This window comes from uncultured Pigmentiphaga sp., assembly GCF_937950555.1.
Classification (GTDB): Bacteria; Pseudomonadota; Gammaproteobacteria; order Burkholderiales; family Burkholderiaceae_B; genus Pigmentiphaga.
Genome location: NZ_CALFCW010000022.1, coordinates 55,680 through 146,548, shown reverse-complemented (window position 1 = coordinate 146,548; position 90,869 = coordinate 55,680). Strand labels below are relative to the sequence as shown.

At 64.9% G+C, this 90,869-nt stretch carries 81 protein-coding genes, 3 tRNA genes, 1 other RNA gene and 1 pseudogene (1 of these 86 only partly in view); 39 read left to right on the top strand and 47 right to left on the bottom strand.

The window, feature by feature from the left end; all coding sequences use genetic code 11:
- Positions 1 to 99: 99 nt before the first annotated feature.
- The 3 genes from Q0319_RS06180 to Q0319_RS06170 are packed head-to-tail and all read left to right on the top strand — an operon-like array spanning position 100 to position 2,662.
- A complete protein-coding gene (locus Q0319_RS06180; RefSeq protein ID WP_299451445.1) occupies positions 100 to 687 on the top strand; it encodes a phosphatidylserine decarboxylase in 588 nt (195 codons plus the stop codon).
- Between the two features lie 5 nt (positions 688 to 692).
- A complete protein-coding gene (pssA, locus tag Q0319_RS06175; protein ID WP_299451444.1) occupies positions 693 to 1,502 on the top strand; it encodes a CDP-diacylglycerol--serine O-phosphatidyltransferase in 810 nt (269 codons plus the stop codon).
- 11 nt (positions 1,503 to 1,513) lie between these two features.
- Complete coding sequence (locus Q0319_RS06170) at positions 1,514 to 2,662, top strand: hypothetical protein (protein ID WP_299451443.1); 1,149 nt, start codon at positions 1,514 to 1,516, stop codon at positions 2,660 to 2,662.
- Here the strand turns inward: Q0319_RS06170 and Q0319_RS06165 are convergent.
- From Q0319_RS06165 to Q0319_RS06150, 4 genes are all read right to left on the bottom strand, one after another.
- On the bottom strand, positions 2,646 to 3,161 hold the full coding sequence (locus Q0319_RS06165) for a DUF1648 domain-containing protein (protein WP_299451442.1): 516 nt from the start codon (positions 3,159 to 3,161) through the stop codon (positions 2,646 to 2,648). The genes Q0319_RS06170 and Q0319_RS06165 overlap by 17 nt on opposite strands.
- A 6-nt stretch (positions 3,162 to 3,167) precedes the next feature.
- Entirely contained in the window at positions 3,168 to 4,562 is a 1,395-nt protein-coding gene (locus Q0319_RS06160) for a DUF2851 family protein (protein ID WP_299451441.1), read from the bottom strand.
- Positions 4,559 to 6,103 carry a TIGR03790 family protein gene (locus Q0319_RS06155; RefSeq protein WP_299451448.1) on the bottom strand — a complete coding sequence of 515 codons (1,545 nt, stop codon included), beginning with the start codon at positions 6,101 to 6,103 and terminating at the stop codon, positions 4,559 to 4,561. Before Q0319_RS06155 ends, Q0319_RS06160 begins: the two co-directional genes overlap by 4 nt.
- Before the next feature lie 79 nt (positions 6,104 to 6,182).
- Positions 6,183 to 6,962 carry an MBL fold metallo-hydrolase gene (locus tag Q0319_RS06150; RefSeq protein WP_299451440.1) on the bottom strand — a complete coding sequence of 260 codons (780 nt, stop codon included), beginning with the start codon at positions 6,960 to 6,962 and terminating at the stop codon, positions 6,183 to 6,185.
- 39 nt (positions 6,963 to 7,001) lie between these two features.
- On the opposite strand from Q0319_RS06150, the gene Q0319_RS06145 reads away from it, so the two are divergent.
- The gene (locus Q0319_RS06145; protein WP_299451439.1) at positions 7,002 to 8,330 is read left to right on the top strand and encodes an AAA family ATPase; all 1,329 of its coding nucleotides are present in this window, start codon (positions 7,002 to 7,004) and stop codon (positions 8,328 to 8,330) included.
- A gap of 138 nt (positions 8,331 to 8,468) precedes the next feature.
- Here the strand turns inward: Q0319_RS06145 and Q0319_RS06140 are convergent, their stop codons facing one another.
- Positions 8,469 to 8,780, bottom strand: a complete 312-nt coding sequence (locus Q0319_RS06140) for a hypothetical protein (RefSeq protein ID WP_296466016.1) — start codon at positions 8,778 to 8,780, stop codon at positions 8,469 to 8,471.
- A gap of 177 nt (positions 8,781 to 8,957) precedes the next feature.
- Between Q0319_RS06140 and Q0319_RS06135 the strand changes: the two genes are divergently transcribed.
- Complete coding sequence (locus Q0319_RS06135) at positions 8,958 to 9,212, top strand: hypothetical protein (protein ID WP_296466013.1); 255 nt, start codon at positions 8,958 to 8,960, stop codon at positions 9,210 to 9,212.
- A 21-nt stretch (positions 9,213 to 9,233) separates the two neighbouring features.
- Here Q0319_RS06135 and Q0319_RS06130 read toward each other — a convergent pair whose 3' ends face one another.
- Positions 9,234 to 9,692, bottom strand: coding sequence for a nicotinamide-nucleotide amidohydrolase family protein (locus tag Q0319_RS06130; protein WP_296466011.1), 459 nt, complete (start codon positions 9,690 to 9,692; stop codon positions 9,234 to 9,236).
- 255 nt (positions 9,693 to 9,947) lie between these two features.
- On the opposite strand from Q0319_RS06130, the pseudogene Q0319_RS06125 reads away from it, so the two are divergent.
- Both Q0319_RS06125 and Q0319_RS06120 read left to right on the top strand, forming a co-directional pair.
- Positions 9,948 to 10,115 (top strand): annotated as a pseudogene (locus tag Q0319_RS06125) (KGG domain-containing protein); the annotation flags it as partial.
- Positions 10,116 to 10,464: 349 nt separating this feature from the next.
- A tRNA-His gene (locus Q0319_RS06120) sits at positions 10,465 to 10,540 on the top strand.
- A gap of 307 nt (positions 10,541 to 10,847) precedes the next feature.
- On the opposite strand, the gene Q0319_RS06115 is transcribed toward Q0319_RS06120, so the two are convergent.
- Positions 10,848 to 11,051 carry a cold-shock protein gene (locus tag Q0319_RS06115; RefSeq protein ID WP_299451438.1) on the bottom strand — a complete coding sequence of 68 codons (204 nt, stop codon included), beginning with the start codon at positions 11,049 to 11,051 and terminating at the stop codon, positions 10,848 to 10,850.
- Between Q0319_RS06115 and Q0319_RS06110 the strand changes: the two genes are divergently transcribed.
- The gene (locus Q0319_RS06110) at positions 11,050 to 11,286 is read left to right on the top strand and encodes a hypothetical protein (protein ID WP_299451437.1); all 237 of its coding nucleotides are present in this window, start codon (positions 11,050 to 11,052) and stop codon (positions 11,284 to 11,286) included. The genes Q0319_RS06115 and Q0319_RS06110 overlap by 2 nt on opposite strands.
- Positions 11,287 to 11,653: 367 nt before the next feature.
- Complete coding sequence (locus Q0319_RS06105) at positions 11,654 to 11,857, top strand: hypothetical protein (RefSeq protein ID WP_296467797.1); 204 nt, start codon at positions 11,654 to 11,656, stop codon at positions 11,855 to 11,857.
- A gap of 122 nt (positions 11,858 to 11,979) precedes the next feature.
- Here Q0319_RS06105 and Q0319_RS06100 read toward each other — a convergent pair whose 3' ends face one another.
- The 4 genes from Q0319_RS06100 to Q0319_RS06085 all read right to left on the bottom strand — a co-directional run bounded on the left by Q0319_RS06100 (position 11,980) and on the right by Q0319_RS06085 (position 14,585).
- Positions 11,980 to 12,240, bottom strand: coding sequence for a hypothetical protein (locus tag Q0319_RS06100; RefSeq protein ID WP_296467795.1), 261 nt, complete (start codon positions 12,238 to 12,240; stop codon positions 11,980 to 11,982).
- Between the two features lie 85 nt (positions 12,241 to 12,325).
- Positions 12,326 to 12,823, bottom strand: coding sequence for a YetF domain-containing protein (locus tag Q0319_RS06095; RefSeq protein ID WP_296467799.1), 498 nt, complete (start codon positions 12,821 to 12,823; stop codon positions 12,326 to 12,328).
- A gap of 114 nt (positions 12,824 to 12,937) precedes the next feature.
- Positions 12,938 to 13,014, bottom strand: a tRNA-Arg gene (locus Q0319_RS06090).
- Between the two features lie 65 nt (positions 13,015 to 13,079).
- Positions 13,080 to 14,585 (bottom strand): aldehyde dehydrogenase family protein, encoded by a 1,506-nt coding sequence (locus tag Q0319_RS06085; protein ID WP_296467793.1) that lies wholly within the window; start codon positions 14,583 to 14,585, stop codon positions 13,080 to 13,082.
- Positions 14,586 to 14,782: 197 nt separating this feature from the next.
- On the opposite strand from Q0319_RS06085, the gene Q0319_RS06080 reads away from it, so the two are divergent.
- Positions 14,783 to 14,965, top strand: a complete 183-nt coding sequence (locus tag Q0319_RS06080; RefSeq protein WP_296467791.1) for a hypothetical protein — start codon at positions 14,783 to 14,785, stop codon at positions 14,963 to 14,965.
- Positions 14,966 to 15,252: 287 nt separating this feature from the next.
- A complete protein-coding gene (locus Q0319_RS06075; RefSeq protein WP_296467790.1) occupies positions 15,253 to 16,224 on the top strand; it encodes an aromatic alcohol reductase in 972 nt (323 codons plus the stop codon).
- Positions 16,225 to 16,305: 81 nt separating this feature from the next.
- Here the strand turns inward: Q0319_RS06075 and Q0319_RS06070 are convergent.
- The 14 genes from Q0319_RS06070 to Q0319_RS06005 all read right to left on the bottom strand — a co-directional run bounded on the left by Q0319_RS06070 (position 16,306) and on the right by Q0319_RS06005 (position 32,859).
- Positions 16,306 to 16,382: transfer RNA gene (locus Q0319_RS06070), tRNA-Pro, on the bottom strand.
- Positions 16,373 to 16,960, bottom strand: a complete 588-nt coding sequence (gene pgaD, locus Q0319_RS06065) for a poly-beta-1,6-N-acetyl-D-glucosamine biosynthesis protein PgaD (protein ID WP_296467788.1) — start codon at positions 16,958 to 16,960, stop codon at positions 16,373 to 16,375. The genes Q0319_RS06070 and pgaD overlap by 10 nt, the downstream gene beginning before the upstream one ends.
- Positions 16,957 to 18,294 carry a poly-beta-1,6-N-acetyl-D-glucosamine synthase gene (pgaC, locus tag Q0319_RS06060; RefSeq protein WP_299451436.1) on the bottom strand — a complete coding sequence of 446 codons (1,338 nt, stop codon included), beginning with the start codon at positions 18,292 to 18,294 and terminating at the stop codon, positions 16,957 to 16,959. Before pgaC ends, pgaD begins: the two co-directional genes overlap by 4 nt.
- Positions 18,291 to 20,303 (bottom strand): poly-beta-1,6-N-acetyl-D-glucosamine N-deacetylase PgaB, encoded by a 2,013-nt coding sequence (gene pgaB / locus Q0319_RS06055; RefSeq protein WP_299451435.1) that lies wholly within the window; start codon positions 20,301 to 20,303, stop codon positions 18,291 to 18,293. Before pgaB ends, pgaC begins: the two co-directional genes overlap by 4 nt.
- A gap of 10 nt (positions 20,304 to 20,313) precedes the next feature.
- A complete protein-coding gene (gene pgaA, locus Q0319_RS06050) occupies positions 20,314 to 22,626 on the bottom strand; it encodes a poly-beta-1,6 N-acetyl-D-glucosamine export porin PgaA (protein ID WP_299451434.1) in 2,313 nt (770 codons plus the stop codon).
- A gap of 234 nt (positions 22,627 to 22,860) precedes the next feature.
- Positions 22,861 to 23,637, bottom strand: a complete 777-nt coding sequence (gene pstB / locus Q0319_RS06045) for a phosphate ABC transporter ATP-binding protein PstB (RefSeq protein ID WP_296467778.1) — start codon at positions 23,635 to 23,637, stop codon at positions 22,861 to 22,863.
- A gap of 31 nt (positions 23,638 to 23,668) precedes the next feature.
- Positions 23,669 to 24,526 carry a phosphate ABC transporter permease PstA gene (pstA, locus tag Q0319_RS06040; RefSeq protein WP_299451433.1) on the bottom strand — a complete coding sequence of 286 codons (858 nt, stop codon included), beginning with the start codon at positions 24,524 to 24,526 and terminating at the stop codon, positions 23,669 to 23,671.
- 9 nt (positions 24,527 to 24,535) lie between these two features.
- Entirely contained in the window at positions 24,536 to 25,561 is a 1,026-nt protein-coding gene (pstC, locus tag Q0319_RS06035) for a phosphate ABC transporter permease subunit PstC (RefSeq protein WP_299451432.1), read from the bottom strand.
- Positions 25,562 to 25,666: 105 nt separating this feature from the next.
- A complete protein-coding gene (gene pstS, locus Q0319_RS06030) occupies positions 25,667 to 26,707 on the bottom strand; it encodes a phosphate ABC transporter substrate-binding protein PstS (protein WP_299451431.1) in 1,041 nt (346 codons plus the stop codon).
- A gap of 132 nt (positions 26,708 to 26,839) precedes the next feature.
- Positions 26,840 to 27,643 (bottom strand): GNAT family N-acyltransferase, encoded by an 804-nt coding sequence (locus Q0319_RS06025; RefSeq protein WP_299451430.1) that lies wholly within the window; start codon positions 27,641 to 27,643, stop codon positions 26,840 to 26,842.
- A gap of 176 nt (positions 27,644 to 27,819) precedes the next feature.
- Positions 27,820 to 29,160 carry a phosphoglucosamine mutase gene (gene glmM / locus Q0319_RS06020; protein WP_296469508.1) on the bottom strand — a complete coding sequence of 447 codons (1,341 nt, stop codon included), beginning with the start codon at positions 29,158 to 29,160 and terminating at the stop codon, positions 27,820 to 27,822.
- A gap of 45 nt (positions 29,161 to 29,205) precedes the next feature.
- Positions 29,206 to 29,985: a dihydropteroate synthase gene (folP, locus tag Q0319_RS06015; RefSeq protein WP_296469506.1), complete on the bottom strand. Its 780-nt coding sequence runs from the start codon at positions 29,983 to 29,985 to the stop codon at positions 29,206 to 29,208.
- 258 nt (positions 29,986 to 30,243) lie between these two features.
- Positions 30,244 to 32,130: an ATP-dependent zinc metalloprotease FtsH gene (gene ftsH / locus Q0319_RS06010; protein ID WP_296469500.1), complete on the bottom strand. Its 1,887-nt coding sequence runs from the start codon at positions 32,128 to 32,130 to the stop codon at positions 30,244 to 30,246.
- Between the two features lie 78 nt (positions 32,131 to 32,208).
- Positions 32,209 to 32,859 carry an RlmE family RNA methyltransferase gene (locus Q0319_RS06005; RefSeq protein ID WP_296469498.1) on the bottom strand — a complete coding sequence of 217 codons (651 nt, stop codon included), beginning with the start codon at positions 32,857 to 32,859 and terminating at the stop codon, positions 32,209 to 32,211.
- A 125-nt stretch (positions 32,860 to 32,984) separates the two neighbouring features.
- Here Q0319_RS06005 and Q0319_RS06000 point away from each other — a divergent pair, with 125 nt between their 5' ends.
- Entirely contained in the window at positions 32,985 to 33,716 is a 732-nt protein-coding gene (locus Q0319_RS06000) for a YhbY family RNA-binding protein (RefSeq protein WP_299451429.1), read from the top strand.
- On the opposite strand, the gene Q0319_RS05995 is transcribed toward Q0319_RS06000, so the two are convergent.
- The gene (locus Q0319_RS05995) at positions 33,665 to 34,090 is read right to left on the bottom strand and encodes a DUF4149 domain-containing protein (protein ID WP_296469826.1); all 426 of its coding nucleotides are present in this window, start codon (positions 34,088 to 34,090) and stop codon (positions 33,665 to 33,667) included. The genes Q0319_RS06000 and Q0319_RS05995 overlap by 52 nt on opposite strands.
- 25 nt (positions 34,091 to 34,115) lie before the next feature.
- On the bottom strand, positions 34,116 to 34,592 hold the full coding sequence (gene greA / locus Q0319_RS05990) for a transcription elongation factor GreA (RefSeq protein ID WP_296469823.1): 477 nt from the start codon (positions 34,590 to 34,592) through the stop codon (positions 34,116 to 34,118).
- Positions 34,593 to 34,975: 383 nt separating this feature from the next.
- On the opposite strand from greA, the gene Q0319_RS05985 reads away from it, so the two are divergent.
- Positions 34,976 to 36,238 carry a mechanosensitive ion channel gene (locus Q0319_RS05985; RefSeq protein ID WP_296469820.1) on the top strand — a complete coding sequence of 421 codons (1,263 nt, stop codon included), beginning with the start codon at positions 34,976 to 34,978 and terminating at the stop codon, positions 36,236 to 36,238.
- Between the two features lie 50 nt (positions 36,239 to 36,288).
- Here the strand turns inward: Q0319_RS05985 and carB are convergent, their stop codons facing one another.
- Both carB and carA read right to left on the bottom strand, forming a co-directional pair.
- Positions 36,289 to 39,525: a carbamoyl-phosphate synthase large subunit gene (gene carB, locus Q0319_RS05980; protein ID WP_299451428.1), complete on the bottom strand. Its 3,237-nt coding sequence runs from the start codon at positions 39,523 to 39,525 to the stop codon at positions 36,289 to 36,291.
- A gap of 147 nt (positions 39,526 to 39,672) precedes the next feature.
- Positions 39,673 to 40,818: a glutamine-hydrolyzing carbamoyl-phosphate synthase small subunit gene (carA, locus tag Q0319_RS05975; protein ID WP_296470332.1), complete on the bottom strand. Its 1,146-nt coding sequence runs from the start codon at positions 40,816 to 40,818 to the stop codon at positions 39,673 to 39,675.
- Between the two features lie 284 nt (positions 40,819 to 41,102).
- Here carA and tal point away from each other — a divergent pair, with 284 nt between their 5' ends.
- Both tal and Q0319_RS05965 read left to right on the top strand, forming a co-directional pair.
- Complete coding sequence (tal, locus tag Q0319_RS05970; protein ID WP_296470331.1) at positions 41,103 to 42,059, top strand: transaldolase; 957 nt, start codon at positions 41,103 to 41,105, stop codon at positions 42,057 to 42,059.
- Between the two features lie 16 nt (positions 42,060 to 42,075).
- The gene (locus Q0319_RS05965) at positions 42,076 to 42,294 is read left to right on the top strand and encodes a SlyX family protein (RefSeq protein ID WP_296470329.1); all 219 of its coding nucleotides are present in this window, start codon (positions 42,076 to 42,078) and stop codon (positions 42,292 to 42,294) included.
- A 49-nt stretch (positions 42,295 to 42,343) separates the two neighbouring features.
- Here the strand turns inward: Q0319_RS05965 and recR are convergent, their stop codons facing one another.
- The 4 genes from recR to ffs form a co-directional block, all read right to left on the bottom strand.
- Complete coding sequence (recR, locus tag Q0319_RS05960; RefSeq protein WP_296470326.1) at positions 42,344 to 42,955, bottom strand: recombination mediator RecR; 612 nt, start codon at positions 42,953 to 42,955, stop codon at positions 42,344 to 42,346.
- A 10-nt stretch (positions 42,956 to 42,965) separates the two neighbouring features.
- Complete coding sequence (locus Q0319_RS05955; RefSeq protein ID WP_296470323.1) at positions 42,966 to 43,292, bottom strand: YbaB/EbfC family nucleoid-associated protein; 327 nt, start codon at positions 43,290 to 43,292, stop codon at positions 42,966 to 42,968.
- Positions 43,289 to 45,190: a DNA polymerase III subunit gamma/tau gene (gene dnaX / locus Q0319_RS05950; protein ID WP_299451427.1), complete on the bottom strand. Its 1,902-nt coding sequence runs from the start codon at positions 45,188 to 45,190 to the stop codon at positions 43,289 to 43,291. Before dnaX ends, Q0319_RS05955 begins: the two co-directional genes overlap by 4 nt.
- 132 nt (positions 45,191 to 45,322) lie before the next feature.
- An RNA gene (ffs, locus tag Q0319_RS05945) (signal recognition particle sRNA small type) lies at positions 45,323 to 45,420 on the bottom strand.
- Between the two features lie 389 nt (positions 45,421 to 45,809).
- On the opposite strand from ffs, the gene trxA reads away from it, so the two are divergent.
- From trxA to Q0319_RS05910, 7 genes are all read left to right on the top strand, one after another.
- Positions 45,810 to 46,136 (top strand): thioredoxin TrxA, encoded by a 327-nt coding sequence (gene trxA / locus Q0319_RS05940; protein ID WP_296468198.1) that lies wholly within the window; start codon positions 45,810 to 45,812, stop codon positions 46,134 to 46,136.
- A gap of 191 nt (positions 46,137 to 46,327) precedes the next feature.
- Complete coding sequence (rho, locus tag Q0319_RS05935) at positions 46,328 to 47,590, top strand: transcription termination factor Rho (RefSeq protein WP_296468196.1); 1,263 nt, start codon at positions 46,328 to 46,330, stop codon at positions 47,588 to 47,590.
- A 289-nt stretch (positions 47,591 to 47,879) separates the two neighbouring features.
- Positions 47,880 to 48,878: a tripartite tricarboxylate transporter substrate binding protein gene (locus Q0319_RS05930; protein ID WP_296468194.1), complete on the top strand. Its 999-nt coding sequence runs from the start codon at positions 47,880 to 47,882 to the stop codon at positions 48,876 to 48,878.
- 13 nt (positions 48,879 to 48,891) lie between these two features.
- Complete coding sequence (locus Q0319_RS05925; RefSeq protein WP_296468192.1) at positions 48,892 to 49,638, top strand: class II aldolase/adducin family protein; 747 nt, start codon at positions 48,892 to 48,894, stop codon at positions 49,636 to 49,638.
- Between the two features lie 114 nt (positions 49,639 to 49,752).
- Complete coding sequence (locus Q0319_RS05920; protein WP_296468189.1) at positions 49,753 to 50,010, top strand: type B 50S ribosomal protein L31; 258 nt, start codon at positions 49,753 to 49,755, stop codon at positions 50,008 to 50,010.
- 121 nt (positions 50,011 to 50,131) lie between these two features.
- The gene (locus Q0319_RS05915) at positions 50,132 to 51,931 is read left to right on the top strand and encodes a glycosyltransferase (protein WP_296468186.1); all 1,800 of its coding nucleotides are present in this window, start codon (positions 50,132 to 50,134) and stop codon (positions 51,929 to 51,931) included.
- Positions 51,928 to 53,340 (top strand): MATE family efflux transporter, encoded by a 1,413-nt coding sequence (locus tag Q0319_RS05910; RefSeq protein ID WP_296468184.1) that lies wholly within the window; start codon positions 51,928 to 51,930, stop codon positions 53,338 to 53,340. Before Q0319_RS05915 ends, Q0319_RS05910 begins: the two co-directional genes overlap by 4 nt.
- Positions 53,341 to 53,361: 21 nt before the next feature.
- On the opposite strand, the gene orn is transcribed toward Q0319_RS05910, so the two are convergent.
- Positions 53,362 to 53,907 carry an oligoribonuclease gene (gene orn / locus Q0319_RS05905; protein WP_296468182.1) on the bottom strand — a complete coding sequence of 182 codons (546 nt, stop codon included), beginning with the start codon at positions 53,905 to 53,907 and terminating at the stop codon, positions 53,362 to 53,364.
- Positions 53,908 to 54,091: 184 nt separating this feature from the next.
- On the opposite strand from orn, the gene Q0319_RS05900 reads away from it, so the two are divergent.
- The 4 genes from Q0319_RS05900 (at position 54,092) to Q0319_RS05885 (ending at position 57,651) form a co-directional block, all read left to right on the top strand.
- On the top strand, positions 54,092 to 55,318 hold the full coding sequence (locus Q0319_RS05900) for a M48 family metallopeptidase (RefSeq protein ID WP_296468200.1): 1,227 nt from the start codon (positions 54,092 to 54,094) through the stop codon (positions 55,316 to 55,318).
- A 58-nt stretch (positions 55,319 to 55,376) separates the two neighbouring features.
- Positions 55,377 to 55,721, top strand: a complete 345-nt coding sequence (locus tag Q0319_RS05895; protein WP_299451426.1) for a 4a-hydroxytetrahydrobiopterin dehydratase — start codon at positions 55,377 to 55,379, stop codon at positions 55,719 to 55,721.
- Complete coding sequence (gene rsgA / locus Q0319_RS05890) at positions 55,718 to 56,659, top strand: ribosome small subunit-dependent GTPase A (protein WP_299451425.1); 942 nt, start codon at positions 55,718 to 55,720, stop codon at positions 56,657 to 56,659. The genes Q0319_RS05895 and rsgA overlap by 4 nt, the downstream gene beginning before the upstream one ends.
- Before the next feature lie 143 nt (positions 56,660 to 56,802).
- On the top strand, positions 56,803 to 57,651 hold the full coding sequence (locus Q0319_RS05885) for an EAL domain-containing protein (protein WP_299451424.1): 849 nt from the start codon (positions 56,803 to 56,805) through the stop codon (positions 57,649 to 57,651).
- On the opposite strand, the gene Q0319_RS05880 is transcribed toward Q0319_RS05885, so the two are convergent.
- The 7 genes from Q0319_RS05880 to Q0319_RS05850 all read right to left on the bottom strand — a co-directional run bounded on the left by Q0319_RS05880 (position 57,648) and on the right by Q0319_RS05850 (position 65,348).
- The gene (locus tag Q0319_RS05880; protein ID WP_299451423.1) at positions 57,648 to 58,208 is read right to left on the bottom strand and encodes a ferritin-like domain-containing protein; all 561 of its coding nucleotides are present in this window, start codon (positions 58,206 to 58,208) and stop codon (positions 57,648 to 57,650) included. The two genes, Q0319_RS05885 and Q0319_RS05880, sit on opposite strands and share 4 nt — an antisense overlap.
- Before the next feature lie 187 nt (positions 58,209 to 58,395).
- Positions 58,396 to 60,474, bottom strand: coding sequence for a TonB-dependent receptor (locus tag Q0319_RS05875; RefSeq protein ID WP_299451422.1), 2,079 nt, complete (start codon positions 60,472 to 60,474; stop codon positions 58,396 to 58,398).
- 340 nt (positions 60,475 to 60,814) lie between these two features.
- Positions 60,815 to 61,966, bottom strand: coding sequence for a YeeE/YedE thiosulfate transporter family protein (locus tag Q0319_RS05870; RefSeq protein ID WP_296471261.1), 1,152 nt, complete (start codon positions 61,964 to 61,966; stop codon positions 60,815 to 60,817).
- Positions 61,967 to 61,978: 12 nt separating this feature from the next.
- Entirely contained in the window at positions 61,979 to 62,935 is a 957-nt protein-coding gene (locus Q0319_RS05865; RefSeq protein WP_299451421.1) for a rhodanese-like domain-containing protein, read from the bottom strand.
- Between the two features lie 193 nt (positions 62,936 to 63,128).
- Positions 63,129 to 63,908 carry a fumarylacetoacetate hydrolase family protein gene (locus Q0319_RS05860; RefSeq protein ID WP_296470348.1) on the bottom strand — a complete coding sequence of 260 codons (780 nt, stop codon included), beginning with the start codon at positions 63,906 to 63,908 and terminating at the stop codon, positions 63,129 to 63,131.
- Positions 63,905 to 64,726, bottom strand: coding sequence for a 2-keto-4-pentenoate hydratase (gene mhpD, locus Q0319_RS05855; protein WP_296470344.1), 822 nt, complete (start codon positions 64,724 to 64,726; stop codon positions 63,905 to 63,907). Before mhpD ends, Q0319_RS05860 begins: the two co-directional genes overlap by 4 nt.
- A gap of 127 nt (positions 64,727 to 64,853) precedes the next feature.
- Positions 64,854 to 65,348: a MarR family transcriptional regulator gene (locus Q0319_RS05850; protein WP_296470341.1), complete on the bottom strand. Its 495-nt coding sequence runs from the start codon at positions 65,346 to 65,348 to the stop codon at positions 64,854 to 64,856.
- Between the two features lie 182 nt (positions 65,349 to 65,530).
- Here Q0319_RS05850 and Q0319_RS05845 point away from each other — a divergent pair, with 182 nt between their 5' ends.
- The 7 genes from Q0319_RS05845 (at position 65,531) to Q0319_RS05815 (ending at position 73,178) form a co-directional block, all read left to right on the top strand.
- Positions 65,531 to 66,988 (top strand): 2-hydroxymuconic semialdehyde dehydrogenase, encoded by a 1,458-nt coding sequence (locus Q0319_RS05845; protein ID WP_299451420.1) that lies wholly within the window; start codon positions 65,531 to 65,533, stop codon positions 66,986 to 66,988.
- A 99-nt stretch (positions 66,989 to 67,087) separates the two neighbouring features.
- Positions 67,088 to 68,092: a LysR substrate-binding domain-containing protein gene (locus tag Q0319_RS05840; RefSeq protein WP_299451419.1), complete on the top strand. Its 1,005-nt coding sequence runs from the start codon at positions 67,088 to 67,090 to the stop codon at positions 68,090 to 68,092.
- A gap of 146 nt (positions 68,093 to 68,238) precedes the next feature.
- Complete coding sequence (locus Q0319_RS05835) at positions 68,239 to 68,775, top strand: 3-hydroxyanthranilate 3,4-dioxygenase (RefSeq protein WP_299451418.1); 537 nt, start codon at positions 68,239 to 68,241, stop codon at positions 68,773 to 68,775.
- Positions 68,772 to 69,668, top strand: coding sequence for an MBL fold metallo-hydrolase (locus Q0319_RS05830; RefSeq protein ID WP_299451417.1), 897 nt, complete (start codon positions 68,772 to 68,774; stop codon positions 69,666 to 69,668). Before Q0319_RS05835 ends, Q0319_RS05830 begins: the two co-directional genes overlap by 4 nt.
- Positions 69,669 to 69,694: 26 nt before the next feature.
- On the top strand, positions 69,695 to 70,870 hold the full coding sequence (locus Q0319_RS05825; protein WP_296470525.1) for an ABC transporter substrate-binding protein: 1,176 nt from the start codon (positions 69,695 to 69,697) through the stop codon (positions 70,868 to 70,870).
- A gap of 92 nt (positions 70,871 to 70,962) precedes the next feature.
- Entirely contained in the window at positions 70,963 to 72,129 is a 1,167-nt protein-coding gene (locus Q0319_RS05820; protein ID WP_296470522.1) for an ABC transporter substrate-binding protein, read from the top strand.
- Positions 72,130 to 72,224: 95 nt separating this feature from the next.
- Positions 72,225 to 73,178, top strand: a complete 954-nt coding sequence (locus Q0319_RS05815) for a glycosyltransferase family 9 protein (RefSeq protein ID WP_299451416.1) — start codon at positions 72,225 to 72,227, stop codon at positions 73,176 to 73,178.
- Positions 73,179 to 73,184: 6 nt separating this feature from the next.
- Here the strand turns inward: Q0319_RS05815 and Q0319_RS05810 are convergent, their stop codons facing one another.
- Positions 73,185 to 74,309 (bottom strand): glycosyltransferase family 9 protein, encoded by a 1,125-nt coding sequence (locus tag Q0319_RS05810; protein ID WP_299451415.1) that lies wholly within the window; start codon positions 74,307 to 74,309, stop codon positions 73,185 to 73,187.
- A gap of 62 nt (positions 74,310 to 74,371) precedes the next feature.
- Positions 74,372 to 76,123: a lipid A export permease/ATP-binding protein MsbA gene (msbA, locus tag Q0319_RS05805; protein ID WP_363322245.1), complete on the bottom strand. Its 1,752-nt coding sequence runs from the start codon at positions 76,121 to 76,123 to the stop codon at positions 74,372 to 74,374.
- A 126-nt stretch (positions 76,124 to 76,249) separates the two neighbouring features.
- Between msbA and Q0319_RS05800 the strand changes: the two genes are divergently transcribed.
- The 4 genes from Q0319_RS05800 to Q0319_RS05785 are packed head-to-tail and all read left to right on the top strand — an operon-like array spanning position 76,250 to position 80,737.
- Complete coding sequence (locus Q0319_RS05800) at positions 76,250 to 77,209, top strand: glycosyltransferase family 9 protein (RefSeq protein ID WP_299451414.1); 960 nt, start codon at positions 76,250 to 76,252, stop codon at positions 77,207 to 77,209.
- Positions 77,206 to 78,363 carry a putative lipopolysaccharide heptosyltransferase III gene (gene rfaQ / locus Q0319_RS05795; RefSeq protein WP_299451413.1) on the top strand — a complete coding sequence of 386 codons (1,158 nt, stop codon included), beginning with the start codon at positions 77,206 to 77,208 and terminating at the stop codon, positions 78,361 to 78,363. Before Q0319_RS05800 ends, rfaQ begins: the two co-directional genes overlap by 4 nt.
- Positions 78,360 to 79,436: a glycosyltransferase family 4 protein gene (locus Q0319_RS05790; RefSeq protein WP_296463916.1), complete on the top strand. Its 1,077-nt coding sequence runs from the start codon at positions 78,360 to 78,362 to the stop codon at positions 79,434 to 79,436. Before rfaQ ends, Q0319_RS05790 begins: the two co-directional genes overlap by 4 nt.
- Positions 79,433 to 80,737, top strand: a complete 1,305-nt coding sequence (locus Q0319_RS05785; RefSeq protein ID WP_299451412.1) for an O-antigen ligase family protein — start codon at positions 79,433 to 79,435, stop codon at positions 80,735 to 80,737. The genes Q0319_RS05790 and Q0319_RS05785 overlap by 4 nt, the downstream gene beginning before the upstream one ends.
- An 11-nt stretch (positions 80,738 to 80,748) precedes the next feature.
- Here Q0319_RS05785 and dnaE read toward each other — a convergent pair whose 3' ends face one another.
- Positions 80,749 to 84,240, bottom strand: coding sequence for a DNA polymerase III subunit alpha (gene dnaE, locus Q0319_RS05780; protein WP_296463926.1), 3,492 nt, complete (start codon positions 84,238 to 84,240; stop codon positions 80,749 to 80,751).
- A gap of 168 nt (positions 84,241 to 84,408) precedes the next feature.
- Between dnaE and Q0319_RS05775 the strand changes: the two genes are divergently transcribed.
- A complete protein-coding gene (locus Q0319_RS05775; protein ID WP_299451411.1) occupies positions 84,409 to 85,908 on the top strand; it encodes a UbiD family decarboxylase in 1,500 nt (499 codons plus the stop codon).
- 14 nt (positions 85,909 to 85,922) lie between these two features.
- Entirely contained in the window at positions 85,923 to 87,353 is a 1,431-nt protein-coding gene (locus Q0319_RS05770; RefSeq protein WP_299451410.1) for an aldehyde dehydrogenase family protein, read from the top strand.
- A gap of 9 nt (positions 87,354 to 87,362) precedes the next feature.
- On the opposite strand, the gene Q0319_RS05765 is transcribed toward Q0319_RS05770, so the two are convergent.
- The 3 genes from Q0319_RS05765 to Q0319_RS05755 all read right to left on the bottom strand — a co-directional run.
- A complete protein-coding gene (locus Q0319_RS05765) occupies positions 87,363 to 88,289 on the bottom strand; it encodes a LysR family transcriptional regulator (RefSeq protein ID WP_299451409.1) in 927 nt (308 codons plus the stop codon).
- Positions 88,290 to 88,311: 22 nt separating this feature from the next.
- Positions 88,312 to 89,313 (bottom strand): tripartite tricarboxylate transporter substrate binding protein, encoded by a 1,002-nt coding sequence (locus Q0319_RS05760; protein ID WP_299451408.1) that lies wholly within the window; start codon positions 89,311 to 89,313, stop codon positions 88,312 to 88,314.
- Between the two features lie 120 nt (positions 89,314 to 89,433).
- Positions 89,434 to 90,869: the 3' portion of an IlvD/Edd family dehydratase gene (locus Q0319_RS05755; protein ID WP_299451407.1), read on the bottom strand. It continues 286 nt past the right edge of the window; only the last 1,436 of its 1,722 coding nucleotides appear in the window; its start codon lies beyond the right edge, outside the window; the stop codon is at positions 89,434 to 89,436.

The window sequence follows — 90,869 nt, the reverse complement described above, 5'->3', positions numbered from 1 at the left end:
CCGTAGGGAGAATCCGGGCTTTACCCCTCCCTCTTCCGTGGTATCCTTTGCGGGTTTATGCGATTTCAGACACTGTGGGAAGCACGTTGGATTTTTGCGGTGGAGCTGGCCGTCACGCTCGGCCTTTACCTGATGGCTCCATGGCTTGCCATCCTTGGCGTCCTCCTGGTTCTCTACACCTTCTACTTTTTTCGCGATCCCGACCGCTTCTCCCCGCAGGATGACAACGTGGTGCTGGCCGCCGCCGACGGGGTGGTTTCCGACATCGTGGAGATCGAGGAAACCGAGGTGGTTTGCACCAAGATGCGGCGGATAGCCATCTTCCTTTCCGTGTTTGATGTCCACACCAACCGGGCTCCCATCGACGGCAAGATCATCTATTCCCAGCTGACCCCCGGCAAGATGCTGGACGCGCGCCACCCGGATGCCACCCGCGTCAACGAGTTCCGCACGTGGGGCTTCCAGGGAGCGCGAACCACCATCGTGGTACGGCAGATCACGGGAATGATTGCCCGCCGGATTGTGGCCTGGTCGAAGGTGGGCGACCTTGTGAAGCGCGGCGATCGCTTTGGCATGATCCGCTTTGGCTCCCGCACCGAGATTTACGTCCCGCTGGACGCCGAAGTGCTGGTTTCGGTGGGGCAGCGTGTCCAGGGGGGAGTCACCGTGATTGCACGACTTCGTTAGAAACCATGGCAAAAGAGACAGAAGAGTTTCCGAAAATTTACCTGCTGCCGAACCTGATGACGGCCGGCAACCTGTTTTGCGGGGCGGCAGCCACGGCGCGAATTTTGGAAGGCACCCTTCTGCTCCAGCAGGGCGAGGGCAACCCGATTGCCAAGTTTCACCAGGCGATCTGGTTCATCCTGGGAGCCTGCATCTTCGATCTTCTGGACGGTCGCCTGGCCCGCATGGGCGGCAACGAAAGCGAGTTTGGGCGCGAATTCGACTCGCTGGCCGACATCGTCTCGTTTGGCGTGGCGCCAGGGCTTCTGATTTACCAGATCGTGCTGCGCGACTTTTCGCACGGGTGGATGGTCGGGTTTCTCTACCTTCTCTGCGGTGCGATGCGCCTGGCCCGGTTCAACTGCCTGGCCGCCCGCGGGGGCAGTGCCGACAAGGACTTTCGCGGCTTTCCCATCCCGGCGGCGGCGGGCGTCATATCGTCGGTCACGCTGCTGATTCTTTGGCTGGAGGAAAACTCGCGCGAGATCGGGAACTGGAAATACCTTCTCCTGGTCTTGATGGTTTTTCTCTCCTTCATGATGTTCTCGCGGTTCCGCTACCCGAGCTTCAAGGCGCTGAACTGGAAAACCCAGAAATCGATTCCGTGGTTTGTGGGCATCACCGTGCTGCTCGGTTTCACGGCGATGAACTATCAATGGATGCCCGCAGTGATCTTTATCGGGTATCTGCTCTACGGATTTTTCCGCCCCTTCCTCTCCGTGCGCATGCGCAAGGAACTGGAGGACGATGAAGAAACACCCCCGCAGACTCCATAGCAACCGCCGGCATGAGTGACATCAGTCAGCACGGATTGATTGGCACCCTTCAGCGGCTTGCAGAGCATCCCGCACTTCACCAGGAACTGGAGGCAGTGACCCGGCATCAGCCGGCGGTCCTGATCCTTCCCTGCCACATTGGCGAGCTGCGCCGTCCCGCCCTCAAGCGGATTCTGCGGGAGCTGGAGCAGGCCCGGTTTTTGTCCGAGATCCTCATCCCCCTGAACGGCACCGACGCCCAGGGGGTGGTGGAGGCCCGCTGTTTTTTCCGGGCGCACACTTCGCGGCCCCACCGCGTGCTCTGGTGCGACCCGCTGCGGGAGCACGGCATAGCCGGGGGCAAGGGGAGCAACGTCTGGGCGGCCATCGGGCTCCTGGCACGGGAGCGGAAGGCGGCCACGCTGCTTCTGGCCGATGCCGATGTAACCACGTTCCGGCTGGAGATGCTGGCCCGGCTGCTTTATTCCGTGGCGGAGCCGACCTTCGGGTACACCTTTGCCAAGTGTTATTACCCGCGCGTATCGGATCGGATTCACGGCCGGGTCAGCCGCCTCTTTTTTGCGCCGCTCCTGCAGGCCCTGGTGCGCGCGGGCGGGCACCAGCCGCTGCTCGATTTTCTCCGGTCGTTCCGCTATCCGCTGGCGGGGGAGTGTGCGTTTACGCTGGAGCTGGCCGCCTCGTTGCCGCTGGAAACCGGCTGGGGGCTGGAGACCGGCATGCTGTGCGACCTCTTTCGCCTGGTGGACCCCCGGCAGGTGTGCCAGGTGGATGCCGGCATCCGCTACGACCACAAGCACCAGCCGCTGGGCGACCAGTCGTCGGGCCTCCTCCGCATGAGCCGCGAGATTGCGCACACGCTGCTGTTCCACCTCGAACGCGAAGGGGTGCGCATCGACCCCTCCTTCTGCGAGGCGCTGGAGGCCAGCTACCGGCGCGAGGCGGTAGAAGCCATGCGGCGCTCCGCGGCCTTGGCCAAGATCAACGGCCTCCGGTATCTGGAGGAGGAGGAATGCCGGCTGGTGGAATCGTTTTGTGCCGTGCTTTCCGACGCGCTCCACCAGCGGAGCGAAATCACCACCCTGCCGCCCTGGAATTATCCCACTCCCGAGGGGGAGGCCGCGCTGGAGGCGGTGCTTGAAGATATTACTCCATCTTGCTGAATCGCCGGAAAACCGCAACAATCCACGCTATTACCAGGCCAAGCTTGGCCATCGCCAAGCCCGTCACCACCCCGATGTCGAGCGAGGGCGGGGTGCGGAGGGCGGCGGAAACCATGACCCGCCAGAGAACCAGGCTCCAGATCACCATGCCGCCTGCCAGCCAGAGCACCGAGGTAAGAAGGTAGTCGCACGCCCTGGGGTAATTCTCCGGGGCGCGCCAGTATTCCGCGTTGGGCGCGTTCAGAAACCGCGCGGGCAGGAACCGCAGGCAGTAGACCAGCGCGCAAAGAAACGCGGGCAGGCCCAGCCCGATGCCGAGCGTGCCGCGCGTAAAGGCGGCCCGGCTTTCAAACCGGGTGGGAGCACCGTTGATGTCGAAGTGCGCGGGTACCCGGTCCGGAAGGGTCGGGTAAAGCATCATCACCCCAAAGACCAGCAGCATGATGCAGGTGGAGAGCAGCAGAACGGCGGCAAATCGGGCGGGGTTGCTTTTGGCCATAAGTTGTCAGAAGATCCATTTTTCCAGTTTGTCCGGCAAAGTGCAATGGCTGCACTCCAGCTCGCCGGCCACGCAGTGGTCTTCGTAGAGCTGGAGAAGCCCCTGTTGCACCATGATCCGGCCCAAAAACGCCTTGGGCAGCCGCTCCGGACCAAAGAGGCGGTCGGCGGCCGTTTTTACACGCTGGCTCGGTTCCCAGCCCGCCAGCGAGCAGTAGGCCGTCCATTTTTTGGGGAGCGAACCGATGGCGGCGGGGAAGAAAACGTTGGCCAGCATCTCCACCACGCGCGATTCCCCCACCAGCGCCATCGGCTGCGCACTCGGTCGGGAGGTAAGGGTGTAATGCGTCTCCCAGTACGGGTGCGAGAGCTGCGCAAAGAAGTTCTTGATGGCTGTTACATCGCAGTCAAGGGCCAGGCTCTGGATGACCGGCCAGTTGCGCACCATCTCCGCCAGGGCGGCCACCCGCCGCTGGGGATGGTTCACCGGCCGGGTTTGACGGAACGACCAGAGCGTTTCGCCCGTGGTATTTAGGCAAAGTCGTTCGTAATTGGTCCGGTGGGGCCACCATTGCTGCCAGAGCTGTTTCAGGTAGGTGCGGGTGTCGTCCGGCATGGCAGAGAGATCCTCCAGCGGCAGAAACCCGGCTCCCGCAAAAAGGAGCGGCTCCGGCGGGCACGGGCTGCGGCGCACCAGCGCCAGCGAAAAGCGTTGCGCCAGCAGCTTGAACGGCAGCTTGTTGTGGCGGTAGCCGAGCGCTTCGGCCAGCGTCTGGTAAAGCGCCTCGCCGGGGGTAAACCGCGTGGCCAGTGCCTGCATCCGTGCGGCCTTCCGGCAAAGGCGGTACTGGGCGGCGGCCTCGATCAGCTGGAGCGCCTTCGTGTCCGGCAGGGTGGCCATCGGCGCGCAGCACGGCGACGGCCGGGCCGGTTCGGGCCGGGCACCGAACTCCAGGGCGGTAATATCCACCTGAATTTGCGCCACCGGCGTTCCGTCGCAGGTGGAGGCGGGGGCAATCCCCTGCATGCCGCTTCCGCCCGTCCCCGCTCCGCCCAGCACGATCAGCTTCGTGTTCCGGTAGTCGGGAGAATGGGCGGCATGCCGGTCCCACTCCAGCGGATCGGGGTGAACTTCAATATCCCCTTCCACGGGCGGTTCCCCGTTGAAGGAAAGAAGGGCGTTTACAAACGTGGGGCCGTGCTCGCGGTTCCATTCGCCAAAGTGGCGGATCTCCACCATGCTCCACTCCTCGTTGGCGAGCGCGAAGGTGGTACCAAATTCCCCCGCGAACCAGCGGGCCTGCATCTCCAGCGGCGACGGCCGCCGGGCAAGCTGGGGCGGAGGCGACTCTTTCAGTCGCGATCCCTGCAACCAAAGCGAGTAGCGTTCCGAAAGGTTCACGGCTTGGATGGTTTGTTGGGGGATGATGGCGAGGGAGAAGGCGACGGCGGAGGCGGATTCACCAGCGCCTTCAGGATGGCAGTCCCGGGGCCCAGCGGCGTCCGTTTGAGCTGCTGTTTGGCCACGGCCAGGGCCAGATCCTTTTTCCCCAGGTTGCCCAGCAGCCCGATCATATGGAGGGCGCAGCGCACCTGGTCGGTTTCGTTCCGGTAATACTGGCGGGCCTGGTCAAGCGAACGGATGGCGGCCTGCGGCTCGCCGGCGGCAGTTTGCAGACACGCCAGTGCCTCCAGAAAGAGTCCGTTCTTGGTCGCGGCGGACTTTTTTTCCAAAAACGCCTTCCCCCGGTCGTGTGACCGGTCCCAGAGCCGGAGGCCCTCCGCCACCTCGGCCCACACCTCGTTCTTCACCTTGATGTTCTCCGCTTGTACCCGGAACGGGCGGTAGAGCGGGTCACCCACAAAGGTGGTCATCCAGGAAAGCGCCGGCGTGGCAGAGTAGGCCGCTTCGGCAAAGGTGGCACCGCTTCGCAACCGGGCTTCAAACCGGTCCAGATGGGGGGTAAGATGCAGGTACGGCTCATACACGTTCCCCAGGGTGGCTGCCGCCCCCTTTTCCAGCAGCGGGGCGCACCAGTGTTGCCCCGGGTTGCGCAGGGTGGTGGCGCTGAAGGAGTGGATGTGCACGGCCACCGCTCCCCTGGCAAAGGGGTTTGGGGCGGTCACAAACGGTCCGGTGGCATGCTCGGCGTACCATCCGAAGTAAAGTGCGGCGTTGCGCATCGGGTAGTCGTTGGGAAAGAGCTTCTCCGTATCCTCGTGGATCACCGGGCTGCCGTGGTTCGTGGCGTTCCGGACAATGGCCCGCAGCCAGTCGTCCCCCATGACCAGCCCCGGAGCCTTGGCGGGGGTCAGGCCGCGCGAGTCGATATAGGTGAACCCCCAGAGCCCCTGCTGTTCCGTTACGTGGGAATCGTCGATCATCCGCTGGACCGTGCGGGGCGTGGCCCCGTCCAGCCGGCAAACCAGCAGCAGGGCGGGCAGCGCGGCATCCCGGATCCGGCTGGTGTTCCTGAAGTACGGGTTGGGGATGGGGCCCGAAATCTGCCGTTTGCCCATCCCCAGCACCGCCAGTTCGGAATCGACCGAGGCGGCATTCGTTTTCATCGGGTCGGGAACGCTTTCCGGGCGGTCGCCCGGCCACGACTCGTTCCGGTGGGCAATCCGCAGGGGAATGCCGCGCATCAGTACCATGAACTGGATGGAGCTTTCCGCCACCTCCAGGCCGTCGTAGTGCATCCGCCACCAGCCGCGTTCGATCATCGTTTTCCGGATCGGTTCGGCAATGGTCCGCTCGAATTCATCCCGCGAGATGGTTTCGTTGACGGAACAGTCGAGGCCGATCAGACGGTCAAACGGAATACCCCGTTTGTCGACATATGAGGCTGCAAGTGTAAACGAAAGTTTATCGTTCAGGTTGTAAACCACCACCACCGCGTCCGCATCGGGATGCCGATCCTTGGGGGCTGCCCAAAGTTCCACATGGAACAAGATAAGGATTGCTTCTAGAACGAGGAGCAACCGGAAACTCTGGCGATGCATGGACAAGGGGGGGTGGGGTTTATAGCGTTACTTTCAGCCCGTCGTAGGCAACATTCACCCCTGCGGGAAGCGAGGCCTCGGTATCGGCATGGCCCAGTTCGTGGCAGAGGTGGGTAAACCAGGTTTGTTTGGGGGCGATCCGGCGGGAGAGTTCCAAAGCCTCTTCCACGTTCATGTGGGTGGGATGCGGCCGGTGCCGCAGGGCGTCTACAATCAGCACTTCCACCCCGGCAATCTGCTCTTCCACCCCTTCCCGGAGCTTTTTGCAGTCGCTTAGGTAGGCCGCTTTCTTGCTGCCGTGGCGTTCGAAGAGAAAACCAAACGCCGCCGCCCGGCCGTGCTCGATGGGCAGCGGGGTAATGCGTGTATTCCCCAGCATGAACGGCCCTTCAATCAGGCGCGGCTCCGGCAACACATATCCGGGGTACCAGTTCTCCTGCGTAAACGCAAAGGCAAACATCCGTTGCAGATCCGCCATCACCGAAGGGCTGGCATAAATCGGCAGCGGACCGTTGTGGCAAAACGGGCGCAGGTCGTCAAAGCCGGTAACGTGGTCGGTATGCGAGTGGGTATACAGAACGGCATCAACTCGCGTTACCTTTTGTTTTAAGCACTGCAATCGGAAATCCGGGCCGGTATCGACCACCCATGCCGTTTCGGGGGTTTGCAGATAGATGGAGGAGCGGGTGCGCCAATCCCGGGGATCGCTGGAGTGGCATACGGTGCAGTTGCATCCCACCATGGGCACCCCTTGCGAAGTCCCCGTTCCCAAAAACGTAATGGTTAGATCGGCCACCATGAGAATTGAAAAATCGGGACCAGTCTACATACTCCTCACGTGCCCGCAACGCTCACTTCATTACGAATTCGCAATCTGGCCCTGGTGGAAGATCTGGAATGGCGGCTTGGCCCCGGTTTTACCGCCGTGACGGGCGAGACCGGGTCCGGCAAGTCGATCATCCTGGGTGCGCTGAAACTGCTGGTTGGCGAACGTGCCGACAAGTCGCTCATCCGGACGGGTGCCGACTCGTGCACGGTGGAGGCCGTTTTCGAGTTTGCCAGCGAAAAGGAAGCGGCGGCGCTGAATGCCTGGCTGGAAGAACAGGGCGTGGAGCCGTGCGAGGGCACCGGGCTCCTCATCAAGCGCACGTTTGCCCATACCGGCAGCAACCGGCAGTTCATCAATGCCAGCCCCACCACCCTTTCCGTGCTCAAGGCGCTGGGCAACACGCTGGTGGATTTGCACGGGCCGCATGATCACCAGTCGCTTCTCAGCGTCGACAAACAGCGCGAACTGCTGGATGCCTACGCGGGTGCCGTGACGCTTTGCCGTGACTACCAGAATCACTACCGGCGGTGGAACGAGCTGGTCGCCGAGCACGCCGAGCTTTCCTCCAGCGAGGCGGCCCTCGAGCGGGAGATTGATCTTCTGCGCCATCAGGTAAACGAAATCGAAAGCGCCAACCTGCGCGAGGACGAGGAGGCCGAGCTGCTGGCGCGCTACCAGGTGGCCGGTAACAGCCGGCGGCTGATCGAGGTGGCAAACCAGATTGTGCAACGGATGGCCGAAAGCGATGACGCCATCCTGAACGGTCTGGGCGAGATTACCCGCGCCCTGCGTGAGCTGGAGAAGCTGGATCCCTCCATGGGCGAATTGGTCACCCGCCATCTGGCTGCCCTGAACGAGCTCGAAGATCTTTGCGCCACGGTGCAGCAGTATGCCGAGAAGCTCGACCTCGATCCCGAACAGCTGGCGCAGATGGAAGAACGGGTGACCCTGCTGGAAACCCTCAAGCGGAAGTACGGTCCGGAAATTCCGGATGTGATTGCGTTTGGCCAGAAAGCCGCGGAACGTCTTCGCAAGATCGAGTCGCGTGGCGATGAACTGGAACGCCTGGCCCGGGAGATCGAGGCCGAGCGGTGCAAAGTCATGGAGGTGGGCGAAGCCCTGCGCGCCAGGCGGAAGGCCGCCGCCCCCAAACTGGCCAGGGAAGTGGCCGGCCAGCTGCGGGATCTCGGTTTCAAAAAGAGCGAATTTGAAGTCGCCATCCAGCCGGCTGAAAAACCGGGCCCGCACGGGCTGGACCACGTGGAATTTCTCTTTGCCCCCAACCCCGGCGAACCGGCCAAGCCGCCGGCAAGGACGACTCTTTACTCCACGCCCTGACCACCGCCCGCGCAGGGGCGCGCTTGCCCGAAGCCGACCTGGCTCGGGCACGAGGGTTGCTCGGCGATTTCCTGGGAAAGTGATGAGAAGGCGTCCGGCACTGCCGCGCGCGCGGCAGCCCGGCCTATGTTGATGGCGTCAGTGCAACAACCCGACCTTGCGCGCGATGACCTCTGCGCATTCGTCGCTGTCCGAGTCCTGGAACAAGCGATGGACCACGAATTCCGCATCGGGGGCGACTCCAAGCGCCTCCGCGGCGGCCCGTCTGACCTCGGTGCTCGGATTGCAGCAAAACACGCCAATCTTTTCTGCCGTTGCGGCGGCCTCGGCGCCCAGGTTGGCGAGCCACTGGCGGTCTTCGTTGAGTGCGCAGCAGCGCTGTTCGCCGGCCGCATCCTTGACGGCAACGACGTAACACACCAGCTTCTTGCGATCAATCACCATAACCATACTTACGGCCCTCCAGCGTGCGCCCATCGTAGACGAATCGAGCGGGCATGTCAGCGCCGCCATACTGGGAAATCTACCTATGTCGAGACTGGCGAAAACCCTGGTGCGAACGCCGGCGGCGCAGAACCGTTAAGATGCCGGATGATGCGTTCGAACCAGGACGTTCCATGAAAACCCATGAAAGGAGCCATTGTGACCGACCCTGAATTCCTGAAGGGGCAAATCACCGCTTTGCAAAACGTCGTGAGCATGTTGATTTCCGCCCATCCCAGTTCGCAGCAATTGCGTCAAGTGATGCAGGCCATCGCGCAGCAGGTCGAGCCGACGCTCAATGAAGCGCATCCCTCGTTCAAGAAAGGCTGGCAAAACGTCATCTCCACGCTGTGCCAAACCGACGACGACGGCGCTCCAGACAAAAGCGAGCAACACTGAACACGGTTCGCCGGCGCGGCGTCAGCCCCGCGCTGCGCGCTCGGCATACTGCATCAGGCGGCCCAGGGCATACTGCGCCGCCTGCTCTCTCACCTGGGCTCGATTCCCCGTGAAGCGACGGGTTTCGGAAAACATCTCCACGCCTCCGGGCGTCCCGAAGGCCCACGCGAAACACTGGGTGCCGGCCACAACCCCCGCCCCGCCCCCGTCCGCGACGCCAGTGTTTGCAATCGCCACGTTGGCGCGGCTGCGGGCGAGCGCCCCTTGCGCCATGGCGCGCGCCACCGGTTCACTGGTGAGGTTGTAGGCATGCAGGATCCTGTCCGGCACGCCCAGGGCGCGGAGCTTGGACTGCGGCGAATACACGACGAAGGCGCAATCGAGCAGCGCACCGGCTCCTGGGACCCCCGCGAGCATCGACGCGATCAGTCCTGCCGTGCACGACTCCGCGGTCACCAGCAACAGTCCTCGGTCAGTCATGCCCCGGACGACCCCTTCCAAATCGTACATATGTGCAGCTCCCACATCCGGAAGCTGCGCTCCAGCACGCGCCGTACCCGCGCCCGCCCCCCCGGAGCATGAACAAACTCCAACGCCCTATGTAAATCCTGCGCCACGCTGCGCACGGGCGGATGCTTCCCGAGGGCTGCACCTCATGCGCGCCAACCTCTTCCGCAAGGCACACAGTTTGCGAATAGGCGGGTTCCTTGACGAAACTTCCTTTTGGAGGACCCCATGCCTACGCCTACGCCTACGACCCAGAAACGCCCCCGGGGCTTTGCCGCGATGGATCCCGCGAAGCAACGCGCGATTTCCGCCGAAGGAGGCCGAGCCGCCCACCAATCCGGCAACGCGCATGAATTCAACTCGGAGGAAGCACGGGCCGCGGGTGCCCTGAGCCACGCGCATAGAAGGCGCCGCGCAGCGGAAGCACAACAAGCCCAGGCCCAAAACCCTCGGGAAGAGTCCGTGCAGGCCAGTCCGGGAAGCTCGTGATCGGGTGGAGCCGGCTCGCCGCCTAGTCGGCTCTCTACCAAACGAGTCAAGACAGGGCTCGCGGAACCGGACGCTCGAAAGCAGGCCGTGGGCGCCATGCCACTTACGCGGCCCCCGCGTGGACGGGCCGTGGTGTTGCGCCCCCACGGGCCCGGTGCCGACGCGGAAAAACAGGCCGATTCGCGCAATAGCCAGAAATCCGCTAGAATAGCGTTCTCACGCGAATCGGCACTGCCGATTCCGCGTCGTCTCAATGGTGGCTGTAGCTCAGCTGGTAGAGTCCCGGATTGTGATTCCGGTTGTCGTGGGTTCGAGTCCCATCAGCCACCCCACCGATTTCTCGCCTGTCCGGCCCCTCCCCCATCAGAAAAATCCATGCGGTCGCAACGCTGGCGTCCGGGCCTGGGATGAGTCGCGCGCATGCCGAGGCGAAGCTGAAGGCGCGGCCAACGCCAGCGAGGCATGGCGAGCACTCCGCTGCAGGCAGCTCATGACGAGACCTGCGAGGCGTAGCCGGAAGTTTGCGCGCGCGGCGCCGATGGGCTCGTTCCGGCCCCTGCTCGCCTACTGCCTTGCCCTGAAATGACGAAGCCCCTGCCATGCAGGGGCTTCGCTTCGGCCTTTCGCCGCGCCCAGCTCTTACAAGACGCGGATCTTGGAAGCCTGGGGCCCCTTGGGCCCCTGGACGGCTTCGAAGCTCACTTTCTGGTTCTCATACAGCGTCTTGCGCCCTTCGGCCTGGATTTCAGAAAAATGGGCAAACAAATCCTTGCCCCCGTCATCCGGCATGATGAACCCGTATCCCTTATCGTCATTGAACCATTTGACAACGCCTGTGGCCATGATGCACTTCCTTCCTTGCGATGTACTTGCCGTAAATACCATGAACCGGATTCAAGAACGGGCCAATACCAAATGGAGCGCGGACGCCAACCAAACCAAGCAGAACCCTGAACTGAAACCTCGAAACGACTATGCGGCCCTGCGATCCCTTCGTCAACCCATTTTCGTTTCCAACGGATACGCCTCGATGGATGAACGGGTTCCGGAGCTTGGCGGATTTACGCCGCGAAAATGACTCGAGCGCGTGTTTAAATGAGCAGCACGCCAACCCGCGGGAAGAAATTACGCGGGCTGTGGGCCACAAAGTGGACAACGTCAACGAGTTTGCGCGGGTTAGCACCTAGGCCATCCTCCTTCCCCCCGCAGGTTATCTATGGTTTTCCCTAATAAGGAAAATACCTAAAAACATTTCTCGACCGTGCGGCCATGGTCTAGAAAAAATTACAAACCGCTCTTCCCATATTTACATGGCGGCCAGGAATAATCCCCTGCCACATTATGGTGGCCCGGGGGCACGCGTTTTGCCGAGATAAAGGGCGCGATTAATCATGACGCGTCGGCTCGGCGCATCGCCAGCCGGCCCATAATCGAGGAGATGATCCATGAATCAGCAAAACCGCCCCGGCCAGTCGGACCCAAAGCAGCAGCCGCAACACCAACAACAACCGGGCACGCCTCAACAGCCGCCCGGGCAGCAGCGTACGCAGCGGCCCGACGTGCAGACCAACCCGCCGGGGCAGCGCCAGCAAGAGCAGCAGCAACAGCGTGGTCAGCAAGCCGGCCAGCCCCAGAAACCCCAGCCCTGAGCATCCACCTGCCCCGGGCGCCGCACGCCGGGCGGGCCCGGGCCGCAATCCTGCCCCGGCAAGACGCCCTTCCTTGTCCGCCGCTGCGCGCCCGGCATCACATGGCCTTCCGGCGGGCCGCGCTAGCGGCCTTTCTCGAGCTGGTCGATATAGCGTTTGGCAACGCTTTCGGCGTATCGGTGCGCCTCGAACTCGGTACCGAATACTTGGTCGTCCCCCAGGTGCTGGTCGGGAGGCACGGGAAGAAAGCGGGCCGCGGGATCGAGCGAGACGGTCGCCCTGCCTTCGAATAACACCGTCATGCCGTCGCGGGGATGGTTGACGGGATGGGCCACGGTGCGGATGTAGTAGCCTTTGTAGTAATCACCTGCGCCTTCGGACATAGCCACCTCCTGCGAGACAACGTCTTTATCGCGTATGGCAAGCCGCGCCGGAAAAAAGTTCAACCGCGCTCGCCCCTGGGACCTGCTACCGCCCACCCGCCTTGTGCTTGATGACGCTGACCTTGCCGTCGGCCTCTAGATAAAGCACCTTGACCTCATCAATCGATTCCACGCCCTGCTGCCGGTACTTGGCTTCCAGCTCCTCGTCGGTGATCGACTCCCTACGCATATTGGCGCGCAGCATCTTTCCGTCACGTATGAGCATGACCTTCTTGGGATCGACGAACCGGCGTATGGCAGGGACGTGGAACGCCAATCGATCGAGCGCGACATTCCACGCCACCAAGGTTCCGACCAATATGGCCGCATCTGCAACGCTCTTGCCTTCGCCTGCCATGCCGTTCTGGGCAGCGTCGGCGACGATTACGATCAACAGAATGTCGGCAATGCCCATGGACCCAACGTCGCGCCGCACGACGAAGCGAAACAACAGAAAGAGCAGCCAGTACATGACCGAGCCGCGCACCAGGGTTTCCAGGGGCGATACAGAGAAAGCGAAAACGTCGGCCCAGTGTACGCTCAGCCCAGCCACGAGGACATCCCGAAGTCGAGAAGAGCAGCGATGGTGCAAAAACCAGGCCCGTCTCGAGACACACGAGGCCGCGAAGGGCGAGGGACGGGACGGCCGAAGAAAGGATGGCGCGGCGGACAGGAATCGAACCCGTAACCCCAGGCTTAGAAGGCCTGTGCTCTATCCAGTTGAGCTACCGCCGCCAGAGCGCGCAAGTTTACCACTGCCCCCGGCCGCCAAAGCCGTGCCGGGGGAATCATGTACCCAGCTAGCGATGCTGTTCCACCGCAGTGGTCGCCACCAGCCTGACTGCCGCCAGATCGGCGCCGGTCAGCACGCCGCCGCGCCCGAGCAGGCGGCCGTGCTCCCAATTCGAAAGCCCCAACTCGGGCTTGCCCAACGCATACTGGCCGTCCACCCAGCGCGTAAACCCGTCGCCGACGAACGGTGCGTCGATGCGCGCCCGGAAATGGGCATGGGCCTGCGGAGACTCCGCGATCAGGCTCGCGACGAAGCGGGGGCTATAGCGATTGAACAGATCGATGGCTTCGTCCACCGACTCGACCACCGTCACCGTGAGCTCGGGCGTCTCCTCCCATTCCCACTCCCGGCCAAGCTGGTCTTCCTGGAGCAGGCTGGCGTAGGGCTCTTCCCGGTCTCCCTCGGCGCGGCGCACGATCGTCTGGCGCGCAAACAGCCCGGCGGGCACATAGGGCTGGGCCGCGGGGGTAACGTGCAACCGGGGCGTGCCGCCCAATGCAGCGCCTGCCTCGTCGATGGCCTTCAGGAATCGCGGCATCAAGTCCTCGACGCGGCTGCGCACGATGCAGCAGACATTCAACGTATTGCACACCTTGCGATCGAGGGAGTAACGCACGGCGCGCTCGAACCGACCGGCGTCCGCCGACGGGTCCGCGACCATCCAAGCCCCACCCGTGCCGTGCGCACTGACCGGCACCCCGGCTTGGCGCGCCACGCTGCTCAGTTGCATCACCGCCGTCCCCGAACCTCGCGCCACCGCGAGCGCGAGCCGGCTGTCGCTGAACATGGCCCAACCTGCGGCGCGATCCTCGACGTCCACCAAGCTCACGGCGCCGGCCGGCAGGCCCGAAGCCTGGAGCGCCGGCCGCAGCGCATGCCGCACCAACGCCTCGGCAGTTCCCAATGCGTCGCTGCCGATTCGCAGCACAGCAGTGTTACCGCTCGCAAGCACTCCACATGCATCGACCAACACATTGGGCCGGCCTTCGAACACAAACCCCACCACGCCCAGCGGCACGCGCACGACTTCGACCTGCCAGTCGCCATGATCCACGCGATCTGCGACGCCGCGATCCTGCGCGGCATAAGCGGGCCAGACGCGCAAGCCGTCTATCATGCCGGCCCGCATTTTGTCCGACACCTTGAGCCGCGTCGTCGAACGGCCGCGCGCCACCGCGCGCCGCACGTCCTCATCGTTCGCGTCGGCGATCTGCTGCCATATGGCGTCGCTGGCCAAGGCGTCGGCGAACGCCTCATAGAAGCGGACCACTGCACCCGGCTCGGCCTGGGCCAAGGCCTCAAATGCACGGCGTGCCTCGCCCACGCGCGCCCGCACGACCTCGCTCACCTGAGCAGGGATGCGCAGCAAAGCGCCCGTTTCCTGCACCACCAGCAGCCGGTCTCCGGGACGGAAATCCCTTGCGAGGTCCTCCCCCACCCGGGTGTATCGGTTGCCACCGAACGGAATCATCATCCCCGGCTCCAAACGCTCCAGGGTCCCTTGCTCGCTCATGAAATTCTCCTTGGCCGCGATGTTCATCCGCCTCCGGGCAACGCCCATGGCCCGGGCGCGCGGCCGTATGGACCGATATTACCCCGGCCGCGAAGGCCGACCGCGCGCACCGGGGAACGTATATCATTGCTCCCGGCCAGCACCGCTGGCGTGATTTCCGAGGATCATCCGGCGCCGCCGGACAGCGAGGAATACTCATGGACGACATCTGGAAAGTCGTGGCAGCCCTGCTTTACGCCGTCGTCATCTGCGTGCCGGCGGGGCGAATACTCAAGCGCACCGGCCACGCTGGGTGGTGGGCGCTGCTCTTGCTCGTGCCCTTCGTCAACCTGGTGGCCTACTGGTTCTTTGCCTTCAAGAAATGGCCGAACGGGCAATGAACCTCCTGCGCCCGAACCTGGCCGAAGCGTTCTCCGACGCGGTCCAGTAAGCCTTCCCTGCCTGCCGTTCCCGGCGCTGCCTGGCAGCGTGCCGTTGCGTGTACGCTGCCGGCGGCAGTGCGCTGCGTGATTATTCGGGATCCTGCAATTCCAAAACCCGACAGCGCACCTATGTCGATGATGTCTACTACCGCAAACTTGCGGGGGCGACTTATGCGTTCGTCGATCGATCGCTGACAAGTGCCAAGAGTAGACCCCTCCTTTCCCTCTCATCAAGGAACATCGACATGCACACGGATGCAAAGGCTGCCGGCGCGAGTGCCCTGGCCAAGGACGTTGAACCAGACGCGACCAAAGTCGACCTGCGCGACATCTTGGTGCTCGGCGCTGGCCAGCTCGGCATGGCGGTCATAAGAGCGCTTGCTCCCCACGTACAAGCCGCCCGCGAACGGCTGACGGTGCTCGTGTCGCCGCAGACGGTCAACTCCGCGGACGACCCGACGCTCGCCGCCCTACGCAAGCTTGGCGTCGACGTGGTGGGCCAGGACCTCGTGGCGGACGAGCAAACGCTAACCAGCGTTTTCAAACGCTTCAGGACGGTCGTGAATTGCACGGGCTTCGTGGCCGGCCCGGGCACCCAATTGAAGATCACCCGCGCGGTATTCGCAGCAGGAGTGAAGCGGTACTTCCCGTGGCAGTTCGGTGTCGATTATGACGTCGTTGGCCGGGGCAGCGGACAACCTGTGTTCGACGAGCAGTACGAGGTTCGGGGATTGTTGCGTGGCCAGAGCCGTACCGAGTGGGTGATCGTCTCGACCGGCATGTTCACCAGCTTCCTGTTCGAGCCGTCGTTTGACGTCGTTGACCTCGAACGCCGGACGATCCATGGGCTCGGCAGTTGGGAGACGAAGGTCACGGTCACGACGCCGGAAGATATCGGAAAACTCACCACGCACATACTGCTTGCCGAACCACGCATCGCCAACCAGGTCGTCTTCGTGGCGGGGGACACCCTTTCCTATGGAGAGCTCGCAGAGCGGGTCGAGCGCGTCACCGGTGTCTCGTTCGAAAAGACGGTATGGACCCTCGACAAGCTGCGCGCCGACCTGGCGGCCGCTCCCGATGACGTCATGACCCGTTACCGCGCGGCGTTCGCCCAGGGCGATGGCATGTGGTGGGACAAATCAAACACCTACAACGCACGCCATGGGATCGAGACCGTGGACGTGGAGGGCTACCTGCGCGCGCGGCTGGGCTGATATCTCACAGGCCTTGCTCAGGCGTGGGCCGCCAGGCAGCGCGAAGGCCTACAGGCAGGAAGCCGTCAGCCGGAGGTAGAGTGGTCGGGGCGGCGGGATTCGAACTCGCGACCCTCTGCTCCCAAAGCAGATGCGCTACCAGGCTGCGCTACGCCCCGATCGGCGACGATTGTACCTGAGTTTGAACTGCCTTCGCGCGGCTTGGGTCCCGGCCGGCGCCGGAATCGATGGGGATGGCCTCATCCCGGCGGCGAAATGCCGCGATGCGCCCCTCCGGCGTATGGTGCGCGACCACGATGCGGGCCCGCCTAAGCTCGGCGAGCTGCGCCGCTGCGATCCCGAAGTACTGCAGGAGCTGTTCGTCGCTCAGCGGAGGCGGATAGCGGCGCCGGCTCTCCCCCCGGAATCGCCACCAGTTGTAGCCGGCCCATCCGAATAGGATGAGGGCATTCACGATTGCGACGAGCGCGTAAATCAGCAGGGTGCGCATCGTAGGCAGCACCTCTTGCCAGAAAGGCACCGGGATGCCTGCCAAGCGTTCCTGCGCGAGGTTGACGATCCCGCGGCCGAACAAGATGATGAAAGCAACCCACGCAAGCGCGGTCAAGGCGACGTCCAGCCAATAGCGTGGGAGCGAGCGCCGTGTCCTGACGATCATGGTCGAGGCGTCGATGCGGGCCGGCAGCACGGCATGCCAGCCCGGTTTCGCCGGTGTGGTTTCAGCTGTCTTGCTCATGGATTCTCCCGTGCATGAATGCCCCGGTCGGGGCTCACCCAGCGCGCGCGCCGCCTCCTGGCCCGGAGCATCACCTTCGGGAAGCTGACGAGCGAGGTAAACAGGCTCAGCATCCAATAGGCCAAGGGGTACCAGATCACCCAATAAAGCGCCCTTGCCAGCCCGGGCTCATAACGGCGGTCGATGAAAAGGCTGACGGCGAACTGCGCCAGGCACGCCCCTGCCAGCACCAGTCCCGTGAAGGCGGGCGGAACCAAGGTCTCGATGTGGATATGCGCCGGTAACGCCACGAACTTGCCCAGAGCCCAGAGAATGATGGACATGGCGAATGCGAACGCCCAAAAGGTCGATAGACAGAACTCGAACACCAGCGGCCACAGGCGACGATGCCTCCAGCCCCAGATAGACTGGATGTTTTCCAGGAAGACCTCCGCCCCGCCCTGGGCCCAGCGCAGCCGCTGCCTCCACAATCCGCGGAAGGTTTCCGGCATCAAAATCCAGCACAGCGCGCGCGGCTCATAGAAGATGGACCAGTGGTCGCGCTGCAGCTTCCAGCTGATGTCGATGTCCTCCGTCACCATATCGAGGCCCCAGTACCCCGCGCGGTGCAAGGCCTGCCGCCGGAACGCAGCAACCACCCCTGATACGGTGAACACCTGTCCATAGACCCGCTGGGTGCGCTTGATCAGCCCGATGATGGAGGAAAACTCGCCCACCTGGACCTGGCCGATAAGCGTGGAGCGGGTCCGCACGCGCGGGTTGCCGGTCACGGCGCCGACGCGCGGATGAACGAGCATGGGATGCACGAGATAGGACACGGCGTCGGGATCGAGCATGGCATCCCCGTCGATGCACACCAGATACTCGCTGTTGGCCGCCAGCGCCCCCATGCGCAACGCCATCGCCTTGCCCTGGTTCTCGGCCAGGTGCACGACGCGAAGCCGCGGATGGCGGGAAGCAAGCTCGCCCAACATCTGCGCGGTTCCGTCCTGCGACCCGTCGTTGATGGCGATGACTTCTATGTTGGCGTAATTTTGGTTCAGCGCCGCAAGGATGGTCTGCTCACCATGCTCCGCCTCGTTAAAGCATGGAACTAGGATGCTCACCAGCGGGCGGCCGGGCAGCTCGGGCACGGCGCCCGGATCGTTCCAGCGCCACTGCCGCTCCCGGTGCCACCAGAAATACAGGCCGCCGGCCATCCAGACGCCCGCCATGAAGAGCGGATAGAAGAAAACGAAATCGAGCAGCACATCGCCGGCGAGCGCGACGGCGATGCCGAACGGCGACACGACCGCCGCCATCAAGATCAAGAAGGCCAGAATGCGATCGTTCATCGGTAGGGATACCAAGCGTTGGACAATGCAGGACGTATGACTTCCAGGCGCGGATGATCCTGGGCAAAGTCGTCGGGGTAGTACCCGAAATGCGGCGCGCCCCGGCGCTGGATGCGTTGCATCCAGCCCGCCAGCCGCGCCGGATCGACGGGGGCGTTGGACTTGCCCCAGTCGCGGCTCTGCAATTCGAAAATGGTCTTCTCGAGCGCACCGGGCCGCTTGGCGACCTCGTCGACCAGGCGGTCCAGCCACCGGTCGACCTGCGCCGCGGGCACTTTTTCCATGAGCGGCATGGCCATCGGCACGGTCCAGTCGTAAGCCGCGAGAAAGTCGTCGAGGTTCTGCGCGAACCAGGCCTCCGACTCCGGATGCAGGACCGGAGCAGCAAAGATGTTCCGTGCAGTCATGACCTGCGGGCCGCGGATGGCGCGCACGCGCGCCGCCAGCTCGGCGGTGAAGTCGATGAGGTAACGGCTCTTGAACCGCGTCCACCGCTGCAAGGTCCCGGCATCGGCGCGCAAGGCCGGGATCGAATCCGGCAGCCCTGCCGCGCGATAGATCGCAATCGCCGCTTCGCCCGCATCCTCGTCGTCCGCCAGGATCGCGTCGTCGTGAAAGAGGATGCCGTCGAATATCGCGTGATAGGCCAGGTCCTCGTAGAGCGCGCCGATCCGGGCCCGCACCTCGGGCGAGAACGGAGACAAGCGACGGTATTGCTTGGCGTCCACCACCGCCCCGTGCTCCGGCGACCACCTCGCCACCCTGGGCAACGCCGGGTCGAGATCGAAGGCAAGCACAGGCATCCAAGCGAACACCGCCACTTGGGCGCGCGTGCGCAATTGCCAGGCGGCTCGGCCGAAAAGGTCGGCGCGCACCGGCAACAGGCGGTTGGGGAAATAAACCGACCGCACCAGGCCGTCGCCGGCAGGATCCGCGAATGCCTGCAGGAACACGGCCGAGATCTGCATGTCGGCGATGCGCTGCACGAGCGCGCCGAGATTGCGCTCCATTTGCGCCGGATCAGGATCGTAGACGTAATCCAAGTCCACATGCGCGACGCGCATGTGCTTGACGTTCTGGATCCCTACGATGGCGTTGGCGACGTTCTCCGTGGAAGCTTCGCCCGACAGCAGCACGCGCGGCGTCGACATGAGGCGGTCAACCCGGCCCAGGCCGGCGTCTAGCGTCAACGCGAGCTCGTAGCCGTCCTCCGCGACGATCTTCAGGGCGGCGCCCTGCGCCGCGCCATAAGGCCACACCCACACTCGCGGCGCCTTGCCGGTGACGCGCCGGATTGTTTCGGTGATGCGGGAGACATCCCGGGCGATGCGCCCGGCGTACTGCCCGGGGCGCTCGTAGGTTCCGCTCGTGCCGTCATAGGTGAGTGCGGCTGCGGCCGGCAGTTCGCTGCCCTGGGGATTGGCGCGCACGCCGTGGTGCAAGTCGTCGGTATGTGCGCCGATCTCCACGAGGCCAGAGCGCGACATCTCCGCGACCTGTTCCCAAGTGAGGAACATCTCGCGTGGTACCGGCTCTCCGCCGAAGTTCACGTCCCGATCAGCGGGCGTGTCGATCCACGCGCCCACGGGGGCGAGCACGGCAGGCCAGCCGTAAGCCTTGAGTATCGGGAAAACGCGGGTATAAAAGCTGCGGTAGCCGTCGTCGAACGTCAGTAGCACCGCTCGTGGGGGCAAGGGCGGGCCGCCCCGATGCGCTTGCAGGACCTGATCGACCGAGACCGCGCGATAGCCGTTCTCGCGCAGCCAGGCCAATTGCTCGATGAACTGGTCGGTGCGCACCGAGACGTACTTCAGATTCGGCGTCCCGTCCTCGATATGGTGATAGGCCAACGCGAGCAGCCGGTCCTCAGGCCAAGGCAGCTCCGATGCCGCGACCGGGCGTTCTGCGGGCGGAACGAATCGGGGAATGTCCTTCGCGCAGCCGGCCAGGCAGGTGCATGCCGCAACCGCCATCGCGGCCAGCACCAGGCGAAAACGAACCACATGCATCGTCTTGCTCTCAGAACCGGTAAATCACATCGAACATGAGCCGCCACTCCCGCTCGCGCGTCCCGTCGTAGGGACGCGTCATGCCGACCAGCGTGGCGCCCGCCTCGAACACATCCCGGGTGCGGTAACGCTGCCCGTAGCTGACCACGCCCACCGCGCCGGAGCCGAAACCGCGCTGCGCATAGCTGCCCAGCGCGACGGAGGCACGTTGCTCCCAAACCGTCTCGTAGCGGCGGTAAAGAATATGGTTGACCGTCACTGACGGCAGGAACGTGAAATCGCGGCGCGGATTGAAGTAAGGTGCGTCGGTGCGCGTATTGCGCGACGCCGCCAGCTCCAGCCCCAGATCGACTTTCACGTGGGGGCTCGTATACAAGCGCTCGCTGCCCGCCAACACCACCGTCAGCCGATCATTGCCGTCGCTGAACCGGGCGGGCGCGAGGGACAGCCTCCACTCCCGGCGCTCGCTTTCGCGCCACCGCACATAGCCGAGCAACGAATTGGAGAAAATACCGTGGTGCAGGGCCCGCAGCGGCGTATCGCGCGACCGCAAGGCTGCCTCGCCGCCGAGCTGCCAATGGTCGTCGACGTCGTAGGCGAGCGAGACGCGGGCGCCTCGCCGGACGCCGAAGCCATAGTGATTGAGCGACAACTCTGCCTCGGCAGTGAGATCGCGCCCGCGCCACTCTGCCCCCGCGCGCACCCAACGATAATCGCCACGCCCCTCGAGGAACTTCCCCGTGGAGAATCCTACCCCGCCGAAAGCGCGCCAGTTGTAATGGCGCGGCGCAGAGTACAAAACGGTGTCGAACCCCCAATTGCCGCGGCCCGTCACCGGCCCTGTCGACGACAGGCCGGTGTAGGCGGAGGTCCGCCACTCCGCCATGTTATGGACATCCCAAACACGCGCCAGGCGCTGGACCGATAGATTCTCAGGAAAGCGCGCGGACGTATCCGCGCTGAGCAGCTCTGCCTGCCGCCATTCGCGCAACGCCATGGCAGCGAAACCCTGGGCCGTTTCGACGCCGACGTCGCGCGGCGCGAGCGTCTCCGCCAACTTGAGCTCGGATTCGGCGCGCCGCGGCCATCCGCGCCCGAGGTAGACTGAGGCGAGTCCCACGCGCAGGCCTACATTGCCCGGCGCGAGATTCGTCATGGCATGCAACCGCTTTTGCGCTTCAACGGTGTCGTCGCCGTAGTAATGCAGCATCGCGGCCGTCTGGTCGGCCTGCAACCGCGCCTCATTCGGAAAACGCTTGGGACTGCCGGGTAAGGTTCTCCAGGGCGCATGCTGGGACGGCCGCTCACGCGCCCAATCGAACGCCGGATCGAAATCCTCTTCTTCGATCGACGCGTACGCCAGGCCAATCTCGCCAGACAGGATCGCGTCATCGCCACGCTCGTCGACCAGCTGCGAATAAATCTCCCGCGCCTCCTCGGGGCGGCGCAGGTAGAGATAGGCCGACGCCACGCTCGACAGGGCGTAGCCGGGCACCTTTACGCCTTCGTCACGCAGCGCCTCATATTCGGCCACCACGTCCTGCATGCGCACGCGCGCGTGCAAGGCCAGCAGGCGATCGACCCGGATCCGCCGGACGTCCTCCGCCGCCTCCGGTCCCAGCGCCCGCCAGGCCGACAGCAGCTCTTCGTAGCGGGCGAGCGCGCGGTCGGCAACGGCAAAGCGCTCGCTTTCACTGCGTGAAGGCAGGGATGCAAGCCGGGTCAACTCCGCGGCGACATCTCCCTCCAACCGACGCATCTGCGCCGGCGTCAGCAAGCCGGGATGCTGGCGCGCCAGCCTCAGTGCGGGTTCGGGCATGCCAGCGCGCTGCCAGGAGAGGATGCGCTCCCTGGTTACGTAAGGACGCTGGGGCGCCAATTCGTAGGCTTGCTCGACGGGGCCAAGCGCGGCATAGGGACCCTCGGCACGCAGGTCGGCGTAGGCGAGCACCAGATGGGCGTCGGGATCGCCTGCATTGCGGCGCACCAGCGCGCGGGCGCGCTCCAGGGCCTCCTCGGCGCGGCCGGCGTCGGCCAGGGTCATGATCTCGCCGTGCTCGAACGCTGCGACGCCCGGATAGCTCCTCACCCCTTGCCTGAACAAGGAGAGAGCCTCTTCCCAGCGCCGCTCGTCGCGCTGGGCCCGTGCCTCCCGCAACAGGGAGTGGTACACATCGCCCTGCGCATGGGCACACGGCAAGATGAGACAGAGTAAAGCCAACGATAGGCTAAACGTGTATCGACGCGGCCGGCTCAAGGGAGAGATGCGCAAGCGTTGCTCCCCCAGCGAAGTCGGACGCGACGCTTCGGGCAAGAACAACATGGACCGCCTTAAAGGATGAGCATCCGCGCGACCGGAGCACCTGCCGGTCGCCTTACCTTGACATGTGTGAAGGATCGATACGGCTTGAGCGGAACAGCGTTGCCCGCCAGGGACGCACAGGCGCGAGCCGCCATCCTATCGAAGGCGGAATTCCACCATCGATCGAGCCTAGGGGCGAAGCGTTGTTGAGATTTGTTGACGATCAGGTTCAGGGCGCCGGCCTCCCGGCTCCACTCACCCGAACCGGCCGGTGATGTAGTCCTCGGTGGCCTTCTTGGTCGGCTTGATGAAAATTTGCTCGGTCGCGCCAAACTCGACCAGTTCGCCCAGGTACATGTAGGCGGTGTAGTCCGAGCAACGCGCCGCCTGCTGCATGTTGTGGGTGACGATGACCACCGTGTAATCGTTCTTCAGTTCGGCGATCAGCTCTTCGATCTTGGCGGTGGAGATGGGGTCCAGGGCGGAGCACGGCTCGTCGAGCAGGAGCACCTCGGGCTTGATGGCGATGCCGCGCGCGATGCACAGGCGCTGCTGTTGGCCGCCAGACAGGCTGTAGCCGCTCTGGCGCAGCTTGGTCTTGACCTCTTCCCACAATGCAGCCTTGGTCAGCGCCCATTCCACGCGCTCGTCCATTTCACCCTTGCTCAGGTTCTCGAACAGGCGCACTCCGAAGGCGATGTTGTCGTAAATGCTCATCGGGAAGGGCGTGGGCTTCTGGAAGACCATCCCCACCTTGGCGCGGATGAGCGAGATGTCCATCTTGGACGTCAGTAGATTCTCGCCATCCATGTTGATCTCTCCCTCGGCGCGCTGGTCCGGATAGAGCTCGAACATGCGGTTGAACGTGCGCAGCAACGTGGACTTGCCACATCCGGAAGGCCCGATGAATGCCGTGACTTTTTTTTCTGGGATGCGCATGTTGATGTTGCGCAGGGCATGGAACTTCCCATAGTAGAAGTTCAGGTTCTTGACCTCTAGCTTGGGGGCGGGAATGTTGGCAGCGTTTTCCATGACGGATCCAGTAAGGCGCGCAGCGTGCGTTTCAGGCGGCATGCTTGCGGAACAGCAGGCGGGCGACGATGTTGATGGCCAGCACGAGCAGCGTGATCAGCGCCGCGCCTGCCCAGGCCAGCCGCTGCCAGTCGGCGAACGGGCTCATCGCGAACTGGAAGATCGTGACCGGCAGGTTGGCCATGGGCGCGTTCATGTTGAACGACAGGAACTGGTTGTTCAGTGCGGTAAACAGCAGCGGCGCCGTCTCGCCGGAGATGCGCGCCACCGCGAGCAGCACGCCGGTGATGATGCCGGACCGTGCCGCGCGATAGCAGACCATGGTGATCATCTTCCACCGGGGGCACCCCAGGGCAATACAAGCTTCGCGCAAACTGTTCGGCACCAGCCTGAGCATGTCGTCGGTCGTGCGCACCACGACGGGAATAACGATGACCGCCAGGGCCAGCGTGCCTGCCCACCCGGAGAAATGCTGGAGGCGCGCGACGAACACGCTGTAGATGAAAAGCCCGATCACGATGGAGGGCGCGGACAGCAGCACGTCGTTGATGAAGCGCGTGGTGGGCGCGAGCCACCCGCGCCCGCCGTATTCTGCGAGATAGGTGCCCGCCAAGATGCCGATGGGCGTACCGATGAGCGTCCCCATGCCGGCCATCATGACGCTACCCAGCAACGCGTTGAGCAGTCCTCCGTCCTCGCCGGGGGGCGGGGTAATCTGGGTGAATAGCGTGAGCGACATGGCCGCCGCGCCTTTGGTGAGCAGGGTCAGGATGATCCAGAACAACCAGAATAGGCCGAACACCAGCGCAGCGGCGGAAAACGCCAGCATCACCTTGTTGACCAGCCTGCGACGGCGGTAGACGGGGTTCTGCATGGAAATGACGGGCATCTCGACTCCTCAGGTCCGGACCCCTTCGTTCTTCGCCAGGCGCATCAATAGCAGCTTCGAGCAGGCAAGCACGATAGTGGTGATGAGGAAGAGGATCAGGCCAAGTTCGATCAGCGCCGACAAATGCACCTCGTCCGAGGCTTCGGCGAATTCATTGGCCAGCGCCGAAGCGATCGAGTTGCCCGGCGCAAACAGCGAACCGGAGAGCCGGTAGGCATTGCCGATCACGAAGGTGACGGCCATGGTCTCGCCCAGCGCGCGCCCCAAGCCGAGCATGATGCCGCCGACGACCCCGACCTTGGTGAATGGCAACACCACGCGGGAAACCACCTCCCAGGTGGTTGCACCGAGGCCGTAGGCCGACTCTTTCAGCATGGGAGGCACGAGCTCGAACACGTCGCGCATGACCGCCGTGATGAAGGGAACGATCATCACCGCCAGAATCATGCCCGCGGTGAATACGCCTATGCCGAAGGCCGGCCCCTGGAACAGGATGCCCGCTCCCGGAAGATGGCCCAACACGGCGATGAGAAACGGTTGGACGTATTGCTTGAACAGCGGCGCAAAAACGAACAGGCCCCACATGCCGTAGATGATGGAGGGAATGGCCGCCAGCATCTCGATGGCGGTGCCCAGCGGTCGGCGCAGCCAACCGGGAGCCAGTTCGGTGAGGAACAACGCGATGCCGAAAGACACCGGCACGGCGACCAGGAGCGCGATGGCCGAGGTGACCAGCGTGCCGACGATGGGCACCAGCGCGCCGTATTCATTGTTGACCGGATCCCATTCCGAGGACCATAGGAACGAAAAACCGTACTTCTCGAGGGTGAGCCGGCTACCCGCCACGAGCGAGATCAAGATGGCCGCCAACAGGCTCAGCACGGCAAACGCGAAAAACCGCGTCAGATGTTTGAACAACGCGTCCACGGTCGCGTTACGGTTTTTCTTCATCGCAGGCGTGTTCTCGGTAATGGCGGCTGCGGGGGACGATTTTCCCCGGATCACGCCCGCAATGTTATCAAGGACCGCGCTCATGCAAATTCCGGAAAGGGAGAAACGGATGAGGGGAACACCGGCGCAAGAAGCGGGGCGGGCGCTTGGAGCCCGCCCCGTTCTGCCGGGCATGCCCGGCGACAGGCATTAGTACAGCGGCTTGCCCTCGGTGTCCTTGATCTCGGCCTTCCACAGTGCGCGGATCTGTTCCGTCACGGCATCGGGCAACGCCACATAGTCCAGGGCGGACGCGGCACTGCGGCCGTTCTTGAAGGCCCAATCGAAGAACTTCAGCACCTCGGCGCCTTGGGCAGGCTTGCCCTGCACTTTATGCATGAGGATGAAGGTTGCGCTGGTAATGGGCCAGCTCTTGTCGCCGGGCTCATCGTTCAAGATGACGCCCATGCCCGGGGTACCCTTCCAGTCGGCGTTCGCGGCCGCGGCGGCGAACGTTGCCTCCTCGGGCTGCACGAACTTTCCTGCCCGGTTCTGGACCTGGCCGTGCGCCAGGTTGTTCTGCTTGGCGTACGCATACTCCACGTACCCGATGGCGCCCGGGAGCTGCTTGACGTAGTTGGCCACGCCCTCATTGCCCTTGCCGCCCTGCCCCACCGGCCATTTCACGGCCTTGCCCTCGCCCACCGAGGACTTCCATTCAGGCGAGACCTTAGACAGATAGTTGGTCCAGCCGAAAGTCGTGCCCGATCCATCCGAGCGGTGCACCACGATGATGTCTGTCGCCGGCAGCGTCGTGCCCGGGTTGAGCTTGGCAATGGCCTCGTCGTTCCACTTCTTGACCTTGCCCAGGAAGATGTCTGCCAGGAGCGCCCCCGTAAACTTGAGCTGCCCGGGTTGGATGCCCGGCAGGTTCACGACGGGCACGATCCCACCGATCACGGCCGGAAACTGCACCAGCCCATGCTTGGCCAGGTCCTCGCCTTTCATCGGGTCATCGGAGGCGCCAAAGTCCACCGTCTTGGCGATGATCTGCTTCTGCCCGCCACCCGAACCGATGGACTGGTAATTCACGGTCACCCCAGTGGCGGCCTTGTAGTCGGAAGCCCATTTGGCGTAGATGGGATAGGGGAACGAAGCGCCCGCACCGGTGATGCCGGCGGCGTGCACCGACCATGCGGCAACGCCCAGCGCGACACCCACCGAAACTCGCTTGAATAAGGAAGTCAACATTTGCAGATCCTCTGCGTTCGTGAAGGAGAACTCACTACGCAGGCAGATTACTGAGCAAATATGACATGACCGTGACAGTCCGACCCACGGGCCAGGAGACGGCGCAGGGCTCCACTCGAGGCCGCAACGCGGTTACGACCGCCTCGTCCCCTGCGATTCAAGCCCGAAGTGCCGCCTATAGCGGTTATCCAGTGCATCGATGGATAACAGCATGGGAAAGTCGGCGGTATTGAAGTCAGCGTCCCACGCGGGCTCGCCACACACGCGGGCGCCCGCCTTGAGATACCCCTTGATGAGCGGCGGCACGCGCGTGGGCAGGTTGCAATCGAGGCGCTCGACGGGCAGCCGATGCAGGGGCCGCACGCGCAGCTCCCGCGCCGCCTCGATGTGCGAAGCCACCGAACGATATACGCCGGCGGCGGTTGCGCCATCGTCGCGCAGGCTCACGCTCGCGCAGCCGAACACGTAGCGGTGGCCCGAACGGCGCAGGAATTCCGCCAATCCGGACCACAGCAGCATGATCACGGCACCGCTGCGGTAGTCCCGGTGCGTGCAGGAGCGGCCGAATTCGACCAGCTCGTTGCGGATGGGGGCGAGCCCCGCGAGATCGAATTCGGATTCGGAATAATAGCCCCCGGCCAGGCGTGCCTGCTCCGGACCGAGGATGCGGTAGGTGCCGACGACCCGGTCGTTATCGAGGTCCCGCACGATCAAATGCTCGCACCAGGGGTCGAACCGGTCTTCGTCGATGCCGTCGCAGGCGGTCGGAAACACGGCCCCCATGTCCTCGGTAAAGACTTCATAGCGCAGGCGCTGGGCTTGCCGCACTTCGTCCCAGGAACGCGCCAACCCGACAGCCAGGGCGGGGGTCTGGGTACCGTCATCAAGCGCGTCGGCGCCCCCTCGACACGCTTCGATGCGGGTGAATTCGAGCATATGCACACTCCTTGACAGGTGAGTCGAGTGTCGATGCTGTGCGTTTCACGTCATTGACAGAATAATGACGGCACCATGACGGCAACACAATACTCCTGCCGTGACGGAAACGCCTGCTTACGAAAACCCGCGATCGCTGCAAGGGCGCCGAGGCAGGCCGACTGCGTGAGCGGCCGCTAGCGCAAGCTGGCCGACAGGGCGTCCAGGCAAACGTCGACCACCGCTTCGTCCACGGCCTCCACCATCAGGCGCAGCTTGGGCTCGGTGCCCGACGCCCGGATCAGGACGCGGCCCTTCCCGTTGAGCCGCTGCTCGACCTCCTGCCTCGCCCGCGCGAGCCCTTCGTGGCTGCGCCAATTCAGGCCGGGCTCCAACGGAACGTTCACGAGCTTCTGGGGAAGCAAATGCAATCCGTCCAACAGTTCCGGGAGAGCCCTGCCCTGACGCTGCATAGCGGCAAGGATTTGCAGCGCAGCCACGATGCCGTCGCCCGTGGTGTGCCGATCCAGGCAGATCAGGTGCCCCGAACTCTCTCCCCCGTACAGCCAGCCGCGATTCTGGAGCATGGCCAAGACGTAGCGGTCGCCCACCTCTGCGCGGCCAAAGGGAATGCCGAGCTCATGCATGCGGCGCTCGAAGGCGAGGTTGGTCATGTGCGTGCCGGCCACCCCGGCGACCGGCCCCTGGCGCAGGCGATCGGCGACGATGACGTACAGCAGCTCATCGCCGTTGTAACGCCGGCCGCTGGCGTCCACCATCAACAAGCGATCGGCGTCCCCGTCCAGCGCGATGCCGAGGTCTGCCTTTTGCGCCACGACGGCATCGGCCAGGGCATCCAGATGAGTTGCCCCCACCCCGTCGTTAATGTTCAGGCCGTTCGGCGCGCACCCGATGCACGTGACGGTCGCGCCCAGCTCTTCGAACACGCTGGGGGCGATGTGATAGGCGGCACCGTGCGCGGCATCGACCACGATTTTCAAGCCGGACAGGTCGAGGTCGCTCGGGAAGCCGCTCTTGCAAAATTCGATGTAACGCCCCGCCGCATCGTTCAGGCGCTTGGCCCGGCCCAGCTTCTCCGACGACACGCAGCCGACGGGCTCGCCCAGCGCCGCTTCGACGCGCAGCTCGACCTCGTCGGGCAGCTTCATCCCGGTGGAGGAGAAAAACTTGATGCCGTTGTCGTAGTAAGGATTGTGCGATGCACTAATCACGATGCCGGCCGCCAGGCGCAACGCCCGGGTCAAGTAGGCGATGGCCGGCGTCGGCAGCGGGCCGGCCAGCAAGACGTCAATGCCCGCCGCCGACAGCCCCGCCTCGAGCGCGGATTCCAGCATATACCCCGATATGCGCGTATCCTTGCCAATGAGGACGATGGGGCGCCCGCCCTCCCTGTGGTCGGCGGTCAGCACCACGCCCGCGGCGTAGCCGAGGCGCAGGGCGAATTCGGCATTGATCACGCGGGACCCAACCTTGCCGCGTATGCCGTCGGTTCCGAAATATTCCCGTTTTCCTGCCATCATTGGTGGCTCCGTCAATCTCGCCGCGCGTTGCAGCGTCCGCCCTCACGCGTCCCCAACTTGCACGGCCTGCCATACCTTGAGCGCATCGACCGTGGCGGCGACGTCGTGGACCCGCACGATGGCGGCGCCGCGGGCGACGGCGGCGAGCGCCGCCGCAATGCTGCCGGCAAGCCGCTCCCCGACTGGCCTGCCCGTCACCGCGCCTATCATGGTCTTGCGCGATACGCCGATTAAAAGCGGATAACCCAGGGCTCCGATAGTCGGCAAACTACGCAACAAGTCGTAGTTGTGAGCCGTGGTCTTGCCGAACCCGAAGCCGGGATCGAGGCAGATCCGGCCCGGATCCACGCCCGCCGCCTCCAGCCGCTGTGCCTGCTCCCGCAGGAAGGCGCCGACCTCTCCCGCCACGTCCGCATACGCGGGCGCCTGCTGCATGGTCCGGGGCTCGCCTTGCATGTGCATGACGCAGAGCCCGCAGTCCGAGCCCGCAACCGCTTCGATCGCACCGGGCTGCCTGAAGCCGTAGATGTCGTTGATCATGTCCGCGCCGGCCTCGATCGCTGCCCGCATCACGGCGGGCTTGAAGGTATCGATCGACAACGGCACGCCGCTATCCCGCAGCGCCTCGATCAGCGGCAGCAGCCGGGCGAGCTCTTCCTCCAGCGGCACGGGCTCGGCCCCCGGCCGCGTGGACTCGCCCCCGATGTCCAGGATGTCCGCCCCTTCGTCGATCAACCGGCGCGCATGGGCAATGGCCGCATCGGGCGCCAGGTGGCGCCCGCCATCCGAAAACGAATCAGGCGTCACGTTGACGATGCCCATGATCCGGGGACGCGAGAGGTCCAGGGTGAAACGGCCGCAGCGCACCTGCCGGCGCGGCGCCGCGTGGACGCCGGATGGAGAGGCCAACTCACCCGTGGTATCGCTGCCGACGGCTCGAGCCCCGGCGGAAGATGAAAAACGCTGCATGCAAACTTCCCGCTATCAGGAGCCGGAAACAGGAAGGGCGGCCCTCAGGCCGCCCGTCAAACTAACGATTCCCCGTGGCGTGGAGATACGCCGCGGGCCGCGCAGGCCCGACTATGCCGGAGCCGTCGCGTTCTGCGCCACCCCGCCAGGGCTGGGCGGCGTGTTCGGCGGCGTGTTCGCCGAATCAGAGGTCTTGGGCGGACGCGGCGGACGGCCCTCGACGATGTCGTTGATCTGGTCGGCGTCGATGGTTTCCCACTCGAGCAAGGCCTTGGCCATCGCCTCGACCTTGTCGCGGTTCTCCTCGAGGATCTTGCGCGCGACGGCGTACTGTTCGTCGATGATGCGGCGGATCTCGGCGTCGACCTTTTGCATGGTCGCCTCCGACACCTGGGTCGTCTTGGTGATGCTGCGGCCCAGGAACACCTCGCCCTCATTTTCCGCATAGACCATGGGGCCCAGCGTATCGGTCATGCCATAGCGGGTGACCATGTCGCGCGCGATCTGGGTGGCCCGCTCGAAGTCGTTCGAGGCCCCCGTGGTCATCTGGTTCATGAACAGTTCTTCCGCGATGCGCCCGCCGAACAGCACAGCGATGGTGTTGAGCATGCGCTCCTTGTCCATGCTGTAGCGATCGCTCTCGGGCAGCTGCATGGTGACGCCGAGCGCGCGGCCACGCGGGATGATGGTGACCTTGTGCACCGGATCCGTCTTGGGCAGCATCTTGGCGACGATCGCATGGCCGGACTCGTGATAGGCGGTGTTGCGGCGCTCCTCCTCGGGCATGACGATGGAGCGGCGCTCGGCGCCCATGATGATCTTGTCCTTGGCCTTCTCGAAGTCCAGCATGTCCACGGTGCGGCCGTTGCGGCGGGCGGCGAACAGGGCCGCCTCGTTTACCAGGTTGGCCAGGTCGGCGCCGGAAAAGCCGGGCGTACCGCGCGCCAGGACAGTGGCGTCCACGTCGGACGAAACCGGCACTTTGCGCATGTGGACCTTCAGGATCTGCTCGCGGCCGCGAATGTCGGGTAGCGGCACCACGACCTGGCGGTCGAAGCGGCCGGGGCGCAACAAGGCTGGATCCAGCACGTCGGGACGGTTGGTCGCGGCGATCACGATGATGCCTTGGCCGGTTTCGAAACCGTCCATTTCCACCAGCATCTGGTTCAGCGTCTGTTCGCGCTCGTCGTTGCCGCCGCCCAGGCCCGCGCCGCGCTGGCGCCCGACCGCGTCGATCTCATCGATGAAGATGATGCAGGGGGCGTGCTTCTTCGCGGTCTCGAACATGTCGCGCACCCGGGCCGCGCCCACGCCCACGAACATTTCGACGAAATCCGAGCCGGAGATGCTGAAGAACGGCACCTTGGCCTCGCCGGCGATGGCGCGCGCCAGCAGCGTCTTGCCGGTTCCGGGCGAACCGACCATCAGCACGCCGCGCGGGATGCGGCCACCCAGCTTCTGGAACTTGGACGGATCGCGCAGGAAATCCACCAGCTCCTGCACGTCTTCCTTGGCCTCGTCACACCCGGCGACATCGGCAAAGGTGACGGTGTTGGAATTCTCGTCCAGCATGCGGGCGCGGGACTTGCCGAAGTTGAACGCGCCACCACGGCCGCCGCCCTGCATCTGCCGCATGAAGAATATCCAGACGCCGATCAGCAACAGCATCGGGAACCAGGAGACGAATATGCTCATGAAGAGCGACGGCTCCTCCTTGGCCTTGCCCGAGACTTCGACGCCATACTTCATCAGGTCGCTGACCAGCCAGAGATCGCCGGGAGACGTGATGGTATAGGGACGGCCCTCGGTGGGCGTGACGTTCAAGACGTCTCCCTGGATGTCGACTTTCCGGATACGGCCCGCCTTGGCCTCTTCCATGAATTGGGAATAGGACACGGTGTCCTGCGGGCGGGTGCGGCCTTCGAACTGTTTGAAGACGGTAAACAGTACGAACGCGATTACCATCCAGACCGCGACTTTGGAGAACATGTTGTTCAAGGTCGATCTCCTACTTGGATTGCCGATCGGTCGACCTGCCGGAAAATCCGGCCCGATCGGACACTAAGTCCGATTCTACTATTGTCCGCCGCGGGGAAACTTCAGCCCGGCCCCGACGAGGAAAGTTTCGGCAGATTTGTCGCGCGACGCCTTGGGCTTGCGCTCCACCACGCGTCGGAACGTCTGCTTGAAACTCTGCACGATCTGGGAAAAGCCGCTCCCATGAAAAGCCTTCACGATGAGGGCGCCGTCCGGCTTGAGGTGCTCCTGGGCGAACTCCCGCGCCAGGTCGCACACGTGCTGGATCCGGGCGGCGTCCGCGACACCCACGCCGGATAGATTGGGAGCCATGTCCGAAATCACAAGATCCACCGGCTGGTTCCCCAGCAGCGACTCGAGCTGGCGCAGCACGTCTTCCTCGCGAAAATCCCCCTGGATGAACTCCACGCCGGCGACCGGCTCCATGGGCAGCAGGTCCAGCGCGATGATCCGTCCCCGAATCGTTCCCCCGGGGCCGGCCAAGCGCTCGCGCACCACCTGGGACCAACTCCCCGGCGCGGACCCGAGGTCGATCACCACGTCTCCCGGCTTCAGGAGTTTCTCGGTATCCAGGATCTCGATGAGCTTGAAAGCCGCCCGCGCCCGGTAGCCCTTCTGCTGCGCCAGCTTCACATAAGGATCGTTGATGTGCTGGTGCAGCCAATTCTTCGAAAATTTGTTCTTTGCCATAGTTGCCCAGTTTCCTGGGTCCGTCTGTGGTAAATCCGATATGAAATGCGGGCAAGCCGCCAATAAGGGGAGCATACTGCGGCCCAGGCATCCCGCCCCGCCCCGGCCTCCCGTACAATCTGGAAATGCCAGTCCTTGACCTCAATTCCCAACTGCGCAGCGCCCTGCGGGCCGCTGCCCACCCGCTCAAGCCCGTCGTCCTCATTGGCGACAAGGGGCTGAGCGACTCCGTACTCCAAGAAATCGACCGCAATCTCGCGGCCCACGGCCTGATCAAGGTCCGGGCGGGAGGCGAAGACCGCGCCGCGCGCGACGAACTGCTCTACCGGATCTGCGAGGAGCTCTCCTGCGCCCCGGTGCACCACCTGGGCAAGATCTTCATCCTGTACCGGCCCACCGAACGCGATCCGGACGCCTCCTCGCTGCTCGGCGGGCGCAAGGGCAAGTCCGACGCGAGCGAGCTCGGCACGGGCGCGCGCAAGGGCAACGAAGCCTACGTGCCCAAAAAACTGGCGGTAGCCGGCAAGTCCGCCCCCGCCCGTGGGCGCAGCGAGCGTCCTGGGCGCGAGCGCGAAGGCCCGATGACGGCCAGGGAGCGCTACCTGGGCAGCGACAAGCCTGCCCGGCCCTCCACCCGGGAGGAAACCGGCTCCCGCCGCGGCGCAGCCCGCAAGGCGGCGCCCAAGCGCCCCGGCGGGCTGGGTTCGACGCTGGGAGCGGCGCGCACCCCCGCGGCCAAGCGCTCCGGAAGCGCGCTCTCGCTGCGGGCCGGCGCCCGCGGGCGCGTACGGCCAGCCGCCGGCGCTCAGCGCACCACTGCCACCAGCCGCAAGGCCAAGACGGCCACCAAGAAGTAGAGCACGCTCGATACCCCGTGCCAGGTCCCGAAATCCGCCCATGCGGGAACGGCCTGGCCGGCGGCCATCAAGGCCCGGCCATAATCCATGACGGGTCGGGCACCGAAGTATCCGACTCCCACGCCTACCGCCATGAGCAGGACGGTGCGCCTTCCCCGCGCGCCGAGCGGAAGTCCGCCGCCAATCCGGTCGAGCAGCAGCATCGCCAGCGCGGCCAGCAATCCCCCGTAGGCCAACAGCCGAAACAGCGACCCGGCCGTCGCAGCCGCCCGCATGGGTTCCAACTGGGCAAAGAGCAGGGGCACGACCAAGCCCCCCACCGCCCAGAGCGTGCCGCACCACAGCGCGGCTACCAGCCGTACCAGCGTCGCCATCGTTACGCGCTCTCCCGCATGCGCCTCATTCGTAGCGCACGTCGAGGATTTCGTATTCCCGGACGCCGGACGGGGCCTGGACTTCGGCGACGTCGCCTGCCGATTTCCCGATCAGCGCGCGGGCGATCGGGCTGGAAATAGAGATGAGGTTGGCGCGTATGTCTGCCTCATCGTCGCCCACCACCTGGTAGGTCACGCGTTCGCCGGTTTCGAGATCCTCCAAGTCCACCGTCGCGCCGAAGACGATGCGGCCTTCGGCATCGAGCTCGGCGGGATTGATGATCTGCGCATTCGACAGCTTGGCCTCGAGCTCCTGGATGCGGCCCTCGATGAAGCCCTGTTTTTCCTTGGCGGCGTCGTATTCGGCATTCTCGGAGAGGTCTCCTTGCGCACGGGCGTCCGCGATGGCGTTGATCACTGCGGGACGCTCCACCGTCTTCAAACGGTGCAGCTCTTGTTTCAGGCGCTCGGCACCGCGCACGGTCAGCGGAATAGCAGCCATGTGTACTTCCTTTTTACGTCTGGTGTGGAATGCCTCCCGCCGGCACTCGCTGCGCCCGCCCCGCGTCTAAGGCGGGGGGCGCAAGAGGGCGGGAGGAAAAGAAAAATAAAACCCCGGTTCGATCAGGAACCGGGGCGATCTGGGTAGATTGTCCGAAAACTCGGCAGAACGTGCAAGCGCCCCCGGCCAAACATTACCCTTTGATACCCAAGGGATAACCCTGAAACGCCTACCGAACGCCCGGCCCCACCGGCCGGCCAAGGCATTCGAGCGAGTCCTACGCGCCGGGCCTAAGCACATCCCGCGGTTGGCATGACGGAGTCCCTACTCTATTCTGAATATGCGGTTCATACCTTACGGATAACGATCAGAGGAGTGCAACCATGTTCGACAATCCACCGCGTATCGGCTACCTGCGCGATCAATTCACGGCGTGGGGGCCACGCATATTGTTGGCGATCGTCATCCTGGTCGTCACGCATTTTGCGGCCCGTGGAATCAAATGGGCCGTAGTGCGCGCCGTCGGCGCGCTGCCGTTCGTTGCCCGGGCCACCCCCCGCCCCGGGCCCACGCTGGCTGAATCGCTGGGCACGCTGGCTTATTGGCTCGTATGGCTGGTGGGCCTGGTCGTCGCCATGGAGCCCCTCGGCCTGGACCAGGCCATGGACCCCATCCGGGCCCTGACCCACGAAGTATTCTCGTACGCCCCCCAACTGATCGGCGCGGCGCTCATCTTCATCGTGGGCCTGATCTTCGCCAAGATCGCGCGCAACATCGTCGAGACGGCATTGGGCGCCATCCACTTCGACCGCATCGGGACGCGGCTCGGGCTGTGCAAGCCTACCCAAGCCGCAGAGGGCGACAACCGATGCGCGGAATCGCTGATCCGGGCATGCGGCGCCATCGTCTTCACGCTCATCATTATTCCGGTGTCGATCGCGGCGCTGCAAACCCTGGGGATCACCTCCATCGTCACGCCTACCGTGACCGTGCTGGAGACGGTGCTCGCCGCCATTCCGCGAATCGTGGCCGCGGCACTGCTGCTCGCCATTGCCTTCGTCATCGCCCAGTGGGTACGCCAGCTGATCGCCAACACGCTCGCCTCGCTGGGCTTTGACCGCGCCCTGTCGAGCCTGGGCGTATTCGGCTCATCGCCCGCCCCGTCCTCGGTGGCAGCCACGGTGGCTTTGATCGCCATCATGCTGTTCGCCGCGATCGAAGCCGCCCGCCTGTTGAATTTCGACACCGTCGCCGTCTTGCTGACAGAGGTCACCGAGCTCGGCGGGCAGGTCGTCTTCGGCAGCGTCATCATCCTCGTCGGCGTGATCATGGGGCGCATCGTTGCACGCATCGTCGGCGACTCCGTGGGCGAAAGCGGCCTTCCCTCCGTGCTGAAGTACGCCATCATCGCGCTGGCGGTCGCGATCGGCTTGCGGTTCATGGGGTTGGCCAATGAGATCGTCAACCTGGCCTTCGGCCTGATCCTGGGCGCCGCCGCCGTGGCATGCGCGCTGGCGTTCGGCCTCGGCGGACGCCAAACGGCGCACGAGCTCCTGCAAAAATGGACGGCACAACGGCCGTCCATTTTGCGCAACCCTGAGTCCGGACAGGATCGGTCGACGTCCTCTCCCGAAGACGGGGCCTAAGCCTGCGCAGGCCGCCCCCCATGCCGGAGGGCGGCCTGGGCGGGTGGCGACTACGCCACCGAGCGGTGCAGCTCCTGCAGCGAGTAGACCTGCAGGCCGGCCCCCTGGCGCATGTACTGCATGCCTTCGACCGCTGCCCACGCGCCCGCCACCGTGGTGTAGTAGGTGACGCGCGAAGCCAGCGCCGAGGTCCGGATGGCGCGGGAGTCCGCAATGGCATTGCGGCGCTCTTCCACCGTGTTGATCACGAGCGAAATCTCGCCGTTCTTGACCATGTCCACGATGTTGGGACGCCCCTCCGTGACCTTGTTCACGACCTTCACCGGGATGCCCGCCGCTTCGATGGCCGCAGCGGTGCCGCGCGTTGCCACCAGCGAGAAGCCCAGCGCGTGCAGGCCGCGCGCAACGGCGATGATCTTGCCCTTGTCTTCGTTCTTGACGCTGATGAATGCCGTGCCATCGTCGGGCAGGCGCACGCTCGCGGCCAATTGTGACTTCACGAAGGCTTCGCCGAAGCTATAACCCACGCCCATCACCTCGCCGGTAGACTTCATCTCGGGCCCGAGAATGGTATCCACTCCCGGGAACTTGACGAACGGGAACACGGCCTCCTTGACCGAGAAATACTTGGGCGTGATCTCGCTGCCCAAGCCCTGTTCGTCGAGCGAGCGGCCGGCCATGGCGCGAGCGCCGATCTTGGCCAGCGGCAGCGACGTCGCCTTGGAGACGTACGGCACGGTCCGCGAGGCGCGCGGGTTGACCTCCAGCACGTACACCGTTCCCTGCTGGATCGCGAACTGGACATTCATCAGGCCGACCACGTTCAGCGCACGCGCCATCAATCCGGTCTGGCGCTTGATTTCCTCGATGAGCTCGGCAGACAGCGAGTACGGCGGCAAGCAGCACGCCGAGTCGCCGGAATGGACGCCGGCCTGCTCGATGTGCTCCATCACGCCACCGATGAACACGCGCTTGCCGTCCGACAGGCAATCGACGTCCACCTCGATCGCATCGTTCAGGAAGCGGTCGAGCAGCACCGGCGAATCGTTGCTGACCTTGACGGCCTCGCGCATGTAGCGCTCGAGGTCCTTCTGCTCATGCACGATTTCCATCGCGCGGCCGCCCAGCACGTAGCTGGGGCGCACCACCAGCGGATAGCCGATTTCCTGGGCAAGGGCCAGCGCCTCCGCTTCGGTGCGCGCCGTGCGGTTGGGCGGCTGGCGCAGGCCGAGCTTTTGGAGCAGCTTCTGGAACCGCTCGCGGTCTTCTGCGATGTCGATGGATTCCGGGCTGGTGCCGATGATGGGCACGCCGTTGGCCTCCAGCGCCTTGGCCAGCTTCAGTGGCGTCTGGCCACCGTACTGGACGATCATGCCGACGGGTTTTTCCTTCTCGACGATCTCGAGCACGTCCTCGAGGGTCAGGGGCTCGAAATAGAGTCGGTCGGACGTGTCGTAGTCGGTGGAGACGGTTTCCGGGTTGCAGTTGACCATGATGGTCTCGTACCCGTCTTCGCGCAACGCCATGGCCGCGTGCACGCAGCAGTAATCGAACTCGATGCCCTGCCCGATCCGGTTGGGGCCGCCGCCCAGCACGATGATTTTCTTGCGGTCGCTCGGATTGGCCTCGCACTCCTCTTCATACGTGGAGTACATGTAGGCGGTGTGCGTGGCGAACTCGGCCGCGCACGTATCCACCCGCTTGTAGACCGGACGCACGTTGAATTGGTGGCGCAGCTTGCGCACCTCGGTTTCCGTCGTGTCGAGCAGGTACGCAAGGCGGCGATCGGAGAATCCCTTGCGCTTCAACTGCCACAGGGTATTGCGGTCGAGGTCGGCCAGCGTTTTTTTCTCCAGCGCAAGCTCGATGTCGACGATTTCCTTGATCTGCGCCAGGAACCACGGGTCGATGTGGGTCAGCGCATGCACCTCTTCCAGCGTGAAGCCCTGCGCGAACGCGTCGCCCACGTACCAGATGCGTTCCGGCCCAGGCTCGCCCAGTTCGACCTCGATGCGCTCGCGGTCCGTGGTCTTCTGGTTCAGGCCGTCCACGCCGACCTCCAAGCCGCGCAGCGCCTTCTGGAACGATTCCTGGAAGGTCCGGCCGATGGCCATCACCTCGCCCACCGATTTCATCTGCGTGGTGAGGTGCGCATCGGTCTGCGGGAATTTCTCGAACGCGAACCGCGGCACCTTGGTGACGACGTAGTCGATGGTGGGTTCGAACGAAGCCGGGGTGGCGCCGCCGGTGATGTCGTTGCGCAGCTCGTCCAGCGTATAGCCGACGGCGAGCTTGGCCGCGACCTTGGCGATGGGGAAGCCCGTGGCCTTGGAAGCCAGCGCCGACGAACGCGACACGCGCGGGTTCATCTCGATCACGATCATGCGGCCATTGGCCGGATTGACCGCGAACTGCACGTTCGAACCGCCCGTGTCGACGCCGATCTCGCGCAGCACCGCGAGCGAGGCGTTGCGCATCAGCTGGTACTCTTTGTCCGTCAGCGTCTGGGCGGGCGCGACGGTGATCGAGTCGCCCGTATGGATGCCCATGGGGTCGAGGTTCTCGATCGAGCAAACGATGATGCAGTTGTCGGCCTTGTCGCGCACGACCTCCATCTCGAACTCTTTCCAGCCGACGAGCGACTCCTCGATCAGGAGTTCGCTCGTGGGCGAAGCTTCCAGGCCGCGGCGGCAGATGGTCTCGAACTCCTCGGCGTTGTAGGCAATGCCCCCGCCCGTCCCGCCCAGCGTAAAGCTCGGGCGGATCACCACCGGGAAACCGCTGGAGCCGGTCTCTTCGGCGATGCGGCGCTGCACTTCCCAGGCTTCGTCCATGGAATGCGCCACGCCCGACTTGGCCGACTCCAGGCCGATGCGGGTCATCGCTTCCTTGAACTTCTGGCGATCCTCGGCCTTCTCGATGGCTTCCGCGTTGGCGCCGATCAATTCGACGCCATACTTGGCCAGCACCCCGTGGCGGTCGAGATCCAGCGCGCAGTTGAGCGCGGTCTGTCCGCCCATGGTGGGCAGCAGCGCGTCGGGACGCTCCTTCTCGATGATTTTTTCCACCACCTGCCAGGTGATCGGCTCGATGTAGGTGACGTCGGCCGTCTCCGGGTCCGTCATGATCGTGGCCGGATTGCTGTTGACCAGGATCACCTTGTACCCCTCGGCCTTCAGCGCCTTGCAGGCCTGCGCGCCGGAGTAGTCGAACTCGCACGCCTGGCCGATGACGATCGGGCCTGCGCCGATGATGAGAATGCTTTGAATATCTGTACGCTTGGGCATGATGGTACGGTCAACCTTGTTGTTCGACGCGCTTCGGGAAGCGAGAGGCCTGACGCCGGTGCGGCCTGCTTGGCGTGCCGCGGATGCGGCCTCGCCGCTCCGCCGGCACCACCCCTACGGGAGAGAAAGAAGCGCGCAGGAGTGAGTTCATCCTTTGCTGTTTTGCATCAGGTGCGCGAACCGATCGAACAGCTCGATGATGTCGTGCGGGCCGGGGCTGGCCTCGGGATGGCCCTGGAAGCAGAACGCAGGGCGATCGGTCAATTCGAAGCCCTGCAGCGAACCGTCGAACAGCGACACGTGCGTGACGCGCGCATTGGCCGGCAAGGTCGCGGGATCGACGGCAAAGCCGTGGTTCTGGCTGGTAATGAACACCCGGCCGGTGGTGACGTCCTTGACCGGGTGGTTGGCGCCGTGGTGCCCCAGCTTCATCTTGAGCGTCTTCGCGCCCACCGCCAACCCCATGATCTGGTGTCCCAGGCAGATGCCGAACAGCGGGATCTTGCGCTCGAGGCAGACGCGCGCGGCCTCGATGGCATAGTCGCAGGGCTCGGGATCGCCAGGGCCGTTGGCCAGGAACACGCCGTCGGGGTTCAGCGCAAGCACGTCCGCCACCGGCGTCTGGGCGGGCACCACGGTCACGCGGCAGCCGCGGTCGACCAGCAGGCGCAGGATGTTCCACTTCACGCCGAAGTCATAGGCCACGACGTGGAAACGACCGTCGCCCCTGGGCGCATGGCCGGCTCCCAGTTTCCATACGCCCTCGCCCCACTCAAAGGACTCCCCGACCGAGACCACCTTGGCCAGGTCCAGCCCCGACATGCCGGGAAACTCGCGCGCCAGCCGCAGGGCCTCCTGCTCGTCGCTGCCCACGTACACGCAGCCATTCTGGGCGCCTTGGTCGCGCAGGATGCGGGTAAGCTTGCGGGTGTCGATCCCGGCGATGCCCACCACGTTCTGCTCGACCAGATATTCCGACAGCGAGCGCTGCGCGCGGAAGTTCGAGACGATCAAGGAATAGTCGCGCACCACCAGGGCGGCGGCATGGATCTTGGCCGCTTCGCGGTCTTCGTCATTGATCCCGACGTTGCCGATGTGCGGGTAAGTAAGCGTTACGATCTGGCGGCTGTAGCTGGGATCCGTCAGGATCTCCTGATACCCTGTGATGGCGGTATTGAATACGACTTCGCCCACGGCATGCCCCGGCGCGCCGATGGACGTGCCACGAAAGATCGTGCCGTCGGCAAGCGCCAGTATCGCGGGAGTAGTCTCGGGAAAGAGAGACGGCAGCAAGAGAGAATCTCCGAGTCGAGTCCTCCTCCCGAGGGTACGCCAACGGGCGCCGCAGCCGCCTCGGCCGCTCGCGCGCAGCCGCGCTTGCGCTGGGCTGGTGCGGTTGACGGCTAGCCGGCTTTGCCTGGTCATTCGCGGCACCGCTGAGTCGCCCACGCAAGGGAAACGCGCGGGCGGGCGGGTCTGCCATGGCAGCAGAGTGGGTACGCGCTAGGGAAGGACGTGAAATGTGAACGTCAAACCTTACAATTATAACCCATGGAACAAGAACTAACGGAGGAACCGTGTCCAACCAGCTTGAATCCCTGAGGCGCCATACGGTCGTGGTGGCCGACACCGGCGATTTCGAAGCCATGCGGGCCTTCCGCCCCACCGACGCGACCACGAACCCGTCGCTCATCCTCAAGGCGGTACAAAAAGAGGCCTACCGCCCGCTGCTGGAGCGCACCGTCCGCGATTTCCGCAGTGCATCGGCAGCAGAATTGATGGACCGGCTGCTCGTGGCCTTCGGCATCGAAATCCTGGGCATCGTACCCGGCCGGGTTTCGACCGAGGTGGACGCCCGGTTGTCCTTCGACACCCGCGCCACGATCGAACGCGCGCGCTCCATTATCGCTTGCTACGAGGCCGCCGGCATACCCCGCGAACGGGTGCTGATCAAGATCGCCTCTACCTGGGAAGGCATCCAGGCTGCACGCGTCCTGCAGTCGGAGGGCATACGCTGCAACATGACGCTGCTTTTCTCCCTCGTCCAGGCGGCGGCCTGCGCCGACGCGGCGGTCCAGCTCATCTCGCCTTTCGTCGGCCGCATCTACGATTGGCACAAAAGGGCGCTGGGCGCACAATGGGACGAGGCGAAATACGGCGGCGCGAACGATCCTGGCGTGCAGTCGGTCACCCGCATCTACCAGTACTACAAGAAGCACGGCATCGCCACCGAAATCATGGGCGCCAGCTTCCGCAACACCGGCCAGATCCTCGCCCTGGCAGGCTGCGACCTGCTCACGATCAGCCCCGAGCTGCTGGCCGAGCTGGAAGGCGCGCAGGGCGACGTGCCGGCCAGGTTGACGCCTGAGCTGGCCCAGGCCGCCGACATCCCTCGCGCGGACGTCTCCGAGGTCGCGTTCCGCACCCAATTGAACGAGGACGCCATGGCGACCGAAAAACTGGCCGAGGGCATACGCGTATTCGCCGCGGACGCCGTCCGCCTGGACGCCATCATCGAGCAAGCGCGCGGATGAACGGACTCACGAACGCATGACGACATCCGACATCGAACGGCGGCTGACTGAGCTGGAAATCAAGGCAGGCTTCGCGGAAGACCTACTGGACCGTCTCAACCAGACCGTTTTTCGCCAACAGCAACAGATCGAGCAACTGGCGCGCGAGCTGTCGGCCCTGCGCAAGCAGATAGCCGATGCGGCGGTGCCTGGCGCGCCGCGCAGCCTGCGCGACGAAATCCCGCCTCACTACTGACCCGCCACGAGGCGAGCCCGCGCCGGTTGGCCCCGGGCGGGCACCGCGGCTACGGTGCCCGCCGGTCCATCAGCGCCCAGGCGATAGTCCCGGCGTCCACGTACTCCAGTTCGCTGCCCGCCGGCACCCCCCGCGCCAGCCGCGTGACGCCCAGGCCCCGGGCGCGCAGGGCCTCGGCCAGATAATGCGCGGTCGTCTCGCCCTCGGTCGTGAAATTGGTCGCCAGGATGACTTCCTTGACCTGACCGTCCGTGGCCCGCTCGATGAGGCGGTCGAACCCGATTTCATTCGGCCCCACCCCTTCGATCGGCGAGAGCCGACCCATCAGCACGAAATACAGGCCGTTGTAGCTGTGGCTCGCCTCGATCATGTTTTGGTCGGCCGGCGTTTCGACCACGCACAGCAGGGAGGCATCGCGCCGCGGGTTGGCGCAGGTCTCGCAGATCTCGGATTCGGTAAAGGTGTTGCAGCGCGCGCAGTGGCGCAGCCGGGAGACCGCATCCACCAGGGCCTGGCTGAGCAGGCGCGCGCCGTGCGGATCGTGCTGCAACAAATGGTAGGCCATGCGCTGGGCCGACTTGGCGCCCACGCCGGGAAGGCGCTTGAGTGCATCGACCAGCACCGACAGCGGCGCCGGCCCGACGAATTTGTCGGCGGCCATGGATCCCCGCTTAGAAAGGCAGCTTCATGCCCGGCGGCAGGGGCAACCCGGCCGTCAGCGAGGCCATTTTTTCCTGGCTGGCGGCCTCGGCCTTGCGCAAGGCGTCGTTGAACGCCGCGGCCACGAGGTCTTCGAGCATGTCCTTGTCGTCAGCCAGCAGGCTGGGGTCGATCTCGACCCGCTTGACGTCGTGGCGGCACGACATGGTCACCTTCACCAGACCGCCGCCCGATGCGCCTTCCACCAGCATCTCGGCCAGCGCCTCCTGGGCCTTTTTCATGTTTTCCTGCATTTGCTGCGCCTGGCGCATCAGGCCGGCAAGCTGTCCTTTCATCATGATGAAGTTCCTTGTTTGGGTTCGGGGGATACGGGGCGTATGGAGTCCGGGACGATCTGGCCGCCGAACTGATCGAGAAGATCCCGGACGAAGGGATCGTTCATGATGGCCTGCTCGGCGGCCTGCTGCCGCGCCTGGCGCTCGGCCTCGGCCACCGCGAACGCCGTCGCGTCGCCGGTGTGGCCGATCTCGAAACGCAGCCGAACTGGCGTGCCGAAGTGCGCCTCCAGCACGCTGCGCAAGCGCTCGACCCCCGCACTTTCAGCCAGGGCGCGGGTCGCCACGCGCAACACGATGGTATGGCCTTCCACCCCCACCCACTCGCTTTGCTGGGCCAATTGGGCGGCAAGGCCTTTGATGGGCAGCCTGGCCGCCAAAACCGGCCAGGGCTCGTTGAGTTCGATCCCCGCCTGGGGCTCGGAGGCCGGGGCCACCGCATGGGCGCGGGGCGCAGCAGCGGCCTGGCCCTGCGCAGATGAAGCGGGCTGCTCGGGCTCGGCGCGTGCCGCCGGCTCGCCCCCGCGCGCCCCGGCCGCCGGGACCGCATCCGGCGCTTCGCCGCGGGGCGTGCGCGGCGCGGCACCGGGGGCCGGCGCAGCGGGCGGGCCGGCGGCCTGCCCGCGTTGGCGCCCGGCGGTCGACATGCTCCGGGCAGCGGCCAACGCCTCGGCGGCCGCCGACGGCCGCGCGGCCCCCACCGGGGCGGACGGCTTGGCAGCAGGCGCCGCGGCCACGGTCGCGGCCGCGGCGGGGGACACCTTCAATGCAGCCGAGCGCGGCGGGGCCGAGAGCGTGCCGTTTTCCTCCGACTGGGGATCGGTGGTAAATGCGAGCATGCGCAGGCAGGCCATCACGAAGCCGGCGTACTCGTCCGGAGCCAATGCCAGCTCGGCGCGGCTATGGACGGCGATGGAATAGAACAAATTGATCTCGTCGGCGCTGAACTGCCCCGCCAGTCGCAGGATTTCGCCCGACAACGGGTCGTCCTCGGACAAGGCCGACGGAACCCGCTGCGCGATGCCCATGCGGGAGAGCATGACCGCCAGGTCTGCCAGCGCGCCGCCGTACGACAGGCTCCGCGCCGCGAGCTCGTCGGCGACGCCCACCACCGCCGCGCCGTCGCCCGCCCGGATCGCGTCCAGGAGCCGGACGAGGTGGCGCTGGTCGATGGTGCCCAGCATGCCGCGCACCGCCTCTTCCGTCAGGTTGCCGGCGCTGTAGGCGATGGCCTGGTCGGTCAGCGACAGCGCATCCCGCATCGAGCCCCGGGCGGCTTGACCGATCAGGCGCAATGCCGGCGTCTCGAAAGGCAGTTGCTCCTGCGTGAGCACGTGCTCCAGATGGCCCACGATGGCCTCGGGCGGCATCTGCTTGAGGTTGAATTGCAGGCACCGGCTCAAGACCGTAATGGGTATCTTCTGCGGATCGGTGGTGGCCAGGATGAATTTGACGTGGGGCGGCGGCTCCTCCAGCGTCTTGAGCATGGCGTTGAATGCATGCCCCGTCAGCATGTGCACTTCGTCGATCATGTAGACCTTGAAGCGCCCCGACGTGGGCGAATACACCGCCTGCTCGAGCAGCTGCGTCATTTCCTCCACGCCCCGGTTCGACGCCGCGTCCAGCTCCAGGTAATCGACGAAGCGGCCGGCATCGATTTCGGTGCAGGCGCGGCACTGGCCGCAGGGCGCGGGCGTGACGCCGGTTTCACAATTGAGGGATTTGGCCAGGATGCGCGACAAGGTGGTTTTGCCCACCCCCCGCGTGCCGGTGAAGAGCCAGGCGTGATGCAGCCGCTGCGTAGACAGGGCGTGCGTCAGCGCACGCACGACGTGTTCTTGTCCGACCAGCGTATCGAATGAACGCGGCCGCCATTTGCGGGCCAACACCAGATAAGTCATGCGGGGTATTGTATCCCCCCCGCACGTTCGCGCACGGGGAAACCGGCCCACAGGGCCCCGCGACGGTGGCCGTGGCCTGCCCTCCCGAAAGGAGGAACGAGGAAAGGGAAAAGAAAGGGAAAATAGAGGGAAGGAGGCGAGCCTGACTTCGGCACTGACGGGATACGGCTATGGCTGCTTCGTTCCCGACCTGACCAGGTTCACCGCTCCGCCATGCGAAGGGGCCCGCCAGCTCCAAGTGTAGCAGGTACTTCGAAAGGCCGCCTCGGCCCTGCTCCGTGGCAAATACCCAACGCATGCCGCCCGCTCCGGCACATTCGGGCCCGCACGGAAACGGGCAGTTGGAAAAACGGCTTTTTTGCGGTTACCATTGGGCTATCTCGGGCTCTACGCCGACCGATTCCGGCGCCCACCTGCCCCGCCCCCCGCGTATCGCGCACCCACGCATCGCCCCAGGGGTATTCCCGTCAGGATCTGCGCATAAGAAAATTCCCCGCAGGGGTCTGGAATCCAAGCACTGGCGCCCATATATAACCACCGCAGAGCATCCGTTACCCATTACCGCGCACTGCACGACTCTTTCTTCCGCGCTTTGCGCACACCCTCCAGAAGGAAAACCATGAGCGACGCGATCAAGCACGTGAGCGACTCCAGCTTCGATGCCGACGTACTTCAAGCCAATGAACCGGTCCTGGTGGATTATTGGGCCGAGTGGTGCGGTCCTTGCAAAATGATCGCCCCCATCCTCGAAGAAGCGGCCGTCCAGTACAAGGGTAAGCTGACGATCGCCAAGCTGAACGTCGACGAAAACGCCGCCACCGCCACCAAGTACGGCATCCGCGGCATTCCCACCCTGATGCTGTTCAAGAACGGCCAAGTGGTCGCCACCAAGGTCGGCGCGCTGTCCAAGTCGCAGCTCACCGCCTTCCTGGACAGTTCGCTGTAAATCAACATGGATAACGGGCCGGCCCCTGCCGGTCCTCCCGATCAACCCATTAACCACGCCCTCTCTTGCGCATAGGCGGTGCGCCTCCCGCCCCCGGGAATCAGCCAATCCGCCCAGGAGCGACAGACTCGCTGCGCAAAGTCCTCTAACGAGGACGTGTCACCAAAGACCCCCCCGGAGCTTTATCCGAGATGCATCTCAACGAACTGAAGGCGCTGCACGTATCGCAACTGCTGGAAATGGCTGCCGCCCTCGAAATCGAGAACGCGAGCCGCCTGCGCAAGCAGGAGCTCATGTTTGCCATCATGAAGCGGCGCGCGAAACAAGGCGAGCCCATCTTCGGCGATGGCGTGCTGGAAGTGCTGCCCGACGGTTTCGGCTTCTTGCGGTCGCCCGAAACGTCCTATCTTGCCAGCACCGACGACATCTACATCTCGCCCTCGCAAATCCGCCGCTTCAACCTGCACACCGGCGACTCCATCGAAGGAGAGGTGCGCACGCCCAAAGACGGGGAGCGCTACTTCGCGCTGGTCAAGGTGGACAAGGTCAACGGCCAGGCTCCGGAGACCATGAAGCACCGCATCATGTTCGAGAACCTGACGCCGCTGCATCCCAACAAGCCGCTGCGCCTCGAACGTGACATCAAGAGCGAAGAGAACCTGACAGGGCGGATACTGGACATCTTCGCCCCCATCGGGAAAGGTCAGCGCGCCCTGCTGGTGGCCAGCCCGAAATCGGGCAAGACGGTGATGATGCAGCACATCGCGCATGCCATCACCACCAACCACCCCGACGTCACGATGATCGTGCTGATGATCGACGAACGTCCGGAAGAAGTGACGGAGATGCAGCGCTCGGTACGCGCCGAAGTGGTGGCGTCCACCTTTGACGAACCGGCTACCCGGCACGTGCAGGTGGCAGAAATGGTCATCGAAAAGGCCAAGCGCCTGGTCGAGCTCAAGCACGACGTCGTGATCCTGCTCGACTCCATCACCCGGCTGGCCCGCGCCTACAACACCGTGGTCCCGGCCTCGGGCAAGGTGCTGACGGGTGGCGTGGACGCGAACGCCCTGCAACGCCCCAAGCGCTTCTTCGGTGCAGCCCGCAATATCGAAGAAGGCGGCTCGCTCACCATCATCGGCACGGCCCTGATCGAGACGGGCAGCCGCATGGACGACGTGATCTACGAAGAATTCAAGGGCACCGGCAACAGCGAAGTCCACCTCGAACGGCGCCTCGCCGAAAAGCGGGTCTACCCCGCCATCAACCTGAACAAGTCCGGCACGCGCCGCGAAGAGCTGCTGATCAAGCCGGACGTGCTGCAGAAGGTTTGGGTGCTGCGCAAGTTCATCTTCGACATGGACGAAATCCAGGCGATGGAGTTCATCCTCGACAAGATGCGCGCAACCAAGAACAATGCCGAATTCTTCGACATGATGAAGAAAGGCGGCTAAGCCGGCTTGCTAGGCGCTGCCCCGATTGCAGGGGAGCGCCGCAGGGCTCCGTCGCCGCACGGCGGAGCGCCTCTCCCTCCGCTCCCTCCACCTTCCGCAGGGGCGATCCCAACTCCACTCTCCGCCTCCTCGCCGCCCAAGCTCCCCCGGAATTTGCCCTGGCTGGCGCCATTTCGATCCGAGATACGTCCTATCTCAACCTCGCGCGTCCGTGCGCGTGAGGCCTGCCCCAGAATCCCGGCAGGCGGCATCCGCCCCCGCATCACACTACCGAAAAAAACGAGGAGACATGTTGAGCATCCGCGCCCCCTTCCTTCGCCCGCTCCACGCCGCGGCAGCCGCCGCGCTGCTGGCCACCGCCCCCAGCGCGGCCAGCGCAGCCGAGGCCGGCACCTATCCGACCAAGCCGATACGCTTCATCGTCCCCTACTCGCCGGGTGGAGGCAGCGACCAAGTCGCCCGGTTGATTGGCGAAAAAATGGCGGCCCGCCTGAAACAATCGATCGTGATCGAAAACCGGCCCGGAGCCGGCGGCAATATCGGCACGGCCCAGGCGGCCAAGGCCGCTCCCGACGGCTATACGCTCGTGCTCGCGAGCATCGCGGTCACCGCCAATCCGTCCATCTACAAGAACCTGCCGTTCGACATCACGAAGGACTTCGAGCCGGTCGGCACCATGGCCTCCGCCCCGGTCTTGGTGGTCGCCAACGCGCAGGTCCCGGTGCGCACTTTCGCCGAACTGGTCTCCTACGCGAAGGCGCACCCCGGCCGGATGTCTTACGCCAGCTCCGGCACCGGCACGGCCACCCACCTGGCGATGGAAATGCTCAAGGACCGCACCGGCATCGACATCATGCACATCCCCTACAAGGGATCGGGCACGGCCATCACCGACGTCGTCGGGGGGCAGCTGCAGTTGTTCGTCGCCACGCCCACCACGGTGGCCGACTTCATCAAAGACGGCCGGCTGCGCCTGCTCGTCACGTTGAGCGGCAAGCGCCTGGATGCTTACCCCGACGTTCCGGCCGCGGCCGAAACCCTGCCCGGCTTCGACGCCAGCAGCTGGCTCGGCATGATGGCGCCGCACGGCACGCCGCCCGCCGTCGTCGCGCGCCTGTCCGACGCACTCCGGCAGTCCCTGGAAGATGAAGATACGCGCCGCAAACTCGACGTCATGGGTTTCGTGCCCGACTTCCGTACGCCCGCGGAGATGAAAACGCTGATCAGCAATGAAATCCGCCAATGGGCGCAGGTGGTCAAGGCCGCCGGCATCCAGGCGGGCAACTGAACGAGGCAGGCCCATGAGCATACCGGCGACGCTAATCGAGGACCTCGTCCACGCCAATCGCATCCTGGCCCGGGAGGGTGTGCTGGACGCGTACGGACACGTCAGCGTCCGTCACCCATCCCGTCCGGACCGTTATCTCCTGTCGCGATCGCGCAGCCCGGAATTGGTCGGCGCCGGCGACATCGTGGAGTATTCGCTCGATGGCGACTCTCCGGAAAACGCCGGCAAGCCTCCATACATGGAACGATTCATCCACGGCGCCATTTATGAGGCTCGTCCCGACGTCCATGCCGTGGTCCACAGCCACGCGGACGAAGTGCTCCCGTTCAGCATCACGGACATCCCCCTGCGGCCCGTCATCCATGTCGCGAGCGACATGGGGGACCGGGTGCCCGTCTGGGACATCCGCGACGGCTTCGGAGACACCAACCTGCTGGTGACCAACATGCAGCAGGGCAGGGATTTGGCGCGCGCATTGGCCGAAAACCGGGTCGTGTTGATGCGGGGACACGGCTTTTCCGTGGCGGGCCGCAACCTCTTCGAGGCGGTCCGGATCGCGATGTATCTCCCTCGCAACGCCCGCATCCTCATGGAGGCCATGCGCATGAGCGATTCGGTCAAAGCGCTATCGCCCGGAGAAGTTGCGATCCGGTCCAAGATGGATCCGGCCGCCCCGTCGGCAAAACGCGCGTGGGAGTATTGGTGCCGCCGCATCAACCACCGAGGCTGCGGCTGCGGCGCCGAGCAACAGGCTGGCTGACCGCCCTGGCTTGCACGTTCCCGGTTTTCCGGCCATAATAGTAGGCTTACCGAATTTGGGAACGTTGCCGGATGTGGCCGGCTGGCGACCCGCACTTTACGCCAAGGAATTGCCATGAAAGAAGGCATACACCCCGAATACCGCGAAGTCGTTTTCCAGGACCTGCAAACGGGCGGCAAGTTCATCACCCGTTCGACGGTGAACACGCGCGAAACCATCGAGATCGATGGCAAGACGTACCCGCTCTTTAAGTGCGACGTGACGTCCGAATCGCACCCCTTCTATACCGGTGCGCAAACCCGTATCGTCGAGACCGGCCGCGTCGAGAAATTCCGCGCCCGCTTCGCGCGTACGCCGAAGGCATCCGCCTAAGCGACCGTCGCCGTCCTTGCGGACCCAAAAGGCAGCCCTCGAGGCTGCCTTTTTTGTCTGTGGCAACGGCGCGGGCTACTAGAATTCGATTTGTCGCCTGTTAGGTCATCCCAGCGGTTCAATGTCCTCCCGTTTCCCCTCCTTCTATTCGTCGATCATGCCGCCCACGCCGGCCCGGCTGACCGCAGTGGCGGCAACCAAACTGCCGCGCTGGGGCCTGCTGGGGCTATGCGTGCTTTACATCGTGGTCGGACTGATCCGGCGCGAACCCTGGAAGAGCGAGGACGTCATCGGCCTCGCGCAAATGTGGAGCGCCTACCAGGGCGGCTGGCAACAGTGGCTGGCCCCGGAGGCGGCTGGCGTGGCAGTGTCGCAGGAAGGGCCGATCGCCACGTGGTTGGGCGCGCTTTGCATGGAATTATTCGCTCCCCTGGGGGGGCACATCCTGGCCGGGCGCCTGCCTAACCTGATCTGGTTCACCATCGCCAGCGCCAGTCTCTGGTACGGCACCTACTTGCTCGGCCGGCGGCCCGAGGCGCAGCCCCTGGCCCTGCCGTTCGGGGGCCAACCCGAACCGCGCGACTACGGCCGGATGCTGGCCGACGCGGCGCTGCTCCTGCTACTCGCGACGCTGGGCGTGTTGTGGCGCAGCCACGAAACCTCGGCCGAACCCGCCAGCCTGGCCTTCCACGCGCTGGCCTTTTATTCGTTGGCGCGCATGCTCGACCACCCCCGGGCAGCGTCCGTGACGCTGGGCCTGGCGCTGGCCGGCGCATTCCTCTCCCGCGGCTTTCCCGCCGTCGTACCGCAATTGCTGGCGGTCGCCCTGCTCGCGTGGCGCTGCCAGCCGCTGCGGCCGGGCGTGCGCTGGATCGCGCTGGTGAGCCTGCCGCTGGCCCTCGTGCTCTCGCTGGCGTGGTGGCTTCCCGCCGCCCTGCTCAAGCCCTACTGGATGAGCGGCTGGTGGGGCTGGAACGCCAGCGTCTTCGGCCTGCTCAGCCCACAAGGCTTGTCCGGTGCCGCGCGCAACATGCCCTGGTTCCTGTGGCCGACGGGCCCGCTGGCGCTGCTCGCGCTATGGCGCTGGCGCGGCTACCTGGCCTCGCCTCACGTGGCGATCCCCGGTGCCCTGACCGCCGCGGGGCTCGTCTTGCTTTGCACGGTCCGGGAACCGGTGGACGCCGAATATCTCGTGCTCGTCATCCCGTGCTCCGTATTGGGAGCGCTGGCGCTGCCGACGCTGCGCCGGGGCTTGATCAATGCCCTGGACTGGTTTGCCGTGATGGTGTTCTCGGCCGCCGCATGCGTGGTCTGGATAGGGTGGATCGCCATGATGACCGGCGTGCCGCCCAAGATCGCCCGCAACATCGCCCGCCAGACCCCCGGCTTCGAAGTGGAGTTTTCGCTCTTCGCCTTCGGTGCAGCGCTAGCCGCCACGGTCGCCTGGGTCGCGCTCATCGCCTGGCGTTTCCGTGCGCGCCCGACCGGACTCTGGCGCGGCACGGTGCTCTCTGCAAGCGGCGTGGTGACCTGTTGGCTGCTGATCATGACGTTGTGGCTGCCCTCGATCAACTACAACAAGAGTTATCGGGAAGTATCCAACCGGGTGGCGCATGCCCTGGAACAAGAGCGGGTGCGCACCGGCAAGCGCGAATGCGTGCGCAGCTCGGGCTTGGGGCTGTCGCAACGTGCGTCGTTCGCGGTATTCGACGGCCTGCGCTTCGAACTGACCGGCGACTGCCCGCTCGTTTTGCTGCAAGGCAATGCCAGCGTCCTGTGGAACGCCGTCCAGCGGGGCGAGTACGCAGGCAGCCGCGTGCTTTGGGAAGGCACCCGTGCGGCGGAGTTCCGCCGCGCGCCGGAAGTACGCGAATACTTCATCTTATTGCGCCCGGCGCATCCCGGGCACCCTGCCTCGTGAGTGCGAACGCGGCCAGCGCACTGCCGGGCGGCTGGGGCGCGACGCTGCGCCGCATCCTGCAACAGGGCTGGCCGGTGCTGGTCGGCCAATGGGCAGGCATGGCTTTCGGCGTGCTGGACACCGCCATGACCGGCCACGCCTCGCCGGTCGCCCTGGCGGCCATGTCGCTGTCCGTCTCGATCTACGTCACGGTGTTCGTCGGCCTGACGGGCGTGCTGCACGCGCTGATCCCGATCGCCGCCCAACATTTCGGCGCAGGGCGCTTCGACAAGATAGGACGCGCGTGGGGGCAGTCCGTTTGGCTCTCCATCGGCCTGTCCGCCTTGGGTGGCGCCGCCATGATGTTTCCGGACGCATGGCTGGCGATGTCCGGCGACGTGGATCCCGCCGTCCGGGCCCAAGTGCGGGGATACCTGTACATGCTCATCCTCGCCCTGCCGGCCGCGCTCATCTTCCGCACGGTCTATGCGCTGAACACTGCGGTCTCCCGCCCCAAGGTGGTGATGACGATCAATATCGCGGGCATCGGCATCAAGGCCCTGCTCAACTGGTTGTTCATCTACGGCAAGTGTGGCCTTCCCGCCCTGGGTGCCGTGGGCGCCGGACTGTCGACCGCGTTGGTTTTCTGGATCAGCGTCGGGGCGAGCGTCGTCGTGCTGCGACGGGACGCCTTTTATCGCCCTTTCGGGCTGCGCATCGGGCGCCCCGATTGGAAGATCCTGGGCGAATTACTCCGGCTGGGCGTGCCCATGGGTGCCTCCTACCTGATCGAGGTCACCTCGTTTACTTTCATGGCCCTGCTGGTGGCGCGCGAAGGCATCTACGCCACCGGTGGCCACCAGATCATGGCGAATCTCGTGGCGCTGTGCTTCATGATGCCGCTCGCGCTCGGCGTATCGACCGGTGCCTTGACCGCCCAGGCCATCGGGGCCGCCGCCCCGGCACAAGCACGCCGCACCGGGGCGGCCGGATTGATGCTCAGCACGGTGGGTGCCCTGCTGACCATCGCCGTCGTGCTGCTCGCGCGCCAGCCCATCGTCCGCGCCTACTCGAGCGACCCCGAGGTGGGCGCCGTGGCGTTGGGGTTATTGGCGATGATGCCCTTCTTTCACTTGTTCGACGCGCTCCAATGCATGAGCAGCTACCTGCTCCGCGCGTACAAAGTGGCCGTCGCTCCAATGTTGATCCAGGCGGGCGCGCTCTGGGGCATAGGCTTGCTTGGCGGGTGGTGGCTGGCTTTCGGGCCGGCGGCGGGCGCCTTGGACGGCCTGATCACGGCCCTGATGCCGGGTTCCCCGACCGGAGCCGGCACGATGTGGCTCATGGCCTCGTCCAGCATGGCTGTCTCGGCGCTGGCGCTGCAGTATTGCTATTGGCGCGTAGCGGGCAGCCAAGGGCCGGCCGCCTGACGGCGAGGCGCCTCGGCCACCTCATACCCGCAGGAAGTGTTCGCGGTAGTACTTGAGCTCGGCAATCGACTCGTAGATGTCGGCCAACGCCTCGTGGCGGCTTTTTTTCTCGAATCCCTTGTAGATCTCGGGCTTCCAGCGGCGGCACAGCTCCTTGAGCGTGCTGACGTCGAGGTTGCGGTAGTGAAAGAACGCTTCCAGCCGCGGCATGTAGCGCACCATGAACCGGCGGTCCTGGCTGATGGTGTTGCCGCACAGCGGGGACTTGCCTGGGGGCACGTGCTGCGAGAGGAACTCGAGCAGGATGTCTTCGGCTTGGGTTTCAGTGAGCGTGGACGCTTTCACCTTATCGATCAGCCCGCTGCGGCCATGGGTGGCCTTGTTCCAAGCATCCATGGCGTCGAGCAACGCATCCGGCTGGTGCACGACCAGGACCGGGCCCTCGGCAACCACCTCCAGCTGCGAGTCGGTCACGACGACTGCAACTTCGATGATGCGTTCCTTTTCCGGGTCCAGCCCCGTCATTTCCATATCGAGCCAAACCAGGTGATTTTCGTTCAACGCCATATAATCGGTGCTCCGGATCCATGCAACGTCGCGCGCGGTGCCGCGGCCCCCGCGCACGCATAAACCGCAATTTTCTCACAGGCCGGCGCCCAGCTCTCCTCGTGCGCCGCAGCATGGGGGTGCGGAACCAGCGCGCCGCCAACAGGAACGAGCCGTCATCGTGTTTACCCTGCTGTTCGTCTTCATGCTGTTGGCCGGAGTCGTCACCCGCCTCTGGCTTGCCACCCGCCAGACGCGGCACGTCGCCCGCCATCGCAACACCGTCCCCCCCGAATTCGCGGACCGCATAGGCGAAACCAGCCATCGTCGAGCTGCCGACTACACCCTCGCGCGCATACGCTTCGACGTCGTCTCCCTTCTCTTCGACAGCGCCGTGTTGGTCGGCCTGACGCTGCTGGGCGGGCTACAGGCACTGAGCGAATTGGCCTCCGCAGTGGCCTCATCCGACTTCGTCCGGCAGCTGCTCCTGGTCGGCATGGTGGCGGCCTTGCTCGCGCTCCTGGACCTGCCCTTTACGCTGTGGCGGCAATTCGTACTGGAGTCGCGCTTCGGATTCAACCGCATGACCCTGCGCCTGTTCGCCTCCGACGCGGCCAAGGGCGTCGTGCTGGCGGTCGTGCTCGGCCTGCCGCTGCTGTCGGCCCTGCTGTGGCTCATGGCGGAAGCGGGCCGCTACTGGTGGCTCTGGGGATGGGGGCTGTGGGTCGTCTTCAATGTGTGCGTGATGCTGCTCTTCCCGACGGTGATCGCGCCCATGTTCAACAAGTTCACGCCACTGGCCGACCAATCACTGGCCGAGCGCATCCATGCGCTCGCACGCCGTACGGGTTTCTCGCTGAACGGTTTGTTCGTCATGGACGGCTCCAAGCGCTCAGCCCACGGCAACGCCTATTTCACGGGGCTGGGGAAAAATAAGCGCATCGTCTTTTTCGATACCTTGCTCTCGCGCTTGGCGCCGGAGGAAATCGAAGCAGTGCTTGCCCACGAGCTCGGCCACTTCAAACACCGTCACATTACCAAGCGCCTGGTATTCGCCTTCGCCGTCTCGCTCGCCTTCTTCGCGCTGCTAGGATGGCTGGCGCAGCAAACCTGGTTCTACACAGGCCTTGGCGTCATGCCTGCGCTCGACGGGCGCAACGATGCACTGGCCCTCATCCTTTTCTTCCTCGTCACGCCGGTGTTCACCTTTCCCTTCACGCCGGTGGCGAGCTGGTACTCGCGCAAGCACGAGTTCGAGGCCGACCGCTACGCCAGCGAGCAAACCGATCCCGCCAACCTGATCTCGGCACTGGTAAAGCTGTACGACGACAACGCCGCCACGCTCACGCCTGATCCCGTGCATTCGGCTTTTTACGATTCGCATCCGCCCGCGACGCTGCGCATTGGCCGGCTGCGCGCCGCAGCCTCATGAAGCAGCGTCGCCGCGGCCCGACGCGTGGGTCTGGGCCACACCGTTCCAGGAAACAGGTATGAACGCCGTATCGACCGTTGCCCAGCTGCTTGCAAGCCGCTGCGAGTCCAGGAAGCACCAGTCTCCGCTCAGCCCGGATGCCGTTGCACGGCAGCTGCAAGCGCTGCCCGGATGGTCATCCCGGGGAAACGCGATCGAACGCGAATTCACATTCCCGGATTACCGACGCACCATCGCCTTCGTGAACGCGGTCGCCGACCTGGCGGAAAACGAGGACCACCACCCTGAGCTGACCGTGGGCTACGGCAAGGTGCGCGTCTCGTACGGCACCCATGACGTAGGCGGCATTTCCATGAACGACTTCATCTGCGCGGCCAAGACCGACGCGATCTACGCGCCATGAAGCCGAGGCGAAACACGGCCGGAGGATCCGCTGGCGCCGGCCTGCGAGGCCGGGTGATTGCGGCGTTCGGGCGGCATTTCACGATCGAATTCGAGGACGGATCGACCCGTCAATGCTATCCGCGCGGCAAGAAAGGCACGGCTACGGTGGGGGACTGGGTCCTGGTCGCGCCGGAAGGGCCGGCCGAAGGTGCGATCCTGTCCGTGCTCCCGCGACGCAACCTGCTCTATCGGTCGGATGAAATGCGGACCAAGCAGTTCGCGGCGAATGTAGACCTGCTGCTCATCGTCGTCGCGACCGAGCCCGAGTTTTCGGACGACCTCGTGGGCCGTGCGCTCGTCGGCGCACGCAATGCCGACGTCGAACCCGTGGTGGTGCTGAATAAGGTCGATCGCCCCGCCGGCCTCGCCAGCGCCAGGGCGCGGCTCGCCGACATCGCGGCGGTCGGCGTGCCGGTACTGGAGCTCAGCGCGCTCGATGTTGGCGGCACGCGCGCCCTGCTGTCGCCCCGCTTGGCCGGCCGCACGACTCTCCTGCTGGGGCAAAGCGGCATGGGGAAATCGACGCTGCTCAACGCCCTGGTTCCCAATGCGGGTGCGGCCACGCAGGAGCATTCACAAGCCCTGGGCGCCGGCAAGCACACCACCACCAGCACCCGCCTCTACCACGTTCCTGAAGACGTCGCCCCGCGGGCCGACGTGATCGACTCCCCCGGGTTCCAGGCCTTCGGGTTGCAGCACCTGGACGGCGCGCAAATCGTCCGGGGCTTCCCCGAATTCGAGCCGTACCTCGGCAAATGCCGCTTCTACAACTGCACCCACATCCACGAGCCCGGCTGCGCCGTCCTGGACGCCTTGCGGGATGGGCGCATCGCGGCGCAGCGCCATGCCCTCTACCAGCGCTTGCTGGATGAGCTCGAATCTGCGCAGCGCTACTGACAGCGCGCGGTAGCGGACTCGGGGCTTTAGATCCAGGGGAAATATCGGAAACGCGAAACAATCGTTTGCGGTAATAGTGATCGGCGGTACGCTGAATAGGAAAAAGGCCCCGCGCGGGCCACCATTGCCCCCAGGAGCATCCCGTGGCCTATTCGGAAGTCCGGAAACTCATCGCCAAGCTCTCGAACCAACCCGACATGCACGCCGCGCTCGGCCTGGCCGACGACGGCACCGTTCGCGGCAGGTTCCTGGAACTCGACCTATCGAGCGCATTTCAGCCCATCTTCGCGATTCGCACCCGCCAACCCGCGGGCTACGATGCCTATGCCCGTCCGCGCACCGCGAACGGCGAGGTCATCAGCCCGTGGGGGCTTTTCGCCCAGGCGGCGGATGATGCAACGCTGGTGCGCCTCGACCGCCTGTGCCGGCTCGTGCACACCCTGAATTACTTCTCGCAGGCGCAAGCGGATTTGCCACTTTATCTGCGGGTACACGGCAGATTGCTCGCGGCCATCACCCAGGATCACGGCCAGGCGTTCCGCCGCATGCTCGAGGCGCTGGGCGTTCCGCCCTCCCGCATCGTGCTGCAGCTGCCATCGGAAGCCGCGCACGACGTTCTGCTGGCTGGCGTCATCCTGCGCAATTACCGCAAAGCCGGCTTCCAGGCCGGCATTCACGCGAACGACGTGCGCGAGGCGCAGTCGCTACTGCACCTGCATGCCCCCGATGTCCTCAAGCTCGCGCCGCACGCCATCGCCTCCCCCGAGACCGAGCTGCCGCCGCTACTGAAAACCGCGGCCGAGCGCGGATCGCGCGTGATCTTCACATGCGTGGAAGACGACGCGACCCTGGATCGGCTCACCCAGGTCGGCGCCGACTACGTGCAAGGCTACCTGTTCGGGATGCCGGCCCCGACGCTGGACGCCGCGCAAAGCGGTGGCCCCCACCGCCCCGCCCCCGCTCCCGGTGGGGCCTCGCCGCCGCAGGCCTAGCCGCGCTGCAACAGATCTGACATATCGTCCGCGTGCTCCTCCTCGACCGCAAGGATCTCCTCCAGCATGCGCCGGGTCGTGGGATCTTTGTCGCCGAGGTAACGGATCATGGCGCGATAGCTATCGATGGCAATGCGCTCGGCCACGAGGTTTTCCTTGATCATGCTCTCGAGCGAGTCTGCCTCGACGTATTGGGAATGGCTGCGATCCTGCAGGCCGGCCGGAGAGAAGTCGGGCTCTCCACCCAATTGCACGATGCGTTGCGCGATCTCGTCGGCATGCTGCTGCTCTTGCGCAGCGTGTTCGGCAAATTCGGCCGCAACCGGATCGGCGTGAATCCCGCGCGCCATGAAATAGTGGCGCTTGTAACGCAGCACACAGACCAGCTCGGTCGCCAAGGCCTCGTTGAGCATCTTCAGTACAGCCTGGCGATCTGCGCCGTAGTCTTGCGTGACCGCACCTTCGTCGAGGTTTTCGCGTGCGCGTTTTCGAATGGCCTCTACGTCGATGCTAAATGTTTCACCGGCCGCGGACTGCTGTTTCGACGCCTGATCCATATCGCCTCTCCTTCACGAGTGAGCCCGTTCCAGCATAGTCCGCATCCTGCGGCGGCGCTGTAACAACAACTCTCGCACCGAAAGGCTGCTTCGGCGCCAGCGCCCGCGGAGAGCCGCCCGGCGCGCGCAGGGATGAGCAAAACGCCACAAGCGGTTACACCTGGATAAGCGCCGAGCACCGTTGCCGTCAGAACATCCAGCGCACGCCCGCAACCAGGCTGCGCCCCATTAGTGGCGCCGAATATTTGATGAACGACGTGTGCCGGTACGCGAGTTTGTCCGTGAGGTTCATGGCCCGCACATAAACCTGGTAGCGCGTGGCGCCGGCTCGGCCCTCATACCCGGCGCCGAGATTGAGCATCGCATACCCCGGGGTCGGGGTCTCGAATGCCGCGACCCGGCCTTGGCGACCGACGAAAGACAGCTCCACGTTGCCGCGCCACGCCTGCCACTTCGCGTCCAGGCGTGCCCCCACGCGATAAGGGGGAATCCTGGGCAAATTACCGCCTCCGTCCAGGCGTGCCCGCACGTAATCGCCCAGGAGCGAGACCGCAAAGACCTTGTCGATTTGATGACGCACCTTTGCTTCCACGCCGGTGAAGCTTGCGTCGCCCTGCGTGTACGCGAGCAGCTGCAGGCCGTCATGGACGTCGAGCGTGCGGCCGTAAATGAAATCGTCGACATGGCTCCGGAACACCGACACGGAGAAGGTCGTGGGGCCAGCCAACTTGCGCAGCGTCACATCAATATGGCGGGACGTTTCACGCTTCAAGCTCGGATTCCCGACCTCGTAGGTGGAGGTAGCCAGATGCAGGCCATTGGCATAGAGCTCCTCCGCCGTCGGCAGGCGCTGCGAGCGCGATATCGACATCCCCAGCGAGTACGACGGCGCAAACCGCCAGACCGCGCCCGCCGACACGGACGTCCCGCGATGCCTGGCGTCTGGCGAGTCGCCACGCACGTCGATGCGCTGCCATTCGTGGCGCACCCCCGCCTCGAAACGCCAGTCGCCGACGGCGTACTCCTCCAGGGCGAACACGCCATGGTTGCGCGTCAGCGTGGGCTGGACGAAGGCTTCCTCGCCCAAGGCGCTGAAATCGCGGCGGGACGCCTGTACCCCCACGACGCCGCGTAAGCCGCCCCAAGGCGCATGCTCGAGCTCAATGCGGCCGTCGTGCGCCTTGTTCCGGAACGTCGTGGCAATGCGCTCTTCCTCGATCTCGTCGTGCTGGTAATCGGTGAAACCGCCCCGTACGCGCACGCGGCTGAATCCGGCGAACGGGTCGCGCCATTCTCCCCGCACGTCCCAGCGCTGGCTGCGCAGGCTCACGAAGGGCGCACCATGGGCCTGGCCTTCGTGCTCGCCGCCGGGACCATCCTCGCCCCCGTGGTCGTGGCCATGCCCGTCGCCGGGGCAATGCAGGTGCGTGCCATGAGCGTGGCAGCCCTCGTAGGCATGCTCATGCCCTGGCAGCCCATAACGATTGCGCTGCAGCGTGTAGGCGAGCCCCAGGTAGCCGCGATCCCCCACCCAGGACAACCCTAGGCTGCCGGTTTCCGTATGGTTGTACGAACCGCCCACCCTGTTGCCGCCGCTCCATCCCCGCCCGGCGGCGTAGTCGTTCGCGTTGCGCTTGAGCCCTTCCGCATGGAAAACCCATCCCCGGCCGCCCGTAGTCAATTCGAAGGCTCCTGCCGTTTCGCGCGCGCCGGTCGCGCCCCGCACCTCGACGCTGCCCTCCAGGCCGTCCTCCGGGACTTCGGTCGGAACGCGGTGGTCGAGCACATTGACCACGCCCCCCAACGCGCCACCGCCATAGAGCAGCGCAGCCGGGCCCCGCAACACCTCCACGCGGTGCGACAACATGGGCTCGAGCCCCACTGCGTGATCCGGACTGATGGTGGAAGCGTCCTGCACCTCGGCGCCGTCGGACAAGACCTTGACCCGCGCGCCATCCATGCCACGGATGATGGGACGGCTGGCGCCTGCCCCGAAATGCGTGGCCGTGATGCCGGGCTCCCGCTCCAGTGTTTCGCCCAAGGTCGCGGCGCGGCCGGTGAGCAGGTCCGGCTCGTCGAGCACCGTGGCGGGGGCGGCCAGCTCCCCTGCCGCGCGCGACAAGGGCGTGGCCGACACGGTAATCCCATCGAGCACGTGCGGCGCGGGACCAGACGCGCCCTCCGCCTGCCCCCAGGCAGGGGCCGACAATCCCCCCCAGGCGATGCACGTCCAGGTCACGACCAGAGGATTCAACCTTCCCAACATCCCGGTTCCTTCTTTCATTGACGAATGGCGCAAAAAAAGCCGCCCCGCCGGGCATGGGGAACCATGCCCGGCGAGAGCGGCATTCTTGCGCAAAACCGAGATTAATGCAACTCTATTGCATATGCACAGGAGTTGCAAATAATCATCAGCAGGCGTCGCCCTTCAAAATGCCGAGCAGTGCCCTCCGCTGGGCGCCTGCCCTGAGCCAATGGCAATGATGGCGGGCTCTTTCCTGTGGTTGACGGGACTGGAGTGCGCCCAGTCCCACGCGAAAAAGACGATCAGCGCGGCCCAAAAGGCCGCGATCGCCGATATACGGGAACGCATCGGGTCCTCCTCCTCAAACGCCGAGGCGGCGCCGCAAGGGCACGCCGATCAACGAGCCGGCGAAAGCCAGCGCCACCCATATCCAGCCATGCAAGCTGCCGGTGGAAATGCCACTGACCATTGCGCCCACGTTGCAGCCGAACGCGAGCCGCGAACTGTAGCCGAGCAAAAAGCCCGCCACCAGCACGGCCGCCCATTGGCCCGCGCGCAGCGGTTTTCCCTCGACCGGGCGACGCGCGGAAATCCAAAGCGCCCCAGCCATGATGCCGATGTTGGTGATCGACGTGACGTCCAGAAACACGCTTTGATCCAACGCACGCAGGTTGCCGGCCTGGCCCCAGAATGCATTGGAGCCCGGGTCGAACGCGCCCGCGGCCGTGGCGAGCTTGGCCGCCCAGAGCCCGAAGCCATAGACCACGCCCCAGGGTTGCCCGGCCACGACGAGATTGGCGGCCGCCAGCAAAGCCAGGCCGATCCCTGCCAGCACGAGCTTGCGGTTCCAAAGCCGGGACGCCCCGCCACCTTTGCGCGACCAGAGCCACGCCGCCGCGCCGACGGCGGCGAGGCCGGCGAAAGTCGCCGCGAGCGCCTTGGCAGAGCCGAGTTCGCGCACCAGGCTGACTGGCGCGATGGCGCCCAATGAAAGCCAGTCATGCAGGTGGACAGACCCGAGGAAGCTTCCCAGCGCAAACAAGGGCAACACGCCCATGTTCAGGGGAATGCCCAGGCCAGCCTTGTACAAGGTGCCCGAGCCGCAGCCATCGGCAATCTGCATGGTGATGCCGAACACGAAAGCGCCTACCAGCAGGCTGACGCTGGGTGGTCCCAACGCCGCAGACAACTCGGCCGGAAAGCTGGACAACAAGGGAATGGAGATGGCGGCCGCCACCGCCAGGAGGATGATTTGCGCGAACACGCCGCTCGCATCGCGGGCCTCGATCAGGCGGCGCCAGCCCGTGGTGAAGCCGAAGCGCGCACCGGCCAGCAAGCCGCCCATGCCAACGCCAATCAGGAACAGCACGGCTTGCCTGACCGTCACGAACCACGCCAGGGCCAGGACCGCCGCCACGATGGCGAGCGTCAGCGGCCAGCGCGTGCCAGCCGGTGCGGCTGCGCCAGGGGAAAGGCCGGCCGGCGAGGCCGACGGGGGATATGTCGCTTGCATCGAGGAATTCCTTTACGACTTGCCGAACAACTTCTTGAACTTATCCGCGATCTGGCTCGCCCGACCCGGCGTGTTGTCCATGGGCAGGGGCTGGTCGGCATTGGTCCAATCGGCCAGGGACTCGGGGTACATGCGGATGTTGGGCAACCCGGCGAGCTCGGACAACGCAAACCAGTCCGTGGCCGCCCAATGGCCGGTATTGCAGAATGCGATGTTATCGGCGGCGAGGTCGGGGAATTCCCGCGCGGCAATGGCCCGCGCTTCCTCGGCCGAGACGATTTGGGTGCTGCCCGGCGAGAACCACACGCTATGCGGAATGTTCTTCGCCCCCTGTATGGTGCCGGGCACCGACGCCGTCGGCGCCTTCACCAGCCCTTCGAAGAAATTCTTGGGGCGCGCGTCGATCAGCCTGGCATCGTTCCTATCCAGGCTGGCGAGCACGTCGGACTGCGTGGCGATGATGGCGGTGTTCAACTTCGGCTCGTAGTCGCTGGGAGCCGGCGCCGGAGCTGCTTCGGTGCTCAGCGGCTGCTGCGCCTGTTGCCATGCCTGCATGCCGCCGTTCAAGACCGACAGGCGCTCCAGCCCCAAGTACTTGAGCGTCCAGTACACGCGGGCGGCCGCGCCGAAATCGGTGACGTCCGCGCCCGAAGAAACCACCACGGCATGGCGCGCGGGCGTCAATCCGAGCTTGCGGACCTGCGCCGTCAAGGCTTCCAGCGGCGGCAATGTCCCGGGACTGTGCGCGGGACCGCGCCACGAACCGTAAGGCGCGGACAAAGCGCCGGGAATGTGACCTTGCCGGTACTCGGCCGGCGGCCGGATATCGATGACCGTCACCGCGGGCGAAGCAGAAGCAATCAGAGCGCTGAGCTCGGCCGGCGACAGAATAGGAGATGGACGGGGATCTGCGCCAGCATGGGCGGCAAACGCCAACACCCACGCGGCGAGAAAAGCGAGGAATCTCATGATGGTCGCGCTGCACGCAAGAATGACATCATGAGATTGTAGGGGTTAGCCCTGAGAGGGCTCAGACGAAGTCCCCATATGCATAGAACACTAAGTTATATGGGGACAATCCTTCATTACTATGAAAAATTCCGACGATAGGCGACTTCCGGGGCAGGCAGGCCCGGAACGGCCGGGCCTGCCCTGGCTCTGCTTACGCCGTAACGTGGAACCCCACGCGCCCCAGCTCCTGCATCTCGAGCTCGACCCAGGTGCCCGCCACCAGCGCTTCGGCGGCACTCGCGCCCCCTGCCATCACGATCGAACCTTCCGGCAGGATCTCTCCGGCTTCCGCCACCAAGCGGGCAGCAGCGACCAGCGAGCGTACGGGATGGCCCAGGATGGCGGCCGTGGTGCCCACCTGCTGCGGCTTGCCGTTGCAAGACATGATCAGGCCCAGGTTCGAAAAATCGATGCTAGGCTTGTGCCAGGTGCCGATCACGACGCCGGACGACGATGCGTTGTCGGCCACGACGTCCTCGAGCGAGAACTTGAAAGCCTTGTAGCGCGAATCGATGATCTCGAGCGCCGGCGCGATGGCCTCCACCGCATCCAGGGCCTCGACCGGCGAGACGATGCCCGACAAAGGTTTGCGCAGCAGGAACGCGATTTCGGGCTCGACACGCGGATGCACGCGGGTCGACAGCTTGAGCTCGCCACCCTCGTCTACGCGCATGTCGTGCGTCAGCCGGCCCCAGATCATGTCGTGGACGCCCATCTGGACCATCTTGGCCCGGCTGGTGAAACCCATTTTCATGCCGATGCGGCGATGACCGCGATCGATGCGCCGCTGGATCAGCAAGCGCTGCACCTCATAGGCCTCGGCGAGCGTCATCGGGCGGCGTTCCGCAAACTGCTCGGCGGCACGCGGCGTGCATGCGGCTTCGTCCAGCTCGCGCGCCACATCGGGAAGAGACAACAGCGGACCGCTCATGCTTGCTCCTTCGCACCAAATACCGCGCGCACCGAGCCCAGCCCGTTGATGCGCGCTTCGAGAATTTCCTCACCTTGCACTGCGACCATGGGGCCCAGCGCGCCGCTCAACACCACGTCGCCCGCGCGCAGCGGGCTGCCGCACTCGGCCATCTTCCGGGCCAGCCACAGCGCGGCGTTCAGAGGATGCCCCAGGCATGCCGCGCCCGCGCCGATCGACACCTGGTCGCCATTGCGCTCCATGACCATCCCGCACAGCCGGCCGTCGAAGTCGCTCAGCTTGACCGGGCGATTGCCCAGTACGAACAGCCCGGACGACGCGTTGTCGGCGATGGTGTCGACGATGCTGATCTTCCAGTTCGCGATGCGGCTGTCGACGATCTCGATGGCCGGCAGCGCGTACGCCACGGCCGAGATCAGCTCAGCCATGGTGGCCATGGGCTGGGTGAGGTCGCGCTCCATCACGAAGGCGATTTCCGCCTCGACCTTGGGCTGGATCAGCCTCGACAGGGGGACCTCCTCGCCGTCGCACACCGACATGTCGGCAAACAACATGCCGTAATCAGGCTGGTCCACGCCCAGCTGCGCCTGCACCGCCTTGGAGGTCAACCCGATCTTGCGGCCGACGAGCCTGCGCCCCTGCCGGACCCAGTAGTCCGTATTGGCCTGTTGCACCGCGTATGCGGCGTCCAAGTCGCCAGCCGGCAATTGATCGCGTATCGGATCGATGGCAACGCGGCTTTCATGCGCATCGCGCAAGCGCTGCGCCAGCCCGGCGATCACCTCGGCGGAGGCGCCTCCTTGTCCTATCTGCCCCATGGGTAGTCCTGTCTGGAAGTTGAAGAAAAAATGAAACGTCTGGTGCTAGAACCGTCTTCGAAACGTTTTTTATGCCGTATACGTACGAATATACGTGAGAAAGCAATCGACGGACAACGGCCGCCCCTCACGGTGCAACCCCGGCCATCAATTTGAGACACTTGATGAACAACGCCCGATACTCAGGCGGCAACACGGCAATGATGGCCTCCTCCACTTCTTTGTCGCGCGGCAGTATGCGCTCGAGCACGTCCACGCCCGCTTGGGTGATCGTCACCGAATAGGCCCGCTTGTCGTCGGCGGACCGTTGGCGACGCAAATACCCTTTGCGCACCAAGCGGTTGATCATGTCAGCCAAGGAATTGCGGTCCAACGCAATATCTTCGGCCAATTGGTTCTGCGTCGCGCCCGGATGCTTGCAAACGGTAATCAGCAAAGCCTTCTGGCGCGGGGTCAGATCTTCATCGTGGAAGGTCTGCATGAACAGCGCTTCGGCCCGGAAATGCGCCCGCCTGAGCAAATGCGACACCACGTCGGTTAGCTCGAATGCCTTGACGGCATCCGTGCACGGCACGGTTTCCGGTGCGGCAGGCCTGCGCCGCGTAGCAGGGGATCGTTTCATGGTGACGTGCAGAACCACTTAAATGTTAACTGATGGCGCCCCTTCCGCCCGCCTGGCGCAGCGCGCGGACCGCGATTCGGCTATGGCTGGCCACCGATAAGTTATGCCCGGAACCGGGATGATCGGACGAAAATCCATTACTATTATGACGTATACGTACTATTTAATCTAGGTAGCGCCACATGTCCACCAAGACCCTTCGCAACTTCATCGGCGGCCGCTTCGAAGACGGCATCCGCACCTTTGACAAGCTCAACCCGGCCAACGGGGAATTGATCGCGCGCGTACACGAGGCCGGCCGCGACCAGGTCGATGCCGCCGTGGCGGCGGCCCGTCGTGCCCTGCCGGCCTGGGCGGCGATGTCCGTCAAGCAGCGCACGGACTATCTCTACGCCCTGGCCGACGGCATCGAGCGCCGCTTCGACGACTTCCTCGAGGCAGAAATCGGCGACACCGGCAAGCCCGTGGGATGGGCCCGCCAGATCGACATTCCGCGCGGCGCTGCCAACTTCCGCGCTTTCGCGGAAATCGCGCGCACCCTGGACATGGAAAGCTACATGACAGACACCCCGGACGGCCGCCAGGCGCTGAACTACGCCTACCGCAAGCCGTTGGGCGTCGTCGGCGTGATTTCGCCGTGGAATCTCCCGCTGCTGCTGTTCACCTGGAAGGTCGCGCCGGCGCTGGCCTTCGGCAACACCGTAGTGGCCAAGCCCTCCGAGGTGACGCCCTCGACCGCTACGCTGCTGGCCGAGGTCGCCATGGAGGTCGGCCTGCCCGAGGGCGTGTTCAACCTGGTCCACGGCTTCGGGCCCAACTCTGCCGGAGAGTTCATCACCACGCACGAAGACATCGACGGCGTCACATTCACCGGTGAGTCGGCCACCGGCGCCGCGATCATGAAAGCCGTGGCCCCTGGCGTCAAGCCGGTTTCCTTCGAGCTGGGAGGCAAGAACGCCGCCCTGGTGTTCGAAGACGCCGATTTCGACCAGGCCGTGGCGGGCGTCGCGAATTCCGTCTTCGCGAACTGTGGGCAGGTCTGCCTATGCACCGAGCGCGTCTACGTACAGCGTCCCATCTTCGACCGCTTCGTCCAGGCCCTGAAGCGCGAGGCGGAAAAATTGGTGCTTGGCCGGCCGATGGATCCTGCCACGACCATGGGGCCGCTCGTCTCGCACGAACACCGGGAGAAGGTGCTCTCGTACATGCGCCTGGCGGTGGAAGAAGGCGCCACGGTCGTCACCGGGGGCGGCGTGCCCCAATTCGGCGATGAGCGGGACAACGGCGCCTACATCCAGCCCACCATCTGGACCGGCCTGCCCGAGACCGCGCGCTGCATCAAGGAAGAAGTCTTCGGCCCGGTCTGCCACATTGCCCCGTTCGACACCGAGGAAGAGGCCATTGCCCTGGCCAACGACACCAAGTATGGCCTCGCGGCCGCAGTCTGGACCACCAACCTGGTGCGCGGGCACCGCGTGGCCCAGGCCATGCAGGTCGGGTTGGCCTGGGTGAACTGCTGGTTCCTGCGCGACCTGCGCACGCCGTTCGGCGGCAGCGGTTTGTCGGGCATAGGGCGTGAAGGCGGCCGCCACTCGCTACATTTTTATACCGAACCCACCAATGTTTGCGTAAAGTTGTAGCTTCTTCGCCCTTGCGTGCTCCCGAACGGGCGAGGCCTGCGGACCGGCAAAGCCGTTCCGCGGCTTTCCGGGATCACCAGGAGCCGCCGCGGTCCGTCCATGTCCAATTTCCGCCTTACCCCCAACGCGCTAGGCCACAAGCTCAAACTGCACCAGCTGCAGATCTTCGAACGCGTCCTCGAGCGCCACTCGCTGTCGCGCGCCGCCAATGAGCTCAACTTGACGCAGCCTAGCGTCACCAAGGCCATCTACGAGTTGGAGAAATTCGTCGGGGCGCCGCTATTCGAGCGATCCAACCGCGGCGTCGTCCCGACCGAGCTCGCCCACCTGCTCGGGCGCCGGGTCAAGACACTGATGGCCGAACTGCGGTACATGACCGATGAGCTGAATGCCGCACTGACCGGCGAAAGCGGCCACGTCATCGTGGGCACGCTCATCGCGGCCTCGGCCAAGCTGTTGCCCGAGGCCATTTCCCTGCTGATGCAGGAGCACCCCGGGATACGCGTGACCGTTTCCGAAGGCCCGTCGTCCCAACTGTTCCCCGCCCTGGCCACCGGCGACCTGGACATCGTCGTCGGCCGGCTGCCCGAACGCGATATCGCGCTCGGCTATGCCTATCCCCTCACTCACCACACGCTGTACGAAGAGCGGCTCTACGCCGTGGTCGGCGCGCACCACCCGCTCATCCGGGAACCTCGCGTCGAACTCGCGCAGTTGATGGACTGGCCGTGGATCCTGCCCTCGGCCGAGTCGCCCCTGCGGACCGCCGTGGAACAAACCTTTCACCGCACCGGCCTTGGCCTGCCACCCCGCTACATCGAATCGCTGTCCCTGCTGACCAACCTCGGGATACTGCTCCGGGGGGAAGCGATCGCGCTGATGCCGCAAGACGCCGCGGCCCAGTTCCTGGAGCACGGGCTCCTCAAGCGCCTGCCGCTCGAAGAATTCGGGCTGTTCGGGCGGGTGGGGTATTCGGTGCGGGCGAACCGGCAAATGAGTCCGGCTAGCCAGCACCTGATCGAATACCTGCATCGAGTCTGCGCCCATCGCCGCGCCGGGGAAAGCAATCCCCCCCTCGGAGGCAAAGGCCAGAACGGACTATAACCAACACGCATACCCCGGGCCGCAACTTCTATTTCTCGCTCGCGGCGGCGGTCACATAGACTGCCATGGATAGGAAAAAGGAGGCCGCGACCCCGTCGCGGCGCGGGAGCCCGCCCCGCGGGCGCAGACCTACCAACGAGAGCATCATGTTCAAATACGGCCTTCCCCTCAATTTCCAGAAGTGGATCGACGACCACGCGCATCTGCTCAAGCCCCCTGTCGGCAACCAGCAGATCTGGCAGGACTCCGATTTCATCGTCACGGTCGTGGGCGGCCCCAATCACCGCACCGACTATCACGACGATCCGCTGGAAGAATTCTTCTATCAGATCCGGGGCAATGCCTACCTGAAGATCTGGGCTGACGGCAAGCCCGAACGGGTGGACCTGAAGGAAGGCGACATCTTCCTGCTGCCGCCGCACGTGCGGCATTCGCCCCAGCGTCCCGAGGCCGGCAGCGCCTGCCTCGTCATCGAGCGCCAGCGCCCGCAAGGGCTGAAAGACGGTTTCGAGTGGTACTGCCTGAACTGCGGTCACCTAGTGCACCGCGTGGAGGTACAGCTCCAGAGCATCGTGCAGGACCTGCCTCCCCTCTTCGAAGCCTTCTACGCCAGCGAAGAGAAGCGGCGTTGCCCGTCGTGCGGCACGGTGCATCCGGGCAAGTCCGCTCCGGGTGACGCGTGACCGCCCGCTACGACTTCGGCGGCGTGGAGCTGGTGCGCATCGTCGAGAATGAAGGTCCACTGCTCCGCCCGGCCGAAATCTTCCCGGATTCCACGCCCGAGGTGATCCAGGCCAACCTCGACTGGCTGGCCCCACGCTTTTACGACCCGGTTTCCGACCGGCTGGTAATCGCCATCCAGTCCTTTTTGCTGAAAAGCCAAGGCCGCCTGATTCTGGTCGACACCTGCGTGGGCGACTGCAAGGCCCGCGTGCGCCCGGAATTCGACCGCCAGCATTGGGGCTGGCTGGACCGCCTGGCGCAGTCCGGCGTACGGCCCGAAGACATAGACATCGTCGTCTCCACCCATCTTCACGTCGACCACGTGGGCTGGCACACGCGACTCGTGGACGGGGCCTGGGTCCCCACCTTCCCCAACGCGCGCTATCTCTTCACCCACGAGGAATGGGTGTATTGGAAAGAGCACGAGGGACATCCCGGCCTGGTGCGCACGGGCGACTACGTGGGCGACTCGGTCCTGCCGGTGTTCGAAGCCGGGCTGGCCGACCTGGTCGACATGAACCACCGGATCGACGATGCCATCCGACTCGTCCCCGCGCCTGGGCATACGCCCGGCCACGTGGCGGTCGAAATCCAGGGCGAGAACCAGCGCGTCCTGCTCACCGGGGATGCTTTCCATCACCCGCTGCAATGCTGCTACCCCCAGTGGAGCACGCGCTTCTGCGCCGACCCCGGCCACGCGCGCCAAACACGGCGCTCGCTTCTCGAGGCCTGCGCCCGCGATGGCACGCTGGTCTTGCCGGCCCACTTCCCCACGCCCACCGCCGGCCGCATCCGCCGTACGGAGCCGGGCGATTCCCACGAATTCCGCTTCGAATTCCAAGAATTACTTTAAACTTCAATCAACCCAAGGAATCCTTCATGACCTTGCAGTACCCCATTACCGCCCTGGCGGCCAGCCTTTGCCTCGCACTCGGCATGACCGCCCCGGCGCAAGCCGACATCAAGATCGGCTTTCTCGCTACCCTCTCGGGTCCCGGCGGTACGCTGGGCCAAGACCAATACGACGGATTCATGCTGGGTATCGAAGCCGCCGGCGGCAAGCTCGGCGGCCAAGCTGTCAAGGTCATCCAGGAAGACGACCAGCTCAAGCCTGAAGTGGGGCGCCAGGCCGCCAAGAAGCTCATCGAGCGCGACCGGGTGGACGTCATTACCGGCCTGAGCTTCTCGAACGTGCTCATGGCAATCTACCGCGACGTCATCAACAGCGGCACCTTCCTGCTGGTGAACAACGCCGGCCCCAGCCAGATTGCCGGCTCGATGTGCTCGCCGCTGTACTTCTCCACGTCTTGGCAGAACGACCAGCAGCACGAAGCGATGGGCAAGTATGCCCAACAGAAGGGCTACAAGCGCGTCGCGCTGATGGCGCCCAACTACCAGGCCGGCCGCGAGGCGCTCATCGGCTTCAAGCGCTACTTCAAGGGCGAGGTCCTCAGCGAGACCTACACCCAGGTCAACCAACCCGACTACTCGGTGGAAATCACGCAGCTGCGCAATGCCAAGCCTGACGCCGTGTTCATTTTCTATCCCGGCGGCATGGGGGTGAACTTCGTCAAGCAATATCACCAGGCCGGCATGCTGGGCAAAGTGCCCCTGCTGTCGGGCTCGACGGTGGACGGCACGACCCTGCCGGCGTTGAAAGAGCTGGCCCTGGGCGTTATCTCGGGCGGCCCGTGGGCGCCCGACCTGCCCAACCCGGCCAACCGCAGCTTCGTCGAGCAGTTCCGCAAGAAATACGGAAGGATCCCGTCGCATTACGCGGCCTACGGCTATGATTCAGCCCAGGCGCTGAACGCCGCGCTGCAGGCCACCGGGGGACGCATCAACGACAAGAAAGCCTTCGAACAGGCCATGGTCAAGGCGAATTTCCCCTCAGTGCGGGGCGAGTTTAAATTTAACAATAATCACTTCCCTGTTTCTAACTATTACGCGTTCGAAGTAGTGCGCGATCCTGCGGGCGACGTGACGTTGGCCACGCGGGAAACGGTATTCCAGGAGCACCAGGATCCCTACCATGGGGAGTGCAAGCTGAAATAAGCGTCCGAAGCAGGCGTCGCGCCGTCGATCGCAGTATCCCACGGGGCCGGTTTCCGGCCTCGCCCACCACGCAAGGCAAGCCAGGAGTCCGCATGAAAACCGCCAAACTGATAGCCATCGCATCGATACTGCAAGCGGCCTTCGCCGCCCCTTCCTACGCCGCCGTCAAGATCGGCTTCGTCTCCACCCTGTCCGGGCCCGGCTCGGTGCTGGGGCAAGACCAGTACGACGGGTTCATGTTGGCCGTCGAACAGGGCAACGGCAAACTCGGCGGCGTCGACGTCCAGATTCTGCGGGAAGACGACCAGATGAAGCCCGAGGTGGGGCTGCAGGTCGTGCGCCAGCTCCTCGAGCGCGAGAAAGTACCCATCATCACCGGCCTGATCTATTCGAACGTGATGATGGCGGTCCACCGCCCCATCACCAGCGCGGAAGTCTTCCTGATCGGTTCGAACGCCGGCCCCACGCCCATCACCGGCAAGGGGTGCTCGCCCTATTTCTTCTCGACTTCATGGAACAACGACCAGCTGCATGAAGCCGGCGGCGAGCTCGCCAACAAAATGGGCATCAAGAAGATCCACCTCCTGGCCGCCAACTACCAGGCCGGCAAGGACGCCATGGAGGGCTTCAAGCGCACCTTCAAGGGAGAAGTCGTCGGCGAGACCTTCACCCAGGTCAACCAGCCCGATTACTCGGTCGAGATCTCCGCACTGGCTGCCAACAAGCCCGAGGCCATCTACACCTTTTATCCCGGCAGCATGGGCGTGAACTTCGTCAAGCAATACCGGCAAGCCGGCATGTTCGACAAGGTGCGCATGCTTTCCACCTCCACCATCGACGGCTCCACGCTTCCGGCCCTGCAGGAAAACGCGCTCGGCGCGATCACGGCCGCCCCCTATTCGCCCGACCTCGACAACCCGGCCAATAAGAAGTTCGCCGAAGCTTTCCGCAAGAAATACAACCGCGAGCCGTCGATGTACGCGGCGCAATCCTATGACGCCGCCAGCCTGATCGCCTCGGCCCTGGCCAAGACCAAAGGCAACGTGTCCGACAAGAATGCGTTCCGCACGGCATTGCGCGAGGCCAAGTTCGACTCCGTGCGCGGCTACTTCGCGTTCAACACCAACCAGTTCCCGATCGCCCCGTTCTACCGGGTCGACGTGGAGAAAGACGCCAGCGGCAAGCCCGCCTTCGTCACCAAAGGCGTGATCTACGAGCAAAGCAAGGACTCGTACGCCGGCGAATGCAAGATGAAGTAATGCACGGCCGGCTCCGCATCGAGCCGGTTTGCATACAATAGGGGCCTCGTGGGCCTTCCGGCCCACGCCCTTTCAACAAGCAAGAACAATAATTCGTGCCCCTCGACAAGGACTCTCTGGCGCACGTCGCCATCATCGCTTCCCCTGCCATCGGCGACTCGCTGCTGTTGATGACGGTCGCGCACAATCTGCGCCGTGCCGGATCGAACGTTACCGTCTTCGGCGCCCACATCCATGCCCTGCGCGCGTGGTTTCCGGGTTTCGACATCCGTCCCGCGCTACCGCCAGACCAGGCATCCGAGGTGCTGCGGGATTATGGTGCGGTGGTTCAACTGCACGAGGCCCGGCCGCTGCCCGAACCCCATGCCATCCACCCGCGAGCGTTGATCCTCGAACACCTGTGCCGCATGCGCTCGCCCCAATCCATGGCGCAGCGCCTGGTCGAATACTGTCGCGCGGAACTCGGCCTACTGGATCCGGAAAAGCACAACGGCCTCGTCCCTCCCGCGGGATTGGTGCACCGAAGCCACCAGGCGCGGGTCGTCATCCATCCCACGGCAAGCACGCCGGACAAATGCTGGCTGGCTTCGCGTTTCGTGACACTCGCGCGCCGGCTGCGCGACGAAGGACTGGACCCGCACTTCATCATCAGCCCGGCCGAACGCCCCCAATGGGAGCACGTCCAGGAACTGGGCCTGGGGCTGCCTGCGCTGGGCGGGCTGGACGAAGTGGCGGCCTGGATCTTCGGCTCCGGCTGGTTCATCGGCAACGACTCGGGCATCGGCCATCTCGCCTCTAACCTCCACGTGCCGACCCTGTCACTGTTCATGCGCCAGGGGGGCGCCAGGACGTGGCGGCCTGACTGGGGCCCCGGGCGCATCCTGGTCGGCGGTGATTACATCCCCACCGGCAAGCTGAAAGAAAAACTTTGGAAATACGCGTTGACGCCGGGCCGGGTCGCACGGGACTTCTCGCGTTTCCGCGCGAACGGTTCCTGGCCTTCGCCCTATGCGGTCGCTGCCGCCGGCGCAGCCATGCCGGCGCTCTAGGCGACGCTAGGCATAGGACAACGAAGCGCCCTCGGCCTCGCGCTCCGCGGCGCGGCCCGCCCGGCGAACCTGCGCCGCAGCGGACGCCGCGATGGCCGGCACGGCCGTCGCGACCAGGACTTTCTCCATCACGATGTCGCAGCCGATGACACTCATCGGCCGCTCGCGCTGCGCTGCATCGAAGCGTTGGGGATCGAATGGCACGTGGATGACCTGGTGCAGGTGGCTGTCCTGATACGGGCCGGTGGCCTCCGGATTCGCCGTCACGAACAGGCTCACCGTCTTGACTCGCAACGCGATCGCCAGGTGCATGGTGCCGGTGTCGCCGGTCACCAATACGTCCATGCTGCCCACGACGGCCGCCAGTTGCGGCAGCGTCGTCTCCCCGACGTAGCTGATGACCCGCGCGCGCTCATCTTGCGCCAGCCCATCGAGAAACGCTTGCTCGATCTCGCGCTCCCGGGCGTCTCCGACCAAGACCAGCGCGTAATCGGGCGAGTGGGAGAGGATCTTCCTCGCCAACGCCACGAAACGCTCGACGGGCCAACAGCGTATGGGTTTGGATGCCCCCAGCTGGAAGCCGACCACCACCTTGCCTTCGGGCTTGGGAAGAGGCGCGAACGGAACGGGCACGAACATCGTCGTGTCTTGCACGTCACAACCCAGCACTTCCATCAGGTCGAGCTTGGACCGGATCTGATGGCGTCCTTCGTGGAACGTGAAGGCGGTCAACCATCTCCCCATGCCATTCAGCTCCTCCCGCTCGACATTCTTGAATACGTACTCACAGCCGGAAAATACGGCGGCGAGCACGTCGTACGGTTCTTTGGAGTGCAGGATCACGGCCATCTCCGGCCGGACCCCGCGCAGCGCAGAGATGACGCCGAACATGGTCCTGGCCTTGTGATCCCAATGGATGACGTGGTCGAAATGCGGGCTACCCTGCACCAGGCCGGCAGTGCGATGGCCGGAGACGAGGGTAATGACCGCATCGGGGTAGCGCTTCTTGACGGCGCGGATGGCGGGGGTATTCAGGAGAAGGTCCCCCAGCGCCGTCGTGGAGAAAATGACGACGCTGCGAAAGTTGCGCTTCGAATCGAACGACTGCCGGTCTCTGGGACGCCCCGTCAAAAACTTATAGATGCCGACCAGAAGGTTCGCGAGCTTTATTTTTGTTCTTTTCATCCGTGCGGTTAGGAGGATTCATTGAACTGCATCTTGTATAGCGCTGCGTACAAGCCGTCGGCGGCAAGCAGGTCGGCGTGCGTACCCTGTTCCACCATGCGACCTTGATCCAGCACGATGATGCGGTCGGCATTCTGCACCGTAGAAAGACGATGGGCAATCACCAGCGTCGTCCTGCCCTTCATGAGGCGCTCGAGCGAAGCCTGCACTTGGCGTTCCGACTCGTTGTCGAGGGCGGAAGTGGCCTCGTCCAGGATCAGGATCGGCGCATCCTTGATCAACGCCCGCGCGATCGCCAGGCGCTGGCGCTGCCCGCCCGACAACCGGGCCGCGTTCTCGCCTACGCGGCTATATATGCCCTGCGGCAGCGACTCGACGAACTCGAGCAGATTGGCATCGGCCAGCGCCTGCCGGATCGCCTCCTCCGAAGGCTCCTGGCTGGCACCGTAACTCACGTTCGCGGCGATCGTCTCGTCGAACAGCACCACGTCTTGGCTGACCAAGGAAATCGCGTCGCGCAGGCTGCTCAGGGTGAGCTCTTCGATCGGCACGCCGTCCACGCGTATCGAACCCCGGGACGGCTGGGCAAAGCGCGGCAGCATGGAAACCAGGGTCGTCTTGCCGCTGCCCGAGCGGCCGATGAACGCCACGGTCTGCCCGGGTTCGACCGAGAAGCTGATGTCGGTCAAGGTATTGCGCGCCGCTTCAGGGAAACGGTGCGAGACGTTCTCGAACTCGATCCGCCCGCGCACCGGCTTGGCCAGGGTACGCGTCCCCTCGTCCGGCTCTGGCATTTCGTCCACGAGCGAGAACACGCTTTCGGCGGCCACGAGCATGCGCTGCATGGGGCTGGCGACATTGGCCAGGCGCTTGAGCGGATCGAGCATCTGCAGCATGGCGGTAACGAACGCGGCAAAGCCACCCACCGTGATTTGGTTGGCATCGGACTGCCCCAGCGCGGTGGCCACCACGACGGCGAGCGCGACGGCGGAAATGGCCTGGGTGATGGGGGCGGACGCCGCCGTCGCCACTGCGTTGCGCATGGCAAAACGGCGCAACCGTCCATTGACCTCAAAAAACCGGGCCTCCTCGTGCTCGTAGCCGCTGAACAACTTAATGACCCGCTGCCCGTCGATGGCCTCGCTCACGATCCGGGTCAGCTCGCCGTTCATCGCGATGGTCTCGCGGTTGATCCGCCGGATGCGCCGCGCAATGGCCCGCATGATGAAAGTCGAGAGCGGGAAGGCCACCAGGGCGATCAGGGTCAGCTGCCACGACAAATACAGCAGCACCCCCACCAGCGAAACGACGATCAGCGTTTCCCGCACCAGCACGGTGATGACTTCAGTGGCCAGGCCCATCACCCCGGCGGCGTCCACCACGAAGCGATTGAGCAGCAGCGAGGAGCCCATGCGCTTGAAATACGCATCGGGCAGGCGCAACAGGCGATCGAACATCTCCCTGCGCAAGTCGGCCAGGACGTGGTTGGCCGCCCAGGCCAGCAGATAGTCACTCAGGAAGTTCAGCGCGCCCCGGACCAGGAAGATGACGACGATGGCGAGCGGGATCTTCCAGACGTAATCGGGATGCTCGCCGCTGAAACCTCCGTCCAGCAGCGGCTTCATCAACATGGCCAGGATGGGCTGGGAAGCGGCCACCCCGGTCAGGAAAAGCATGCCCAGCGCGATCGCGTGCCAGTATTTCAGGACCCGGCTATAGACGCGGCGCCATAGTTCGGATTTGACGGGTTGTGAATTCACAGGGTGTTCGTGGCGGGACGCCTCCACGGCAGCGCTGGTTCGCGCTGCGGCCGGCCCGCCCGCTTACAATAGAAAGCTTTAGATTGTACGCGCAGCCGCCTGCCGCCCTGCGTCGCTGACTACCCGATGCCAGAAGTCGATCCCGTACATGTCCGGCTGCCCAACTGGGTAGGCGACGCTTGCATGTGCCTGCCCGCGTTGGCGCTGCTCCAGCAAGCGGGGCATGGCCTGGTGCTGCACGGCCGCCCGTGGGCCGGCGACTTGCTCAATGGACTCACGCCGGCGGCTTTCGTTCCGTTGGGCAAGCGCTTCGGCGCCAATCTCGCAACGACCCGGCAAGCGGTGCCCGACCGGGGCAGGCCGCGGGGCATCGTCTTCCCCAACTCTCTGTCCAGCGCCGCCCTGTTCCGCCTGGCCGGCATTCGCGCCGCGGGCTATCGCGGCAACGGCCGCTCCCCCCTCCTGCGCTGGGCCCTGCCCAAACCCTCCGGGCTGCACGAGGTCGAGGTGTTCTACCGCCTCGCGCGCGAGGCGCTGCTCCGCTGGCATCCCGGCATCGAGCTGCCCGCGACTCCCGGGCCGCGGCTGGCGCTGCCCCTTACGCCAGCTCATCGCGCCGCTGCCGACCGGGCCCTGGCCGAGGTTGGCATCACCGGGCCTTTCGTCTTGCTCGCCCCCATCGCCACCGGCCTGCACCATGGGCGATCCAAGGCCTGGCCGCTATTCGGGGACCTGGCGCAAGCGCTGGCCACCCAAGGCATGACATGCGTCACCTGTCCACCCGCCCATGAGGCCGAGGCGACCCGCCGGGCAGCCCCGGCAGCAACCGTGCTGCCGCCTCTCGAACTGGGCGCCTTCGCGGCCCTGACTCAGCGGGCGGCAGCCATCGTCTGCAACGATTCGGGCACTTCCCACGTGGCGGCGGCAGCCGGAGCCCGCCAGATCACCCTATTCGGCGTCACGCGCCGCGAACGCACCGGCCCCTGGACGCCGGATGCGGTATGCCTGGGCGACGATGGCCGCTGGCCTACCCTGCCTGAGGTCATCGACGCCGTCCGGAGCCTGCTATCCTCCCCTTCGACATGAGTTCCCTACCCGCCCGCGAACCCAAACGAGCGCTGGTCATCGCGCTTCGCTACCTGGGTGACGTCTTGCTCACCACGCCCCTGCCCCGGGCCCTGCGCACGCGCTACCCGCAGTGCGAGGTCGACATGCTCGTGTTCCGGGGCACGGAAGGCATGTTGGAGAACAACCCGGACATCAACCAGGTTTTTACGATCGCGGAGCGCCCGGCGCGGGGAGAAATCCGCGCGATGCTCCGCCGGCTCTGGCGCCGCTACGACCTTGCCCTGATCCCGCAGCCCGGAGACAAGCCCCACCTGTTCGGCCTGGCGTCGGCCCGGGTTCGCGTGGGGCTGGTCCCGCCCGAACTGGGCCATGCCTGGTGGAAGCGACTTTCGCTGCGGCACCCGCTGGTCATCGATGAGCACATGCATCGGGTGCACGAGAACGAGCGCGTCGCTGCACTGCTCGGCCTGGCGCCGGCCCGCACCGTGGTGCCGCCGACGGCCTACGTCCCGCGGGAGGCCTGGCCTGCCCGCCTGGCCGCCGCCGTGCCTGGCGCGCCTCCCTTCGACGCCTATCGTCCTTACGCGGTGGTCCACCCTTCCCCCCGCTGGCGCTACAAGCAGTGGCATGCCCAGGGCTGGCGCGAACTGCTCTCCCGCCTGCATGCACAAGGCTTGCAGGTGCTATTGAGCGGCGGGCCAGGCGAAGCGGAATCGCAATACGTCAACGAGTTGCTCGAAGGCCTGGACGAGCCCGTGCGGCGCGCCATCGTCCGCGTGCAGGGGAGGCTGAGCCTGGCCGAGCTCGCCGACCTGCTGCGCCATGCCTCTGTCTACGTGGGCCCGGACACGGCCACGACGCACCTCGCCGCGGCTTGCGGCACCCCCACCGTGGCGCTGTTCGGCCCGACGGACCCGCGACAATGGGGCCCCAGCCCGGGCGACGGGCTGGGCCAGCCGTGGGCCAAGGCCGCGCCGCGGCAAGTCCGCGGCAACGTGGTCATGCTGCAAGAGCCCATCGCCGATTGCGTCCCATGCCAGCGCGAAGGTTGCGATGGACACCGTGGCAGCCGCAGCCTATGCATGGAGCGCCTCGGGACGAGCACCGTGACGGATGCGGTGCTGTCCCTGCTGCAGGCGCCCCAGCCGGAGATGCGGAGAACGCCCGCATGAGGGTCGCCATCGCCTGCAATCGCTTCGGCCATGGCGGAGGCATGGAACGCTATGCCATGGATCTCGTCAAGGGGTTCCGCGCGCTCGGCATCCGCCCGGTCGTGTTCGCCCGCAATTTCGACACCCACATCCCCGAGTACGGCGACGTGGAACCGGTCCGCATCGCCGTCTGGGCCTTGCCCGGCAAACTGCGCGACCACTACTTCTCCTCCCGCCTGCGCGACCTGAAAGCGGCCCACCGCATCGACCTCCTGATCGGCTGCAGCCGGACCGCCGTGTCGGACATCGCCATCTGCGGGGGCACCCACCTCGGCCACCTGGCCCAGTCGGGCCGGCGGCCGACAGCCTGGGACCAATGGCAGATCCGGCTGGAACGCGCCCACTATGCCCATGCGCACTTGGTGCTGGCCCATTCGCTGATGATGGCCGACGAGCTGCGCCGTTACTACGGTGTCGAGCCGGAACGGATACGGGTGCTGTATCCCCCGGTAGACGTGGAAACCTTCCGTCCGGTGGACGATGCCCGGCGTGCCGCGCTCAGGCGCGAGCTGGGCATTGCCGAAGGCACGACTGCTTTCCTGTTCCCGTCTACCGGACACGAACGCAAAGGCTACCCGCTGCTCGAGGCCTGCTTCAGCTCGACTGCCTTGCCCGTCTCGCTCCTGGTCGCCGGCCGCCCGGTGGAGTCCCGCTCCGCGAAGATCCGGTATATCGGGTACCGGGAGGACATCGCCAACTGCTACCGGGCGACGGATTTCACCATCCTCGCCTCGCGCTACGAGCCCTTCGGCCTGGTGGGCCCCGAGTCCGTCCTGTGCGGCACCCCTACGGTCCTGCCGCGCAGCATAGGCAGCACGGAAGCCTTGTCGGATGAGGCTTGCCTGAGTTTCGACGTCGATGCGCCGGCCTCGCTGGCCGACGCGATCGCGCAGGCCGAAGCACGCGCCCGCGCAGGCCGCGCCCGGCTCGCCGTCCCGCTGGATCACCTTTCCTACGCCCCGAGCCCTCGCGCTCACGTGGAAGCGCTCCTGGACATGTCGATTTCCACGAAGGCGGCTTGCGAACTTTCATGAACCGTCCCCATTCCGCATACGACGGCCTGCCCGCTCCGCTGACCTTCGTCGCCGCCGCGGCGATCTCCCTCCTGCCCGCGCTCACGCTGTCAGTGCGGGGCAGTGCCAACCGCCTGCTGTTCCTGCTCCTCCTCCTGTCCATGATCGCCGCCTTCTGGCGGCACCGCCTGGCGCCGGAAGCGCGTTTCGCCCATGTCATGCGGCAATATTGGCCGGTCTGGGCGGCACTGGCTGCGCAATTCGTTGCCGCGGCGGTGAGCACCCTCGCGGTGGGATGGGATCAGCCGCGCGTGTTCGCGGACCTCCGGGTACTCGACACGCCCCTACGGATGGCCCTCTTCGGGCCGCTTTTCTGGCTGCTCCTGGCCGTGCCGGCAGGCTGGCTCAAGCAGCTCCAGTGGGGATGCACGGGCGGGGCGTTGATCGGCGCGGCGATTCTTCACCACCAATTCGCCCTCTCGCCCGGCGAGCGGCCCATGCAAATCCTCTTCTCGAATCTGCTGCCCTTCAGCAACATCACGCTGCTCCTGGGCATGTTTTCGTTACTGAGCATAGGCTGGTCCGACCCCGCCACGCGCCGGGGCCGCATCGCCATCGCGCTGAAGCTGGCCGGCGGCGGTGCCGGCCTTTATGTCGCCTATGCCTCCGGCACGCGCGGGGGATGGCTGGCGCTGGCCGTGTTCGCGTTCGTGTTTTTCTTCCTGATGCGCGGGCGTGCCTGGCGCAAGCTCCTGGCCATGGCAACGCTCGCCGCCGCGAGCGCCGGCGCGTACCTGTCCAGCGACTTCGTCGCCCAGCGCGTCGACGACGCCTATAAGGAGCTCCAGGAATACCGCCAGGGCAAGGAGCTCGACTCTTCGGTCGGAAACCGGCTGCAGCTATGGACCGCTGCAGTGGAAGTATTCAAGGAACACCCGTTCGTCGGCGTCAGCCGCCAGGGATACGGGCAAGCCATGCAGGATGCAGCGCGACGGGGAATCATCACGATGCGCGCCGCCGAGTACCGGCATTCGCACAACGAGCTTTTGTTCAATCTCGCCACCCTGGGCACGCTCGGCGCGCTGGCGATCCTGGCCGCATGGCTGGTGCCGGCCGCATATTTCGCGCGCGCCGCACGCAGCCCGCACCGCGACGAGCGGACCGCCGGCACGATGGGGCTGCTGCTCGCGACCGGCTTCCTTGTCTTCGGCATGACGGAAGTCATGTTCGCGATGTCGATGGTCGCGTCGTTCTACACACTGATGACGGCGGCGCTGATGGCCATCGTCGCCCGCCAGCGCCGGTGCACTGTGGTCGCCTGAGCGGCGCCGGCTCAATACTCCAGCGCCACGTCGTCGGGCCGCCCGGTCAGCTTGGCCAGTTGCTGCAGCAAGACGTCCGGCACCCGCACCCGCCAGTCTTCGCCGAGGCGCACCACGCACTTGGCATCCTCGCGGTGGTAGACGATTTCCACGGGGGTGCCGGGGAAGCCGTTCTCCGGATCGGCACGGTGCGGATTGAGCACTGAGCGCAGCGATTCGACATGCGCATTGCCGTTGAAGCGAATGGACAGGGCCCTGGCCTTGGCCTCGCGCGCCATCTGCAAGTCGTACAGCTCGTCGGCCACGATCCGCATGCCGCCGGAATATTCATCATTGCTGACCTTGCCCAGCACGATGAGCAGCTGGTCCTCGCGCAGCTTGCCCCGGTGCCGCTCGTACAGCTCGTTGAACACCGAGATCTCCACCTGCGCGGTGCCGTCATCGAGCACGGCGAACACCATCTTGCCCCGCCGCGTCATCTGCGTGCGCACCGCCGACAGGATGCCCGCCATCCACTGCGGCTCACGGCTCGGCTGTAGGTTGGAGAGCGGCGTCCGGACGAAGCGCCGGACCTCGGCGCGATAGGCATCGAACAAATGGCCGCTGAAATAAAAGCCGAGTGCGGTCTTCTCCTGCGCCAGGCGCTCGCGTTCGTCCCAGGGCTCCACGTCGGCCATCTCGCCCGCCAGGTCGTCGTGGTCGTCGCCGCCGAACAGGGAGGCCTGGCTGGCGGCACGGGCCGCTTGCTCGGCCGCGTCCATGGCGGTACCCAGCGTGGCCAGCACGGCGGCGCGGTTGGGGCACAGCGAATCGAACGCCCCGGCCTTGATCAGCGCCTCGATGGCGCGGCGGTTCACGACGTGCCGGTCGATGCGGCGGCAGAAATCGAACAAATCCTTGAACGGGCCCTTTTCCGCGCGGGCACGCAAGATTTCCTCGACGGCGCCCTGCCCCGTTCCCTTGACTGCGCCCAGGCCATAGCGAATCGTGCGCGGCGGCTGGCCACGCGCGGAATATTCGTCAAGCACCGGCTCGAAGCGGTAGCCCGACAGATTGATGTCGGGCGGCAGCACCTTGACCTTGTTGGCTACGGCGTCCGCCCAGAAGACCTGCACCTTGTCCGTGTCGTCCATGTCGGAAGACATGGTGGCGGCCATGAACTCGGCTGGATGGTGCGCCTTGAGCCACGCCGTCTGGTAGGCGATCAGCGCGTACGCGGCGGTATGCGACTTGTTGAAGCCGTATTCCGCGAACTTCTCCATCAGGTTGAACAACGTGACGGCGATGTCCGGGTCGTAGCCCTTTTTCTCTGCCCCAGCCTGGAAGATCTCGCGGTGCTTGGCCATTTCCTCGGGCTTTTTCTTGCCCATGGCCCGGCGCAGCATATCGGCGCCGCCAAGCGTGTAGCCACCGATGATCTGCGAGATCAGCATCACCTGCTCTTGGTAGACGATGACGCCGTACGTGCTCTTGAGGACGGGCTCCAGGTCGGGATGGAAATATTCGGCCTTGGCGCGGCCGTGCTTGCGGTTGACGAAGTCATCCACCATGCCCGAGCCCAGGGGCCCCGGCCGGTAGAGTGCGAGCACGGCGATGATGTCTTCGAAGTTGCTGGGGCGAAGCTTCTTGAGCAGTTCCTTCATCCCGCGCGATTCCAGCTGGAACACGGCGGTGGTGTTGCCATCGCTCAGCAGCTTGTAGGACTCCGGGTCGTCGAGCGGCAGCGACATGATGTCGAAGTCGCGCATCCCCTCGTTGAACTCGCGCACGTAGCGCACGGCCCAATCGAGAATCGTGAGGTTGCGCAGGCCCAGGAAGTCGAACTTCACCAGGCCCACGGCCTCGACGTCGTCCTTGTCGAACTGCGAGACGGCGATGTGGCTCTGCCCGGGCTGGCAGTACAAGGGGCAGAAATCGGTCAGCTTGCCCGGCGCGATCAACACGCCCCCCGCGTGCATGCCGATGTTGCGGGTCAAGCCTTCGAGCGGCCGGGCAAGATCGATCAACGCCCGGGCTTCCTCGTCGTTGTCATAGCGCTCTTTGAACGCGGGCTCTTCCTTGAGCGCGCGCTCCAAATCCCAGGGATCCGCCGGCGAATGGGGAATGATCTTCGAGAGCGTGTCGCAGAAGGTATAGGGCAAGTCCAGGACCCGCCCGGCGTCACGGATCACTGCCTTCGCGCCGAGGGTACCGAAGGTGGCGATCTGGCTCACCGCGTCCCGCCCGTACTTCTGCTTGACGTACTCGATGACCTTGTCCCGGTTGTCCTGGCAGAAATCGATATCGAAGTCCGGCATCGATACCCGTTCCGGGTTCAGGAAGCGCTCGAACAGCAGGTCGTAGCGGATGGGGTCGATATCGGTGATGCCCAGGCTGAACGCGACCAGGGATCCGGCGCCGGACCCCCGGCCCGGCCCCACGGGCACGCCGTTCTTCTTGCCCCAGTTGATGAAGTCCTGCACGATCAGGAAGTAGCCGGGGAACCCCATGTCGATGATGGTCTGGCACTCCTTCTCGAGCCGCTGGCTATATTTCTCCCAGTTCGCCTGGCGCTCCTTCTCGTCGGGGAAGAGCTGCACCATGCGTCGCTCCAGCCCCTCCCGCGACAGCTGTACCAAGTATTCGGCCAAGGTCACGCCTTCCGGCGTGGGGAAATCGGGCAGCTTGGGCTTACCCAGCTCTAGCGTCAGGTTGCAACGGGTGGCAATGGCCACCGTGTTGGCGAGCGCCGAGGGCACGTCGGCGAAGCGCTCGGCCATTTCCTCGGACGAAAGCAGGTACTGCTCTTCGGTATAGAGACGCTGTCTCCTGGGGTTGGCCAGGATCTCGCCCTCGGCGATGCAGACCCGGGCTTCGTGGGCGCGGAAATCCTCGCGTTCGAGGAACTGCACCGGGTGCGTCGCCACCACCGGCACCCCGCACTCTGCCGCCAGCCGCATGGCCGCCTGCACATAGGCTTCGTCCCCTTCCCGGCCCGCGCGCTGCAGCTCGATGAAGTAGTTGTCGGGGAACACCTTCATCCAGTGGCGAGCGGCGGCCAGCGCGGCCTCGCGGTTGCCCGCTTCCAGCGCCTGGCCCACATCGCCCTGCCGCCCACCGGACAAAGCCACCAGGCCGGCCCCGTGCACCTCCAGCCATTCGGGCATGATCTCGCCGCGCCCGCGGTGCTGGTTGGTGAGGAATGCCTGGGTCAACAACTCGCACAAGTTGTGGTAGCCGGTCCTGTCCCGCACCAGCAGCAACATCCGGTACGGCTTGTCGCGGTCGGCGAGGTTGGACACCCAGACGTCGCAGCCGGCGATCGCCTTGATGCCCTTGGCCCGGGCCGCCTTGTAGAACTTGATCAAGCCGAATAGGTTGGACAGGTCGGTCAAGGCGACCGCCGGCTGCTCCAGCGCCACGACTTTCTTGATCAGGTCCGGAATGCGGACGATGCCGTCCGAGACAGAGAACTCGGAATGGACGCGGAGATGGACGAACGGGGGGGTAGGCTGCGCAGACATGGCGGCCATTTTAGCTGCTTGCCCCGGCAGATGAAGCCGTGGCCCCGGCATGCGCAAGGGCCATACTTGGTATGAGCAATGGAGCATGTGCTGAGCGGGCCTTCTTAGGTAGAGTTTCCGGGGCGCAGTCAAGCTGCGCCTGCCCGCAGACTCGACCAGAGGACCGCCATGTCTAACCATCCTGGCTCCGCCCCCTCCCCGCGCGACCTGCGCTCGTGGCTTCGCCTCGTCGATCAGCATGGCGGCCTTTTCCGCATCGATGCCGAGGTCGACCCCTTGGAGGAGATGTCCGCCATTACCTTCATGGCAAGCCGCAAGCCGGCATCTCCCGCCTTCTTGTTCAGACGGCTCCGTGGCGACGGGATGGGCGCGAGCATTCTCTCGAACATGCTGGCAGCGTCGAAAGAGCGCTATGCCTTGGCGGTAGGCCTCGACCCGGCGCTTTCGATACGAGAACTGGTCTCCGAAACCCGGAGAATTGGTGCCCGCCGCATTGCACCGCGCGTAGTGCCGGCCTCGGAAGCTCCTGTGCGCGAAATCACCCTATCGGGCGACGACATCGACCTCACCCGGCTCCCCGCGCCACGCTTCTGGCCCGGAGACGGCGGACGCTATCTCGGCACAGGCAACGTTACCTTCATCCGCAACCCCGACACGGGCGTAGTCAATGCCGGGGTGTATCGGCAAATGCTGCACGGACCGCGCCGGCTAGGCTTGAACATAGTGCCGGGCCGGCATGGCGCCCAGAACTGTGAAGCGTGGTGGAAGCGCGGGCAGCCCTGCCCCGTGGTGACTGCTTACGGCGTAGACCCCGCACTATTCATCGCCGCCACCCAGGTCTACGCTCGTGAAGAAAGCGAACTCGACGCGGCGGGCGGCCTGGCCGGAGAGCCCATGCTCATCACCGCGGCCGACCTGTCGGACTTGCCGGTGCCGGCACGCGCTGAACTGGTGATCGAAGGCTTCGTCCACAAAGGCGACGTCGAACTCGAAGGCCCGCTCGGCGAATTTCATGGCTATTACTCGGGGAAGTCGGACATGCGGGCTGTCATCCGGGTCGAGCGCGTGCACCTCCGTCCTAATCCCATCCTAACCGCGGCGCTGATGGCGACTTGGCCCTCGTGCGAAATCGGCGAATACCACGCCATCATGCGCTCGGCCCGCGTATGGGACAACCTTGAGGCCATGGGCGTGCCAGGCATCGCCGGCGTGTACGTGTACCCGGCGTCCGCTTCGGCGGCGGGACTCATGGTGATATCGATAAAACAACTCTACCCCGGCCACGTCGCTCAGGTGCTGGCGCTCGCCGCACAATGCCCCGCGGCAGCCTACGTGATCCGTTGGATCGTCGCGGTGGACGACGACGTGGACCCGACCGACATCGGCGAAGTCATGTGGGCGATGAGCGTGCATTCGAACCCCGCTGACGACATCGACATCCTGCGCAAGACCTGGTCTTACCGCACTGACCCCAGTCTGGCACCCGACATGCGCCCCTACGGCTCCAAGGCGCTGATCGATGCGTGCCGATCCCACCGATACCGTGCCACCCACCCCAAGCGGACGCGCCTGTCGCGCGCTGTTTACGAGCGCGTCGCCGCCCGCTGGCCCGAGTTTGGGTTGCCGGGGGAGGCGCCTGTCATCACGCACTTCCATGACGACCAATAGGACCGACCTACACCATGGCCCAACACCCCAATCTCATCGGCGGCGAATGGCGTACCGGCGAATCGTTCCCAAACATCAACCCCTCCAATCTAAATGACGTCATTGGGGAATACGCCAGAGCAACGATAGCCGACTGTCGCGATGCCATCACCGCAGCACGCGGCGCGGCCAAAGACTGGGGGCTCACGCCTCCGCAAGTCCGCGCCGACCTCCTGTACAAAGTCAGCGCTGCCATCGAGGCCGAATCGGCCCGCCTTGCGGATCTGCTCGCCCGCGAAGAAGGCAAGACGCTGCGCGAAGCCTCCGGCGAGGTCGTGCGCGCCATGAACATTTTTCGCTTCTACGCAGGTGAAGCATTGCGCGGCCCAGGCGAACGCTACGACAGCAGTCGCCCCGGCATCGAAATACAGGTCACGCGCGAACCGGTTGGCGTCGTGGGATTGATCACGCCCTGGAATTTCCCGATCGGCATCCCGGCCTGGAAGATCGCGCCCGCGCTGGCCTGGGGCAACACCGTTGTGTTCAAACCGGCAGACCTCGTTCCCGGCTGTGCCTGGGAACTGGCGCGCATCATTCATGAAGCGGGCATACCTCCCGGCGTTTTCAACCTCGTGATGGGTCGAGGAACCGACGTGGGCGCAGAAATCATACACAATCCCGGTGTAGACGCCGTCAGCTTCACTGGCTCGGTGGAAACCGGCGCCAAAGTTCTGCAGGGAGCGGCCCTACGGGGCGCCAAAGTGCAAATGGAGATGGGAGGCAAGAATCCGCTGGTGGTCCTAGCCGATGCGGACATCGACCGCGCCGTGCAGGTGGCTCTCGACGGTGCCTACTTTGGTACAGGACAGCGCTGCACCGCGTCGTCCCGCCTCATTATCGAAGACGCCATCCACGACAAATTCGTCACTTGCCTGATAGAGGCGCTGTCCGCCCAGATAGTGGACGACGCGCGAAAACCCGGTACGACCATCGGCCCCGTAGTAGACGAGCGACAATTCGAGCAAGACCTGCGTTATATAGAGATCGGGCGTGGTGAAGCCCACCTCGCCTGGGGCGGCCAGCCGCTGAAGCGTGCCACACGGGGCTTCTTCCTTCAGCCCGCACTGTTCACCGAAGCGCGTAATGATATGGTCATCGCGAAAGAAGAAATCTTTGGCCCGATCGCCGCCGTGATTCGTGTCAAGGATTATGACGAAGCGCTGGCCGTGGCCAACGACACGCGGTTCGGCCTATCTGCCGGCATATGCACGACGTCGCTGAAGTATGCACAGCACTTCCGCCGTCACGCGAACGCTGGCATGGTCATGGTCAACTGCCCGACCGCCGGTGTGGACTACCACACGGCTTTCGGTGGCCGCAAGGCGTCGAGTTACGGCTCGCGCGAGCAGGGCCCGTATGCCGTCGAGTTCTATACCACCGTCAAAACGGCCTACCAAGCCATGTGACGGCTCGACTCAGCGCGCTTCGCGGCGCGGCAAAGTGGGCAGGCCGGCGATCAGGTTGCGCAGCCAGCGATTGCCCGAATCGTTGTGCATGCCCACATGCCAAAACGCGCGCAAGTTGACCTGCGGCGTCTTGAAGGGCAGCGGGAGCTGCTTGCCCCCGCCGGCCTGCGCGATGACGCGGTGGGCTATCACCCTCGGTACGGTGACGAACATATCCGTTTCGGCCATGATAGCCGGCAGGAGCAAGTAACTCGGAATACGCAGCTGAATGCGGCGGTGCAGGCCCTGCCTGGCCAGCTCCTTGTCGATGTTGATATCTGTCTTGTTGGCAGTCACCAGCACGTGATTGGCCTGCAGGTACGTCTCGAGGGGCATGGTCGAACCGCGATGACTGGACTTGGGCCCCACGACGCAGACGTGCTCGTCCACAAACAAACCCAGCTGGTAAAAACCGTTCTGCAGCTCCGGGAGGTGACCGACGGCAAGGTCTGCCTCCCCCGACTCGAGCGCCTCTCGGTAGAGGTCTCGCGCGATGTTGCTGACTTCCAACTTGATGTTGGGAGCGATTTCATTAATGCGCGTGAGCAACGCGGGAATCACCAGCAGCTGAGCGAAATCCGACATCAGCAGCCTAAACGTGCGCTGCGAGGTAGCCGGGTCGAAGTCGTTCGCCCGATCGAGCCCCGAGCGCAGCAGCTCCAGCGCCTGCAATACGTTGGGCGCCAGCTGCTGGGCATAACGCGTCGGGTACATCTCTCCCCCTACGCGGGTGAAGAGCGCATCGTTGGTTTGCTTCCTGAGCCGGTTCAAGGCATGGCTCATGGAAGGCTGGGACATGCCTATGCGCTCCCCGGCTCGCGTGACGTTGCGCTCCAGGTAGAGTGCCTCGAACACCACCAACAAATTCAGATCCAGGTGATCGGTGATCGGGTTCATGACACTCCAGACTCCTGACCGCTCACTTGCCAAATTCGATCACGATATTGGCCTGCCTGGCGATCTCTCCCCACCGACGCAGCTCGGCTTCATTGAACGCTGCGAATTCGTCGGCGTTCATCGGCATCGGGTCCAGGCCGGCAGCCTTGGCCTTCGCTATGTACTTCTGTTCCTTCATGCCGGCAGAGACGGCGTCGCCTAGCTTCTTGACGATTGCCGAGGGTGTCCCCGCCGGGGCATAAACGCCGAGCCAGCTGGTTACCACGAAATCCGGAAAGCCGGCTTCCACCATTGTGGGCACGCCAGGTAGTTGATCCGAACGCGCAGCGCCCGTCACCGCCAAGGCCTTTAGCTTCCCGGCCTTGATCATGGGAATGGCGGATGTCATGTTCGCAAAACCAAAATCGAGGTCGCCGTTGGAAATACCGATCTGCGCCTCAGCGCCGCCCTTGTACGGAACGTGGTCGAACTTGATGCCAGTCTTCAGTGCGAAAAGCTCCGAGGTCAGATGCGCCGAGGTACCAATACCGTTGGTCCCTGCCGCGACCGTACCCTTCTTCTTCGCGTAAGCCACTAGGTCTTGGACAGTATTACCGGGAAAGTTCGGGCCCACCACCAGCACGTTGGCGAATCCCGCCACACCCGCGACCGGAGCAAATGACTTGATGATGTCGAGGGGCAGGCCTTTCATCGTGACCGCCGGTATGACGGCGCCTCCCAAGCCGGTGCTGCTCAGCGTATAACCATCCGGCTTGGCACGCGCCACGTACTGTTTGCCGATCATGCCCGATGCACCGGGCTTATTCTCGAGTACCGTAGGCTGGCCCAGCTTCTCAGAGATGATTTCCCCGGCGATACGGCCGGACGTATCAGTCACTCCTCCGGGGGGATAGGCACTGATCAACGTGATTAGGCGGTCGGGATAGCTATCGGCCTGCGCCTGGGCCAGGCTACAGCCGAAGACGGCGGCAAGGCAGAACACGGCGTGCTTCGAAACCTTCTTTAAATCCGGCAGACTATGCATGGCTTGACTCCCTTCCGGTTAGCGAATGGACTGCTTGACGTAAACGGTGCCGAGCGCTACTACGGTGTAGTGGCGACGGCACATCTCAACTAAATTGCATGCCGCTCATGCAGCCTTCCCTCAAGGCTGTGCACCCTTGTCACCGGCACGCAGGAAATCGAAGTCGCAGCCATACTCGGCTTGCGTAACGTGCTCCTGGTACAGCCAGGCATAGCCGCGCTTCGCTTGGCGCGCGGGCGGCTTCCATTTCGCGCGGCGGCGGTTCAATTCGCCCTCATCCACCAGCAGATCTATAGACTGGCGCAAGACGGACAAGGCGATGCGATCGCCGTTCTGCACCAGTGCAAGCGGCCCGCCCACTTCCGCTTCCGGAGAAACGTGGAGCACGACTGTGCCAAAGGCGGTACCGCTCATACGGGCATCGGAAACGCGCACCATGTCCCGCACGCCCTGTCGCGCCAACTTTGCCGGGATAGGGAGATAGCCCGACTCCGGCATGGCGGCAGCCTTGGGGCCAGCATGCTTTAGCACGAGGATGTCGTCGGCCTTGACGTCTAGCTCGGGTGAATCGATACGCGCGGCCATGTCTTCTAGGTTCTCGAAAACCACTGCGCGCCCGATATGCTCGAACAGGCGAGGGTCAGCAGCTGCGCGCTTGATCAGCGCGCCGTTGGGAGCGAGCGACCCTTTCAGCGCCAAGAGCCCTCCATGCGGCTGCAGCGGGGCTGCCCGCGGCCGCACCACGCTGTGGTCGACCCAGCGCGAAGCCTGCCGGTCCAGCCACTGGCCCACTGTTTCTCCCGTGACGGTCAGAACATCGCGGTGCAGCAAATCGCGCAGTTCGTACATGACGGCCTGCACGCCCCCGGCCGCGTGGAAGTCTTCCATGTAATGCGCGCCGGTCGGCTTGAGGTCGACCAACACCGGCGTCTCCGACGACAGCCGGTTGAGCCACTCTCCGTCCACCGATAGCCCAAGGCGACCAGCGATGGCCGTCAAATGCACGACCGCATTGGTGGAGCCACTAATGGCGAGTAGTACACGCAACGCATTGTCGATCGACTTTTGCGTGACGATACGGTCGGGCGTCAGCCCTTCGAGTGCAAGCACGACCGCTCTTGCGCCCGTGGCCTCGGCGGCGCGCAGTCGGTCAGCATGCACGGCAGGAATGGCGGCGCTTCCCGGCAGCATCATGCCCAGGGCCTCGGCTAAGCAAGCCATGGTGCTGGCCGTGCCCATCACCGCGCACGAACCCGCCGTGGTCGCCAAATTGCTTTCTATGGATTCGATCTCGGCCTGATCGATCTCTCCTCCCCGATAACGCCCCCAATGGCGCCGACAATCCGTACAGGCCCCCAAGCGCTCGCCCCGGTAGCGCCCTGTCATCATTGGGCCGCCCACCAGCTGGATGGCCGGCACGTTGGCGGAGAACGCCCCCATCAGCTGTGCCGGAACTGTCTTGTCACACCCCCCTACCAGCACCACTGCGTCCATGGGCTGGGCGCGAATCATCTCCTCCACATCCATGGACATGAGGTTGCGAAACATCATGCTGG

Coding starts and splice junctions, on each gene's coding strand:
- Q0319_RS06150 (WP_299451440.1), bottom strand. CDS start 6,962: ATGGTGGCCGATCTAACCATTACGTTTTTGGGAACGGGGACTTCGCAA.
- pgaD (WP_296467788.1), bottom strand. CDS start 16,960: ATGAGCAAGACAGCTGAAACCACACCGGCGAAACCGGGCTGGCATGCC.
- Q0319_RS05835 (WP_299451418.1), top strand. CDS start 68,239: ATGTTCAAATACGGCCTTCCCCTCAATTTCCAGAAGTGGATCGACGAC.
- Q0319_RS05875 (WP_299451422.1), bottom strand. CDS start 60,474: ATGTTGGGAAGGTTGAATCCTCTGGTCGTGACCTGGACGTGCATCGCC.
- orn (WP_296468182.1), bottom strand. CDS start 53,907: ATGGCGTTGAACGAAAATCACCTGGTTTGGCTCGATATGGAAATGACG.
- Q0319_RS05900 (WP_296468200.1), top strand. CDS start 54,092: ATGCTGTTGGCCGGAGTCGTCACCCGCCTCTGGCTTGCCACCCGCCAG.
- Q0319_RS05880 (WP_299451423.1), bottom strand. CDS start 58,208: ATGGATCAGGCGTCGAAACAGCAGTCCGCGGCCGGTGAAACATTTAGC.
- Q0319_RS05825 (WP_296470525.1), top strand. CDS start 69,695: ATGACCTTGCAGTACCCCATTACCGCCCTGGCGGCCAGCCTTTGCCTC.
- Q0319_RS06085 (WP_296467793.1), bottom strand. CDS start 14,585: ATGAGCGAGCAAGGGACCCTGGAGCGTTTGGAGCCGGGGATGATGATT.
- glmM (WP_296469508.1), bottom strand. CDS start 29,160: ATGGCAGGAAAACGGGAATATTTCGGAACCGACGGCATACGCGGCAAG.
- Q0319_RS06140 (WP_296466016.1), bottom strand. CDS start 8,780: ATGGTTATGGTGATTGATCGCAAGAAGCTGGTGTGTTACGTCGTTGCC.
- Q0319_RS05965 (WP_296470329.1), top strand. CDS start 42,076: ATGACGACATCCGACATCGAACGGCGGCTGACTGAGCTGGAAATCAAG.
- rfaQ (WP_299451413.1), top strand. CDS start 77,206: ATGAGTTCCCTACCCGCCCGCGAACCCAAACGAGCGCTGGTCATCGCG.
- Q0319_RS05765 (WP_299451409.1), bottom strand. CDS start 88,289: ATGAACCCGATCACCGATCACCTGGATCTGAATTTGTTGGTGGTGTTC.
- Q0319_RS05870 (WP_296471261.1), bottom strand. CDS start 61,966: ATGCAAGCGACATATCCCCCGTCGGCCTCGCCGGCCGGCCTTTCCCCT.
- rho (WP_296468196.1), top strand. CDS start 46,328: ATGCATCTCAACGAACTGAAGGCGCTGCACGTATCGCAACTGCTGGAA.
- rsgA (WP_299451425.1), top strand. CDS start 55,718: ATGAAGCCGAGGCGAAACACGGCCGGAGGATCCGCTGGCGCCGGCCTG.
- Q0319_RS06000 (WP_299451429.1), top strand. CDS start 32,985: ATGCCAGTCCTTGACCTCAATTCCCAACTGCGCAGCGCCCTGCGGGCC.
- carB (WP_299451428.1), bottom strand. CDS start 39,525: ATGCCCAAGCGTACAGATATTCAAAGCATTCTCATCATCGGCGCAGGC.
- Q0319_RS05985 (WP_296469820.1), top strand. CDS start 34,976: ATGTTCGACAATCCACCGCGTATCGGCTACCTGCGCGATCAATTCACG.
- pgaB (WP_299451435.1), bottom strand. CDS start 20,303: ATGCATGTGGTTCGTTTTCGCCTGGTGCTGGCCGCGATGGCGGTTGCG.
- pstC (WP_299451432.1), bottom strand. CDS start 25,561: ATGAGCGCGGTCCTTGATAACATTGCGGGCGTGATCCGGGGAAAATCG.
- Q0319_RS05955 (WP_296470323.1), bottom strand. CDS start 43,292: ATGATGAAAGGACAGCTTGCCGGCCTGATGCGCCAGGCGCAGCAAATG.
- Q0319_RS06080 (WP_296467791.1), top strand. CDS start 14,783: ATGGACGACATCTGGAAAGTCGTGGCAGCCCTGCTTTACGCCGTCGTC.
- pstB (WP_296467778.1), bottom strand. CDS start 23,637: ATGGAAAACGCTGCCAACATTCCCGCCCCCAAGCTAGAGGTCAAGAAC.
- Q0319_RS05770 (WP_299451410.1), top strand. CDS start 85,923: ATGGCCCAACACCCCAATCTCATCGGCGGCGAATGGCGTACCGGCGAA.
- Q0319_RS05850 (WP_296470341.1), bottom strand. CDS start 65,348: ATGAAACGATCCCCTGCTACGCGGCGCAGGCCTGCCGCACCGGAAACC.
- Q0319_RS05760 (WP_299451408.1), bottom strand. CDS start 89,313: ATGCATAGTCTGCCGGATTTAAAGAAGGTTTCGAAGCACGCCGTGTTC.
- Q0319_RS05995 (WP_296469826.1), bottom strand. CDS start 34,090: ATGGCGACGCTGGTACGGCTGGTAGCCGCGCTGTGGTGCGGCACGCTC.
- Q0319_RS05895 (WP_299451426.1), top strand. CDS start 55,377: ATGAACGCCGTATCGACCGTTGCCCAGCTGCTTGCAAGCCGCTGCGAG.
- Q0319_RS06005 (WP_296469498.1), bottom strand. CDS start 32,859: ATGGCAAAGAACAAATTTTCGAAGAATTGGCTGCACCAGCACATCAAC.
- Q0319_RS06115 (WP_299451438.1), bottom strand. CDS start 11,051: ATGGCCACAGGCGTTGTCAAATGGTTCAATGACGATAAGGGATACGGG.
- mhpD (WP_296470344.1), bottom strand. CDS start 64,726: ATGGGGCAGATAGGACAAGGAGGCGCCTCCGCCGAGGTGATCGCCGGG.
- greA (WP_296469823.1), bottom strand. CDS start 34,592: ATGGCTGCTATTCCGCTGACCGTGCGCGGTGCCGAGCGCCTGAAACAA.
- Q0319_RS05845 (WP_299451420.1), top strand. CDS start 65,531: ATGTCCACCAAGACCCTTCGCAACTTCATCGGCGGCCGCTTCGAAGAC.
- Q0319_RS06135 (WP_296466013.1), top strand. CDS start 8,958: ATGAAAGGAGCCATTGTGACCGACCCTGAATTCCTGAAGGGGCAAATC.
- Q0319_RS06110 (WP_299451437.1), top strand. CDS start 11,050: ATGATGCACTTCCTTCCTTGCGATGTACTTGCCGTAAATACCATGAAC.
- Q0319_RS05800 (WP_299451414.1), top strand. CDS start 76,250: ATGCCAGAAGTCGATCCCGTACATGTCCGGCTGCCCAACTGGGTAGGC.
- Q0319_RS05820 (WP_296470522.1), top strand. CDS start 70,963: ATGAAAACCGCCAAACTGATAGCCATCGCATCGATACTGCAAGCGGCC.
- Q0319_RS06170 (WP_299451443.1), top strand. CDS start 1,514: ATGAGTGACATCAGTCAGCACGGATTGATTGGCACCCTTCAGCGGCTT.
- dnaE (WP_296463926.1), bottom strand. CDS start 84,240: ATGTCTGCGCAGCCTACCCCCCCGTTCGTCCATCTCCGCGTCCATTCC.
- pgaC (WP_299451436.1), bottom strand. CDS start 18,294: ATGAACGATCGCATTCTGGCCTTCTTGATCTTGATGGCGGCGGTCGTG.
- trxA (WP_296468198.1), top strand. CDS start 45,810: ATGAGCGACGCGATCAAGCACGTGAGCGACTCCAGCTTCGATGCCGAC.
- pstS (WP_299451431.1), bottom strand. CDS start 26,707: ATGTTGACTTCCTTATTCAAGCGAGTTTCGGTGGGTGTCGCGCTGGGC.
- Q0319_RS05840 (WP_299451419.1), top strand. CDS start 67,088: ATGTCCAATTTCCGCCTTACCCCCAACGCGCTAGGCCACAAGCTCAAA.
- Q0319_RS06075 (WP_296467790.1), top strand. CDS start 15,253: ATGCACACGGATGCAAAGGCTGCCGGCGCGAGTGCCCTGGCCAAGGAC.
- Q0319_RS05925 (WP_296468192.1), top strand. CDS start 48,892: ATGAGCATACCGGCGACGCTAATCGAGGACCTCGTCCACGCCAATCGC.
- pgaA (WP_299451434.1), bottom strand. CDS start 22,626: ATGTTGTTCTTGCCCGAAGCGTCGCGTCCGACTTCGCTGGGGGAGCAA.
- Q0319_RS05920 (WP_296468189.1), top strand. CDS start 49,753: ATGAAAGAAGGCATACACCCCGAATACCGCGAAGTCGTTTTCCAGGAC.
- Q0319_RS05860 (WP_296470348.1), bottom strand. CDS start 63,908: ATGAGCGGTCCGCTGTTGTCTCTTCCCGATGTGGCGCGCGAGCTGGAC.
- Q0319_RS06105 (WP_296467797.1), top strand. CDS start 11,654: ATGAATCAGCAAAACCGCCCCGGCCAGTCGGACCCAAAGCAGCAGCCG.
- Q0319_RS05915 (WP_296468186.1), top strand. CDS start 50,132: ATGTCCTCCCGTTTCCCCTCCTTCTATTCGTCGATCATGCCGCCCACG.
- pssA (WP_299451444.1), top strand. CDS start 693: ATGGCAAAAGAGACAGAAGAGTTTCCGAAAATTTACCTGCTGCCGAAC.
- Q0319_RS05865 (WP_299451421.1), bottom strand. CDS start 62,935: ATGAGATTCCTCGCTTTTCTCGCCGCGTGGGTGTTGGCGTTTGCCGCC.
- Q0319_RS06130 (WP_296466011.1), bottom strand. CDS start 9,692: ATGACTGACCGAGGACTGTTGCTGGTGACCGCGGAGTCGTGCACGGCA.
- Q0319_RS05775 (WP_299451411.1), top strand. CDS start 84,409: ATGTCTAACCATCCTGGCTCCGCCCCCTCCCCGCGCGACCTGCGCTCG.
- Q0319_RS05930 (WP_296468194.1), top strand. CDS start 47,880: ATGTTGAGCATCCGCGCCCCCTTCCTTCGCCCGCTCCACGCCGCGGCA.
- Q0319_RS06025 (WP_299451430.1), bottom strand. CDS start 27,643: ATGCTCGAATTCACCCGCATCGAAGCGTGTCGAGGGGGCGCCGACGCG.
- folP (WP_296469506.1), bottom strand. CDS start 29,985: ATGGGCATCGTCAACGTGACGCCTGATTCGTTTTCGGATGGCGGGCGC.
- Q0319_RS05785 (WP_299451412.1), top strand. CDS start 79,433: ATGAACCGTCCCCATTCCGCATACGACGGCCTGCCCGCTCCGCTGACC.
- Q0319_RS06165 (WP_299451442.1), bottom strand. CDS start 3,161: ATGGCCAAAAGCAACCCCGCCCGATTTGCCGCCGTTCTGCTGCTCTCC.
- dnaX (WP_299451427.1), bottom strand. CDS start 45,190: ATGACTTATCTGGTGTTGGCCCGCAAATGGCGGCCGCGTTCATTCGAT.
- pstA (WP_299451433.1), bottom strand. CDS start 24,526: ATGCCCGTCATTTCCATGCAGAACCCCGTCTACCGCCGTCGCAGGCTG.
- Q0319_RS05790 (WP_296463916.1), top strand. CDS start 78,360: ATGAGGGTCGCCATCGCCTGCAATCGCTTCGGCCATGGCGGAGGCATG.
- Q0319_RS06100 (WP_296467795.1), bottom strand. CDS start 12,240: ATGTCCGAAGGCGCAGGTGATTACTACAAAGGCTACTACATCCGCACC.
- recR (WP_296470326.1), bottom strand. CDS start 42,955: ATGGCCGCCGACAAATTCGTCGGGCCGGCGCCGCTGTCGGTGCTGGTC.